Below are 111218 nucleotides of genomic sequence, written 5' to 3'. Positions count from 1 at the left end.
GGGTGCGACCCTGCCGACCCTGCCGATCTTCGACGAGGCGGGCATCCCGATGGTCATCCCCGCCGCGAACTCGAACGAGCTCGTCTCGCAGGGGCTGCCCGGTGTGTTCCTGATCAACGGAACCGGCACGCAGCAGGCCGAGGCCGCCGTCACCTACGCGCAGAAGAGCGGCGCCGCGAACGTCGCCGTGATCGACGACGCCACCTCGTACTCCGCCGACCTCGCCGCGTCGTTCGTCGAGCAGGGCGAGGCCGCCGGCCTCACCATGGCGTTCGAGGCGACCGTCACCCCCGGCGAGAGCGACTACTCCGCCGTCGCGACGCAGCTCGCCAAGGCGCAGCCCGACCTCGTCTACTGGACCGGCTACTACCAGGAGGGCGGCCTGATCGTCCGTCAGGCGACGGATGCCGGCTACACCGGCGCGTTCCTCGTCGGCGACGGCTCGGTCGACGCGAAGTTCGCCGAGATCGCCGGCTCCGGCTACACCGAGAACGTGCTGGGCACCTTCACCCAGACGCCCGACATGATCGAGGGCGCCGAGAACTGGATCGCCGACTATGAAGAGCTGGCCGGCGGCCAGCCCGGCCCGTACTCGACCCAGTCGTACGACGCCGTCCGCGTCGTCGCCGAGGCGATGAGCGAGGCCGGCGGCACCGACTTCGACGCCGTCGTCGCCGCGCTCGAGGGGCTGAAGGACTTCGACACCTTCGCCGGTCCGCTGACCTTCACCGAGGACCACACCCTCTCGGGCGGTGGCTTCGTGATCGTGGGCATCGACCCGGCGACGGGCAACTTCGTGCTCGAGGACGACCTTCAGGGCTGATCCGACAGGTGGGGCGGCGCGAGCCGCCCCACCTCGTTCGGCGCCGCCCCTGGACGCGGAAGGACATCCGCAGTGATGCAACTCATCTGGAACGGCCTGATCGTCGGCTCGTTCTACGCACTCGTCGCGCTCGGCTACAGCATGGTCTACGGGATCATCAAGCTGCTCAACTTCGCGCACGGCGACATCTACATGCTCGGCGCCTTCGCCGGCTTCGCGACCCTGTCGGCCTTCGGGATCTCGAACGAGACCTCCATCCCGCTGCTGCTGGTCATCATGCTGCTCTCGATGGTCACCACCGGCCTGATCGGCGTCGGCATCGAGCGCATCGCCTACCGGCCGCTGCGCAAGAGCCCGCGCCTCGCCGTGCTGATCACCGCCATCGGCGTCTCATTCACGCTCGAGTACGCGGTGCGGCAGATCTTCGGACCCAACCCCGAGGCGTTCCCGGTGCGACTCGAGTCCACCGGCTTCGACTTCGCCGGCATGCGCATCACCGGCGCGCAGATCGTGCTCGTCGTGATCGCGGCCGGCCTCATGCTGGTGCTCGCGCACATCGTCGAGCGCACCCGCCAGGGGCGCGCGATGCGCGCGATCGCCCTCGACCCGCAGGGTGCACAGCTGATGGGGATCAACGTCAACCGCGTGATCGCCACCGTCTTCTTCATCGGCTCGGCGCTCGCCGGCGCCGCAGGAGTCATGGCCGGCGCGTACTACGGATCGATCGACTTCATGATGGGATTCATCATCGGCTTGAAGGCGTTCACCGCGGCGGTGATCGGCGGCATCGGAAACCTCTACGGAGCGATGCTCGGCGGATTGCTGCTGGGGCTGCTGGAGTCCTTCGGCTCCGCCTGGTTCGGTGGCGAATGGCGAGACGTGTTCTCGTTCGCGTTCCTGATCCTGTTCCTCACGTTCAAGCCGACCGGCATCCTCGGTGCCCGCGTCGTAGAGAGGATGTGACATGTCCCGTTCCGCACTGACGCGCGACGCCGCGCTGCGCGCCCCCTCGCCGCTCTTCGGCCGACCGGCTCCCGCGCGCGGCGTCTTCACCTCCAACACCGGGTTCTTGCGGGCGCTCGGCGGGCTGGGCATCGTGCTGCTGGCCGTGCTGCCCTTCCTCGACGCCTCGCGGTACACGATCTCGATCGCCACCAGCGCGCTGATCTACGTCATGCTCGCGATGGGGCTCAACGTCGTGGTCGGCTACGCCGGCCTGCTGGATCTGGGATACATCGCCTTCTTCGCCGTCGGCGCCTATGTCTCGGGCATCTTCACCACCGTGCTGGGCTGGCCGATGTGGGCCGCACTGCCGGCGACGGTGCTGGCGTGCATCCTCGCCGGCATCATCATCGGCGCACCCACACTGCGATTGCGCAGCGACTATCTCGCGATCGTCACGCTCGGCTTCGGTGAGATCATCCGCATCACCGCGAACAACCTCGAGATCACCGGCGGGCCCTCGGGCATCCACGGCATCCCGACGTGGACGTTCGGAGGGTGGAGCTTCGCCGACGGATTCACGATCTTCGGGCTGCACTTCCCCGAGCGTGTGGTGTTCTACTACTTCGTCGCGATCGTCGTCGTCCTCGTCGGCGTGATCGGCGCGGGTCGATTGGCCAAGGGCAAGCTCGGCCGGGCATGGAAGGCCGTGCGCGACGACGAGGATGCCGCCGAGGCGATGGGCATCAACACCTACATCGCCAAGATCACCGCGTACATCATCGGCGCCGTGTGGGCGGGGCTGGCCGGTCAGCTGATGGCGACGCATCTGTCGGCGATCAGCCCGAACAGCTTCATGTTCCTGTACTCGGCCCTCATCCTGATGGCGGTCGTGCTCGGCGGCATGGGCTCGACGCCCGGCGTGATCATCGGTGCGCTGTTCGTCTCGCTCGCCCCCGAGCTGCTGCGGGACTTCTCGGAGTGGCGCTTCCTGATCTTCGGTGTGCTGCTCGTGGTGGTCATGCTGTTCCGCCCGGCGGGACTGTGGCCGGCGACAGCCGTGCTGCCGTGGCTGAAGAAGAAGCGACCGGTGCCTCCGGCGACCGCGGGGTTCATGGCTGTTCCTCCGCCGACGTCCAACGAGGACCTGGAGACGATCGACGACGAGGAGGAGGAGCGATGAGCGCGCTGCTGGAGGTCAAGGACCTTCGCCTGCAGTTCGGCGGCGTCAAGGCCGTCGACGGGCTGAGCTTCTCGGTCGATCACGGCGAGATCCTCGCGGTGATCGGTCCCAACGGCGCCGGCAAGACCAGCGCGTTCAACTGCATCTCGGCGTTCTACCTGCCCACTTCGGGCTCGGTGGTGTTCGACGGCAACGACATCGTGCGCGCCGCACCGCCGATCTGGCGGTCGCTGCGGCTGCTCGATCTGCTGCAGAGCTTCGGGTTCTACCGGGTGCTGCCATCGCGGGTCACCAAGTGGGGCATGGCGCGCACCTTTCAGAACCTGCGCCTGTTCCGCGAGCTGACCGTGCTCGACAATGTCAAGACGGCCATGCACGCGAACCTGCGCGAGGGCTTCTGGGCGACGCTGCTGCACACACCCGGTTACCGTCGGGCCGAGCAGGAGTGCGCCGAGCAGGCGCGCGGCTGGCTCGACTTCGTCGGCTTCACCGGCGACGAGAACCTCTACGTGACGCAGCTGCCGTACGGTGAGCAGCGACGCGTCGAGATCGCCCGTGCGCTGGCGACCTCGCCGAAGATGCTGCTGCTCGATGAGCCGGCCGCCGGCCTGAACTTCAACGAGAAGCAGGCCCTCATGCAGCTGATCCGCCGGATCCGCGACCTGGGCGTCGCCGTGGTGCTGATCGAGCACGACATGGGCCTGGTGATGGAGCTGGCCGAGCGCATCGTCGTGCTCAACTACGGCAAGGAGATCGCCGAGGGCACCCCCGAGCAGATCAAGAACGACCCGGTGGTGATCGAGGCGTACCTCGGTGTCGAGGACGAGCCGATCGACGACACGAAGCTGACGACCGGCACCGTCGATCTGTCGCTGCTGGAGAAGAACCGCGAGGAGAAGCGCTGATGAGCACGCTGACGGTCGAGGCGGCGGACGTCTACTACGGGCGGGTGCACGCGCTGCGCGGACTGAGCTTCGAGGTGCGCGAGGGCGAGATCGTGTGCCTGCTGGGCAACAACGGGGCGGGCAAGTCGACCACGATGAACATGCTGTCGGGGCTGGTCCGGCCGAAGTCCGGCACCGTGCAATGGGGAGACCTGGATCTGGCGACGGCCAGGCCGTGGGACATCGTCTCGGCCGGGCTCATCCACGTCCCGGAGGGGCGTCGCATCTTCTCGACGATGACCGTGCATGAGAACCTGCTGCTGGGCGGGTACACGGTGAAGGATCAGAAGCAGATCGGCCGGCGGGTCGACGAGGTGTACGCGCTGATGCCCCGTCTTGCCGAGCGCCGCAAGCAGCAGGGCGGAACGCTCTCGGGCGGCGAGCAGCAGATGGTCGCGATCGGGCGCGCGCTGATCGGCGGGCCGAAGCTGCTGCTGCTCGACGAGCCGTCGATGGGCCTGGCGCCGCTGGTGGTCAAGCAGGTCATGGAGACGATTCAGGCGGTCAACGCGCAGGGCACCACGGTGCTGCTGGTGGAGCAGAACGCGCGGGCCGTGCTGAAGATCGCCGATCGCGGCTACGTCGTCGAGACCGGCAGCGTGACCATGTCGGGTCCGGCCGCGGAATTGGCGGCGGATGCCCGGGTGATCGACGCCTATCTCGGCGGCTGACGCGAAGCGGGTTCGGATGCTGACAAGCACTCCTCACAACGCGTAGAATGTAACATGGTACTCATCGGATCGTGATGGGTCGGTTCGTCGTGAGGGAGCGTGAGCAGTGCGGATCATCGTGATCGGCGCGGGGGCCGTGGGCGCCGCGTGCGCCCTGGCACTCACCGAGGCCGGCGCCGAGGTGATCGTGCTCGACCGCACGGGCGTCGCGGGGGAGACCTCCAGCCGCTGCGAGGGCAACATCCTCGTCTCCGACAAGGCTCCGGGGGCCGAGGCGCTGATGGCCGTCGAGGCGAACCGCGCCTGGCGGGAACTCGCCGAGCGGCTCGACGCCGACCGCGTGCCAGGCCAGCCGGCCACCGAGTTCGAGGCGAAGGGTGGCGTGGTCGTCGCGTTCGCCGGGGGAGCGGAGGCACTGCAGCGCTTCGCCGCCGGGCAGCGCGAGATCAGCATCCGATCCGAGGCGCTCGACGAGCGCAGCCTTCGCGCCCTTGAGCCGCACCTCTCTCCCGAGGTCGCCGCCGGCGTGCACTATCCCGACGATGCGCAGGTGCAGCCCAGTCTCGCGACGCAGGCGATGCTCGCGCGGGCTCGGCATCTGGGCGCGCAGCTGCGGATCACCGAGGTCACCGGCGCCGTCGTCGATGGCGACCGGGTGCGCGGCGTGCTCACCGCGGAGGGACGCATCGACGCGGATGCCGTCGTGAACTGCGCGGGCCCCTGGGCGGGCGAGGCCGCGGCGCTGTTCGGCGCCGCGCTCGACATCCGCCCGCGACGCGGCACGATCCTGGTCACCACGGCGATGCCGCAGCGGGTGTTCCACAAGGTGTACGACGCCGACTACGTCGGTGCGGTCGGATCGGGGGATGCTGCGCTGCAGACCTCGACCGTGGTGGAGTCGACCCCGGCGGGCACCGTGCTGATCGGATCGAGCCGCGAGCGGGTGGGATTCTCGAGCGACGGGCTCCTCGCTCCGCTGGCGGAGGTCGCGGCGAAGGCGAGCAGGCTCTTCCCTTTCCTCGCCGACACCATGCTGCTGCGCACGTACTACGGCTTCCGGCCGTATGCCCCCGACCACCTGCCGGCGATCGGCGCCGATGCCCGCATCGCGGGACTCTTCCACGCGGCAGGCCACGAGGGTGCAGGCATCGGGCTGGCGCCCACCACCGGGGCTCTGATCGCGCATGCCGTGCTCGGCACCGACGCACCGCTCGATCCGACGCCGTTCCTGCCGTCGCGCCCCACCCTGCAGGGGGTGGCCGCATGAGCCGTGTCGTGCTTGCGTCCGGCGTCCAGGTCGCAATGGACGTCCAGGTCGCAATGGATGCCGGTATCGAGGCCGCCCCCGCAGCTCAGGTCGCAATGGATGCCGCTATCCCGGCGCGGAAGCGGCATCCATTGCGACCTGGAGTACGGAACGGCAGGAGGAGCGGGCGATGAGCATCAGCATCCGATTCGATGGCGACGACCTGCGCGGACGCGACGGTCAGACGATCGCCGGCGTGCTGCTGGCCAACGGCCGGCGCACCTGGCGCGACGCGCAGGGCGCCGAGCGCGGCATTTTCTGCGGCATCGGCATCTGCCAGGACTGCGTGCTGACCGTGAACGGCGTCGAGGGCGTGCGCGCCTGCCAGCGCACCGCCTGCGAGGGCGACGTGATCGAGCGGGAGTCGCGCGCATGACCCGCGTCATCGTGATCGGCGCGGGGCCTGCCGGGCTCGCGGCGGCGGCATCCGCCTCGGCCGCCGGGGCCGAGGTCGTGCTCGTCGACGAGGGCGAGCGCGTCGGCGGACAGTTCTGGCGGCATCATCCCGACTTCACCGACCCGCGGCTGCAGCACCAGCTCGGACGGTTCGGCACCCTGCAGCAGTCGCTGAGAGACGTGCGGATGCTGGCATCCACGAGCGTCTGGCGGGTGGAGACCGACCCGCTGCGCGTGCACGTGCTCACGGGGCCGGCCGACGGCGCCGACCGACGCGGCGAGACCCTCGAAGCGGATGCCGTCGTCGTCGCCACCGGCGCGCACGACCGCGTGCTGCCGGTGCCCGGCTGGACGCTCCCCGGCGTCACCTCGGCGGGCGCCGCGCAGGCGATGGCCAAGCGCGATGCGCTGACGCTCGGCGAGCGCACCGTCGTCGCCGGTGCCGGGCCCTTCCTGCTGCCGGTCGCGCAGAGCATCGCGCTGCTCGGCGGGGAGATCGCCGAGGTCGTCGAAGCCGCATCGGTCGGCACGATCCTGCGCGGGTGGGGAGCCCGCGCGTGGGAGCTGTCGGCCGCCGTCGGCAAGGCGGGAGAGCTCGGCTCGTACGTGGCGTCGCTGCTGCGCCACCGCACGCCGTACCGCTTCGGCAGCGCGGTCACCCGCATCCACGGATCGGATGCCGTCGAGGCCGTCACCGTGCAGCGCCTCGACCCGCAGTGGCGGCCCATCGCCGGGACCGAGCGCACCGTCGAGTGCGACTCGGTGGCGCTCGGACACGGATTCACTCCGCGGCTCGAGACGGCGATCCAGTCTGGATGCCAGATCTCGGCCGACCGGTTCGTGACAGTCGACTCGCAGCAGCTCACCAGCATCCCCGGGGTCTACGCGGCCGGTGAGATCACCGGGATCGGCGGGGCCGACGCGGCGCTCGCCGAGGGCGAGATCGCGGGGCTCGCCGCCGCGGGCATCCCGGGCGCCGACCTGCGCTACAGGGCGCCGCTCGCCGCCCGCCGCCGGATGCGCGCGTTCGCCGCGCGGCTTGCCGTGCACGGCATCCGCCCGGGGTGGACCGGATGGCTGCGCGACGACACGATCGTATGCCGCTGCGAATCAGTGCCGAAGGCATCGATCGACGAATACGCCGACGCGTCCTCGCGCGGCATGCGGCTGGCCACGCGCGCCGGACTCGGCGCCTGCCAGGGACGCACCTGCGGGCGCAGCGTGGCAGACATCCTCGGCGCCCTTCGACAAGCTCAGGGACCCACGAGCTTCGACCACCGCCCCGTGCTGTCGTCGGTTCGCATCGGCGAGCTCGCCGCCCTCGCACAGTGCGAGGATGGCGCACAGACACCCCAGACCGAAACCCCAGGAGGAAGCTGATGCGCGCACGCCGAACCATCCAGGCCGTCGACTCCCACACCGAGGGGATGCCGACGCGGGTCGTCACCGGCGGCGTCGGGCGCATCCCCGGCGCGACGATGAACGACCGCCGCCTGTACGCCATGGAGCATCTCGACGGGCTGCGCGGGTTCCTCATGAACGAACCGCGCGGGCACGCGGCCATGTCGGGTGTGCTGCTGCAGCCGCCCGCCCGCGACGACGCCGACTGGGGGATCGTGTTCATCGAGGCATCCGGATTCCTGCCGATGTGCGGCCACGGCACGATCGGAGCGGCCACGGTGCTCGTCGAGACCGGCATGGTCGAGGTCACCGAGCCGATCACCGAGATCCGCCTCGACGTGCCCGCCGGGCTGGTCATCGCCCGGGTGCAGGTCGAGAACGGCCGCGCGGTCGACGTCACCATCGAGAACGTGCCGAGCTTCGTCGATCGGCTCGACGAGCGCATCGAGGTGCCCGGTATCGGCGAGATCACCTACTCGGTCGCGTTCGGCGGCAACTACTACGCCCTGGTCGATCTCGACCAGGTGAGTCTGCCGTTCGATCGAGCGCGGCAGGACGACATCCTGCAGGCCGGGCTGAAGATCATGGATGCCATCAACACGCAGGCGCCGCCCGTGCATCCGGTGCTGCAGGGAGCGAACCACGTGCACCACGTGGAGTTCATCGCCCCGGGCTCAGACGCCGTCCGCTCGCGCCATGCGATGGCCATCCATCCCGGCTGGTTCGACCGCTCGCCCTGTGGCACCGGCACCAGCGCGCGCATGGCCGAGCTGCATGCGCGAGGCGAGCTCGCGGTCGACACGCCCTTCGTGAACGAGTCGTTCATCGGCACGGAGTTCACGGGTCGGATCGTCGGCGAGACCACCGTCGGCGACCGGCCCGCCATCATCCCCACCATCACCGGACGCGCCTGGGTGACCGGGCTCGGCCAGTACCTGCTCGATGAGAACGACCCGTTCCCGGAGGGCTTCGTGTTCTAGCCCGCACCGGGGCCCGCTCCGCGCTCCGCGCTGGGCGCTCCACGCGGAGAAGTGCGCTTCGCGCGGACAGCATCCGACTTTCCCTCCGCGGCAGGCGCACATTCCCGCGGCAGGCGCACACACCAGACCCGCGACTGAGATCACCAGGAGAGAACCGTGACCGAGAACCAGAACATCGACGCCGTCGCCGCTGCGGCCGCAGCCGCCTCGCGCCCCTTCGCTCGCACCAGCCCGCGCGATCGGGGCGCAGCCCTCGTGGCAGTGGCGGATGCCCTCGACGCCACCGCCCCCGAGCTGATCGACATCGCGATGCGCGAGACCGGCCTCGCTCAGGCCCGTCTCACCGGCGAGCTGCGCCGCACCTCGTGGCAGCTGCGTCTGTTCGCCGACACGATCGTCGACGGCGCGTATCTCGACGCGCGCATCGACGACGCCGACCCCGAGTACGTCATCGGCCCCCGTCCCGATCTGCGTCGGATGCTGGAGCCGGTCGGCCCGGTGCTGAACTTCGCGGCATCCAACTTCCCGTTCGCGTTCTCCGTCGCCGGCGGCGACTCGGCCGCCGCGCTCGCCGCCGGCTGCCCGGTCGTGGTGAAGGCGCATTCCGGGCATCCGGAGCTCTCCCGCCGCACCGCCGAGGTCGTCGCGGGTGCGCTGCGCGAGGCCGGGATGCCCGAGGGCGTGTTCCAGCTCATCAGCGGACAGCAGAACGGCGTCGATCTGCTGAAGGACGAGCGCATCCGTGCCGGGGCGTTCACCGGCTCGACGCACGTCGGTCGCATGCTCGCCGATATCGCGGCATCCCGCGAGGTGCCGATCCCGTTCTACGGTGAGCTCGGCAGCGTCAACCCGGTCTACGCGACCTACGCCGACGACGCGCTGCTGGACGGCTTCGTGGCCTCGGTGTCGGGTTCGGCGGGACAGCTGTGCACCAAGCCCGGCTTCCTGTTCGTGCCCGACGGGGTCGACCTCAATGCGGTTTCGGGGGCTGCGGCATCCGTCGACGAGCATCGCCTGCTCAACCCCGGCATCGGACGCGCGTTCTCGCAGCGCCGTGACGACGTGCTGGGCGCCGACGGGGTGACCGTGCTCTCGCAGGGCGAGGTTCGCGTCGACGACGCAGGGCAGACCTATGCGACGCCCACCGTTGTGACCGTCGACGTCGACACACTGACGCAGAACCGTGAGGCGCTGCTCGAGGAGTCGTTCGGTCCGCTGTCGGTGATCGTGCGCTACGCCGATCGCGCAGCGCTGCCCGCGCTGCACACCGAGCTGTTCCCGGGCAACCTGACCTCGACGCTGCACGCCCGCGCCGAAGAGCTCGCCGACGAGTCGCTCGCCCCGCTCGTGGAGGCACTGGCCGAGACCAGCGGACGCGTGCTCTTCGGCGGCTGGCCGACCGGCGTCTCGGTGACTCCCGCCATGCAGCACGGCGGCCCGTACCCGGCGACCACGAGCGATGCGACCAGCGTCGGCACGGCGGCGATCACGCGCTTCCTGCGCGGGGTCTCGTACCAGGGCGCCCCGCAGGCGCTGCTGCCCGCGCCGCTGCAGGACGCGAACCCCTGGGATGTCCCGCAGACCCGCAGCGCCGCCGGCCGTTCGACGACCTGGGGCTCGTTCGCCCGCTGAGACCTACTCACCCTTCCGCCGAGGCCCCTCCTGGTCGTCGACGCCCCCTCGTGGTTGCGCAAACGCGAGGGGGCGCGGACGACCAGAGGGGGCCTCGGCGGGGTCAGACGACGGCGCCGGCGCGGATCACCGCGGTGCGCGCGTCCTGACGCCAGAGCGCCGAAGGGTCGGCGAGGGGGTCGGATGCCAGCAGCACGGCGTCTCCATAGGCGCCGGCGGTCAGGTGGCCGAGCGCCTCGTCGCCGATGAGCTCGGCGTTCACCGCGGTCATCGACCGCAGGGTCTCGGCTGCCGAGCTCGCCTCGATCTGCAGGCGGATGCCCGCGAGCTGGTCGTCTTCGAGGTCACCCATCAGATCAGTGCCGAAGCCGACGCGCACACCGGCCTCGTGGGCCAGGCGCACGGCATCCTGTCCCTTGGTGAGCACCTCGGTGTTCTTCGCGAGCGACACCGCGTTCAATCCGATCTCGGTGCCGCGGCGGTCCATCGCGTCGTACGCGGCGAGGGTCGGCACCAGGAACGCACCGGCCTCGGCCATCAGCGAGGCGGTCGCCGCGTCGATGAGGTTGCCGTGCTCGATCGACCGCACCCCGGCGGCCACGGCGTGCTGCACGGCCTCCGACGAATACGCGTGCGCGCACACGTACGAGCCGCGGCGCGTCGCCTCGTCGACCACGGCGCGCAGCTCGTCGGCGGAGTACTGCGGGATGCGGATCGGGTCGGTGAGCGAGAAGACGCCTCCCGAGGCCATCACCTTGATCGCGTGGGATCCGGTGCGCAGCCGTTCGCGCACCGCGACGCGCAGATTGTCGACGCCGTCGACGATCTCGCACATGTGACCGTGCGAGAAGCAGACGTCGACGTGCGCCGAGCGGGGGTCGCCGTGTCCGCCGGTCTGGCTGAGCGCCGGCCCGGTGAAGTGGTAGCGGGGCGAGGGGAACAGCTCGGCGTCGATGGCCTGCGCCAGGCCGATGTCGCCGCCGGCGACGTCTCGCACCGTGGTGAATCCGCGCTGCAGGGCGCGGCTGAGGCGGCGGGCGCCGTTGAGCGCGGCGTAGCTGAGGGGGCCGCGCTCGTTCTCGAGACCGTCCATGCTGGTCGCATAGGCGTGGAAGTGCGCGTCGATGAGACCGGGGACGAGCCAGCCTCCGGTGGCGTCGAGCACCTCAGCATCCGATGCGGGCGCGGACGCGACCCGGCCGTCGACGATGTGCACGTCGCGCGGCTCGAATCCGTCGCCGTCCCAGACGTGCGCGCCGGTGATCGAAAGGGATGCAGCAGACATGAGGTCCTCCGGTGGGTAGAAGCGAGTCAGCGCAGGCTGAAGCCCGTGGCGAGCGGGTCGCCGGCATCGAGTTCGAACGTCGACGATCCGACCCGGTAGGCGGTGCTGCGCACCTCGGGGATGACTCCGGATGCCGTGCGCTCGGCGATCCGCGCATGGAAGCGCGTGTCGATGATCGAATCATGCGTGAGGGTCTCACCGTCGGCGAGCTCTCCGGTCGCGGCGAGCAGCGCGACCCGCGCGGCGGTGCCCGAGCCACACGGGCTGCGGTCGACCGCGCCGTCGGCGAAGACGGTGATGTTGCGCTGCCAGGGGCCGTTCTCAGTGCGCCCGAGGTCGTCGAAGAGGATCGTGCCGTAGACGCCCGAGAGGCGGCCATCGGTCAGTTGCGCCACCGGGTACTCGTTGAGAGCCCACTTGATCTCGCGGCCGATGGCGATCAGATCGGTGGTGTGCGCCGGGATCACTTCGAGCCCGACGGCGGATGCCGGCAACGTGGCGTACACCGCCCCGCCGAACGTGAGGTCGACCTCGACCTCACCGCGTGAGGTCTGCAGTCGGATGCCCCGTGCCAGCATCCGCGATTCGACGTTGCGGAAGACGATCTCGTCGATCCGTCCGTCGCTCTGGCGCACGAGTGCCTGCACGCGTCCGCTGGGGACGTCGATCGTGACCGCGGTCTCGCCGTCGGGGTCGGAGGGCACGCGCCCGGTGCGCACCGCCCAGGCGCCCAGGGCGATCGTGCCGTGCCCGCAGGCGGTCGAGAAGCCGTCCTTGTGCCAGAACAGCACGCCGAAGTCGGCGCCGTCGTCGTCGGGCGGCGTGATGAAGCCGCCGTACATGTCGTCGTGGCCGCGGGGTTCGAGGCAGAGGAAGCGGCGAATGGCGTCGGCTTCGCCGCCGATCGCCTCGACCCTGCGCTCGGCGACCGTCGCGCCGTGCGTGGGAACGTTCTCGACGATGCGGAACGGCTCTCCGGCGGTGTGCCAGTCTTCGGTGGTCCAGCGCATGATTCAGACGGCCAGACGGGCGACGGCGAGGTCCTGCCAGCCCATGCCGCAGGTCTTGACGATGCGGGGTCGGTCGGATGCCGGGGCGACGGCGCCGGTGAGCAGTTCGTTCATCGTGACCAGGTCGTCGTAGCGCAGCATCCCCGCCTCGACGGCGACGATGACGTCGCCCGCCTCGGCACGCGCGACGCGACGACTCTCCACGACCACCTGCGAGCGCCCGACGAGGACGGGGTCGAGCTCGGTGCGGTCGCGTTCGTGCGAGCCGATCGCAACGATCGTGGCGTCGTCGCGCACCATCTCGGAGGGGAACAGCGGCTCGGACGCCGTCGTCGCGCACACGATGAGCGTCGCGTTCGCAATGTCGTCGACGGTGCCCGCGCGCATGTCGGCATCGGGTGCGTAGCCGCGTGAGGCATCGACAGCGGATGCTGTGCGCGCGGCATCCCGGCCGATGATGCGCACCGAGCGCAGAGGTCGGATCGCGGCGAAGGCCTCGACGTGGCGGATGGACTGCGGGCCGGTGCCGATGACGACGAGGTCGGCGGCGTCCGGCTCGGCGAGTACGTCGGCGCACGCGGCTGAGACAGCGGGGGTGCGGATGCTGGTGAGTGCGGTGCCGTCGAGGATCGCTGTGGGGGCGAGGGTGGTGCCGTCGACGAGGATGTAGACGGCCTGGATGCGCTCGAGGCCACGCTCGGGGTTGCCAGGGGCCACGGTGGCGAACTTCTGTCCGACCGCGCCGGCGGCCGCGGCGGGCATCAGCAGCAGCTGGCCGTTCGGCACGTCGAGGATCTGACGAGCGAGGTCGTCTTCGGGGTCGAAGCCGTCGCGCAGGGTGATCTGGATCGCTTCGATCGCGGCGGACATGCTGATGCGCTCTTCGAGCTGCTGGGCGCTCACCAGAGTGAGGTCGGCGATGACGTCGGGCATGCTCCTCAATCTAGGTGAGGAAACGTAATATGTCACGTTCTATCCGCCAGCGCGGGGGAGCTGCCTCGATTCGCGCGCCGCGCCCGCGATGTCGTAAGCTGGACGACGGTGACGTGTCCGAGCGGCCGAAGGTGCAACACTCGAAATGTTGTGTAGGTAACCCCTACCGCGGGTTCAAATCCCGCCGTCACCGCCAGATGTCGAGGGCCCCGACCTGCCAGTGTTCACTGAAAGGTCGGGGCCTCGTCGTTTCCGTGCTCCCGCGCGCACGATCGGCCGCGTGGCGCGCTGCAGGCGGCTGAAGGTCTTCCCGGCATGGGCTCGGCGACGTAGCATTCAGAGCGTCCGCCGTGCCGAAGGAGGCTGCCGTGGCACAGCACACACTCGACCTGCCCGAGGTGGATCTGGTCTACGACGTCCACGGGCCGCTGCCCACCGCGGATGGGCGGCCGCCGCTGGTGATGATCGGCCAGCCCATGGATGCGAGTGGATTCCGCGACCAGGTGCGCCTGTTCGAGGACCGCACCGTCGTCACCTACGACCCGCGTGGGCTGGGCAGGAGCCGGCGCAAGGACGGGCGGGTGACGAATGAGCCCGAGACCCAGGCTCAGGACGTGCACGCGATCATCGAGGCCCTCGGCGTCGGCCCCGTGCAGATGTTCGCCAGCAGTGGCGGCGCAGTGACCGCGCTCGCGCTGGTGACCGCGTATCCGCAGGACGTCTCGACACTGGTCGCGCATGAGCCGCCGATCGACTGCGTCCTGCCGGACGCCGATGCGGTCCAGCGCGCCCGCGAGTCGTACACCCGCGTGTATCAGGAGCGCGGATGGCGAGCGGGGATGGCGGCCTTCCTCGCGATGACGGCATGGGAGGGGGAGTTCACCGACGAGTACGCCTCCCTGCCGGCACCCGATCCGGCCACATTCGGGATGCCGGCCGACGACGACGGCTCGCGGGACGACCCGCTGCTGTCCGATCGCTCTTGGGCGGTGACCCTGTACCGGCCCGATCTGCAGACGCTGCAGTCGTCGCCGACCCGGATCGTCGTCGCCGTGGGGCGAGAATCACGGAACGTGTACACCGGGCGCACCGCGCTCGCGCTCGCCGAACAACTCGGTCAACAGGCGACGGTCTTCCCCAGCCACCACGGCGGATTCATGGGCGGCGAGTTCGGCTATGCGGGCGAGCCCGAGGCGTTCGCCGCGAAGCTGCGGGAAGTCCTCGACGACGAGTGATCGCTCGTCACCGGTAGTACGGGTATCCCGGGTACTGGTACCCAGGCGCCCAGAACGGACCCACTCCGTAATAGTCGAGGATGCCGGCGTAGTTCTCGCGCTGCCTGACGAGCTCGGGGTCGTACGCGGGGGCCCCGGCGACATGCTCGCGGGTCTGATCGATGCGCACCTCGTCCTCGGTGACCGCGGTGATCGCGTCGACGGGCATGAAGGTCTTGTCCTGGCCGATCCCGAGGAACCCTCCCGAAGCCACCTCGAGGAACCGCACCTTGCCCTCGTCGTCGTCGATGAGCAGGTCCTTGATCGTGCCCAGCTCCTCCCCGTCGCGGTCGCGGACGGTGCGCCCGCGGATGTCCTCGTCGGTCGAACTGATGCGCTCAGCGCTCTCGCTGAGCTTGATCAGCCCTCCTGCGTCGCGTGCGTTCATGATGCTCCTCTCATCGTGGCGGCCCGTCAGCTCTCGCCGGACCCCGCCGCATCCGACTGCGCGCCGTCCACGACGCCGATGCCCACCGCCTGGTGGTCCGGCTGCGGGTCGTGCTCTTTCGGCGCCTTCGGCTCTTCGCCGGGTTCCTTCTCTGTGCTCGGCTCCTCGACCTCCCGTGCGTACTCGCCGGGTGCGGTGCTGTCGTCCTGCTGCTCGGTGCCGCTCATGAGAAGCTCCCTTCTGTCTGTCCCCAGGGTGCCAATCCGGCGGTGAAGTGTGGCCCCCGTTGACATGCCATGCCCGAAGAGCTAGGCGGCGCTTCCGCTCCCTCGACCTGCTCGGAGCGTTCTTCTGAGCCGTTCTGCTCAGGCCCCGCTCTCGTCCCGCCCGGCCCACCAGCCGATCACGTGGCCGATGTGCCGATCCATCACAGCCTCGGCGCCCGCGGCGTCGCCGGCTTCGAGCAGATCGAGCAGCTCGTGGTGCTCGGCGGCCGACTTCGACAGCTCCTCGGTCGCGAGCATGCCGGCAAGGCCCGGCAGGCGGGTCTCCTTGCGCAACTGCGAGATCAGGCTCGTGAGGCGCGGGTTGTCGCTGTGCGCGTTGACCGCCTGGTGGAAGGCGCGGTCGGCCTCGAGGTAGGTCGTCAGGTCGCCCTGCGAGGCGCCCTCGACGATGGCGTCCGCCATGGCGCGCAGGTCGGCGTAGGCGTCGGCGGGGATCGCGCCCGCGAGCTGTCGCACCAGCGGCGGCTCGAGCAGGCGCCGCACGGCGACGATGTTCGCGATGTCCTCATCGCGGATGGTGGTCACGCGGAAACCCTTGTTGCGCACGGCCTCGACGAAGCCGAGCTTCTCGAGGTTGAGCATCGCCTCACGCACCGGTGTCGCCGAGACGTTGAAGCGCGCTGCCAGGGCCGGTGCCGAGAACAGCTCTCCGGGAGCCATCTCTCCTGAGCGGATCGCCGCCTCGAGGGCGACCTCGACGCGCTCACGCAGGTTGAGCACCGGCTGGAGGGGGGTGACGACGGAGGGATGCGACATGAGTGGCCTCTCAAAGAGGTGTAGGCAGTGCCATTTGGTATGACACTGCCTACGAAACTAGCAGGGCTCAGGCGCCGTAGCCCTTGGCTGCCGCCTCCTTGGTGTCGGCGATGATCTGATCGGCGACGTCCTTCGGCAGCGGAAGGCGCGGCGGACGGCAAGGCCCACCGTACAGACCGAGAACATCCATCGACAGCTTGATCGACTCGACGAACTCGGTCTTGGTGTCCCAGCGCAGCAGCTTGTGCAGGTCACGGTAAACGACCTTGGCCCGCTCGAGATCGCGCACGTCACCCGAGGTTGACAGTCGGTACAGCTCGACCGTGGCCTTCGGGATGGCGTTCGGGTAGCCGGCGACCCAGCCCACGGCACCGGCGATGCCCACCTCGAGCACGCTGTCGTCGGTGCCGATCAGGATGTCGATGCTCGGAGCGACCTCCTTGATCTCATAGATGCGGCGCGGGTCGCCGGTGAATTCCTTGACGCCCACCATGTGGCCGGCCTCGTGGATCCCGGCGATGAGGTCGGGCACCAGGTCGACCTTCGTGTCGATCGGGTTGTTGTATCCGACCACCGGCAGGCCGACGGCGGCGACCGTGGCGTAGTGGTGCTTGACCTGCTCGCGGTTCGCGCGGTAGGTGTTCGGGGGTAGCAGCATGACGCAGTCGGCACCGGCCTCTGCGGCCTGCTCCGCCCAGTGCGCCGACTGCAGCGCGCCGTACGCGCCGACACCCGCCATCACCGAGAAGCCCTCGGGGGCAGCGTCGACGGCCGTCTTGATCACCTGCGCGCGCTCCTGCTCGCTGAGGTTCTGGTACTCGCCGAGCGATCCGTTGGGTGCGATCCCGTCGCATCCGTTGTCGGCGAGGAACCGGACGTGTTCCGCGAACCGGTCGTAGTCGACGGAGAGATCCTCCTTGAACGGGAGGGCGGACGCGACGATCACGCCGTGCCAGGGAGCCTTCTGAGACATCCTCGTTCCTTTCCAGCTGTAGCGGCGGGGTCGCCGTCTATAACATGTAACATACTACACGACGGAGCGCATCCACTCTTCCAACCCGTCGGCATCGATCGGCAGACCGGCGCTGAGCACCTCGTGCCCGTCCTCGGTCACCACGACATCGTCCTCGATCCGCACGCCGATGCCGCGCAGCTCGGGTGGCACGGTCTCATCCCACGAGTGGAAGTACAGCCCCGGCTCCACGGTGAGGGCCATACCCGGGCGCATGGTCGCCTCGAAGTACTCCGCGTACGACGAGGCGCCGCAGTCGTGCACGTCCAGCCCGAGATGATGACCGACACCGCACACGATGTACCGCCGATGGTGCTGACCCTGCGCCGACAGTGCCTCATCGACTGACACCGGCAGCATCCCCCAGTCGCTGAGCCCCTGCGCGAGCACCTGCATGCACGCCGTGTGGAAGTCGCGCCAGTCGCGCCCCGGGGCGACCGCGGCCAGCCCCGCACGGTGCGAGCGCTCTACGAGATCGTGTACTTCGCGCTGGGCCGCGCTGAAGCGCCCGCTCGCGGGAAGGGTCCGCGTCACATCGGCGGTGTACCCGCTACGGTTCTCCACGCCCATGTCGAGCAGCAGCAGGGCATCCGGATCGACCGCACCCTCGGCGCGCACCCAATGCAGCACCGGAGCGTTCGCCCCCGAGCCGACGATCGAGGCGTATCCCGGCGCCTGCCCGACGGTGCGCGCGTGCCGGTCGAACGTGCCCTGCAGCCAGCGCTCGCCCCCGAACTCGATGGCACGCGGGATCTCCCGTCGCACAGCGGCGAATCCATCGATCGTGTGGGTCACCGCTGAGCGCAGTTCGGCCAGCTCCCAGGCATCCTTCTCGATGCGCAGTTCAGCCAGCGTGCGTGCGAGCAGCGGCGAGCGACGTCGACCGCCGACGCGGGCACCGGTGCCGGCGCCGGCGACGGCGTGCCCGGCGATCAGTGCGTCGTCGCGGACGCTCAGTTCGTCGAGCGGGCGCACGCGCAGAGCGAGAGCGGATGCCAGCTCGGCGACGCCCGGAAGCGGGCCGACCCACAATTCGCCATGCGCAGCATCCGCGTGGAACGCCGCAGCCCCCGGACGGGCCGGGGGAGTGATGTACAGCGTCGCATCGTGACCACCCGCGACGGGCGTCATCACCAGAACGCCATCCTCGACCGCGAATCCGGTCAGCCAGAGGAAGTCGCTGTGTGCCCGGAACTCGAAGAAGTTGTCGTGCACCCGCGCCTGGGCGCGTCCGGCCAGCACGAGCAGCGACTGCCCGGGGAGCGCGTGCGACAGCCGCTCGCGGTGCCGGCGGGCGGCGTCAGCCGCGCCGGGTTCGACCCGCGCCGTGCGGTCTGCGTCGCCCCAGCCCGTGCGCATCCACTCGGCGAAGCCGGGAGCCTTCGCCAGCGACGGCATCCGAGGGTCGGTCGTGGCCGAGCGCGGATTGGGGATGCTTCGCTCCCAGTCCACGACGTGAACGGTGTCGTCGTAGCGGGCGTCGTGATCGTGCGTGCCGGTCAATTCATCACTCCTGATCGTCGGTCGAGCGTGTGCGCGCCGTGCCCCCGAGTCGTCGCTCGAGTGCGGTGAAGAGACGGTCGGCAACGCCGGCGCGCGCGATGCCGTCGTGTTCGTGCTCGTTGGTCACCCAGGCGTGCAGACCGCCCACCTGCGCTGCCGTGTCCAGCGAGAGCCCGGCATCGACGTACATGTCGTCGAAGTAGACGACTGCTTCGACGGGCACCTCGTTCGAACCCAGACGCGCGTGATCGTACAGTTCGATGGGCCACTCCCGCGTCGCGAGCTCCTCGACGCCGGCGCGGAAGCCGCGCAGAGCCCTGATCTCGTCGAACATCCAGGGGAAGACCATCTCGCCGGTGAACAGCAGCGGGCGCGCAGACTCCGCGAAGTCCGGATGCCTGTCGCGCTCGGCCTGTGCCGCCCAGCCGGTGGGTCTCGCACCGTAGATGCTCTCCTGCAGCGCGATGAACAGCGGATTCGTCGCGAACGCCGTCGCCGAGCCGACCGTGGCGAGGAACGTATCGCTCAGCCGCGTCTCGGCGCGATCGGCGAACGCCTCGTCGAACAGCCAGTGCACCCGGTCGGCGCCCGGTGCCATTCCGAAGTCGAGGCCGAGGGTCTGCAGCCGCCGCACGGTGAGCCGGTCGCCGTCGGGCAGCCGCACGTCCTGCTCGTGGAGCAGATCGGCAACCGCGCCGATGCGCTCGGTCAGATGCGGGGCACGCTCACGGAACCGCCGGTTCTTGTCCGCAACGCGGGGGAACGTGCGCCGGTACACCTCGGCCGCGTCCGGATGCAGCGAGGGGAGTCCACCCGCGACGGCCGACGCGACGATCGCCTGCGGGGCCGTCGACAGATAATGCAGCGTGAGGAAGCCGCCATAGCTCTGACCGATCGTCCACCACTGCCGGCCCTCGTAGTGGGTTGCGCGCAGCGCCTCGAAGTCGCGCACGATCGAGTCGGCGCGGTGCAGGGACAGCCGCCGCGCGGCTTCGTCGGCCGGCATCGCCGCGAAGTCCGCACCCGAGAGCGGCGTCGATCGTCCGGTGCCGCGCTGATCGGGCATGATCAAGCGGAACCGCGACAGCGCAGCATCCACCCAGGCATCGCGGCTCAGCGGGCGGGCGCCCTTGCCGCCGGGCCCGCCCTGCAGGTGCAGCAGCAGCGGCAGGTCGTCGCCCCGACGCTCGGCGGCGACGAACTCGCGGGCGAAGACCTCGATGGTCTCGCCGTCGGGGTCGTCCCAGTCGAGCGGGACGGTCGTCCACACATCGCGGGCGACGATGTCGTCGCCGATGAAGTACTCCGATTCGCGGCTCACGGTCGACCGCACCTGCCTTTCCATGCCTGCTCCGAGGTGGCGACGCTCACGCCGAGCGCGTGCGCACGCGCGAGTCGAGCAGAGCGTAGAACAGATCCACGATGAGGTTCGACAGCGCCACGAACACGCCGCCGAGCAGCACGATGGCGATCACCACCGGACGATCCTGCATCGAGACGCTCGAGATCGCCAGCGCTCCCACACCCTGCAGACCGAACACCTGCTCGATCACGATCACACCACCGAGCATGAGACCGATGTCGATGCCCAGCTGGGTCACCAGCGGCGGCATGGCGCTGCGGAACGCGTGCACGTAGATCACCCGGCGTTCGGTGAGCCCCTTCGCCCGCGCGGTGCGCACATAGTCCTCGCCCAGCACGTCGAGCATCTGGCCGCGGGTCAGCCGGGCGTACACCGCCGCGGTCACCAGCGCGAGCGTCAGCCAGGGCAGCACCAGGTGCCACGCCCACTGCAGCGGATTCACGGTGAGCGGCACGTATCCCGACGGCGGGAACAGGTTGACGCCGAACCGTGTGGGCAGGAAGTACAGCGTGTACAGCGCGAGCATACCGAGCACGAAGGTGGGGAAGCTGATGCCGACCAGGGCGAAGCCCTGCCCGAGACGGTCGCGCACGCTGCCGGGGCGCTTGGCCGAGGCGAGACCGATCGGGATGCCGATCGCGAGCCACACGATGACACCGCCGAACACCAGCGACATCGTCACGGGAATGCGCGCCAGCACCAGATCGGCGACCGGGAGGTTCGAGCGGTAGGAGTACCCGAGGTCTCCCTGCAGCAGGTTGCCGAGGAAGAGCAGGTACTGCTCCCAGATGGGCTTGTCGAGGCCGAGGTTGACCCGGATCTGCGCCATGAGCTCTTCGGTCGCCTTGTCGCCGCGATGATGCGCGCCGGGTCGGAGGGGGTGACGTAGAACAGCACGAAGACGAAGATGCTCAGCAGGAACAGCACCAGCAGCCCGAAGCCGATGCGCGAGAGGATGTAGCGGATCATGCCCGTGCTCCCTTCGTCGAGGACGGATCGAGGGCGTCACGCAGACCATCGCCCAGCAGGTTGAACGTCAGCGTCAGGGTCAGCAGCGCGAGTCCGGGCACGAGCACCATCCAGGGCGCCACCATGTACATCGATCCGTTCGCCGCGTCGGCGAGCATGTTGCCCCAGCTGGGGGTGGGCGGCACAATGCCCAGGCCGAGGAACGACAGCGTCGCCTCGAACACGATCGCCGCGGGGATCATCAGCGTCGTGTAGACGACGATCGGCACCACGAGGTTCGGCAGCACGTCGCGGAACATCGTCGCGACCCCGGACTGACCCATCGAGCGGGCCGTCTCGATGAACTCCCGCTCGCGCAGGGCCAGCACCTGCCCGCGGATGACGCGGGCGAGTCCCGCCCAGCTGAAGAACACGATCACCGAGATCGACAGCTGCAGGCTGGGACCGAGCACCGAGACGGTCGCGATCGCGACGAGCAGGAACGGCACGCTCATGACCAGGTCGATCAGGCGGCTGAGCACGGTGTCGACGACGCCGCCGGCGAAGCCGGCGGTCATGCCGATGAGGATGCCGATGGCGGATGCCGCCAGCGAGGCGACCACGCCGACCAGCAGCGACACCTGCGCACCGTACGCGAGGCGCACGAACACGTCGCGCCCGAGCTGGTCGGTGCCGAGCAGGAACTCGGCGTTCGGCGCCACCGGCATGCCTGCCGGCGACAGTCCCGTCTCGCGGAACTGCTCGGTGGGTCCGTGTCCGGTCCACTGCGCGATCAGTGGAGCGCCCAGTGCGAACAGCACGATCAGCACGATGACGATCGCCGAGACGATGCTCGCCGGGTCGCGCCGCAGCCGACGCATCGTGAGCTGCCACGAGTTCTTCGCCTCCTGCGCGGCATGCTCGGCCCCTCGGGAGGGGAGCAGCAGGGTCAGGGTCTCCTTGGAGAACACGCTCATGCGCTGACCTCCTGCGACTCGAGGAACGAGGCGGCCAGCAGCCGCTTGGTGAACGGCTCGCGCGGCGAGCGGTAGATGGTCTCGGCATCGTCGAGCTCGATGATGCGGCCGTGCTCCATCACCGCGATGCGGTCGCACATGTGGCGCACGACGGCGAGGTCATGGGAGATGAACAGGTAGGTGAGCCCCAGGTCGCGCTGCAGATCATCGAGCAGCTGCAGCACCTGGGCCTGCACGGTCACGTCGAGAGCCGAGACGGGCTCGTCGAGGATCACCAGGTCGGGGTTGAGGGCGATCGCCCTCGCGATGCCGATGCGCTGGCGCTGCCCGCCGGAGAACTGGGCGGGGAAGCGGTTGTAGTGGGCCGGGTCGAGGCCGACCTGCTCGAGCAGCTCGAGCACGCGCTCGCGCCGTTCGCGTGCCGTGCCGATGCCGTGGATGCGCAGCGGATCCTCGACGATCGAGCCGATGCGGCGCTTGGGGTTCAGCGACGAGAACGGATCCTGGAACACGACCTGCACGCGCTGACGCATGCGCCGCCACTCCGGCCCTTTGAGGTGCGACAGATCGGTGCCGTCGAACAGCACCCTGCCCTCGGATGGCTGCACGAGTCCGGCGATCGTCCGCGCGAGCGTGGTCTTCCCGCAGCCGCTCTCACCCACCAGGCCGAGCGTCTCACCGCGGCGCACGTCGAGGCTGATGCCGTCGAGCACCGTGCGCTCCACGCCACGGCGCTGAGTGAACGCGAGGCTGACGCCGGCTACCTCGGCGATCGGGGCGTCGCGCTTTGCGGCATCCGACTCTGTGGCATCCGACTCTGTGGCATCCGACTCGGCAGCATCCGAGGGGGCGGTGTCGAGACGCCCGAGCGGCGCCTGCCGCTCGCTCTGCGTGAAAGACGACGACTCGATCAGTGAGATCGTGTACTCCTCGCGCGGGTTCTTGAAGACCTGTGCGCTCGGTCCGAGCTCGACCTGCTCGCCGTGGTACATCACCATCACCCGATCGGCGACACTGGCCATCACGCTGAGGTCGTGACTGATCATCAGCACCGTGGCGCCGAAGTCCTGCTTCATCTCGCCGAGCAGCTGCAGGATCTGCGCCTGCACGGTGGAGTCGAGGGCCGTGGTCGGCTCGTCGGCGATGATCAGCTTGGGATCGAGCGACAGACTCATCGCGATCATCACGCGCTGGCGCATGCCGCCCGAGAACTGGTGGGGATACGCGTCGAACCGCGAGGCGGCGTCGGCGATGTGCACCTTCTCGAGCAGCTGGATCGCCCGCGCCTTCGCCGCCTGCTTCGAGACCTTCTCATGGGCGCGGATCTGCTCGACGATCTGCCAGCCGACGGTGTACTGCGGATGCAGACTCGACAGCGGGTCCTGGAAGATCATGCTGATCTCCTTGCCGCGCCGGCGACGCAGCCGCTCGGGACTGAGCGTGAGCAGGTCCTCGCCCTCGAAGAGCACCGAGCCGCTGGTGACGGCGTTGGGGATGAGGCCCATCACCGACTGCACCAGCACCGACTTGCCTGACCCGGACTCGCCGACGATGCCGAAGAACTCGCCCTCTGCGACGTGGAACGAGGCGTCCTTGACGGCGTGCACGGTCCCGTTCTCGGTCGGGATGTCGACGCGCAGCCGCGATACTTCCAGAATCGACATGCGACTCCTCCTCAGATGAGGCCGCTGCGACGCCAGGGAATGGCGCCGCAGCGGCATCGGTCAGCGTGGGGTCACTTGCTCAGCCACACGTTGGCCCAGTCGCCGTTCTGCGCCAGGGCGTAGATCGCGAAGTTCTGCACCCGGTCGGAGTGGTAGTTCGCCTTCTTCTTGGCGGCGATGCTCACCACGGGGGAGTCCTCCATCACGGTCTGGTCGACCTGATGCCACAGCTCACCGGCTTCCTCCGGTGTGCTCGCCGCCAGTGCCTGCGCGGCCAGTTCGTTCGCCTCGTCGTTGTTGTAGTCGACGTAGTTGTAGGCCTGCGGAGTGCCGTTGAAGCTGAACTGCGGCTGGTACACGCTGCGGGCTGCACCGCCGACCCAGTCGGGCGACCAGCCGACCAGAGCGATGTCCCACTCGCCGTTCGTGGCGTTCTCGCGGTTGGTCATGAAGTTCGCGTAGTAGTCGGTCGGCGGCACCGGGAACAGCTCGACGGTGATGCCGGCCTCTTCGAGGCTCGCCTGCACGGTCTGCGCGATGTCGGGCTGCGAGCCCAGGTTGCGGTACGGGAACTTCAGCGTGAGGTTCTCGATGCCGGCGTCGGCGAGCAGCTGCTTGGCCTTCTCGGGGTCGGCCTTGCCGTCGCCGTCGCCATACAGCGAGAAGGGCTCGTGTCCGTTGATGCCAGGGCCGAAGATGCCGTTCGTCACGGTGGCGATCTCCTCGCCGCCCATGACCTGCACCACGGCCGCCTTGTCGATGGCATACTGCAGCGCCTGGCGCACCTCGACCTTCTGCAGCGCCCCGTCGTTGTTGTCGGTCTTGGTGTTGAACCACAGGAACTGGTCGACGCCGCCGTTCTCGAGCGTGGTGAACTTCTCGTCGCCGACGCTCGTGAGCTGCTGGATGTTCGCCGGGCTCGGCTGCAGGTCGAAGAGCATGTCGGCCGAGCCGGCCTGCAGCTGCTGCATGCCGGCATCCACCTCGATGCCCATCGTCATCTCGATGGAGTCGACGTAGGCCTTGCGCAGAGGGTCGCTGTCGGCGTTCCATGAGGGGTTGCGCTCGAGGGTCAGCTTGACGTCGGGCTTGTGCTCGGCAACCGTGTACGGCCCTGACGCGACGAAGTTGTTGCGGTACTCGGGGGAGTCCGGAAGATAGTCGAGCACCTCGACCGGCGCCGGGTTGGCGGTGGCCAGGCTGAGCATCGAGGTGAAGTCGGATGCCGGCTCGACCAGCCGGAAGACCACGGTCTTGTCATCCGGGGTCTCGACGCCGCTGATGTCGTTCGACTCGATGTACTCCTTCATCGGCTCGATCTCCGGCGCGACCGCGGCGAAGCCCTCGCAGTACTCGGCCATGCCCTCGATGAGCGAGATGAAGTAGCCGCCGAGCGCCGCCCCGATGTACGGGTTGCAGATGCGCTCGATGCCGCGCTCGACGTCGGCGGAGACGATGTCGCGGGCGCCGTCCGGAGCATCCCAGGTGGTGCCTTCGCGCAGCGTGATCGTGTAGGTGAGACCGCCGTCCTCGGGCTCGGGCACTTCAGTCGCGAGGTCGCCGACGAGCTCCGAGCGCTCGGCCGCGTCGTTGGATGCCTCGTAGCTGAGGATCGAACGCGAGATGGTGCGCGTGATGCTGTTCGAGGGCACGTAGGCGATCAGCTGCGGATCGATGTGGTCGGTGTCTCCGTTCGAGAGCACCTTGAGCGTGCCGCCGGTCTGCGGCTCGCCCGCCGAGCCGGTCGGATCCCCCTCGGCGGTGGAGCATCCGCTGAGGATCATGGCCGTAGCTGATGCCACGACCAGGGGAGTGAGCAGGGCCTTCTTCTTGCGAGTCATGGGTCGTCCTTGAGTCCTTGAATCGGGTGTCGCCCGTGGCTTCTTTCGGGCATGAGCCTGGCCGGCCCGTCAGTAACATAGCACATGTCACCCATCCAAGGTAACGTGTCAGAAAGCGGAATCGCACGTGCACACGCTTGTGTGCGGTGGGGCGAAAAAGCACCCCCTCGGAAGCGAGGAGGTGCTCAATCGACACCGCGCGGAAGACCGCAGCCAGGCGTTACCTCGGGTCGTTCCACGACCAGATGTCGTCGCCGCGCAGCGTCGCATCCGCTCCGCCGTCGTCGTAGATGATCTGACCGGCCATGTGGGTGTTCTCGACGCTCGTCAGCCAGATCAGCAGGTGCGCGATCGACTCGGGCGGCTGGTGGCTGTTCAGCGGCATCGGCACGGCGGCATCCACCATCTTCACGCCCTCGGGCGTCGACAGCAGCTTCTCGGTCATCGGGGTGAGCACGGTGCCGGGCGCGACGCCGTTGACGGGGATGCCGCTGCCTGCCCATTCGGGCGCGATCGACACCCGACGCACCCAGCGCGCCAGAGCGCGCTTCGACGACGGGTAGACCAGGTAGCCGGTCTCGGGGCCCTGTGCTGCGAGATCGGCGGCGATTCTCGTCGCACGCTCCTCGTCGCCGGCCAGCGCCGCCTCGACCATCTCGGCGGAATTCGGCTGCAGCGAGGCCATCGACGAGACCACCGCGACGCGGGGCGCGTCCGAGGCGAGCAGGCCGGGACGCAGCGCCTCGAGCAGCTCGGTGACGCCGAAGTAGTTGATCGAGATGGTCGCGGGGATCGGCGCCGAGATGCCGGCACACGCGATCACCGCGTCGATCGCGCCGTCGGCCAGCTGCAGGGTCTTGGCGGCGGCATCGGCCCGGCCCTGCGGGGCCGACAAATCGGCCTCCACCTCGGCATCGCGCAGATCGATGCCGATCACACGGTCGCCGCGTTCGCGCAGCAGCCTCGTGGTGGTGGCGCCGATTCCCGATGCGGAACCTGTGACGACGTAGGTGCGTGACATGACTACTCCTTCTGGGCGAGCGGGCGAAGCGCCCGCGGTTCAAGTGTTTCGGGTACCGGGCTCGCAGACAACCGGTGCCGGCCGGCAGAATCCGTGCGCAGCAGCCGCATCGCGTTGGCGATCACGGCCAGCACAGACAGCTCGTGCACCAGCATCCCAATCGCCATCGTCACCCCGCCGAAGACGACACCGGCGAGCAGCGTGACGACGGTGATCATCGCCACGGCGACGTTCTGCCGCATGACCGACACGGTGCGGCGGGCGAGCGCGATGGCCTGCGGCAGCCGCAGCAGGTCGTCCTTCATCAGGGCGATGTCAGCGGTCTCGACGGCGACGCCGCTGCCGGCCGCGCCCATCGCCACGCCGATGTCGGCCAGTGCCAGCGCGGGGGCGTCGTTGACGCCGTCGCCGACCATCGCGACCGTGTGGCCCTCCGCCTGCAGGGCGCGCACGGCCTCGAGCTTGTCCTCGGGCAGCAGGCCCGCGCGCACCTCGTCGATGCCGACCCGCTCCGCCACCGCGGCGGCGACCCGCTGGGTGTCGCCGGTGAGCATGACGACCCGCTCGACCCCCGCGCGGTGCAGTCGGCGCACCATCTCGGCCGCTTCGGGTCGGATGCTGTCGGCCACGCCGACCACGCCGACGGGCACTCCGTCGACGGCGATCGCCATCGGCGTGCGTCCCGCATCGGCGAGCCGGTGCATGGCGCCTTCGAGTGCCGGATGCGCGGCGAGTCCCTCCGTCTGCATGAGCGCGCCGTTGCCGACGGCGACGCGGCGCCCGTCGACCGTTGCGACGACGCCCTTGCCCGGCACCGGTTCGGTGTGCTCGGGCAGACCCCGCACCGCGACGCCTTCCGCAGCCGCCGCATCGAGGATCGGCCGCGCAAGCGGATGCTCCGACCCGGCTTCGGCACGCGCGGCGAGGGTGAGCACATCGACGCGGTCGAGGTCGTCACCGAGCACGATGACGTCGGTCAGCTGCGGACGCCCCTCGGTGAGCGTGCCGGTCTTGTCGACGGCGACCACGTCGATCCGCGCGGACGTCTCGAGGTACTCGCCTCCCTTGATGAGGATGCCGTCCTTGGCGCCACGGCCGATGCCCGCGACGATTGCGACGGGGATCGAGATCACCAGCGCGCCCGGGCAGCCGATCACCAGCAGCGTGAGGGCGAGCACCACGTCCTGCGTGACGAGCCCCAACACGAGGGCGAGCAGCATGATTCCGGGTGTGTACCACCTCGAGAAGCGGTCCATGAAGGCCTGCGTCCTCGCCTTCGCGTCCTGCGCCTCCTCGACGCGGTGGATGATGCGCGCGAGCGTGGTGTCGGCTCCGACGCCGGTGGCCTGCACCTGCAGGAATCCGCTGGTCGCGACCGTGCCGGCGAACACGGGGTCTCCGTCGAACTTCTCGACGGGAAGAGACTCCCCGGTGATGGAGGCCTCCTCGATCGCGCCGACGCCGCTGATGACCGTGCCGTCGACCGGAACCCTGGCGCCGTTCTTGACCAGCACGGTCTCGCCGACGGCCACCTGCATCGCCGAAACCTCGACCTGCTCGCCATCGCGCAGCACGATGGCAGTGTCGGGTGCGACCGCGACCAGTTCGGCCAGTGCTGATCGAGTGCGGGCGAGTGTTGCCGTCTCGAGCGCGTGCCCGATCGCGAACAGGAAGGTGACCGCTGCCGCCTCCCAGTAGTTCGCTATGACGATCGCGCCGATGGCGGCGACCGAGACGAGCAGGTCGATGCCGATCACCTTGGCTCCCAGCGCGCGCACCGCCGAGACGACGATGCGCCAGCCGGCGATGGTGGCCGCCGCCACCATGAGGACATCGCCGGGCAGGGTCAGGCCGAACAGGCCCGAAGCGGCGAAGGACAGCAGGATCAGCGCGCCGGCAGCCGCCGGGATGGTCCAGCGGCTGCGGGTCAGGCGACGCACGGTGTTCACGTCGGCTCCGTTCTGCGGGGTCGGGTGGTGTGGATGAGCGGTCGGCGTCAGAACGCCGACGGGCTGGCGGTGTAGCCGGCCTTGCCGACCGCGGCGATCAGGTCGTCGATGCTCACGACGGTCGGGTCGTGGTCGATCTCGATACGCGACGAGGCGAAGTGCACCGTGACCTGGTCGACGCCGTCGAGTCGGCCGACCCGCTTCTCGATCTTGCTGACGCACGACGGGCACGAGAAGCCGTCGGCACGCAGCAGGGTGCGGGTGGTGGGGGTGGATGAGGTGTTCATGACCGGTCCCTTCTGTATCGGTGGCTTCACCGTACGAAGAGGGCGGGCGCTGCACCATGACGCACGTCAATCAACGGGGATATGGTCGAACACATGGGCGCACCCGCAGTCTCACCCGGTCAGCGGCGGCGGATTCCGCTGCGCGAAGTGACCCTGCCGCACGTGTGCCCGCGCCCGGTGCGGATGTACGTGCTCGCGCGCAGTCCGTATTTCTCCGACCTCGGCGATGATGACCTCGGCCGCATCGACGAGCGGATGCAGGCGACGTCGTGGCGTGAGGGTGACTCGCTGTATCGGGCGGGCGAGCCGGCAGGGCATCTGTACATCGTCGCCGAGGGGCGGGTGAAGCTCAGCCAGGTCACGCCCTCGGGAGTCGAGACCGTCGCCGATGTGCTGGCACCCGGCGAGTTGTTCGGCGCGATGGGCACGCTGGGCGAGCCGTTCCACCTGCAGTCGGCCAGCGCGATGGTCGGTTCGTGCGCCCTGAGGATCGACCAGGAGTCGTTCCGGGCGGTGCTGCGCGAGCATCCCACCGTCGCGCTGCGCGTACTCGACGACGTGGCCGCGCGCCTGACCCGGGCCCACACCGACATCGGCGGACAGAGCACTGACACCGTCGCTCAGCGTGTGGCGACGGCGCTGCTGCGCCTGGCCGACAAGCTCGGCGAGGATCGCGGAGCGGATGGCATCCTCATCGAGGTGCCGCTCGCGCGCACCGATCTTGCCGGCCTTGCCCGTTCGACTCCCGAATCGGTGTCGCGGGTGATGAGCCGCTGGCGCCGCGAGGGTGTGATCGACTCGGGTCGCCGGTGGACCGCCATCAAGGACCGTGACCGGCTCGAAGCCATGAAAGGAGCAGCATGAAGCGCGTCGCACAGGTCATCCGACTGGATCCCGCGCAGATCGATGAGTACGAACGGGTGCACAGCGAGGTGTGGCCCGGTGTGCTCGCGCAGATCAAGGGCAGTGGCATCCGCAACTACTCGATCTACCGGTACGGCGACCTGCTGTTCTCGTACTTCGAGTACGTCGGCGACGACTTCGAGGCCGATATGGCCGCGATGGCGGCCGACGAGACCACCCAGCGCTGGTGGCAGATCTGCGAGCCCATGCAGCGTCCGGTCGACGAGCGCGCCGAGGGGGAGTGGTGGCACGAGCTGCCCGAGGTGTTCCACACCGAGTGACACACATGCGCGGTGACACACGTGCGCGCGGCGTCGCCGCAATGCGCTACGGTAGCTGCATGACCAAGCGTTGGTATGCGTATTTCGAGTCGGCTCTGGAGGGGCCGGCGCCGATGTAGCGCACACCAGCACCCTTCAGAGCCGACAAGCCAGAGCAATTGCTCTGGCTTTCGCCGTTTCGGCGGGCTCTGCGTACGGGTCCGTCGTGAATCCACACGAACAGGACAGGACTCATGCACAGCATCCCCACCGTCGACACGACCGCCGACCTGCACGTCGCCGGCTTCACCACTCTCCCCTCGCCGGAGGACGTCGCCGCGACTCTGCGGCTGGGCGGCGAGCGCGGGGCCCTCGTCGCCCGCACGCGCGACGAGGTGCGCTCGATCATGGACGGCCGTGATGATCGGATGCTGGTGATCGTCGGTCCCTGCTCGATCCACGACCCCGATGCGGGCCTCGAGTACGCCGGCCGCCTGGTGCGCGAGGCGGAGCGCCACCGCGACGACCTGCTGATCGTGATGCGCGCCTACTTCGAGAAGCCCCGCACGACGGTCGGCTGGAAGGGTCTCATCAACGACCCGCACCTCGACGGCAGTCACGACATCGAGGCAGGGCTCCGCCTGGCCAGGGGTTTTCTGCGCGATGTGACCGCGCTGGGTTTGCCGTGTGGCACCGAGTTCCTCGAGCCGATCAGCCCGCAATACACCGCCGACCTGGTCACCTGGGGCGCGATCGGGGCGCGCACGACCGAGAGCCAGATCCACCGCCAGCTCGCGTCAGGCCTGTCGATGCCGATCGGGTTCAAGAACGGCACCGACGGCGGACTGCAGGTCGCGCTGGATGCTGCGTCCGCAGCATCCGCCCCGCAGGCCTTTCTCGGCATCGGCTCCGACGGACGAGCGAGCCTGGTCAGCACCACGGGCAACCCTGACACCTCGGTGATCCTGCGTGGCGGCGCCGATGGCCCGAACTACGGCGCCGAGCACGTGCGTCGCGCCTCGGAGCGGCTCGCCGCCGCCGGTCTCACGCCGCGGGTGATCGTCGACGCCAGCCATGCGAACAGCGGCAAGGACCACCTGCGTCAGGCGGAGGTCGCAGCCGAGCTGGCCGAGCAGATCGCGACCGACGGCGCCGCGGTCGCCGGTGTGATGCTGGAGAGCAACCTTGTCGCCGGTGCGCAGGGACTTGACGTCGACCGCGGCCCCGCCGGGCTGGTGCGCGGCCAGAGCGTCACCGACGCCTGCATGGGGTGGGATGCCACGGCCGCGGCGCTCACGCAGCTGGCCGGCGCCGTGCGCCGCCGACGCGGGTGATGCACCGCGTCGCCGCGTAAGCTCGAACGTTATGGCGATAGGCGCGATGATCCACACGTTCGAGGTGCAGCTGGCGGACGTCGACCGTGGCGTCTATGAGGATCTGACACTGCGACTCGCGCGGCACCCATCCGAGACCGACGCCTACATGTTCACCCGCCTGCTGGCGTACTGCCTCGAGTACGAAGACGGCATCGCCTTCACCGAGGGCGTCGCAGCGACCGACGAGCCCGCGGTGCTCGTGCGCGACCTCACCGGTCGCGTCACAGCATGGATCGAAGTCGGGGCGCCGGATGCCACCCGACTGCACTACGGCAGCAAGCTCGCCGACCGCACCGCGATCTACACCCAGCGCGATCCTGAGCGCGTGAAGCTGCAGTGGGCGGGGAAGACGATCCACGACGCGGATGCCATCGTGCTGCACAGCTTCGATACGGGCTTCGTCGATGATGCGGCGGCGGCGCTCGACCGACGCAACACCCTGACGGTCTCGCGCACCGAGGATCAGCTGTACCTCGAGGTGAACGGCACACACCTCAGCTCGGCCGTGCACGAGAACGCCATCCGGTAGCTCTCGCAGCGACCGGTCGGAGTGCGGCTAGAGCGCGTGCCTCGCCCGCTCGAGGCCGCGCTCGGCCTCAGCCGCATCGTCGGATGCCTGAACCTCGCGGTCGCGTGCGTCCTCGGCATCCTGTTCGGCGGTCGCCACGCGCGCTCTCGCCAGCTGCAGTTCGGCTTCCAGCTCGGCGATGCGAGAGGTCAGCCGGTCCAGGAGCTCTTGGGCATCTCGCGATTCCTGCTGGGCGCGCTGGGCGGAGCGCGCGGCGCGGTCGCGGGTCTGCTTGGCCTCGCGCACGGCGCGTTCCGCGTCCCTCCGCGTGCGCCGTGCGCTGAGCTCGTCTCCCGAAGGTGCCGGTGAGGTAGGAGCCGCAGGGCGCCCGCCGCCCACCATGGCGTCGAGGTCGTACGACCCGGTCGGCTCCAGATCGTGCACGAGTCGGCCGGATGCCACGGCTGCGGCTGCGTCCTGATCGAAGAAGGCCGCCGAGATCGTCTGACGGACGGCCTCGAGCGTGGCACCCGTCACTCGCGCGCCATGCGATGAGGCGAGCGACCCGGCCTCGGTGGCGAGCTGGTTCGTCAGCGTACGCCGCTGCCGGCCGAGCTCGGACAGCGTCGGGGCGTCGAGATCCTCCTGCGCCTCACGAAGCTCGGCCGCCAGCTGCAGCGCCTGTCCGAGCCGTGCGGAGCGCTCACGGGAGAAGAGGTTCACGACCCATGCCGCGACCGTCGGCTTGCGCAGCGACCGGATCCGCTCGGCGAGGTCGCGATCGTCCGCCTCCTTCGCGCGCGCGTTCCTCGACGCGGTGAACTCCTCCGGCGGACCGGAATACAGCGCGGACGCGATGTCGTCGAGATCGCCCGGATCGCTCATGCGAGCGACATTACCCGTACACGCGGGCGTGGTCGCGGTCAGGATGCCGGCTGTGCTGGTTCCGTCGCTTCGATGGGATCGCGTCGGATGCCGATCCACGAGACGATCCCGCCGAGCGCGAACAGCACTGCGGTGACCCAGGCGGCGCTGTGGAAGCCGCCGAGGTCGAGGGCGCCGCCGACGATCGTTGACAGCATCGCCACCACGATCAGGCCCGCGACGCGCGAGATGGCATTGTTCACGGCCGACGCGATTCCGGAGTGGTCGGCGTCGATCGCCCCGAGGATCGCCGAGGTGAGCGGTGCGACGGTGAGCGAGAGGCCGACGCCGAGCACGATCATCGACGGCAGCACCTGCCACCAGTAGCTGAAGTCCTCGGCGACGGTGAGCAGCAGCATCGCGCCTACGGCCATCATCAGCGGACCGACGGTCATGAACAGCCGCGGTCCGAGGCGGCCGGCCCACGCGCCGACGCGCGAGCTCAGCAGGATCATCAGGATCGTGACCGGCAGGCTCGCCAGCCCGGCGGCGGTCGCGCTGAGACCGGCTCCCTGCTGCAGGTACACGCTGATCACGAAACCGTTCAATGCCAGGGCGGCGTAGACGAACAGGGTGGCGAGGTTGCCCCAGCCGAAGTTGCGCACGCGGAACAGCGACAGCGGCATCATCGGCGTCTCGGGGTGTCGCTGGCGCAGCAGGAACCACGTGAACAGGGCTGCACCGCCCACTGCCGTGATCCAGATGCGGGGCGCCGCCCAGCCGTACAGGGGCTGTTCGATCAGGGCGAAGACCACGGCGCCGAGGCCGACGGCGCACAGCGCGCCGCTGAGCCAGTCCACCCGGGTGCCGCGCGGATGCTCGGGAAGGTGCAGGCGGCCCAGCAGCACCAGCGTCACCGCGATCGGGAGGACGTTGATCAGGAACACGAAGCGCCACGACAGCAGGTCGACGAACAGGCCGCCCATCAGCGGGCCCACGACCATCGCCCCCGTGGTGAACGCCGTCCAGATGCCGATGGCCCGCGACTGCAGCTCGCCGCGCATCGTGGCCGTGATCAGCGCGAGCGAACTCGGCACCAGCAGCGCTCCGGCGGCCCCCTGCGCCGCCCGAGAGATGATCAGCGTGAGCGGGTCGAGGGCGGCCGCGACCGCCACCGACGAGATGCCGAACGCGATCAGGCCGATGCGCATGATGAACACGCGGCCGTACGCATCAGAGAGCGAACCGGCGAGCAGGATCAGCGCACTCAGCGTGATCAGGTACGCGTCGACCACCCACTGCTGAGTGGTGATGCCTCCGCCCAGCTCGTCGCTGATCGCGGGCAGCGCGACGTTGACGACCGTTCCGTCGAGGAAGGTGACGAACGAGGCGATGATGGCGACGGTGACGACCAGTCGCTGCAGAGGAGCGAACGAGGACACACGCCGAGACTACTCCGGGTCGAAGGTCCCTGAGCCTCTGGAAGCGTCAGCTGATCGGCTCGAGCAGGAACACCGGGATCGTGCGCTCGGTCTTCTGCTGATACTCCTCGTAGTGCGGCCACACCTCGTTCGCGCGCGTCCACCACTGTGCGCGCTCCGCACCGTCGAGCTCACGGGCGACATAGTCGGCGACCTCCGCACCGTCCTGCAACTGCACGTGCGCGTTCTTCTTCATGTTCCAGTACCAGGCCGGGTGCTCGGGCGCACCACCGCGTGAGGCGACCACGGCGTACTGCCCGTCGTGCTCCACCCGCATCAGGGCGGTCTTGCGCAGCCCGCCGGTCTTCGCACCGACGGTGGTCAGCACGATGACGGGCTTGCCGTGCAGCTCGTTCGCCTCGGCGCCGTGAGACTCCTCATAGCGCTCGGCCTGCTTCCGCGCCCATTCCGACGTGCTGGGCAGATACTCTCCGTGCAATGGCATGACCCGAGCCTAACCCGGATGGCAGGCACGGTCTCCGCGCCCGCTGAGAGCCACCGGCGGCAGAGGGGTGTACGCTCGTCGGGTGCATTCGCGAGCAGAGCAGGTGATCGTCGGCGCCCTTCGCGCCGACGGCAGAGACTGACGACCCGCCGGTGACGGAACCCCCGTCGCCGGTGCATCGTCGTATCCGGGCATCCGACCCCTCTTCACCTTCCTCGCCGCCATCGGCGGCCGTACCGAAAGCCATCATGCTTGCTCTTCACGAGCGCGACATCCGCGCGTCCTTCATCAACGCCTCCCGCAAGGAGGCCTCCGTCGTCACACTGCCCGCCGGCTTCGCCGAGCTCGATTTCGAACAGCTCGACTACCTCGGCTGGTTCGATCCCAAGCTGCCCAAGCGCGCCTACGTCGTCGCCGAGGTCGACGGCAAGCCGGTCGGCGTGCTGCTGCAGCGCACCGAGCAGCGTATCCGCACCCGGGCGCAGTGCTCGTGGTGCGACGATGTGACCCTGCGCAACGACGTGCAGTTCTTCTCCGCCCGCAAGGCCGGCGCCGCGGGTCGCAATGGCGACACCATCGGCACGCTGATCTGCGAGAACTTCGGCTGCTCGGCGAATGTGCGCCGGCTGCCACCGCTCGCCTACGAGGGGTTCGATCGCGAGCTGGCACGGGAGCTGCGGATGCTGCGGCTGCGTGAGCACGTCGCGGCGTTCCTGGCCGAGGTCGGCTGACGCGCGGGTCTGCGTGCGCCGGTCAGACGACCGCGCGCACGTGGGCCGACGCGTCGTCGGCGAGTGCGGCCGACAGGCGCCGGAACGTCTCGACGCTGCGGGCGCCGGGCCAGTCGGCGGGCAACAGGGCTGCTGGCAGACCGGGATCGATGTAGGGCAGCACCCGCCAGCTGTCGATCAGGCGAAGGTGTGCGGCGAACGGTCGGGTCAGATCGAGTGCGTCGGTGGATGCCAGGAACCGCTCGTGCTCGGCGCGCAGCGCACCGAGGTCCCACCAGTCCGCGATCGCTTCGGCCAGCGGTCGCGCCGGCAGCGGGTCGGCGGTGCGGAACAGCACCGCGTACTCCCGTGCGCCGATTCCGTCGAGCAGCTGCTCGGCCTCATCCTGGAGGTGTCCGGGGAGGATCCAGAGCCCTGGCGTCACCGAGCCTGCTCCCAGGAACAGCAGCCTCCGCCGCAGCTGATGACGCAGGTCGCGTCTCGTCTCGGGGATCGTCGCCGAGATCAGCATCCACTCCTCGCCGGAGTGCATCGTGCGCACGGTGAAGATGCGCCGGTCGCCGCGCTCGAGCATCCCGATCGCGGCGGGATTCAGCGTGTACCCGCGCCCGGGGGCGGCCAGCAGCAGGCCCTTCTGCTTGAGGCGTGTGATAGCCGTGCGCGCCTGGGCGGCCGGGATGTCGAGGTCGCCGGCCAGCCGCACCAGCGCACCCGACGAGATCTTGCCGCCGAGGGGACGCAGATGCACGCCGATCAGCGTGCGCAGCAGCGAGGTGGTGCTGCCGGGCCGCGCGTCGATGTCGTCGAGGATGGCGTCCCCGTTTCCGATCTCACCTGCGTCGAGGCCCCCTCCCGTCGTCGGGGCCCCCTCTGGGGTACGCGGCTCCGAGGGGGCCCCGGCGGCCAGGAGGGGCCTCGGCGTGTGCGGGTGGGTCATCGCTGCAGCGCGTCGCGCACGGCGAGGATGCCGCGCAGCGTCTCCTCGTGCGAGGTGCTCAGCGGCGACAGGCCGAGGCGGATGCCGTCGGGGAAGCGGAAATCGGGGATGACACCGTCGGCCCACAGTTCCTGGGTCACCCGCTGGAACGCGTCGTGCCCGATCGTGATGTGCCCGCCGCGGTGCGCGGCGCTGCGCGTCGAGAGCAGACGCACTCCGAGAGGTGCCAGCAGAGCGTCATAGGCGCGCACGGCGAAATCGGTGAGCGTGATCGATTTGGCCCGCACGGCCGTGATGCCCTCCGCCTCGATGAGGTCGAGCATGCCCTGCATGGCCAGCATCGACAGCACCGGCGGAGTGCCGCTGAGCAGCTGTCGGATGCCGGCGACCGGCGCGTACTCCGGTCCCATGGCGAAGATGTCGGCGGCGCCCCACCAGCCATGGATCGGCTGCAGCACGTCGCCGTGGTGCTCGGCGGCGAGGTACGCGAAGGCAGGGGAGCCCGGTCCGCCGTTCAAGTACTTGTAGGTGCATCCGACGGCCATGTCGACGCCCCAGTCGTCGAGGTGCATCGGCACGGCGCCGACGGAGTGGCACAGGTCCCAGAGCATCAGCGCACCGGCGTCCTTCACCACCCTCGTTATCGACGGCATGTCGGCGAGTGCGCCGGAGCGGTAGTCGACGTGGCTGAGCACGACGAGAGCGGTGCGCTCGGAGACGACGGATGCGACATCGTCGGCGCTCACGCCGGTGAGCTCATCGGGCTGCACCCACCGCACGGTCATGCCGGTCTCGTTCGCGACGCCCGCGGCGATGAAGCGGTCGGTGGGGAAGTTGCCGGCCTCGATGACGATCTCGTCACGCCCGGGGCGGGCGGCGACGCCCGCGCGGATCAGCTTGTAGAGCATCACGCTGGTCGAATCCGCGACGATTGTCTGCCCGGCGGCGGCCCCGAGCGTCACGCGCGCGATGCGGTCGCCGAGCCGCATGGGCAGCTCCATCCACTGCTCGTCCCACGAGCGGATCAGCCGGGTGCCCCAGTCGTCGCGGATGAACGCCGCCGCCTTCTCGGGCACATCGCGCAGCGGACGACCCAGCGAGTTGCCGTCGAGGTAGGCCGTCACTCCGGGTGCGTCGGCGAACGCCGCGAGGTGATGGGCCAGCGGATCGGCGGCGTCGAGGGTGCGGGCTTCGGTGAACAGGACGTCGGCGTCGGTCATCTCAGTACTCCAGATCGGCGGTCGTGAGCAGGCGCGACCGGTTCGGGTCGTCGTCGGGAAGAAGCAGCAGTGGGGCGGCTGAGAGCAGCGGGTCGGCGGGCGCGAGGGCGGTGAGCAGATCGAGACCGTCGATGCCGGCGGTGCGCAGGGCGTCGATCTCGGCCCCGCGCAGATCGACCGGTGTGGGGCCATTGCCCATGTCGCTGCCGTACACGAGTTCGCCGCCGGCGGCGAAGAACCGTCGCACGTTGTCGGTGACGACCTCGAGGGCCTCACCCTCGTGGATCGCCATGGTCGAGATCCATGAGACCGTCGCGGCCTGTTCGGCGATCTCGTCGTCGGTGAGGTGCTCTGAGAACGGCGCGTGCGCCAGCCGGGTGGCGCCCAGGCGTGCGACGCGCTGCGCCTGGCCCGGCCCCTCGGCGTGCGCGACCAGCGGGACGCGGTGCTCCGCGGCCAGCCGCGCCAGGGCGCGCATCAGCTCGTCGTCGAGCACGGGTCCGGCGTCGCTGTTGCCGACGACCTTGAGGAACGAGACGCCCGAGGCGGTGAGGTCATCGACCGCACGCGCGGCATCGTCGGGGTCGGCGAGCTGTCGCACCGCGCCCGCCGGCGCCCAGTCGCGATCGGACGGATACCCGCCGACAGCCGTCAGAAAGGGGCCGGCGTAGCTGATCTGTGTCCAGGACTCCGGAGAAACAGCAGGTTCCGGCGCGGTTTCCGGCGTTGTGGGGTGCGTGGCAGGGTTTTTTCCGGAGTTCTGTACAGCGGCACCGGCTGCCAGGTCGCTGATCCAGCCGAGCTCGGCTCCCAGATCGGCAACCGCTCCCAGCCGCGAACCGGCGAGCAGGGTGTGATCGACCAGCTGCAGGTGCACGTGGTGATCGGTGAACAGCCCGGTGACCAGTCCGTCGAGGTGCGGTGAACCGTCGGGTGCCCGGGTGGGCAGCAGTCGGATGCCGTCGGCGCCGGCGACCACGGTGCCGACGCGCACCTGTGCACCGTCGAAGTACCGCGCCGCGTGCACGGGAGCGTGCCCCGTCTCGGGTCGATCCGTCACTTCCCGATCTCCGTCCGCACGCTGTACAGCTCGGGGAAGAAAGTCAGATCGAGTGCGCGCTGCAGGAAGCCGACGCCGCTCGAGCCACCGGTGCCGACCTTGTGGCCGATGGTGCGGGCGACGGTGCGCAGGTGCCGGAACCGCCAGAACTGGAAGTTGTCCTCGACGTCGACGAGCTCCTCGCACGCCTCGTACAGATCCCAGTGCTCGTGCGGGTTCTCGTAGATCTCGCGGATCGCGGCGACGAGTTCGGGGTGTTCGCGGTACGGCTGACGCACGTCGCGCTCGAGGATCTCCTGGGGCACGGGCAGCCCGCGGCGCGCGACGAAGCGCAGGAACTCGTCGTACAGCGTCGGCCGCTCCCACTCGGCGGTGAGCATGGCGAGGTTCTCGGGGTGGTCGCGGAACACGCCCAGCATCCGCTCGTTCTTGTTGCCGAGCGCGAACTCCACGCAGCGGTACTGCACGGACTGGAAGCCGGACGAATTGCCGAGGTCGCCGCGGAATTCGGCGTACTCGGTGGGGGTGAGCGTGGCCAGCACCGACCACTGCTGGGTCAGCACCTCCTGGATGTGCTTGACGCGCGCGATGTGCTTGAGGGCGGCGCGCAGGTCATCACCGGCGAGGCGGTCGCGGGCGGTGCCGAGCTCGTGCTGCACGAGCTTGAGCCACAGCTCGGTCGTCTGATGCTGGATGATGAACAGCATCTCGTCGTGGTGCTGTGGCTGGGAAACCGGATGCTGCGCGCCGAGCAGCCGGTCGAGATCGAGGTACGAGCCGTACGTCATCCGATCCTTCAGATCGGTGACGATGCCTTCTTCCAGGGAGCGCTCATTGTCGACCATCCCGCGAACATATCACTTTCGCGGCGACCGTCACAATGATGAAATCAGTCACCCGTGTGGATCTTGAGGAAGTCGAGCGTCTCCTGCAGCGCGGTCTGCGCCTCTGACTGGTCGAGATGGAACTGGTACTCGTGCGGCTGCGCCGGTTCATGCGCTGCCGCCCAGAACAGCGTGGTCACGTCGACGCCGAGCTCGTCGAGTCGCTGAGCCATCGGGATCGACTGCAGCCAGGTGAGGCCGTCGCCGTTGCCTCCCGAGATGTATGTGGCCGGGAAGTCCTCGGTGACCCAGTTCACCGTCGACATTGTCGACCCCGTGGCGTCCTCTGCCCAGTTCTTCGAGCCCGAGTACGCCCACATCGACGTCTTCAGTCCCCACCCGGTGATGCCCGTGAGTGCGGCGAGGGCGGTGAGATCGTAGACACCGCAGTTCAGGACGGTGGCGACGAGTTGGTCCGCGTCCAGGGCCGGGTCGACCGACATGATGCTCGCATAATCAGGATTGGTGGTGATCGCCGCGAGCTGGCTCGCCAGCTGCGCGCCGGCGGAGTCCCCGGCGAGCACGATCTGCGAGGCGTCGACGTTCAGCTCATCGGCGTGGGCGTCGATGTAGGCGAGCGCCGTGTTGATCTGGTTCACCGCGGTCGGGTAGTTCGCCTCCGGCCCGCGGGTGTAGTTCAGGCCGATCGTCGTGTATCCCTCGGATGCCAGGATGCGCAGGTACGGATCGACGTCCTCTTTCGAGCCCGAGATCCATGCGCCGCCGTGGATCCAGACGACCGTGGGAAGTGCACCGGTGGCGGATGCCGGGGTGAAGACGTCCATCGTGGTGTCGCTGCCGTCGTCCCCGTAGGCGACGTCGAGCGTCTCAGTGAGCTCGGTGTCCGGCTGGTGGCGGTTCATCTCGGCGGCCGTCGCCTCGCCACCCCGGGTGAACACCGCCCGGATCACCATGGCGGACGGCCAGGGTGTGACGGCGCCGACGATGCCGATGACGACGATGATCGCGATGACGGTGAGGAGGGCGACCCTCGTCCTGTGCCATCTGCGATGCGGGCTCTGTGTGGTCGATTCGTCGGCGTGCTCAAGCGCGGTCATGTGTGCCCCTCCGGGGAACAGTGTGGCAGAGCGGCGACCCCGGTCGTCACGATTCGACTTCGAGTCCCCGGATGAGACGCTCGAGACCGTAGGTGAACGCCGCGTCGACGCCGCCGCCGAGGCGGAAGGCTCCCGCGAGCTCCATGTTCAGGAAGCCTGTCGCCCAGGCGGTGAACAGGCGGGCGGCATCGAGGGCGTGTGTGTCTCCGACGAGGCCGCGCGCGGCGTCGATGACCGGCGCGGCGGCTCGCTGGAGCGCGTCGAGGCGCGCGGATGCCGTGAACATCAGGCGGAAGGCCTCGGGCTGTGCATGTGCATGGGCTCGGTAGACGGCGGCGAGGGCGCGCAGGTCGGCGTCGGCGGATGCCAGTCGCTCGCCGAGTTCGTCGATTGCGGCCTCGGTGACCGCCGACAGCAGCGCGTCGCGGTCGCGCACGTGCTTGTACAGGGATGGCGCTCGCACGCCCACCCCGGCTGCGACGGCCTGCATGGTGAGACCGGCTGGACCGTCGGCTTCGAGGATCTCACGGGCGGCGGTGATGATCGCGGTGTGTGATGTGCGCTGTGGTGTCGGCATCTTCAATCCCTAAAGCTATTGACATTAGCTATGATAGCTACATAACGTAGCCGATGTCACGTCGGTCGCCCGACCGGCCCGAGAGGAAAGTCATGAAGCTCGCACCGCACCTGCACAGACTCGGCAACGACATCGTCGCCTCGTACCTGATCGACCTGCCCGAGGGCATCATCCTCGTCGACGCGGGGTTGCCCGGGCACTGGAATGATCTGCGCCGCGAGCTCCAGCTGATCGGACGCCCCCTCTCCGACATCCGGGGTCTCGTGCTCACGCACGGCGACAGTGACCACATCGGCTTCGCCGAGCGGCTGCGCCGCGAAGCGGGCGTTCCCGTCTTCGTGCATGCCGCCGACGCGCACAGGGCGCGCACGGGGGAGAAGCCGAAGACGCCGATGGGGCCAGCGCGCATCGGTCCGATGCCGGGGTTCATGGCATACGGGCTGCGGAAGAACGCCATGCGCACCCGCCACGTGCGGAGTGTGATCGAGGTCGCAGACGGCGATGTGCTCGACCTGCCGGGCGCTCCGGTCGTGATCGGGATGCCGGGGCATTCACCGGGCAGCATCGCCGTGCACGTCCCGGCGGCCGACGCGGTCTTCGTCGGTGATGCGCTCACCACCCGACACGTCCTCACCGGCCGCGAGGGCGCCCAGCCCGCACCCTTCACGGACGAGCCGTCCGAGGCGCTGGCATCCCTCGACCGTCTGGCACAGCTCCAGGCATCCTGGGTGCTCCCGGGCCATGGTGTGCCCTGGCACGGCTCACCCGCCGACATCGCCGCCGCCGTCCGCGCCGCTTGAGCCGGAGCCATGCCGTCTCAGCGCGCGGCGAGCACCTCGGCGGTCGTCGCGAGCGTGATCTGCGGTGGGTACAGGCCCATCACGTGCAGCGCCACCGCGTGGTTCTCGGACGTCGAGCCCGCGCAGGCGTCGGTCGCGACGGTGAGGCGCGCGCCGGCATCCGCCCCTGCCAGCGCTGTCGAGAGCACGCAGCAGTCCGTCGACACCCCGGTGAGCACGACGTGCGCACCGCGCCCGACGATCGCCTCGATCTCGGCGCCCCACTTGCCGAACGTGGGCAGGTCGAGCGTCGGATGCGGGGACAGCTCGCGCGCGGCGGGGACGAGCTCGTAGAGCGCATCGGATGCCGGCCTGTCGGCGAACGGCCACGCCGCGAAGTACTCGCCCCACGACGTGGAGCGGTCTGCCGTCGGCATCCACCGCGTCACGAGCACGTTCTCGCCGAAGCTCTCCGCGAGGGTCGCGATGTTGGTCATCGCGTCCGCGAAGAACGGCGAGCCCCACTCGGAGTCGGGGGCGGCGAAGATGTTCTGCGGGTCGACGACGACGAGCCAGGGCGCTGTCACGCCTGCTCCTGCCGGCGGATCTTCCCGGCACGGGCGAACCAGGTGACCAGGAACGACAGCACGAGTGCGAAGAAGACGCCGAGGTTGGCGTATGCCCAGTCGCCGTCCTTTCCGCCGATGATGAACAGCAGGTAGCCCTGCCAGTTGTTCCAAGCGGCCTCGGCGGCGAAGTTGTTGACCACCAGACCCCAGCCGATCACGCTGGCGACGACCATCGTGCCGATGGCGGTCCAATCCCACGCGCCGTAGCGGCCGCGGGCATCGAACAGGGCGTCCTCGTCGTAGTCCTTGCGCCGCCGCAGGATGTCGGCGATCAGGATGCCCGCCCACGACGCGAGCGGCACGCCGAGCGTGATGAGGAACGACTGGAAGGGCCCGAGGAAGTCGGTGGCGAAGAAGACGACCCAGATCGTGCCGAGCGTGAGGATGATGCCGTCGATCGCCGCGGCACTGGGGCGGGGGATGCGGATGCCGAGGCTGATCAGCGTGAGCCCTGAGGAGTAGATGCCGAGGACGGCCCCCGATACCAGCGCGAGCACCGCGGTGAGCAGGAAGGGCACGAGCACCCAGATCGGCAGGATCGTGGCGAGGGCGCCGATCGGGTCGGCGGCGACGGCCGCCATCAGCTCAGGGTCGGAGCCGGCGAGCAGCAGACCGAAGATGACGAGGATCACCGGGGCGATCGCCCCGCCGAAGGTGTTCCAGAACACGATCGCGCCGTCGGATGCGGTGCGCTTCTGGTAGCGCGACCAGTCGGCGGCGATGTTGATCCAGCCGAGGCCGAAGCCCGTCATCACCATCACCAGCGCGCCGATCACCGCGCCGATGCTGCCATCGGGGATCGCCATCACCGCGTCGATCTTGATGTGGCCGGCGGCGAGGATGATGTAGAGGATCGTGACGGCCCCAGTGATCCAGGTCAGCACCGACTGCATCTTCATGATGGTGTGATAGCCGAGCACGGACGCGGCCACGATGAGCGCCGCCACCACGACGGTGGCGATGATCTTCAGCGCGATGCTGTCGCCGTCGCCGCCGAGCTGCGTGATGACCGTCGCCGTGGCGAGCACGGCCATGATCGCCAGGAACGTCTCCCAGCCGATCGACGTCAGCCACGAGACGATGCCGGGCACCTTCTGCCCGTGCACGCCGAACGCTGCGCGGGACAGCACCATGGTCGGCGCGGAGCCGCGCTTGCCGGCGATCGCGATCAGCCCGCAGAGGAAGAACGAGACCACGATGCCGATGATCGACACCAGCGTCGCCTGCCAGAACGAGATGCCGAAGCCCAGCACGAACGAGCCGTAGCTCATGCCGAACACCGACACGTTCGCCGCGAACCACGGCCAGAACAGGTCGCGGGGCTTGGCGGTGCGGTCGGACTCGGGGATGATCTCGATGCCGACGCGCTCGATCAGCGCGGGTGAGGCGGCGGGCGGCGGCGTGGTGGATGCCGGAGGCGTGGCGGTCATGCCCTCATCCTGGCACTGTCGGCGCGTCGTGGCGAGGATATCCGCCCCGTGAGACCGGGTCAGCCGGCGAAGAACGCGCGTGCGACGCGTGACAGGTCGTACAGGTCGCTGACGCCCGCCAGCTCTCGTGCCGAGTGCATCGAGAGGATCGGGATGCCGACGTCAACCGTGCGGATGCCGAGGCGCGTCGCCGTGATCGGCCCGATGGTCGAGCCGCACGGCACCGCGTTGTTCGACACGAACTCCTGAGACGACACCCCAGCAGACTCGCACCAGCCGGCCCAGGCGGCGGCGCCGAGCGCGTCCGTCGCGTAGCGCTGGTTCGCATTGATCTTGAGGATCGGACCCGAGCCGAGCACCGGCTGCACCACGGGGTCGTGGCGCTGCTGGTAGTTCGGGTGCACCGAGTGGCCCACGTCGCTCGACAGGCACCAGGATGACGCATAGGCGCGGCGCAGCTCTTCAGCATCCGCCCCCAGCGAGGCGTAGATGCGCTCGAGCACATCCTCGAGGATCGGCCCGGCAGCCCCCGAGCGCGAGGCGGAGCCCAGCTCCTCGTGATCGAACGCGGCGAGCATGGGGATCACGCCCTTCGCCGACTCGGCAGCCTCGATCAGCGCGACCACTCCGGCGTGCACCGAGGCCAGGTCGTCGAGGCGCCCGGAGGCGAAGAACGCGTCGTCCTTGCCGAAGACCGTCCCGCGTGCAGCATCCGCCACCACCGCGTCGAAGCCGCGGATCTCGGCCGCGTCGACGCCTGCCGACGCCGCAAGCTCCGCGAGGATGTCCTCCGCCTCGGGCTCGCCGAGCCCCCACACCGGCTGGGTGCCCGTCTGCTTGTCGAGGGCGAGACCGTCATTGACGCCGCGGTCGAGGTGGATCGCCAGCTGCGGCAGCCGCAGCAGCGGTCCGGTCGCGGCGAGCACGACACGGCCGTCGGCCAGCGCCAGCCGGCCGGCCAGACGCAGCTCGCGGTCGAGCCAGGAGTTCAGCAGCGGACCGCCGTACACCTCGACCGCGGCCTGCAGCCATCCCTTGGCGCCGGTGGTCGGCTTGGGCTTGAGCTTGAACCCGGGGGAGTCCGTGTGCGCGCCGAGCACGTGCACGGACGTCGTGGCCGTGGCATCCGCCGGCACGGCCCAGCCGATCGCCGCACCGTCGCGCACGATCACGTAGCGTCCGCCGGCCTGCGAGGGCCAGGCATCCGCCTCGTCGAGTCGGGTGAACCCGCCGTCGACCAGTCTGCGCGCGACCTCTTCGGCCGCGTGATAGCTCGACGGCGAGGCGGCGACGAAATCGGCGAGATCGGAGGCGTGCGCGAGTGCGGGAGACGTGTCGGGCATGCCCTCGATGCTATCCCGCACGCGGTCACCCACTCCGCCAGGAACGAATGCAGGGATTCTGAACGGATGCAGGGCGACACGCCGCGGAATCGCTCCACAAGTGTTCAATCGTCCTGCACCCGTTCCCGACCCAGGTGCGGATGCTGTCTCGGCAGCCTGTGCGTGCGCCGGTCGTCGGCGAGGTTAACGGGTGCTGAACAGTGCCCCGTCAAGCGCATCTCCTGGATGCTTGCCTGTCAGAGTTTCTCGCGGACGCTGTCCTGCACCATCTGAAAGGTCCTCATGAAGCGCTCTTCCTCGCCCTCAGACGCCATCCGCACGCCCCCTGTGCCGGTGACCTGACGTGCGCGCCTCCGTGCAGACGGCATCGGTGCCGTCCTGCGGGCCGAAGTCCGACGCCGAGGAACGTCGCACCGACGTCGTACTGCGTCCGGCGGCCGCGGCGATGGCGTTTCTGGGGTCCGGTCAGCCGCATGAGCCGATCGCCGTTCCCGGTGTCGCCCTCGCGCCGCATGACGTGCTGGTCGCGATCGAGATGTCGACCGTCTGCGCATCCGACGTGCACACGGTGCAGGGCTGCAGCCCGGCGCCGACACCGCTGGTGCTCGGGCACGAGAGCGTCGGGCGGATCATGGCCGTCGGCACGGCGGGAGCGGATGCCGTCGACGGCACGCCCCTGCGCATCGGCGACCGCGTGGTGTGGTCGGTCACCGTCTCGTGCGGCACCTGCGACCGGTGCGCCACCGGGCTCACGCAGAAGTGCCGGTCGCTCGGCAAGTACGGCCACGAGCGCATCGGCCCGCACCGCGAGCTCACCGGCGGGTATGCCAGCCATGCCCAGCTGTGCCGCGGCACGGCGATCGTGCGCGTGCCCGAATCCTTGCCTGCCGCAGTACTGGCCCCGGTCTCGTGTGCGACGGCGACGGCCGTGGCCGCTGTCGACCGTGCGGCGTGGGGGCGCGAGCTCGAGGGCAGTCACGTGCGCGTGCACGGTGCCGGACTGGTCGGGCTCTCGGCCGCGGCGATCGCGGCGGCCCGCGGCGCTCGCGTCGAGGTGCGCGATCCGAACCCGGCGCGACGTGCATTGGCAGCGCGGTTCGGCGCGACGGGGATCGAGGGTGCACCCGAGGTCGTGATCGAAGCCTCAGGTCACGGAGTCGCAGATGCCATCGCCGATGTCGACACCGGAGGGATCGTCGTACTGGTCGGCGGCGGGCTCCCGGCGGAGCCCGTCCCGCTCGACGCCGAGTCGCTGGTTCGTCGCATGATCACGGTCACCGGCGTGCACAACTGCTCCGCCGCCCAGCTCGCAGACGCGGTCGCATTTCTCGCCGTGCACGGGCGGACGCACCCGTTCGACGAGGCGGTCGGCGCCGTGCATCCGCTCGCCGAACTCGACACCGCCCTCGCGGCGGCTGCCGCGCCCGACGCCCCGCTGCGCATCGGCATCGCGCCGCATTGAGGCAGGCATGCTCAGGCCACCGGCAGCGGATACCGGCGACGCAGGAGCGCACGCTGCACGAGGGTCCACGTCACCGTGACCACCAGGTACAGTGCGGCAGCCAGCGGAACGAACACGGCGAAGACCGCGGTCAGGTAGTGCAGCGCGTTCATCACACCCAGCATCCCGGGGCTCGCCAGCGGACCCTCGGCCGGCGCCTGCGGACGGAACACCCGGCGAGTGATCTCTGCGACGACGAGGATCAGCACCAGCACCACCGCCCACACCACGGCGGTCGCCGCGTCGAGACCACCGCCGACGGCGGTGAGCAGCGACGACCCGAGCGGCGCTCCGAAAAGATCGTGCGTGAGCAGTTCGTTGGGATGCCCGGCGATCTCGGGCCGCAGGAAGAGCGTGTAGAGGATGCCGACGACGGCGCCCTGCACGAGCAGGGGCAGACAGCCGGCGAGCGGTGAGGCGTTCTCGTTCTTGTACAGGGCGAGGGTCTCGCGCTGCAGACGCTCGGCGTCTTTGCCGTGGCGCTTCTGCAGCTCGCGCAGCTTCGGGGCGAGCCGTGCGCGCAGCTGCTCGGCCTTGGCCTGGGAGACGCCGACGGGAATGAGCGCGGTGCGCACCAGCATCGTGACGAGCACGACGGCGAGCGCCGCGGCGTTCGAGCCGGCGAGCGGTTCGAGCAGATGGGAGAGGGAGAGCAGGGCGCCGTAAGCGCCGTCGAGAAGAAGAGTCAGCGGGGGGAAGGCAAAGATGTCCAAGACGGTGTCCGTTCGCGAGAGAGGAGAAGGGGTCGGCGAAGACCGCGGACCCGTTCTCCTGACGTCCGAGGGACGTCAGGGCGAACCGATCACGCGGCGAGCACGACTCCCGGCGCTCGCGGACGCGGATGACCGTCGGCATCCGGATGACTCTGCGTGAGACAGGTGGACACATCGATGGCACGGCGCGGACTCGGCGCGGAGCGGATGCCTGCTTCCGGTGCCACGATCGATACCGCGATCGCCAGCACGGCGAGCGCGACGAGAACCGCCGCGATACCCAGCATCCCGTCGATCGGCACGGGCACGGCGCCGAGCGCTGTCAGCAGCAGCTGCAGCAGAGTGTTCAGCGCCTCGATCATCCTCGCCCCCGATGGACCGTCCGTTCAGGGCCCGAGATTAGCACCCGACGCTGAGAGCCACTCACCCAGCGTTCTGGGCAGGATCCGGGCGCCGCTGCCGGGCAACAGTGTGTCGCGCGCCAGTCTGCCGCCGAAGTACCGCCCATCCGGTGACGCGCGAACCACGCGCCGGTCCCCACGGGCGCGCAGCACCCGGCTGACGAGATCGGCCAGGGGCATCTGGTCGGGGCCGGCGATCTCAGCATCCGATCCGGACGGCGGTCCCAGCGCGACGTCGACGCCCAGGCTGCGCGAGGCCGCACGCACGTCATGGCCGAGCGCTGCAAGACGCCGAACGGCCTTCGAACCGATCTGACCGGTGCCGCCGACGACCACGATGCGCTCAGCCGTCGCGCACCTCTTCACGACGGGGACGATCGCGCTCGTCCCTGTAGTCGGGCCGCTCGGGCTGGGAGTCCTGGTCGGAGAGCTCGCCGCCCTCGCGCCCGCCATACGGGCGCCCGTGGTCGGCGAACTCCTCGCGGCCGAACACCAGCTCCCACTGCGCGATCGAGAAGTGCGCTCCGGTGCGCAGCACCTCGGAGCGGGCGTCGCCGTCCTCCTCGCGATTCGCGTTCATCCCGCCGGGGCCGTGCAGGGTGAGCACGTACTCGTCGCGATCGTCGTGCACGATGGTCGCATGCAGCGGGTCGGACCCGGGAAGCAGCAGCGTGCACTCGGCACCGGAGCCGATCGTGACCTCGTCGGCGGTGATGTGGAAGGTTGTGCGCTCACCCTCGGTGCCGGTGATGCGCAGGTGCGGATCCCCAGCACCCCACTCGGCGTGGGTCGTCGTCGGCCGGTGAGCCTCGTGTCGGTCATCCATGTCTCCTCCTCGGTGAGCTTTCGGTGCCCGTGCCCTGGGCGGCGGTCTAGCGCGAGATCTCCTCCACGGTGCGGCCGGTCGCAGCCACCTCGAGGTGACGGGCGATGTCGGCCTGGCTGATGATCCCCACCAGTCGATGATCCTCGATCACCGGAACTCGACGGATCTGGTGCTCCTTCATGAGCTCGAGCACCTGCTCGATGTCGGTGTCCGACTGAGCGGTCACGGGTTTGCCGGCGGCGAACCGGCCGGCGTTGGTCGTGTCGGGATCCAACCCGGTGGCCACCGCCTTCACGACGATGTCACGGTCGGTCAGCATGCCCTTCAGCCTGCCGTCCTCGCCGCAGATCGGCAGAGCGCCGACGTCGAGCTCGCTCATCCGCTCGGCGGCGATCGACAGTGCATCGTTCTCGCCGATGCACTGTGCGTTCGGTGTCATGATCTCTCGTGTCAGGGTCATCGTCCCGTTCTCCCTCGTGCTGTGTTCGCGTGTTCCCGAACGTAGCGAGAGCTCACGCCGCCCCGAATGGGGTTGACAGGTCCCTGTCAGCTCGTCAGCCACCGTTCACGCGGGTGCGCGGCACCGGTCAGTCGTTGCCGTCGAGGTGCTCGGGAAGCAGGGTGATGCCGCCCGTGCTGCTGGCGGAGTTCGCCAGCGCCGTGATCCACTCGGCGCTCAACTCGGGGCGCTCCGCCTCGGCGAACACGAAACGCAGCGGGATCGACGGGTGCAACCAGATCGTCGATCTGCCGGTCGGATTCGCCGGTGGATGCTGCCATGAGAGCGTGAAGCTCTCGTTGCGGCGCAGCTTGGTCGCGATGACGACCTTGAGGTGAGCCAGAGCACGGTCTTCGATCTCGATCGGTTCGACGGTATCGCCGTAGTAGAGCCAGCCCATGACGCTAAGCTTGCACCACTTGCGCCGGGGACGCCAGTGGGGTAGTCCGCGACGTGCAGAAGGGTCTGTGAGCATGGGAAAGTTCGTCTATGACGGCACGGTGAAGACCGAGATCGAGGACCGCGCTCTCACGCATGTGCAGCTCGTGATGACCGCGAAGCTGCGCCGAGGGGAGCCGTTCCCGTTCAGCTGGCGCGAGGACGCCAGCGTCGGTGGCGGCCGGACGACCGTGTGGGTGCAGCCGGGCAGCTCGCTCGTCTTCAAGTACTTCGGAAGCCGTCAGCCCGAGGTGAACCGCGCCTGGATCGAGGCCCTCGCGTACACGGCGAACACGCCCGCCGGGCTGCACCTGGTGCCGGAGCCTCCCGAGAATCAGGCGCCCGTCGCCGAGGACTGATCGCCCGCGCCGTCTGCGTGATCCGGGTCGTCGCCTTCGTCGTCTGCACGCCGGCCGCCGTCGTCATCCTCTGCGTCGTCGCCGGTATGCGGCCGGACGATGCTCTCATCGACCGTGTCGTCGTCCGGATGCTGCGGTTGCACATGTTCGGGCATCATGCCCTCGTCGATCCCGCTCATCGTCGCTCCTCCCTTCTGCGCGAACAGCATTCGCCCGCGGCCGCGAACTGTCAACCCCCTGGAATATCGGATCAAGGGGAATGAGAGTGTCCGTTGTCGGCTCTCTCCCTACGAGCCGGTCACATCTCCAGACTCCGGAAGAGGCGCAAACGATGACTGACACCACGTCTGATCCCCGTCACCAGCACCATCAAGAGGGATTCCCCGCCCAGCAGCAGGATCAGCCCGGCCACACCGAGCGCACGGAGCCGACACCCGACCACGGCGAGAGCAGCTATCGCGGTCACGGCCGGCTCGCCGGGCGCAGGGCGCTGATCACAGGCGGCGATTCGGGTATCGGCAGGGCGGCGGCCATCGCGTTCGCCCGTGAGGGCGCCGACGTCGCGATCGTGCACATGCCGGAGGAGCAGGAAGACGCCGACGCCACCGCCGGTCTCATCCGCGACGCCGGACGCGAGGCTCTGAGCCTGCCCGGCGATCTGCGCGACGAACAGTTCGCGCAGGATGTGGTGAGCCGCACGCGCGACGCCTTCGGCGGCCTCGATGTGCTCGTGCTCAACGCCGGCTTTCAGCACGACGTCGACGGCTTCGGATCACTGGAGACCGACGACATGAGGCGGGTGTTCGACACGAACCTGCTGGGCATGATGATCACCGCCCGCACCGCCTACCCGCACCTCGACGCGGGAGCGAGCATCATCGTGACCGCGTCGATCCAGGCGTACAACCCCTCTCCGGGCCTGATCGACTACGCCATGACGAAGGCCGCGCAGGTCGCCTTCGTGAAGGCCCTCGCCGAGGAGGCCGGTGAGCGCGGCATCCGCGTCAATGCCGTCGCCCCAGGACCCATCTGGACGCCGCTGATCCCGGGTACCGGATGGGACGCGGAGAAGGTCGAGAACTTCGGCTCCGACACTCCTCTGGGCCGCGCCGGGCAGCCGGCCGAACTCGCCGGAGCGTATGTGTATCTGGCATCCGAGGAGTCCTCGTACACCTCGGGCAGCGTGCTCGCGGTGACCGGAGGGAAGCCGCTATGACCGCCACGGTCTCCGACGGTCCGAGATCGTCGGCATCCCACGGCAGGTGGGAACTCGACAGGCTGGGGCACGACAGCTGGCGCATCTGCGATCCCGCCCGGCGGCAGGCCGATGCCGATTGCCTGATCGCCTACGTCGACCGGCATCCCTCCGGCGTGCTCGATGTGCTCTGGCTGCGCACGCCGTGTCCGCGCACCACGCGCTTCCGCGACTTCGACCGCCTCTTCGAGGCGCTGGACCTGGCCGTCGCCAACGCCTCCGACCGATCGCGCGCACCGTCGCCGATCCGGCACCGCCCGCCTCCCCGGGAGCGGCCGCCCCTGTGACGCCGAGTGACACGGGCCCGCCGACCCGTTGGGCCCGGGCGTAGCCTCGGAGGGTGACTGATCTGCGCGAACTGCTCGGCATCCGGCATCCGATCGTCCTGGCGCCCTTCGGCGGGCTCTCGTCGCCCGCTCTGACGGCGGCGGTCAGTGACGCGGGCGGGCTGGGGTCGTACGGGCTGTACGGCTACGACGGCCAGCGCATCCGCGAGACCGCGGCCGCGCTGCGGCGGCGGACCGACGCGCCGTTCGCCTTCAACATCTGGCTCCCGACCGGCGACGAGGTCGCGCCGGGGGCCGAGCACGAGGGTCACGCGCGCACACTGGAGCCGTTCTTCGCCGCAGTGGGCATCGAACCCCCGGCACGCCCCGAGCAGTATCTGCCGAGCCTCGACGAGCAGCTCGACGCGATCTGGGATGCATCCCCGGCGGTGCTCAGCGTCGTCTTCGGAGTGCCTGGCGCCGACCTTGTCGACGAGGCGCATCGCCGCGGCATCCGCGTCGTCGGCACCGCCACCACCGTCGCCGAGGCGGTCGCGCTGCAGGACGGCGGGGTGGATGCCGTCGTCGCGACCGGTTCGGAGGCAGCCGGCCACCGGGTGTCGTTCCTGCGCCCCGCTGAGGAGTCCCTGGTCGGGCTGTTCTCCCTGCTGCCCCAGGTCGCTGACGCCGTCGACGTGCCGGTGATCGCCGCCGGCGGCATCGCCGACCGTCGTGGGGTCGCGGCGGCGTTCGCGCTCGGGGCGTCGGCCGTGCAGGTCGGCACCGCGTTCCTCGCCACCGCTGAATCGGCGGCGAACGACGCGCACCGTGCGGCGATCCGTTCGACAGCCGCCGATGAGAGTGTGCTGACCAGGGCGATGAGCGGCCGGCTCTCACGCGGTGCGCCCAACCGGGCGGTGCGCGAGATCGAGGCATCCGGTGCCATCGCGCCCTTCCCCGCACAGAACTGGCTGACCGGGCGGTTCCGCGCAGTCGCCGGGCAGCGCGGAATGGGCGAGCTGCAGTCGCTCTGGCTCGGCCAGTCCGCACCGCTCGCGACGCGGGAGAGCGCGGACGAGGTGTTCGCCGAACTCACCCAGGGCGTGCCCGTATCCCCGTGAATGCGAGGAGAGCAACGCGCATTGATTCTGGCTAGCAAGATGGCTAACCTGGCGTTATGGCGATGCACAGCGTTCTGGAGGCGCGGAACAACCTCTCCCGTCTGATTGCAGAGTCGCGTGCGGGCGGAGAAGTGGTGATCACGAATCGGGGTGTACCGGTCGCGAAGATCGTCCCTATCGGACCGATTGATCTTCCGCTCACCGGTGTCGCCCTCGCCGAATGGTTTGACGCGAACCCGCTGCCGCCGCGGCTGGCGGTCTCGTCAGAGCAGATCGATGCGCAGATCCAGGAAGCGCGGGACAGCTGGGAATGATCTACCTCGACAGCTGCATCCTCATCTACCTGGTCGAAGACGGCGGCGAGCGAGGCGCAAGAGTGAGGGAGGCGTTGCGGAGAACCACCGACCTGGTTGCCGTGAGCGACCTCGTGCTGCACGAGTGCTTGATCAAGCCGCTGCGCGATGGAAACTTGGAGATGCGTGATCGATTCTTCGCCGCATTCGAGCGCTTCAATCGGGTCGACCTCGATGTTCATGCCTACGTTCGTGCTGCCGAGATTCGCGCGAAGCACGGACTGAGGGCGCCGGACGCACTTCATCTCGCGGCAGCACAGCAGTCGGGATGTGCAGCACTGTGGACGAACGACCACCGATTCGCCGCAGCCGCGCGCGGGCTGAGTGTGAACGTGCTGGACAGCTGAACTGCTGCGCTGCCCGGCGCCGTGCGTCTTCTAGAGGATGACGGTCGAGCGGCCGTGCACGATGACGCGATCCTCGGCATGCCACTTCACGGCGCGGGCGAGCACGTAGCGCTCCACGTCGGCGCCCCGACGCTGCAGTTCGGCGGCCGACTCGGCGTGCGTGACGCGGGTGACGTCCTGCTCGATGATGGGTCCCTCGTCGAGGTCGGCGGTCGCGTAGTGCGCTGTCGCGCCGATCAGCTTCACCCCGCGATCCTTCGCCCTCGCGTACGGGTTCGCACCGATGAACGCTGGCAGGAAGGAGTGGTGGATGTTGATCACCGGGGCGCCGATGCGCTCGATGAAGTCGTCGGTGAGGATCTGCATGTACCGGGCCAGCACCACCAGGTCGACGTTGCCCTGCAGCAGCGCGAGCTGGCGCGCCTCCATCTCGGCCTTGGCGTCCGCCCCCGTGCCCGAGGGGATGTGCACGAACGGCACGCCGAATGTGCGCACCGACTCGGCGAGATCGGGATGGTTCGACACCACCATGGTCACGTCGATGTCGAGTTCACCGCGCTGCGTGCGCCACAGCAGCTCCATCAGGCAGTGGTCGTACTTCGACACGAAGATCGCCACGCGCTTGCGCTTGGCGGTGTCGTGCAGCGACCACTCCATGCCGAAGCGCTCCGCCACACCGGTGATCGACGCCTCCAGCGCCGGACGCTTCGCCGAAAGCCCGTCGAGATGGATCACCGTGCGCTGGAAGAAGCGCCCGCCGACCTCGTCGGTGGAGTGCTGATCGAGGGAGATGATGTTCGCGCCGTGCTCGGCCAGTACTCCCGCGACGGCGGCGACGATGCCGGGCTGGTCATCGCAGGCGATGAGAAGGCGGGCGGTGTCGGTGTGCGGCATGGGTGCTCCTGAGAGGGGGTGTGTGTCGATTCTGCCCGTCCGTCGCCGTCGGTGCGAATCGTTCGCCACCCCTGCTCAGTGCGTCATGCTCATCTGTCAGCTCACTTCTGCGGCTTGCGGTTCTCGGCGCTCACCATCCAGGCGAACTGCTCGAGCTGCTCCAGCACGCCGTGCAGGATGTCGGCTGTGGTCGGATCCTCGTCGTCCACCGAGTCATGCACGTCGCGCACCGTGGCGACGGCGGTCTCGATCCGTCCGGTGATCAGGTCGATCGTCTCGGTGGTGTCGACCTCACCCTGCGGGAACCCGGGCAGAGCCGTGGATTCGGCGACGGTCGCGCTGCGGCCGTCGGGCACGGCGTGCAGGGCGCGCATCCGCTCTGCCACGACATCGGCCAGACTGCGCGCGGCGCTCACGATCTCGTCGAGCTGCAGATGGAGGTCGCGGAAGTTCGTGCCCACGACGTTCCAGTGCGCCTGCTTGCCCTGGAACTGCAGTTCGAGTAGGTCGACCAGCACCCGCTGGAGATTCTTGCCCAACTGTGCCGACGCCCGGAATCCGCTCTCGGCGTTCTGCTTCTGGGTGCGCTGCTGCGCCATGCTCTTGTCCTCGCGATCAGTGGTGGGTGTCAGTGGTTGCGGAGCATCGAGATGAGCTCCGACTTGCGCTTGTCCGAGTAGCCGGTGAGACCGAGCTCCTTGGCCCTGGCGCGCAGTTCGTCGACGGTGCGGTCCTCGTAGTCCTCCGCCTTGCCGCCGCGCTCGCCCACTGACTCCCGGCCGTCGCGGGCGGCGGCGTTCGAGATCCTGGCCGCCTTCTCCTTCGACGCGCCGTCGTCACGGAGCTCTTCGTAGAGTTCGGGATCCTTGAGGCTGTTGGAACCGCGTCCGCGGGGCATGATGTCCTCCTGCTGTCGTCTTGTCTGCGGTGGTCATCGTCAGCATGCCCACGCCGGGGCGCCCACTGTGAGGGGGTTGACAGCAGACGGTCTGCGCGTGCACGCGCGGCTCGCGTGGCGGCTAGCACCGGCATCCGACCGCGTCAACCCCCGCGACCGCGGCGATGACCTGCTGACATGCTCGGCACCACACGCAAAGCACGGGCCTTCCGTGCTAAACGTCTATGCAAGGAGCTGGTTATGAACATCGCCCTCGTGATCATCATCGTCATCGCGATCATCGTCGCGATCGTGTCCGGCCTGAACGCCGCGCTGCAGTGGCTGCTGTGGGTGGCCCTCATCGTCGGCGCCATCGCCCTCATCGCGTTCCTGATCCGCGTCATCGGCGGCCGCAACACCAGCGTCTGAAAGGAGTCTCCATGACCCTCACCGCACTCGCGATCTCCTGCACACTCAAGCCATCGCCGGAGGCCTCGAGCTCTGAGCTGATGAGCTGGCAGCTTGAGAAGCAGCTCGCCGAGTACGGAGTCGACTGCGAGCATGTGCGCGCCGTCGACCACCAGATCCTCCCCGGTGTCGACAAGGACATGGGCGACGGCGATGCCTGGCTGGCCTTGCGCGAGAAGGTGCTCGCGGCCGACATCGTCGTGCTCGTCACGCCCACGTGGCTGGGGCAGCCGTCGAGTGTCGCCCAGCGCGTGCTCGAGAGGCTGGACGCCGAACTGGCCGAGACCGACGCCGAGGGGCGTCCGATCCTGTTCGACAAGGTCGCGCTCGCCGCAGTGGTCGGCAACGAGGACGGGGCGCATCACATCATCGCGGTGCTGTTCCAGGCGCTGAACGACATCGGATTCACCGTGCCCGCGCAGGGCGGCGTCTACTGGAACGGTGAGGCCATGCACAAGACCGACTACAAGGATCTTCCGCAGACGCCCGAGAAGGTGGCGTCCTCGATGAAGACCGCGGTCGGCGGGGCCGTGCACCTGGCGCGGATGCTGAAGCAGCAGGGGTATCCGTCCGGGGCGTGAGTGCTCGAACAGCCCCGGGCGGGGCCGGGTGGGAAGCACTGCCGGTGACACCCACCCGCCCAGTACGCTGAGCGGGTGGAACACAGCGCCCTCGGCCTCGTCCTGATTCCGCTGCTGGCGGTGGTCGCGCCGCTCCTCGCCCGCGCGGTGGGCTCGGTCGTGCGGATCCCGGTAGTCGTGTTCGAGCTGCTGCTCGGCATCCTGGCGGGGCCGGCCGTGCTCGGCTGGGTGCACCCCGACGCGATCATGGGCGTGTTGAGCGAGATCGGGCTGGCCATGCTGTTCTTCGTCGCCGGCACCGAGATCGACTTCGCCGCGATCGGCCGCCGGCCGCTGGGTCGCGCGTCGTTCGGCTGGTTGCTGAGTATCGCCCTGGGAATCGGCGTCGGCGTGCTCATCGCACCGGGCGACGGCATGGTGGTCGTCGCGATCGCACTCAGTTCGACGGCACTGGGCACCCTGCTGCCCGTTCTGCGTGACGCCGGAGAACTCGGCACGCCGTTCGGCCGCGCGATCACCGCGGTCGGCACGGTCGGCGAGTTCCTCCCCCTGATCGCGATCTCGATCTTCCTCAGTGTGCGCTCGGCGCCGGCCGCGACCGTCATCCTGCTCGTGTTCGTCGCGGTGGCGCTGCTCACCGTCTACGCGGCGCGCCGCCTGCCGCACGGCCGACTGCATGCCGTCGTCAGCGCCACGCTGCACACCTCGGCGCAGTTCGGGGTGCGCTTCGTGCTGCTGCTCGTCGCCGCGCTGGTGGCGTTGAGCATGTGGCTCGACCTCGACATCCTGCTGGGCGCGTTCGTCGCCGGGAGCGTGTGGCGCATCGTGATGTCGAGCGCTTCGAGGAAGGATGCCGAAGAGGTGGAGAGCAAGGTCGAGGCCATCGCGTTCGGTTTTCTCGTGCCCATCTTCTTCATCTACACCGGTGTCACATTCGACCTGGACGCACTGCTGGCGACGCCACTCGCGTCGGCCCTCGTGCCACTGCTGCTGATCGTCCTGCTCGTGATCCGTGGCCTGGCCGCGCAGTTCTCGGCGACTGCCGAGATGAGCGGGCGGGATCGCACTGCCCTTGCGCTGCTGTCGGCCACGGGCCTGCCGATCATCGTCGCGGTGACCGCGATCGGCGTCGACCGGGAGATGCTCGGAACCGACATCGCCGCCGCACTGGTCGGCGCGGGGATGCTGTCGGTGCTGCTGTACCCGCTGGTCGGCATGACGCTGCGCGGTGAGCGCGCGGCTGTGCGGGGCGCATCATCTCGAGGAGAGCTGTGATGACGGCCGCTGCTCTGCTCGCGAACGCGCGTGACGAGCTGCGTGATGTGCCGCAGAACGGCCTCGGCGTCGTCAAGGTGTCACGCTGGCGTGGCACGCGGATCGTGCGCGCTGGCCAGGCGTGGCATCTGGGGGTGCTGCTGCTCGCCGACGACGCGGTGTTCGAGACGGGCGAGGTCCTGCGCGCGGCGGCCGAGGTGCGCCGTGGGTACACCGCCGAGTCGGCCAGGGCGCGTGCCGATCGGCGGGCGCAGGCGCGGCGCGGCGGCTTCGCCGAAGGCGAGATCGTGCACGTGGACTGGCATCCGATCGACGTCGCGGCAGTCGACACGGGCGACGCCTCCGGGCCACTCGTGCTCGTCGACGGCGAGCCGCACGTGCGGTGGGCGCCGGGCGCGTCGCCGGTGCCGCTCGCGGGCTACCTCGCTGAGCGGATCGCGCTCGCCCGCGGCTGACGCGGTCACGCCCCGATCAGGTCGGGGAAGCGCGTGAGCAGCTGGTCGCCGTCGACCGACGCCGACAGCACCGCGCGCTCGGTCGCGTCGTACTGTGCGGGGTCGAAGTAACCGGATGCCCGGTACACGGCCATGCGATCGGCGAAGTCCTGCGGTGACGCCTCGGGATGGAACTGGGTGGCGTACAGGCGCTCGCCCACCCGGTACGCCTGCACCGTGCAGGCGTCGCTGGTGGCCAGCAGCACGGCATCCGGCGGTGTCTCGCGCGCCGACTCCTTGTGTGCGGTGAACACCGACAGGCTCGCCCCACTCGGTCCGAAGAGGGCATCGGAGCGGCCCGCCGCGGTGAGGTCGATGCGGGTCGCGCTCGCCTGCTCGGGCTGGGCCGTGTGCACCTCGCCGCCAAGCATCCGTGTGACGACGCCGATGCCGTAGCAGGTGAACAGCGTCGTGGCCCTGCCGTCGAGCGTGCGCGCGGCGATGCGCTCGAGATCGTGTTCGACGGCGCGCTGGTGTTCGCCCTTGTCGGTGTCGGTGACGTTGAAGGGCGACCCGCCGATGACGAAGCCCTGGTAACGCTGCCACTCGACGGTCTCGAGCGAGGCGTGCAGCAGGTCGATGCGATCGAGTGCGCCGAGGCCGAGACCCCGGCTGAACGAGCGGTGCTCGGCATCCGCCGCGCTGCGCTCAGGACGGACGCACACGTACAGCACCGAGGACATGGAGAGATTCTATTGGGCCGGTTTGACGCGGATCGGGAATATCGGTCATCATCTGATGTTGAAGTTGATAGAACTACGCTCAACTTTGAGAGGAAGCGCAATGCCCAACGAGTTCAACGAGGCGGGGTCGGGGTCTTTCGACGAGTTCCTGGCCCGCTATCTCGCAGGTGAACGGGGCCGGCAGGCTCGCTCGATCGACCTCAGCCGGTTCCTCACCGCGCGCACCCAGCAGATCCTGCAGCGCGCCGGTCGCTTCGCGCTGGAGCGCGGTCAGACCGAGCTCGACGCGCTGCACGTGCTGCGCGTGATCGTCGAGGACGACGCGGTGGCGCAGGCGATCCGTCACATCGGCGTCGACCCGAAGACCATCATCGCCGCCGTCGACGCCGGCCTCCCCATGCCCGGGGAGTCGTCCGGTCAGGGCGCAGCCACCATCACCCCCAGTGCCAGCCGTGCGCTGTTTCACGCCTATCAGGTCGCCCGTTCGTCGGGTGCCACCTACATCGACCCCGAGCACCTGTTCTTCGCTCTGGTCCTCGGGCAGGACGTGCCCGCCGGGCAGATCCTCGCGCGCGTCGGAGTCACCGCCGAGGCCCTCACGCAGGGCCTGCGCGAGCCCGTCGCCGCAGGGGGCGAGGCGGCGGCCGAGGGTGCTCAGGCGACAGCATCCGAAACCCCGATGCTCGACCAATACGGGCTCGACCTCACCGCCCGCGCACGCGATGGCGAACTCGACCCGGTGATCGGCCGGTCGGATGAGATCGAGCAGACCATCGAGATCCTCAGCCGCCGCACGAAGAACAACCCTGTGCTGATCGGCGAGGCCGGTGTCGGAAAGACGGCGATCGTCGAGGGCCTGGCCCGCGCGATCGTCGACGATGCCGTGCCCGCGCAGCTGCAGGGCCGCCGGGTGATCGCGCTGGATCTTCCGGCGATGCTCTCGGGCACGCGCTACCGCGGCGACTTCGAGGAGCGCCTCACCAAGACGATGGACGAGATCGCCGCGCACAAGGGCGAGATCATCGTGTTCATCGATGAGGTGCACACCGTCGTCGGCGCCGACGGATCCGGCGAGGGCGGAATGGATGCCGGGAACATCCTCAAGCCGCGGCTCGCTCGCGGCGACCTGCACCTGGTCGGCGCGACGACTCTCAGCGAGTACCGCCGGATCGAGAAGGACCCGGCGCTGGAGCGCCGCTTCCAGCCGGTCAAGGTCGCCGAGCCACAGGTCGACGACGCCGTGCTGATCCTGCAGGGGCTGAAGTCCGCCTACCAGGAGCACCACGCGGTGACGTACACCGACGAGGCGATCCGGGCCGCCGTCGAGCTCAGTGCCCGCTATCTGCCGGATCGCGTGCTGCCCGACAAGGCCATCGACCTGATCGATCAGGCCGGAGCCCGGCTGCGGCTGAAGCTCGGTGTCGTCAGCGATGTCGAATCCCTGCTCACCGAGCTGGCCGAGCTGGAGGCGCAGAAGAACGCCGCCGTCGGATCGGAGCACTACGAGGAGGCGTCGCGGCTGCGCGATGCCATCGCCGACGGGCAGCGCCGCATCGACGAGGCAGGCGCTCGCGGGGCGTCCGCCTCGAAGGACGCGGTCGTCGACGAGCCCGATATCGCCGCGGTGATCTCGCGCGCCACGGGCATCCCCGTGAGCCGTCTCACCGAGACCGAGCGCGAGCGCCTCGGCGACCTCGAGAACGATCTGCACGCCCGCGTGATCGGGCAGGACGACGCGGTAGCCGCGGTGGCGCGCGCCGTGCGGCGCAGCCGCACCGGCATGGGCGACGCACGGCGTCCGGTCGGCTCGTTCCTGTTCCTCGGTCCGACCGGCGTCGGCAAGACCGAGCTGGCGAAGGCACTCGCCGACCGGCTCTTCGACGACGAGACCGCTGTCATCCGCTTCGACATGAGCGAGTTCGGCGAGCGGCACACCGTGTCGCGTCTGGTCGGAGCCCCTCCGGGGTACGTGGGCTACGACGAGGCCGGCCAGCTCACCGAGCGCGTGCGGCGCAACCCGTACTCGATCGTGCTGTTCGACGAGATCGAGAAGGCGCACCCCGACGTGTTCAACCTGCTGCTGCAGGTGCTCGACGACGGACGCCTGACCGACGGCCAGGGCCGCACGGTCGACTTCCGCAACACGGTGATCGTGATGACCTCGAACATCGGGTCGGAGTTCCTGGCCTCGCGGTCGGGCGCGCTCGGCTTCGTGGCGTCGCAGGATGCATCGGCGAATGGCTTCGCGTCTGCGGACGACCTGCGTGCTCGGGTCATGGGCAAGCTGCGCGAGGCGATGCGGCCGGAGTTCCTGAACCGCATCGACGAGATCGTGCTGTTCCAGAAGCTCTCGCGTGATGAGCTGGGCCGCATCGTGCGGCTGATGCTGGATGCCGGCGCGCAGCGCCTCGCGGCGCGCGAGATCGCGTTCGAGGTGACCGATGCTGCGGTGGAGTGGCTCGGCGAGCACGGCTACGAGCCCGAGTACGGGGCCCGGCCGCTGCGCCGCCTGATCCAGCGCGAGGTCGACGACCGCATCGCCGACCTGCTGGTCACCGGCGCGCTGGCTGACGGCGGGCGGGTGCGGGTGGATGCCCGCGCCGAGGGTCTGCGGGTCGAGGCCGCGGTGCCCGTGGCGACCTGACCTCTTCTCGCCGGAACCCCCACCTGCCGTCGAGACCCCCAGCTGTGGCCGCCCACAGCTGGGGGTCTCGACGCTACGTGGGGGTCTCGGCGGTGCTGCGCGAGCGTCAGCGCGAGGAGTTCGCGGTGCGGCCGCGCACGATGCCGACGAAAGTCTCGACATCGGGCGTGGTCGCATCGCGGCGCCACGCGAGGGCGACAGGTGAGACGGGGCCGTCTGCGAGCACCCGGTAGTCGGCGTCCTTGCGGTGGTGCAGGCGCGCCAGCGACATCGGCACGATGACGATTCCCGCGCCGGTCGCGGCAGTCGCGATGGCGTCCTCAGTGGTGCCGAGCCGCGCGAAACCCGGCTCGACGGTCGGCAGGTCGAGCGGGCCGAGCACGTCATCGGCCGGGGTGATCAGCACCTCGCCCGCGAGGTCATCGGATGCCAGTTCGTCGGCGGCCATCAGATGCGAGTCCGCGGCAGCCACGACGACCGGCACCTCCTCGTACAGCGGGATCACATGCAGATCGTCGGGTCGCTCGATCGGCAGGCGCACGATCGCGGCATCGAGCTCGGTGAGTCGATCGCGCTGCCCGGCGACGGTCAGCGGCACCAGCTCGATCTCGACGTGCGGCATCCGCTGCTTCCAGGCGTCCACCCACTTGCCGGGCGTCGCGCCGGGGATGACCCCGAGCCGGAACGTACGCGGCTCCTCAGGCGCCGGCTTCGGTTCGTCGAAGCGTTTGGCGGGTGCCTTCTTGTGCTTCGCGTTCTTGGCCTGCGCCTTCTTGTGCGCCGGTTTGGCCGGTCGGGCTCGGCCCGCGCGGGCGGGGCGACGCCGGTCATTGCTCATCGGTTCAGCGTAGCGGCAGCCGAGTCCGGGTGCCCGGGACAGGTGAGTCTCCCTGCAGCAGGCTGTTCGGCTCAGGCCCGTCGCACCGCCACACAGCACTGTCCTTCGTGCGGCTCAGCATGCGCACACAACCCGTCGCAGCCGAGGCCGTCGAGGATGCCGTCGATCAGCGACAGATTCGCCGAGCACACCAACTGCGTGTGGTCGCGGGCGAGCGAGTCGAACGGGCAGTTCGCGAGCGCGAGCGCGGCACCTTCGCGTCGGGGCTCGTAGCCGTGCGCGTCGAGCACAGTGGCGACGCGGGTGATGCTGTCGCCTCCGTCATCGCCCACAGGAGCGGATGCTGCGATGCGGCGCCCTTCTTCGCGGGCGACCTGATCGACAGCATCCGACAATGGCATCCCGTCGGCGGCGCATTCGATCGCGCCGGCGAGCAGATGACCGACCAGGTCGTACCGGCGCTCCGGCAGCGAGACGCTGACGGTGCCCGAGACGCGGCTGTAGAGCTTGGAAGGGCGCCCGGCACCCGGACCGGTGCGCCCGCTGAGCCGGCGGAACTCGGTCTCGAGCAGACCCACCTCGACGAGCTTGTCGAGGTGGAAGCGTGCCATGTGCACGGGGATCCCGGTCGCCTTCGCGGCGGCATCACGGCCGGTCGGTCCCGGCTGCGCGGCGACGAACTCGTACAGCGCTCGCCGCGTCTCGTCGGCAAGCGCGCCGATGCCGGTCGCGCGTTCGCTGATGCCCATGATTTTCTAATGAAGAGCGTACTCTCACTTAGAGTTCGATTCTGCGTCTTCAGCGATCCGAACGTGGGCTGCTCTGAGGTGAAGGGTCTCGCCGCTGTCGTAAAGCCGTCATAGCGGGCGGGTGCGCCAGCCGTGCGGGATAGTCTGCAGACACTCCACAGACGAAGGCGTGCCGATGGATGTTGCTGAACTGACCGATCGACTGGAAGCTCTCATCCGCACAGCCCGTGCCGCCGACGGCCCGGGCACCGCGAACTCGAGACGGCCGTCGGGCCCGACCGTGCCGCCAGATGGCGAGCCGCTGGGCACTGCCATCGTCCGGCAGGAGGAGATGACCCGTCTGTTCGGCGCGCTCCAGCTCGCGGCTGTCCGGTCGATCGACGCGCTCGACAACGGGGATTACTGTGACGACACGCTCGGGCAGAGCCCCTCGCAGTCCAGGGCACTCGCCACCGGTGTGAGGTACCGCGTCGCGTACTCCACCGACATCTTCGATCAGGACGCGCATCTCGAGGCGACCCTGAGCGCGATCGAGCAGGGTGAGAACGCCCGGGTCTCGGATCACGTGCCGTGCCGAGTGCTGATCCGCGACGGCGAAGAGGCGCTCGTCATCGCGAAGGGCTACCCCGCGGCCGAGCACCTCGGATTCCACACCACGCACCCGGTGGCGGTGGGCCACGTGCGCGACATGTTCGAGACGATCTGGACGCGCGCACTCCCGGTCACCGAGCAGCGCCTCGACGCGGTGGGGGTGCTCACCGGCGAGCAGATCGAGCTGCTGAAGTACCTCGTGATGGGGCGCACAGATGCGAGCATCGCCCGTTCGCTCGGGCTGAGCACTCGCACGGTGCAGCGGCAGATCCAGACGATCCAGCTGCGGCTCGGCGCCCGCGGCAGGTTCCAGCTCGGCCTGCGTGTCGGCCGCCTGCTTCCGAACCTGGCACGCGACGCCGATCATGCCGGCAGCGCGGGCTCCGGCATGCTCTCGCCGGAACCCGCGCCGCGGTGATCGTCGCACCCGAGGGGTGCTCGGTGCGGTGGTGTCAGTAGTGACTGACCACGCTGACGTTCGAGAAGTCCTCGACTCCGTGCAGCGTGATGTAGTTCCACCCCGAAGCGGGCCATTCGATGATGACCTGCTCGCTGTTGCCCGCGTTTGTCGATCGTCCGGTGTGACTCTGCGGGCTCGCCCATCCGGAGTGGCTCACGTACAGGTCGGCGTCACCGAGCCCGCCGCCTGAGGTGACCGTCAGCCGGTCGGTGCCCTCGGGGATCCACACCAGCAGGTATCGCGAGTCTCCCTGCTCAGCGGACATCTGCATGCGACCGCAGGCCTGCCCGAGCAGGCGCGCGTCCGCATCGTCGCAGACCGGCACCTCCCAGGTGTTCTCGCCCGGGTCGGGATCCGGATCCGGACCCGGGTCGGGAGTGCCACCACCCAGGTCATCGGAGCAGTCGCCCTGCGCGCAGCGCGTGAGGAAGTCCGCGAACTCGGCATCGTACGCGGTGCCGATGCTGTTCTTCAGGTAGTTGCGGGCAGAGCTCCAGTTGCCGGAACGATAGTCGCCGAGCACGGTCTGCATCTCATTCGGATGCTGGTTGAGCATGAAGCTCACGGCGAGATAGCCCCAGCGGTAGATGCGGTCGGTGTCGTGGTCGTATGTGGTGTCGAACAGCTCACTCAGTGTGTACTGTCCTGTCGCGGCGAGCTCCTGGGCCGCCGTGTACGGAAGATCACGGTAGTGGTACGAGATGTACTCGGCGAAGCCCTCTACCCACCAGATCGTCGGCGTGGTCATGTTCTCAGCGAAGTCGCCGTGCATGTTGAAGCGACCGTCGAGGTAGTGGGTGTACTCGTGGTTCAGGTTCCAGATGGCGAACTCCGGTCGCAGCCAATCGGCTTCGTAGGCGATGAAGCGCGCGATGTTGCCGACCTGAGAGGGGTCGCCCTCGAGGTACATGCCGCCGTTGTTGGTGTCGATGCCGTACAGGCTGCCGGCATACGACTGATAGTCATCGCTCGAGTCGAACACGACGACCTCGATCGTGGTGTTCACATCGTCCGGCACGGGACCGTCGTCCTTCGCCACGGAGTGGAAGTACGCGTCCTGCGCATTGAGGCTGTCGCAGCTGTCGGAGAGCTCTTCGGCGTTCATGTCCTGCGCGCGGATCGTGATGCTCTGGCTGCACACGTGCGTGGTGGGCAGCACGTGCGCTTCGATGCGCTCCTGCAGGTTGCAGGTGCCGTAGTAGCTGCACTCCGAGGCGTCGTACCAGTCCGCCATCTGGGCGACTGCGACCCACAGACCCGATGCGGGTCCGTCGAGCGAGGTCTGGTCGAGCACCGACTTCACGTGCGGCTTCACGACGGCCTTCACCTGCGCGTCGCCGAGGAAGCGGCCGAGTTCACGCCCGGCGTTCGTCACCAGGTAGGCGTTCTGACCGCTGAGCAGGTCAGTGTGACCGAGGGCGAAGTCCCGCAGCGTGACCAGCAGCGATCCGTCCGCGGCGACGGCGTCGACGAAGGCCGGCACCTGATGCCCGCGGAACAGCACGGTGAACGTGCCGTTGACGGCGTTGAGCATCCACCACGATGAGTCGTAGCTCGAGTCGTAGTCGGTGAGCAGTCGCTTCACGACATGGATGTACCGGTCGTTGAGCTCGGCACTGTCGATCAGTGTGACCGCTTCGGACAGCGTCTCGCCGTTCGCGTCAGTGACGTCCTGCGAGCGCGGGTTGCCGAAGAACGTGTCCAGGGCACCGCTGACGGCGGTGCGCAGCGCGGTGCCGAAGTCCGGCACGTTCGAGTCGTAGTACTGCACGTAGTACCCGGCGCGCAGGAACAGCACGAGCTGGGTGGTCGATGCCGAGTTGTCGCCGGTGTACGACTGCGCGGCCGACTTCAGGGTGTTCGCGACGGCGACCATCTTCGCCTCGCTGAAGACGGCCGCAGCCTGCGTGCCGGTGACCGAGAACAGCGTGTTCACGCAGTCGGTGGTGCTCGCCGTGACGAGGTCGGCCACCGAGGCGCTGGAGGCCTGGGCGAAGTCCGCCGTCGTACAGGTGGCGGCCGCTGCGCGCAGGTTCTTCGATGCGGATCGCTGCTGCATGGACGGCCGCTCGGGTGCGGCCTCGTCTTCGCCGGCACCCGTGCGCAGCGCATCGGTGTTCGCCGAGATCGGTGGCAGCGCAGGTGCGAGCTCGTCGCTCTCGGGGCTCACCAGTCCGGAGATGTAGGGCGGTGCCGTCTCATCGGCTGTCGGGGAGGCAGCCGTGGGCGCGCTGCCGGCGGCGGCTGTCGGGACTGCGAGGACGAGCCCTGCGCAGACCGCGACGCTGAGGAGCATCGTCGCCCCTCGGTGCATCATGCGGGATGTCATCTGTTCTTCTTCCTGCCGATCGGAGATCTTCAAGACGCTCCTGGCATGGAGCGCTCGTCAGGGAGAAGGCATGCCGACGTGTCGGTCCGCGATCGGCGGGCCACATCGCAGCCGCCTCCCGCCGTCACTGTGGCACGGCGGGAAATGCCTGTTCAACGTCCGAAAAGCGTCATCGCCTCCGGGCGGATGCGTGTCGTGAAGCCGCCAAATGCGGGCTCAGACAGCAGAAAACGCCCTCCGGAACCGGAGGGCGTTTCATGAGACTTCTGGCGTTCAGGCCGCCAGCCAGAGGCCCTTCTGGTCGGTGATCACCGTCAGACCGGGCGCCACGATCTCGTCGTGTCCGATGCGCGTGCCGCGTGCCACGCGCGCGCCGGCGCCGATCTCGGTGCGCACGCCGATCCAGGCGTTGTCGCCGACGGCGGCACCGGGGCCGATGTGCGCGTGCGCGTCGATCCGGGCGTTCTCGCCGATGACGGCATCCGGTTCGATCCACGCGCCGCGTGCGATGCGCGCACCCGCGGCGACGTGCGCTCCGGGTTCGATATAGGCACCGACCTCCACGAAGGCCTTCGGATTCACCTTCGCGCCGTGCGCGACGAGTCCACGGCCGTTCACGTGCTTGCGGTACCGCAGCGTCGCGCCCTGGTCGTCCTCGATATCGATGTAGTTCTTACCCACGATTCCTCCCGTTCCCGGGGTAGTCCCGATACATCTACAACCACCGCGCACCGCATTTCATTCCCGGAGCGGGATGACCGCTAGTGCTGGCAGATCGGGCACCAGAACGTGATGCGCTTGCGTGTCGGATCGGCGCCGATCGACCCCGTGCGGATCGGCGTTCCGCAGCGACGACACGGGCGCTGCGCTCGCCCGTACACCCAGTCCGTGCGGCCCCGGCCGGTCTGCCCGGTGAAGGTGCGATCGGGCCGGTCGCGGTTGGCGCGGATCGTGCGCGCGCCCAGATTGAGCAGCGCCGGGACGTCGACCTCGGCGGCCGGCGTCTCGGGCAGGATTCCGCGCAGGAACAGCAGTTCAGCCGCGTACTCGTTGCCGAAGCCGGAGACGTTGCGCTGGTCGAGCAGGGCGACATGGATGCTGCGTCCATCGGCGCTCACTCGGCGGGTCGCCTCGACGGCGTCCCAGTCCTCCGCGAGCGGGTCGGGGCCCAGGTGGCCGACCAGCTCGTGTTCGTCTCGGGTCGCGACCACCGTCACCTCGGCGATGTCGACGCCGACCGCTTCGGCCGTGTCGGTGGCGACGATCGCGCGGACTCGGAACGCCGGATGCCGCCATTTCTCACCCGGGTAGTAGAGCAGCCAGGCGCCGTCCATGCGCAGATGGGAATGAACCGTCCACTCGCCGATCCGCATCAGCAGATGCTTGCCGCGCGGGACGACGTCGTGCACGGTCTGTCCGGCCAGATCGACCGTCGCGGCACGCGGCACGCGCAGCTCGAAGCGGGTCACCGGATTCCCACGCAGCGCGGCATCGAGCCGCTTCGCGGTGCGGAAGACGGTGTCGCCCTCGGGCATGTCAGCGTGGCCCGGCTGACGGCGGTGGAGGCAGCGGCGTCGGTGTCGCTCCGGCGGCAGGCGGGCAGGGGGTCGCCGCCGCCGGCGGCGCGGGGTGCGCGCGGTCGAGGAGATCTCGCGAGAGCAGCGTGGCCCCGACGACGGCGGTCGGCATGATGAACACCGCCCCCAGTGGCACCATGAAGCACAGCTGTGTCGCGGTGCCGAAGCCCAGCAGACGACCCCGGTGCGCGGCGAACAGCTGCGAGCGGTCGTAGGTCGTCATGTCGCGGGCGTTCAGTGCGCGGCCGGTGAGCTCGCGGGCGAGCAGGCGGCCGGTGAGAAGCACACTCGTCGCGGTCGCGACGACGGCGCCGACGAGCGGGATGAGCCCGAGTACGAGGGCGAGCAGGGCGACGAGTGCGCCCAGCGCGATGAGGCGGATGCTCTCGCCGAGCGCGACCAGGAACCCGCCGTCGCCCTCGGGCACCTCGCCGCCCAGATCGGTCTCGACGGCACGCCAGATGCGCTGGTAGAACGGATCGCCGATCAGCAGCGTCAGGGCCGTGAACACCACTCCGGCGAGCACCAGCGCGGCGACTGCGATGACGATGCCCACGGCGACCCGCAGCGAGCTGCGCCAGAACGGATCCCAGCCGTCGGCGAACGGGGTGACCCAGTCGGCGATCACACCGAGCGAGAGCAACAGCGGAATGACCGCTGCGGCCAGCAGGATGAGGGCGATGAGACCCGGCACGAGCCCCAGCGTCATCAGTCCTGGGCGCTTCTTCCAGTAGCCGAAACCTCGCCCGAGGAATCGGATGCCGGTGATGAACTCAGTGATCAAGAGGATGCCAATCTGATGCCGTGCTCAGTCCATGCTATTCGGAGTGGGTCGTGCCATCAGATCGCCTTGCGCAGGGCGTAGCCGCGCGGGGTGGGCACGAAGCCGGCGTCCTGCAGGGCGTTCGCGAAAGGGGTGCCGTAGACGCCGGAACCGTTGATCTTCTCGACGGTGAGGGTCTCGAGTCGGCGGGCGCGGGAGGTCGCGACGAGATCGGTTGCTGCCGCGCGCAGCACCTCGGGATCGTCGTCGAACGCCAGCACGGTGCGTCCGCCGCGCTCGAGATACAGCACCAGCTCGCCGTCGACGAGCACGACCAGCCCGCCGGCCTTGCGGCCCGGGCGATGGGAGACCTCGTCGAGCCGCGGCCAGGCGAGCGCTGCGCCGTAGGGGTTCGCGGGGTCGGTCGCGGCGAGGGTGAGCGCGCGCCGCGGGGGAGGGTCGGCGAGGCCCGCGAAGGTGCGCAAGCGGTCGACGGTGGTGGATGCTGCGAACTGGGCGGCCCCGAGCTTCTCGATCACGTACCCGCGACGGGCGTGCCCGGCCTCTTCGAAGCCGGCGAGCACGCGGTACGCCTGGGCGAAACCGCCCGGCACGCCTTCCGCCTGCACAGCGCCTCGAGTCACGACTCCGTACCGATCGAGCAGCAGGCCCGCCGTGACGGTCGCGCGGCGCGCAGCATCCGACTCGGTCTCCGGGAGCACCGCCCAGCGTCCCCCGAAACCGGTCGATGACGGTCGCCCCGCCGGCCGCGCCAGGGAGATGCCGCGGTATGTGCGGGTGCGCGGCGCACGGCGGGTCGACTTGTGGGCCTGTGAGCCGCCGGCGAGCAGCGCGCGCACGGGGGAGAACGTGTCGTTCGTGATGCGTCCCTGCCAGGTGAGCGACCAGAGCGCCTCGAGTACGGATTGGGTGTTGTCGGCATCCGTCAATGTCCGCAGCGCTTCGGCGAAAGATGCGCCGCTCAGTCGCAGCGCGTCGAGCACCTTCTCCTCGAGCGAGCCGGCCGCCGGAGACTCGTCGGGAATCGGGAGAGTGAACGGCGCGAGATCCGTCGGATGCAGCGACACCCAGCCGTCACGACCTGGCAGCGCGCCGTGCCCCGCCCAGACGACCCCACCCGCGGCCGTCAGCTCGTCGAGCAGCGCCAGCGTGTAGTCGCGCACACGCCCGGGCAGCACGAGCGACTCCCAGGCGCTCGCCGGAATCGGCACGCCGGCGAACTGCTCGATCACGGTGAGCACCCCGTCGATGCCCTCCAAGGGTCGGGTGAGGTGCTGCCAGTCCGGCAGGAACCGCGCGTATGCCTGAGGGCTGACCGGCTCGACGCTGCCGCGGATGGCGGCGAGCGAGCGCATCCGCAGCCTGCGCAGCACCTCGGTGTCGCACCATTCCTGCGCGCCACTTGGATCCGAATCAGCGGCAGGCAGGAAGTACCCGCTCGTCAGCCGCCCGGCCGACTCCAGCCGCTGCAGCGTGTGCGTGGCGACAGCGGTGCCGATGCCGAACCGCTCGGCGACAGCGGCGGTGGTAAAGGGGCCGTGCGTGCGCGCGTGCCGCGAGACGAGATCGCCGAGCGGGTCGGCGACGGGTTCGAGGAAGGCGACGGGGATGCCCGGGGGCAGCGCTGCGCCCAGTGCATCGCGCAGGCGTCCCGCGTCCTCGATTACCGCGAAGCGCGCGTGCCCGGCGATGGTGACGGGGATGACGCGGCGGGCGGTGACGAGTTCGGCGAGCAGCGTGGATGCCAGTGCGGTCGGCGCCGATGCCGCAGCTGGCGTTTCGTCTCGCTGCGCTCGCTCAACGACAGGGGGAGGTTCAAGGCGAGCGGCGACCTCGGCCGCGTCCAGCGGGCCGAGTTGACGCAGCAGGTCGGCGATGCCCTCGAGCCCGTGCGTGCGGCGCTGCGGATCCAGTCGCTGCGCCTCGCGCTCGAACTGCGCGATCACATCGGGGTCGAGCAGCTCGCGCATCTCGACCGTGCCGAGCAGCTCGCCCAGCAGTGACGGATCCACCGACAGCGCTGCCGCGCGCCGCTCGGCCAGTGGCGAGTCGCCCTCGTACATGAACGCACCGACGTAGCCGAACAGCAGATCGCGGGCGAACGGCGAGGGCTGAGCGGGCTCGGTCTCGACGAGGCGGATGCGGCGCTCGCCGATGTCGGTGATGAGTCCGCGCAGCGACGGCAGGTCGTAGACGTCCTGCAGCACCTCGCGCAAGGTCTCGAGGATGATCGGGAACGTCGGATACCGCCGCGCGACCTCCAGCAGCTGGGCGGACCGCTGCCGCTGCTGCCACAGGGGTGTGCGCTTGTTGGGATTCATCCGCGGCATCAGCAGCGCTCTGGCTGCGCACTCGCGGAACCGCGAGGCGAACAGTGCCGACCCGCCGACCTCGTCGGTGACGATCTGCTCGAGTTCATCGGCATCGAAGAAGAACAGCTCGGCGCCGGGCGGCTCGGCGTCGGCATCCGGTATCCGCACGATGATGCCGTCGTCGCTCGCGACGGCCGACCCCTCGACGCCGAGACGCTCGCGCACTCGCGCGTTGACCGCCAGCGCCCACGGCGCGTGCACCTTCATGCCGTACGGGGAATGCAGGATCACCCGCCAGTCGCCGACCTCGTCGTGCCCGCGCTCCACGGTCAGCGTGCGGTCGGTCGGCAGGGTGCCGGTCGCTTCGCGCTGCTCGGCGAGGTGGCTGAGCAGATTCGCCCTCGCGCTCTCGTCCAGCCCGGCCTCGATCAGTCGCTGCTGCGCCTTCGCAGGCTGGGCGGTCGACACCTCGCGCGAGAAGCGCCCCAGGGCCTCGCCGAGCTCGTATGGCCGGCCGATGCCGTCGCCGTGCCAGAACGGCACCTTGCCGGGCTGTCCGTAGGCCGGGAGCACGTTAACGCGGTCATGGGTGATCTCGGCGATCCGCCAGCTGGTGGTGCCGAGGGTGAAGACGTCGCCCACGCGCGACTCGTAGACCATCTCCTCGTCGAGCTCACCCACCCTGGCACCGGTCGACTCGCCGGCCACGAAGACTCCGAACAGACCGCGGTCGGGGATCGTCCCGCCACTGGTGACCGCGATGCGCTGCGCGCCGGGCCGCCCGGTGAGAGTGCCGGCATCGCGGTCCCACACCAGCCGCGGACGCAGCTCGGCGAACTCCTCGGACGGGAACCGACCGGCGAGCAGGTCGAGCGTCGCCTCGTACGCGGAACGCGGCAGCGTCTGGAACGGGGCGCTGCGTCGCACCGTCTCGAACCAGTTCTCGACGTCGATCGGCTCGAGCGCGCACGCGGCGATGGTCTGCTGCGCGAGGATGTCGAGCGGATTCCGCGGCACGGCGATCGCCTCGATCTGACCCGCCAGCATCCGCTCGGTGACGATCGCGGTGTGCAGCACGTCGCCGCGATGCTTCGGGAAGAGGGATGCCCGGCTCACCTCACCGACCTGATGGCCAGCGCGGCCCACCCGCTGCAGGCCCGACGCCGCCGACGGCGGTGCCTCGACCTGGATCACCAGGTCGACCGCGCCCATGTCGATGCCGAGCTCGAGGCTGCTGGTCGCGACGACGCAGCGCAGGATGCCCGATTTCAGCTCGTCCTCGACCTGGGCGCGCTGCTCCTTCGACACCGAGCCGTGGTGCGCCTTGGCGAGCACGGCGTCGGCGCCGGCCGTGGAGCCGGCCTGCGCCATCCCTGCGGCTCCTCCAGACGGCGCATCCGCGCCGCCCGGGGCCACGGCCGCAGGGGCCCGGGCCGCCGGGGGACTGCCGGGCGGGGGCAGCGGGAGGTCGTTGCGCTCGGAATAGATCTCATTCAACCGGCCCGTCAGCCGCTCTGCGAGGCGGCGGGAGTTGGCGAACACGATGGTCGAGCGGTTCTCGAGCACCCGGTCGACGATCGCCTCCTCGACATGCGGCCAGACCGAGCCGGTGACTTCCGTGTACTCGGCCGGCTCTTCGGAAGCAGAGTGGGTCCCTGAGCCCGTCGAAGGGCCGGGTGGCGGGGGAGGGTTGCGCATGTCGTCCATCGGCACGACCACGTCGAGCTCGAAGGTCTTCACCGCGCGGGGCGCGACGATCTCGACGGGCGCCGAGCCGCCGAGGAACCGGGCCACCTCGTCGATCGGACGCACGGTCGCCGACAGTCCGATCCGCTGAGCGGGGGATCCCGCACCGTGAGCGGCACGCAGGGCATCCAGCCGCTCCAGGCTCACGGCGAGGTGCGCTCCGCGCTTGGTCGCGGCGACCGCGTGCACCTCGTCGATGATCACCGTGTGCACCCCGCGCAGCGTCTCACCGGCGCGGCTGGTGAGCATGAGGTACAGCGACTCGGGGGTGGTGATCAGGATGTCGGGCGGTGCGGTGACCAGCTTCCGCCGATCGCTGGACGTCGTGTCGCCGGACCGGACGCCGACCGTGATCTCGGGCACATCGAGACCCAGCCTTCGCGCGGACTGTCCGATGCCGACCAGAGGGGAGCGCAGGTTGCGCTCGACGTCGACGCCCAGCGCCTTCAGCGGTGAGATGTAGAGGATGCGCGTGCGGGGCGTCTCGGCGACAGCATCCGACTTCTCCGTCGCAGACGGCACCGAACGCTCACGGAACACACTGTCGATCGCCCACAGGAACGCGGACAGCGTCTTGCCCGACCCTGTCGGGGCGACGACCAGCGCGCTGCGCCCGGCCGACACAGCCCGCCACGCGCCCTCCTGCGCGGCAGTGGGCGCGTCGAACGCACCCCGGAACCAGTCCTGCGTCGCGGGGGTGAACCGATCGAGCACATCGCTCATCCTGTTATCTTCGCGCGAGCATCCGACACTCGACAATGCGATGCACTGAGCGAGCGAAGCGAGTCGAAGTGTCGGGGGCCTATGCCATGCTGACGGGATGCTGCACACGACGAACTACCGGAACACGTTCATCGAGGTCTCTGAGGACTGCCGGGCGGAGTACGGTGAGGAGCCGCCGATCGCCGAGAATCTCTCGATCGCCGCGCTGCACTATCGGCTGATGATCGAGCAGCCGTACACGCGCACGTCCGACGATGTGCTCTTCGAGACTCATGCGCTGCGCAAGGGTATCGATCCCGCCGATGCGGATGCCAGGGCGGAGTTCTTCTCGAAGGGGCAGGCCTGCCTGCGGTCATCGCCGATCAGCAAGCGCTACGGCTGGGGCACGCACCACGATGCTGAGGGCCGAGTGGCGCTCTACCCGCGCGAGTCCGACGAGTACGCGGCGCTCGCTGCAGATCCCTCCCTGACGCACAAGAAGGCGATGCGCAGCAGCCGTGCCTGAGCCGCTGGAAGAGGAGGCGTTCCAGAGGCTCTACGGCCGGTGGGCGGTGCGCACCCCGCAGGACGTCGCCCGACTGTTCGACGGCTACGCCGGTGTCTGGTGGATCGCCGGCGGATGGGCGCTCGAGGCGTTCACCGGGGTCAGCCGCCACCACGACGACACCGACCCCTCCGTGCTGAAGGCGCAGCTGCCGATGCTGCGCAGGCACCTTGCCGGAAGGCTGCACACCTGGACGGCGTCGTCAGGGGCGCTGAAGCCGCTGCTGCCCGATCACCGGCCCGATGCCGACGCGACCGAGCTGCTGCCGGACGGCTGCAACCAGCTCTGGACCCGGCCCGATGCCGACCACCCTTGGGAGTACGACATCCTGCTCGCGCCCGGCACGCTGGACGAATGGGTGTACCGGCGCGATGAGATGATTCGCATGCCGATGACCGAGGCGCTGTGGGTGCGTGACGGCATCCGATATCTGCAGCCCGAGATCCAGCTGCTCTACAAGGCCAAGGGCTTGCGCGAGAAGGACCAGGTCGACTTCGAGGCGACGCTGCCGCACCTCGATGCGCGACGTCGCGACTGGCTGTCGGATGCCCTGCAGCGGACGCTCCCCGGGCATCTGTGGCTGGGCGCGCTCCGATTCACCGGGTGAGCCGGGGCCTCAGAAGTTGCCGAGGCCCTTCCCGACCACGCTGATGCCCAGCACGACGAACAGCACCGTCATGATCACGGCATTGTTCGCGGTGAGCCAGGTGCGCACGCCCGCCAGCACCTCGGCAGCCTTCTGAGGCGCGGCGATCACGAAGATCACCGGAATCGCGACCGTGAGAGTCGCGATCACGCCGAAGATCAGCACGACGATCAGCTGCTCGGGCAGCTGGAGTTCGCCGTGCCCGATCATGCTGCCGGCGGCCGCCGCGAGCAGAAGGTTCTTCGGATTGACGCCGCCCAGCAGGAAGGCAAACCCGGTCGCGGCGAGTGGCTTCATCATGTCGGTCTTCGACATCCATGCGGGCAGCTCCGCCGTCTCGCCGTGCGCGGGTCGTGAGCGCCACTGACGCACCGCGAGCAGCAGGAGCAGCAGTCCGAGTGCGAGCTGGATCACGGCCATGACAGGCTTCGAGTCGTCCGAGGTCTCCGGCTCGGGGACCACACCTGCGAGCAGCGTGAAGATCGCTGTCACGACCAGCACCCCGAGCAGCCAGCCGACCAGGAACCCGAGCCCCAGCTGCTTGGATCGCGGCGACATCAGCATCAGGATGACCGCGATGATCGGGATGGGGCTGATCGCGATGCCGACCGCGTTGGGGAGGACGTCCCCGATGACCTCAAGCATGTACGTGCCCTCTCGTGACAGGTGTGCCCGATCTCACCCCGGCGGGCGCCGGAAGTCGCGATCACCTCATCAGGTCGGGGTGAAGACCCTCGCCTTACGTCCGCGGCTGGTCTAGTTTCGGCTGTGAAGATCGCGGCGCCGCGAGCGTGCGCACAAACCGTGAAGGTGGACCAGATGACAGAGCTGACGATCGGCACCGTGCTGGACGATCCCGAGACACCGGTGCGCCTCGACGCTCGGCGCTTCAACCGCCACACGTTCTGGTGCGGTCAGAGCGGCAGCGGCAAGACGTACGCGCTGGGAGTGGTGCTCGAGCAGCTGCTGCTGCACACCGAGCTGCCGATGCTGATCCTCGACCCGAACGCCGACTTCGTGCGTCTGCCGGAAGCGCGCGAGGGCGCCGATGAGGCCGCCGTCGCACGGCTGGCAGAGACCGACATCCGCGTGTTCCGCTCGTCGCGCGTCGAGGGCGAGCGGCTGCACGCCCGCTACGTCGATCTCTCCGCCGCATCGAAGGCCGCCCTGCTGCAGCTCGACCCGATCAAGGACGCCGAGGAGTACAACGTGCTCCTGCATCTCGAAGACCGTGCCGACAAGATCGACACCGACGAGATCCTCACCCGACTGCGGGCATCCGGAGACTCGGGGATGCTGCGTCTGGCGAACCGGATCGACAACCTCGAGGTGCTCGGCTGGGACCTGTGGTCGCGCGGCGGCGCGTCGGTCACCGAGGTGATCGACGAGCGACCGCGCGCCACGGTGATGGACCTCGGCGGGTTCGCGCACCCGGCCGAGGCGAAGGTCGCCGCCCTTGCCGCACTGGAGCACCTGTGGAAGAACCGCGAGGATCGCCGGCCGATCCTCATCGTCATCGACGAGGCGCACAACCTCTGCTCGCCGAATCCCCGTACAGACGTGGAGCGCGCGCTCACCGAGCAGCTCGTGCAGATCGCTGCAGAGGGACGCAAATTCGGGCTGTGGATGCTGCTGTCGACCCAGCGGCCGACCAAGATCCACCCGAACGTGCTCTCGCAGTGCGACAATCTCGGGCTGATGCGCGTGAACGCGCCCCGTGACCTCGCCGAACTCGCCGACGTGTTCGGCTTCGCCGGCGACAAGATCGCTCGCTCCCAGCGCTTCGCCCAGGGGCAGGCGCTGTTCGCCGGTGGGTTCATCGCCGAGCCGACGTACGTGCAGATGGGACAGCGGGTGACGGAGGAGTCCGGCGGCGACGTCCGCGTGCCGCTGCGGGAGAGCTGACCGGAGCGCCCGGGTATGACTACGGCGTCCGCGCGGATCAGACAAGGGCTGCGCGCCTATCTGCGGCGATTCGGCGGACGGAAGACCATCGGCGCCGACCTGAAAGCCGGACTCGTGCTCGGCGTGGAGAGTGTGCCAGACGGGCTCGCGGCCGGGCTGCTCGCGGGCGTGAGCCCGCTGAACGGGCTCTACGCCTACATGTTCGGGGCTCTGGGCGGGGCGCTGGCCACCGGTTCCGTGTTCATGACCGTGCAGGCGACCGGCGCGATGGCCGTGGTGATCTCTGACGTGTCGGCGGCTACCCCGGGCGGGCTCACGCCCGGCGCGCTCACCACGCTCGGCCTCATGACGGGCCTGGTGATGCTCGGCCTCGCATCGCTCGGCTTGGTTCTCTGGTGCGCTTCATCCCGACGGCTGTGCTGGTCGGCTTCGTCAACGCCGTCGCCGTGAACATCGTGCTCGGGCAGCTTGACAACGCCACGGGGTTCACCGCCGAAGGGGCCAATCGCGTCCTGAAGGCGGCCGACACCGTACTGCACTTCTGGCTGTGGAGCTGGCCGACCATCGTCGTCGGCATCGTCACCATCGCGCTCATCCTGCTGCTGGAGCGCACGCCGCTCGGGGCGCTCGGCATGGTCGTGGCAGTGGTCGTCGGCTCGGCGCTGGCAGCGCTGCTCGCATTGATCGACGGCATCGACCGGGTGGCGATCATCGGCGACCTCGCCGAGGTGCCGCAGTCGCTTCCCGCACCGCAGCTGCCGGATCTCACCGTCGTGCTCACGCTGGTCGTCCCCGCACTGTCGCTGGCGCTCGTCGGCCTCGTGCAGGGGGCGGCGATCAGCGGCTCCGTGCCGAATCCCGACGGCAGGTACCCGGACGCGTCTGTGGACTTCCGCGGCCAGGGCGTCGCCAACCTGGCATCCGGGTTCTTCCAGGGCGTCCCGGTGGGCGGGTCGATGTCGGCGACCTCGCTGGTGCGCGCGGCGGGCGCGAAGACCGCGCTCGCGAATCTCTTCGCCGGCGTCGTCATGGCGGTGACGATCCTGGTGTTCGCCTCGCTGATCGGGTATGTCGCCATGTCGGCTCTCGCGGGCCTCCTGATCGTCGTCGGAGTGCGCACATTCAAATTCCACGACATCTACATGGTCTGGCGCACTGGCGCGGTGCAGGCGACGGTGCTCAGCGTGACCTTTCTGCTCACTCTGCTCATCCCGCTGCAGTACGCCGTGCTCGTCGGCGTCGGACTCGCCGTGATCCTCGTGGTGGTGCAGCAGTCGAACCGGGTCGTGATCCGCCGATGGGAATTCGACGAGCCTGGTGCGCTGCCTGTGGAGACGGATCCGCCGCGCAACGTCCCGCCCGGAGAGATCCTCATCCTCGTCCCGTACGGCAGTCTGTTCTTCGCCGCCGCCCCGGTGTTCGAGCGGCAGCTGCCCGACGTGCCCGCACAGCTCGACGGTGCGGTCGTGATCCTTCGGCTCCGCGGCAAGGAGGCGCTCGGCAGCACGTTCCTCAGGGCCGTCGCCGCATACGCCGAGCGGCTGCGCTCTGCCGGAGGCACGCTGATGATCTCGGGCGTCAGCGAATCGGTGCTCGCGCAATGGCGCAGCACCGGGATCCTCGGCCGGGTGGGCGCCGATCAGATCTTCCCCATGCAGCCCCGAGTCGGCGCGGCGCTTCGGGAGGCCACCACCGAAGCGCAGCGCCGACTGGATGAGCGGGCGTCCTGACGCCGTCAGGTGCGCTCGCCCAGCATCCGATCGCCCTCCTCGCCGACGGTGAGCTCAAGCGTCAGGTCGATGTCGAGCTGCGCCAGGAACGCATCGTCGTGACTGACGACGAGCACCGCCCCCTGGTAGGCGCGCAGCGCCCGCACCAGCTGGTCGACGGTATCCAGGTCGAGGTTGTTGGTCGGCTCGTCCAGCACCACCAGATGCGGTGCCGGATCCGCCAGCAGCAGCTTCGCCAGCGCGACGCGGAAGCGCTCGCCGCCCGACAGTGACGACACCGGCCGGTCGACGGTCGCCCCGCGGATGAGGAAGCGCGCCAGCCGGTTGCGCAGCTGCTTCTCGGGCACGTGCGCCGCCGCCGCCGCGATGTTCGCGAGCACGGATTCGGGCTCGTCGAGGCCGGCGACGCGCTGGGAGAGGTACCCGATGCGATCGGTGTGCGTTTCAGAACTCCGGAGAATCGGCCGGACATCGTCCGGAATGGCCGAATCCAGCCCGATCGGCGCAGTTTCTCCGGAGTCTTGAGCGGCGGATGCCACGAGCCGGCGCAGCAGGGTCGTCTTGCCGACCCCGTTCGCGCCGATCAGCGCCACCCGCTCGGGACCCTGCACGATCCAGCTGCGCTCTCCGTCGCCGAGCGTCGCGATGCGGCGCGCACGCGACACCTGCGGGTCGGGAAGATCGATCCTCATCGTCGCGTCGTCACGCACGCGGTGACCCGCGTCGTCGAGTGCCTGGCGGGCATCGGCCTCCTTCCCGGCGACCTCGGTGCGCAGTTTGCCCGCCGACACCTGGGCCGCCATCTTCCGACCGTTCGCGATGATCTTGGGTACGCGCTTCTCGACCTCCGCCTTGCGGGCCATCTGCGACCGGGTGGCCAGTTTCGACTCGGCCTCGATGCGCTGCCGCTTCTCCTTCTTGTACGCCTGCTTCGCCGCGGTCTCGGCCTGCTGAGCCGCCTGCTGCTCGGCATCCAGCCAGGCACGCCACTCCGAGTAGGGACCGCCGAACACGGTCAGCTCGTTGGCGTACAGCTCGGCGGTCTCGTCCATCAGCTCGAGCAGCGTGACGTCATGACTCACGACGATCAGCGATCCCTTCCATGAGCGCACCATCTCGCCCAGCCGCGCACGCGCGACCCGGTCGAGGTTGTTGGTGGGCTCGTCGAGCAGGGTGATCGGCGCACGGCGCAGTCGGATGCCCGCGATCGCCACCAGCACGGCTTCGCCGCCGGAGAGCTCTCCGACGGTTCGGTCGAGGAAAGATGGATCCAGCCCCGCCTCGGCGAGAGAGCCCTCGGCACGCGCCTCGATGTCCCAGTCGTCGCCGACGGCATCGAAGTGCGCGGGGTCGACGTCGCCGGAGGTGATGGCGCGCACGGCGTCGAGCTCCGTGGCGATGCCCAGCAGCTCGGCGACGCGTCGATCGGTATCGAGCGTGAGTCGCTGGGGCAGGTAGGCGACCTCGCCGGTGACGACGACGTGTCCCGACGTCGGCGTGAGTTCGCCGGCGAGCAGGCGCAGCAGCGTGGTCTTGCCCGAGCCGTTGCGGCCGACGAGTCCCGTGCGGCCGGCGCCGAACGAGCCGGACAGGCCGCCGAGCACAACGGTGCCGTCGGGCCAGGTGAAGGAAAGGCCGTCGATGGTGACGGCGGCAGTGGTGGTGTGTGATGACATGGGCGACTCCCGAGATGAATGGGGGTGCGCGGATGCCGACAGGGGTCCGTGGGCTCAGCAGGTCCCTGAGCTTGTCGAAGGGCCGTGAGCACGTCGAAGGGCCGTGACCACGTCGCCGAGAAGGACGGGGGCCGGGAGGACCAGAGGTCGTCGGATCAGCGCGTTGAAGATGAAACGCGGAGACGACGACTCAGATCAATGGATTTCCTCACACGGCGGACAAGAACGTGAAGACTGTACCCCGGGCGTGTCGCCCTGTGCAAGCCCTGAGCCGATGTCGCCGGGGCGATATCCGTCGCACGGGGGATGCCCGATGCGGTGTCTGCGCGTAGCGTCGACGGCATGAACGATCAGCCGAGCGGTCACGAATCCTCACGCCGCCTGGCGCTCGGCGCCGGCATCGCCATCGGCATGGGCATCGGCGTCGCGCTGGGCGTGTCGCTCGACAACATGGGTGTCGGAATCGGGGTGGGGCTGGCCATCGGCATCGCGATCAGCGCGGCCCCGGAGTTGCTCGGCCGGCGCGGCCGCGGTGATGACGATCCGGAAGTCGGCGACGCCTCTGAGGGCCCTGGGGACGACCCGCGTCCGTGACGTTCAGCCGGCGTCGCCCTCAGCAGCCGCGGCATCCCGCCACTTGGTGAGGAACACTCCCACGTCAGCCAGCTCCTGCTCGGAGATGCTGTGCGTCAGCCCCGGATACACACGGCCCGAGAGCTCGGAATGATCGGGCAGCCACTGCGCGGTGTGCGCCACGAGAGCATCCGGAATCACATCGTCATGGCTCCCGCGACCCCAGAACACCGGCGGCCGGCTCTCGCGCAGCGTGGCATCCAATGGCAGCTCGCCGGCCGCGGCGTACCCGCTCAGTGCGACCACCGCGTCGATGCGCTCCGGCGCCAGCCGCAGGGCCTGCAGCGATACGGCGGCGCCCTGCGAGAACCCGAGCAGAGCGACGGATGCCGATGCCCCGGCGGCCCCCTCGAGCCATGCCAGCAGGGCCTCGGCGGCGGTCGTGATGCCTGCGGCATCCCTGGTGTCGAGCGAGTCGATCGCGTACCACGACCGCCCAGGCATCGGCCACGGCGGGGTGAGGGGCGCCGCCACGGCGGCGACCGCGATGCCCTCGGGCAGGTAGGGCACCAGCCCGAACAGGTCGTTCTCGTCTGCGCCGTATCCGTGCAGCAGCACGAGCAGCGGCTTGTCCTCGCGGGGCCCTGGCGACCACAGTGTGGCGGACGAATCGATCGAGACTGTCACGAGAGCCATCCTGCCAGCAGTCGCCGACGCTGGTAGAAATGAGCCATGACGGTGCGCACACCTGACCCAGACCCCGACGACGACTTCGGGTTCGACGACGCGCCGTCGCGGGACACCAACCCCGGATGGCTGAGCGACATCGAGCTCGAAGAGGCCCGCCGCCGGCTGCCGATGCTCTACGTCGAGGCGATCCCGGTGCGCACCGACGGCTCAGGCCAGGTCACCTCGATCGGCGTGCTGCTGCGCTCGACCCCGATGGGCGAGATGACCCGCACGATCGTCTCGGGCAGGGTTCGCTACGGCGAGAGCATCCGCGATGCGCTGTTCCGCCACGTCGAGAACGATCTCGGACCGATGGCATTCCCGCTGCTGCCGCCGTCGCCGGATCCGTTCACGGTCGCCGAGTACTTCCCGATCCCGGGCGTCAGCGCCTACCACGATGACCGGCAGCACGCGGTGTCGCTCGCGTTCGTCGTGCCCGTCACCGGCACCTGCGAGCCGCGTCAGGACGCTCTCGAGGTCACCTGGTTCTCTCCCGAGGAGGCGGCGTCCGACGCGCTGTCGGCCGACATGGAGGGCGGTCGGGGCACGCTGATCCGCCAGGCGCTCGCCCACCTCGGCCTGTTGCGCTGACAGCATCCCCACCCATCGCCGACACCCCCAGTTCTTGTCCACACCCCCACGTGTGGGCACCCACACGTGGGGGTGTGGAGGGCAGGCAGGGGTGTCGGCGGGAGGGCACGGCGGCACGGCGCGTAGGCTCGGTCGGGTGACTGAACCCATCGTCTTCCCGACCGATTCCGCCGAGTGGCTGGCCTTTGCGAGTACCCGCACCGACGAGCGGCTGGCCCGCATCGACGAGGTCGCGGCCCGGCTCAAGGACGGCACCGAGCGCACCGCGCTCGAGGCGCTGCAGCTGTGGAACGACCTGCAGATCGACCTGCGCCGCGCCCACAGCGAGGCCGAGGTGCTCAGTGAGGTGCATCCCGACCGCGCGGTGCGCGAGGCGGCTGAGTCGCGCACGTCCGCCGCGCAGGCGAAGGAATCCGAGTTGATGACGGATGCCGATCTCGCGGCGGTCTTCGCGGCGACCGACGCCACCGGACTCGACGTCGATGCCGCGCGGCTGCGCGAGCACCTGCTGCGCGGCTTCCGCCGCGGCGGGGCCGACCGGGATGCCGCCACGCGGGAGCGTCTGCGCGAGCTCGCCGCCCGGGAGACCGAGCTCAGCGTCACGTTCGCGCGCAACATCCGCGAGGGGCGCCTCGAGGTGCGGGTCGCTCCCGAGAAGCTCGAGGGCCTTCCGCAGGACTTCCTCGACGCGCATCCGGTCGGCGACGACGGGCTGGTGGCGATCTCGACCGACAACCTCGATGTCATGGCCGTGATGAACTACGCCCGCGACCGCGAGACCCGCATCGCGCTGCGTCGCGCCCGTGCCGACCTCGCCTGGCCCGAGAACGACCCCGTGCTCGCCGAGCTGCTGCAGATCCGCCAGCAGCACGCCGAGCTGCTGGGCTACGCCAGCTGGGCCGACTACGAGACCGAGGACCGCATGGCCGGATCGGCCGCGCGCGTGGCGTCCTTCCTCGACGAGGTCGACGGCGCATCGAAGACGGCATCCGACGCCGAGTACGAGCTGCTGCTCGCACGCCTGCGCGAAGACGAGTCGGATGCCACCGACGTGACCGCCGCAGACAGCCTCTACCTGCTCACCAGGCTGCACGAGGAGCGCTTCGCGGTCGACGCGCAGCAGGTGCGCCGCCACCTCGACTTCTCGCGCGTGCTCGACGGCCTGCTCACGACGACGGGACGCCTCTTCGACATCTCCTACGTGCCGGTGCGCGTCGCCACCTGGCACGACGACGTCCGATCCTACGACGTCGTGCGCGCCGGATCGCGCATCGGCCGCATCCACCTCGATCTGCATCCGCGCGAGGGAAAGTTCAACCACGCCGCGTGCTTCCCGCTCGCGCCGGGCGTGCGAGGAAAGGTCGTGCCCGAGGCCGCGCTGGTGTGCAACTTCCCGCGCGGGCTGATGGAGCACCGCGAGGTGCAGACGTTCTTCCACGAGTTCGGGCACCTCGTGCACGACATCCTCGGCGGCGACCAGCAGTGGGCGCCGTTCTCGGGCGTCGCGACCGAGTGGGACTTCGTCGAGGCGCCCAGTCAGATGCTCGAGGAGTGGGTGTGGGATGCCGATGTGCTCGCGACCTTCGCGACCGACGACGCGGGCCGGCCGATCCCGGCAGAGCTCGTCGAGCGGATGCGCGAGGCGGATGCCTTCGGACGCGCGCTGCTGGTGCGCACGCAGCTCGGCCACGCCCGCGTCTCGTACCACCTGCACATGGACCGGCCCGCCGACCTCGCAGCCGCGACAGACCACTGGTACGCGGTGTCGAGCCCGCTCGGCCCGATCGACGGGACGCACTCCTACGCGGCGTTCGGCCATCTCACCGGCTACGGCTCGTGCTACTACACGTACCAGTGGAGCCTCGTGATCGCCCGCGACCTGCTCACCGGGTTCGAGGCGGGACTCATGGACGCCGAGTCGGCGGCCCGCTACCGTCGCGAGATCCTCGAACCGGGCGGACGCCGCGACGCCGCCGATCTGGTGGAGGCGTTCCTGGGACGCCCGTTCCAGGTCGACGCGTACCGCCGGTGGCTGGGTTCGCCCGCCGCCTGAGTGCGGGGCTCCGGCATCCGCCGACAGTCGCCGTCACCGCCCCTGCTGGGCATCCTCGCCCCTGCTGAGTTGCGCAACCCAGCAGGGGCGGCGACGACAGGCAGGGGCGGCGACGAACGAGCGGGGACGAACGAGCGGGGACGAACGAGCGGCGACGAACGGGTGGGGCGGTCAGCGCGGGATGGTCAGCGCTTCGTGAGGGCGGAGAGAGCGGCGACAAACGCGTCGACGTCCGACTCCTGCGTGTCGAAGCTGCACATCCAGCGCACCTCGTTGCGTGCGGCGTCCCAGTCGTAGAACCGGAAGCTCTCGCGCAGCCGGTCGGCGACCCCGTCGGGCAGCACGGCGAACACGCCGTTCGCCTGGGTCGGCTGCGAGAACGACACACCCTGGATCGATCCTTCGGCCAGACCCTGCTCGACCGAGGACCGCAGCCGGGCGGCCATGGCGTTCGAGTGGCGCGCGTTGCGCAGCCACAGGTCGCCCTCCAGCAGGGCGATCAGCTGCGCCGACACGAACCGCATCTTCGACGCGAGCTGCATGTTGAGCTTGCGGCCGAAGAGGAGGCCATCGGCGGCCGAAGGGTTCAGCACCACGACGGCTTCGCCGAGCATCGCACCGTTCTTGGTGCCGCCGAAGCTCAGCACATCCACGCCGACGTCAGTCGTGAACGCGCGCAGCGGCACGTCGAGCGCGGCGGCGGCGTTCGACAGCCGGGCGCCGTCGACGTGCAGTTTCATGCCGCGCTCGTGCGCGTGGTCGGCCAGCGCGCGGATCTCTTCGGCCGTGTACAGGGTTCCGAGCTCGGTGGACTGGGTGATCGAGACCACCAGCGGCTGTGCGCGGTGCTCGTCGCCCCAGCCCCACGCCTCGCGGTCGACGAGCTCGGGGGTGAGCTTGCCGTCGTCGGTGGGAACGGTGAGCAGCTTGATGCCGCCGACGCGCTCGGGAGCGCCGCCCTCGTCGACGTTGATGTGGGCGGTGGATGCTGAGATCACCGCGCCCCAGCGGGGAAGCATCGCCTGCAGGCCGACGACGTTCGCGCCGGTGCCGTTGAAGACAGGGAACGCGGTGACGCCCTCGCCGAAGTGCTGCTGGAAGACCTCCTGCAGGCGCTCGGTGTACTGGTCTTCGCCGTAGGCGACCTGGTGGCCGCCATTGGCGTCCGCGATCGCCTGGAGCACCTCGGGGTGGATGCCGGAATAGTTGTCGGATGCGAAGCCGCGTACGGCGCTGTCATGCAGAATGCTCACCCCTCCAGCCTACGGCCGGGCGGATGGATGCGAGCGTGGCCGGCACGGCGGATTCCCAGGTCGGATGCCGGATACCCGCTGTGCAATGTCGGATGCCCGAACTACTCTCATACCGTGATCGAGACCGCGGCACGGCGGGCGTTCGGGAACGTCCTGGTGAACACGCTCATCGCCAACGTGACGACGAGCTTCCTGTGGTTCGCCCTGACGTTCTGGGTGTACATCGAGACGCAGTCCGTGCTCGCGACCGGCATCATCGGCGGCGCGTACATGCTGTTCATCGCGTTCTTCTCGATGGTGTTCGGCACCCTGGTCGACCGGTACCGAAAGCACGCGGTGATGCTGCTGTCGAGCCTGGTGTCGGCAGCCGCGTTCGCCATCGCCGGGATGCTGTACCTGCTGCATCCGGAATCCGCGATGCTCGATCTCGGCCGCCCGTGGTTCTGGCTGTTCTCCGCGATCATCCTGCTGGGCGGTGTGATCGAACAGCTGCGCAACATCGCGCTGTCGACGACCGTGACCCTTCTGATCCCTGAAGAGCGCCGGGCGAACGCCAACGGGCTGGTGGGCACCGTGCAGGGGATCGCGTTCCTGATCACGAGCGTGTTCTCGGGGCTGTCGATCGGGTTCCTCGGCATGGGGTGGACGCTGATCATCGCGATCGCGGCGATGGTGCTGACCTTCGTGCACCTGCTGTTCGTGCGCATTCCCGAGGGCGAACCCGAGCGCGATCCGAACTCGCCGGGCGCGTTCGACTTCCGTGGCAGCGTCGCGGCGATCCGTGCGGCGCCCGGCCTGTTCGCGCTGATCGTCTTCTCGACGTTCAACAACCTCATCGGCGGCGTGTACATGGCGCTGATGGATCCCTACGGGCTGACGCTGTTCAACGCGCAGACCTGGGGATTCGCGCTGGCGTTCTCGTCGACCGGGTTCCTGATCGGCGGTGCGCTGGTGGCGAAGTTCGGTCTCGGCCCCAGACCCGTGCGCACACTGCTGTTCGTCGTGATCGCGATGGGCGTGCTGGGCTCGCTGTTCATGCTGCGCGAGTGGTGGCCGCTGTTCGTCATCGGCATGTGGCTGTACATGATGCTGATCCCTCCCGCCGAGGCCGCCGAGCAGACCGTGATCCAGAAGGTGGTGCCCTTCACCAGGCAGGGTCGCGTGTTCGGCACCGCCGCGGCGATGGAGGCTGCCGCGGCCCCCGTCACGGCGTTCCTGATCGCGCCGATCGCCGAATTCCTGATCATCCCGTACATGCGCGAGCCCTCAGGCAGGCAGCAGTGGGGATGGTTGCTCGGCGAAGGTGAGGCGCGGGGCATCGCTTTGATCTGCCTGTTCGCCGGCATCATCGTCGTCGTCGTCGCCCTGCTCGCTTTCCTCACGCGCTCGTACCGCACGCTCAGCGAGCTGTACGAAAGGGCGCCCGAGCAGCAGGCGCTGACCACCGATATCGTGCTCGATCCGATCGCCGCGCGCGGCGGATTCGCAGAACCCGGGCACGGTGCCGCGGAGCATGCGGCATCGGATGAGGCCGGCGACGGCGAGGCGCCTCAGCCCAATGCGATGAGCTGATCGTTCAGCTCGGTGGCATCCCGATCCCACAGCGCGGCCACGGCCCGTGCGAGCGCGTCGGTGTCGAGCGCCCCCTTGGCGCGGAAGACCACGGATGCCGCGCGCAGCGGCTCCCCGCCGTCACGCGCGGCCTTCGCGAAGCCCTGCGCCACCGCACGCGTCCACGCCTCGGTCGCCGCCTTCACGGCCGCGTAGTTCGCGCCGCCGGCGAGCGGGCGCCCCACGGCCGTGGATGACACGACCGCGAAGCGGCCGGCATCCGACTGCTTCAGCGCCGCTTCGAAGGCGCGACTCGTCGCCCGCACCGCGTGCAGGGCAGGCAGCAGAGTGGTGAAGTCGTGGTCGCTCTGGCCGGCGAGGCCACCGCCGCCGCGCCATCCGCCGACCAGCGGGATGACCCCGTCGACCGCACCCAGTCGTTCGGCCAGCGCCATCATGTCGGCCAGGTCCGTGGCATCCGACATCTCGGTCTCGGCGCCCGCGGCGGCGAGCGACTCGAGCCGCTCAGCCGACCGCCCGGTCGCGACCACCTGCGCGCCCGCGGCGATCAATGCCTCGGCGACGGCGAGCCCCGCCGCGCTGGTCGCCCCCGCGATCACGATGGTGCGTCCCTCGACGCTCATGCCGGCCTCCCGCCGCTCAAGAACCTGTTGTCACTCCACAACACAGGATGAATGCAACTCTGCAGGACGCTCTGCCTGATCTCATCCTGCAGAGGTGAATTCGTCCTGCAGAGTTGCATGAGTCTCGCCGGTGCTGGTCAGTCGTCGGTGCCGCGGATGCCGACGGTCGACTCGATGACCGGCTTCATCTTCTTCTGCAGCGCCTCGAAGAACATCGACAGCGGGAACTCGTCGTCCAGCACCGCGTCGGTGTAGCCCTTCGGCGCGCCCGCGAGCACCTCGTCCGGCAGGCCCCGCGCCCACACCGACGCCGGGTTCGGCGTCAGAGTGGAACGCACCAGGTCGTACGCGGCCAGCCAGTGCGCGGTCTTCGGGCGGTCGATCGAGCGCCAGTACAGCTCGTCGATCGCATCTCCCAGGGCGACGACCGCATCGGCAACGCCGGCCCAGTCGAAGGCGAGCTGCGTGTCGGTCCAGTGCAGCACGCCGCGCTGGTGCAGCCACGCGAACAGCAGCTGACCGCCGAGGCCGTCGTAGTTGCGCACGCGCGAGCCGGTGATCGCGAACCGGAAGATGCGGTCGAAGATCACCGCGTACTGCACGAGTCCGGAGTGCTCGAGCATCTCCTGCTCCGCGTCCGACAGCGCGTCGGTGCGCGCGGAGAGCGCCTTCTGGATCTTCACCGACTCGCGGAACGCTGTCAGATCGCAGCGCAGCTCCTCCAGCGAGTACAGGAAGAACGGCATCCGCTGCTTGATCATGAACGGATCGAACGGCAGGTCGCCGCGCATGTGAGTGCGGTCGTGGATGATGTCCCACATCACGAAGGTCTTCTCGGTGAGCGCCTGGTCATCGAGCATGCGGGCGGCGTCGTCGGGCAGGTCGAGCTTGGTGATCTCGGATGCTGCGCGCACGACCCGCCGGTAGCGGGCGGCCTCGCGGTCCTGGAAGATCGCTCCCCAGGTGAACGTGGGGATCTCGCGCATCGCGACGGTCTCGGGGAACAGCACGGCCGAGTTCGTGTCGTAGCCGGGGGTGAAGTCGATCAGCCGCAGCGAGACGAACAGCTTGTTGCCGTAGTCGCCCGCCTCGAGCTCGGCGATGAACTCCGGCCAGATGGTCTCGACGATCAGCGCCTCGACGAGGCGGTCGCTCGACCCGTTCTGCGTGTACATCGGGAAGACGACGAGGTGCCGGATGCCATCGACGCGGTTCTGCTGGGGCTGGAACGCCACCAGCGAGTCGAGGAAGTCCGGCACGCCGAAGCCCCCGTCGGCCCAGCGCTGGAAGTCGATGACGAGCGCCTCGAGGTAGGCGGCGTCATGAGGGAAGGCGGGGGAGAGGGCTCGGATGCCCGCGACGATGGCGTCGACGTGGTGCCTCGCCTTCTCGTGGTCGGCGGCGGCCTGCCCTGAGCCTGTCGAAGGGATCGAGCCGTCCTTCACCTGCAGCTCGCGGATGGCGATCGCGGCGTCCTTCAGCAGCATCCAAGCGGCGCTCTCCTCGACACGAGCAGCATCTTCAACAACCTCGGGTTCTCCGATGATGGCCTGCGTGTGCGGCGTGATGATGGACATGTGAACCTCCGATCGCGTCATGGGCGGAATGTTTCCGGTCTATAGCCGGTGCAGTAGGTATTCTTCCACCTATGGATGATGCTGTCGACCACGCCCTGCTCGCCGCCGTCTCCCGCGACGGACGCGCCACGCTCGCCCAGCTCTCGCAGGCGGTGGGGCTGTCGACGTCAGCCGTGCAGTCGCGGCTGAAGCGGCTCGAGGCGCGCGGCGCGATCACCGGATACCAGGCCGTCCTCGACCCGGAGCTGGTCGGGGCGCCCCTGTCGGCGTTCATCGAGATCACCCCGCTCGATCCCGCGCAACCCGACAACGCCCCTGAGCTGCTCGAGCACCTCACGGCGATCGAGGCGTGTCACTCGATCGCCGGCGACGCCGCCTACATGCTCTTCGTGCGCGTCGCTTCGCCGCGCGCGCTGGAACAGCTGGTGCGCGACATCCGGTTGGCCGCGAACGTGAGCACGCGCACGACCGTGGTGCTGCAGACCTTCTACGAGCGGCGCCCTGTCGTGAATCCCTGACGGCGTCCCGTCGTGAATCCCTGACCGGGTGGCCGCATCAGCGCGGCCAGTAGGATGCCGAACGTGGCATCCAGCAGCAAGAGCAGCAAGAACCGGCACAAGGCCGCGAAGCACAGGCGCACCAGCGGCAACCCGGCCAAGCGGCCCGTTGTCGAACTCGGCCCGGTGACCGCGAAGGACTGGATCGGCGCCGCCCGCCTGCGCACCCTCCCCCTCGCGGTGGCCCCCGTCGTCATCGGCACCGGGGCCGCGCAGACCGTCGATCGCAACCTGCACTGGGTGATCGCCCTGTTCTGCCTGGCTGTGGCCGTACTCCTGCAGATCGGTGTTAACTTCGCGAACGACTACAGCGACGGCATCCGCGGCACCGACGCCGACCGCGTCGGACCCGCCCGTCTCACCGCGTCGGGACGAGTCCCGGCGCGGAAGGTGCTCACCGTCGCGCTGGTCTTCTTCGCGCTCGCCGCGCTCGCCGGTCTCGCCATCGTCATCCGCACGCAGCAGTGGTGGATGCTGGCCGTCGGTGCGCTCTGCATCGTCGCGGCATGGTTCTACACCGGCGGCAAGCGCGCCTACGGGTACAACGCCATGGGTGAGCTGTTCGTGTTCGTGTTCTTCGGGCTCGTCGCCACGCTCGGAACCACCTGGGTGCAGGCGTTCGCGCTGCCGTTGGAGGCCTGGTTCGGTGCCATCGCGGCCGGCCTGTTCGCCTGCGCCGTGCTGTTGGCCAACAACCTGCGTGACATCGATCAGGACCGCGAGGTCGGCAAGCGCACCCTCACGGTGCTGATCGGCAAGATCGCCACGCAGGTGCTGTTCACCCTGTTCGTGCTGGTGCCCTTCGTGCTGGCCGCGCTGACCGCACTGCTGTATCCGATCGCCTGGCTGTCGCTGCTGGCCCTGCTGGCCGGCCTGCCGGCGATCGTGATCGTATGGTCGTACCGGCAGCCCCGTGAGCTGGTCGTCGCGCTCGGTCTCACGTCGTTGACCGCTCTCGCCTACGCCGGCTTCCTGTACTGGGCGTTCGTGGGCTGAGCGTCGTGCATCCGTCGCTGTTCTCGCTTCCCGCCGAGCCGGGGCGCGAGAGCGAGGACGCCTGTGCGATCGGCGACGGCCTCGCCGTCGTGGTCGACGGCGCGGGTCTGCCGAAGTCGTCGCGTCGGGGTTGCGGGCACGCCGTGGCCTGGTACGCGAGGATGCTGGCGGAGGCGTTCCGGGTGCGCCTCGAGGCGCGCACGACGATGATGACGGATGCCCTCGCCGCGGCGATCGCCGAGGTGACGGCCGCCCACTCCGACACGTGCGACCTCGGCCAGGGCTCGCCCAGCGCGACGGTCGCCGCCTGGCGCGTCGTCGGCGATCACGTGGAGCACCTCGTGCTGTGCGACGCCTCGATCGTGCTCATCGGCGCGGACGGCACGCCCCGCGAGATCACCGACGACCGGATCGACGCCGCCGTCGAGCGGCGTGCCGCGCAGCTCGCCGCCGACGCCGGCATCGGCGAGGCCCCGGCCGAGATGCGGTTCGCCGCGCTGGATCAGATGCGCAACGTCGAGGGCGGTTTCTGGTGTGCGCACACCGATGCGGACGCCGCGCAGCGGGCCCTCGCCGGTCGCACGCCGATCGCGCAGCTGCGCGCGATCGTGGCAGCTTCCGACGGTGGCACCCGCGGCTTCCAGAAGTTCGGCGCGCACTCGCTCGACGACGTCGCAGCACTGGCCGCCGACGGGCGGCTGGCCGAGATCGCCGCGCAGATCCGTGCCGCTGAGGATGCCGCGGGTCCGCTGCCGTTCACCAAGCCGCACGACGACATCGCATTGGTGACCGCGACGTTCTGACCGCGGACGGCTCAGAGCGTCGCGCCGACGACCGCCTCTCCGAGCGGGGTGCGCAGGTGCAGCATCCGATTCCCGTCCCGTGTGCTTGTCACCAGACCCGACGCGCGCAGCACGCTCAGGTGGTGGGATGCCGTCGACACCGCGATCCCGGTGTCGGCAGCCACCTGCGAGGTGGTGCGCGCGACGTGCGAAGCGAGCAGGATCTCGGCGCGCGCCTCGCCCATCAGCGTCGACAGCGCCGTCGCGGTGTCGACGCCGTCGTGCGCCCACCCGGCCGTCACTCCCTGCGCCGGATAGAACAGGGTCGGCTGCGCGGGCGGCTCGGTGAGCACCATGCATCCGAGCGATCCCATCACCGACGGCACCAGCACCATCCCCGAGCCGCGGCAGTCGACCTGCTCGCTGTGCCGACGCAGAGCGACGCGCACGGCGTCATCACCCCAGCTGACGGCGGAGTGGATGCCCGACGCCATGCGACCGATGCCGTCGGTCGCGATCGTGCGCGAGCGCACTGCGACATCGGCCCGAAGCATGCGCTCCAGCTGCGGCCAGATCGGGGCCAGTGCGGCATCCCACACGCGTTGCCATGCTTCGGCGATCAGCGCGCGCGCCCGTTCGGGGCGCGCCTGCATGCGTCGCAGAGCGGCCTGCCGCCGTCCTGTGGAGCGGAGCACCATCTTGCCGAAGTCCACTCGCATTCCCGCGGGTGCGGCGGCGCGCAGGGCGGCGAGTTCGTCATCGGGGGTGAGATCCCAGCGGGGTGCAGTGGTGAGGAAGTCCGGCACGTAACCATCGACGCCGATCACATCGGCGAGCAGGCGGAAAGCCTCGGTGGGCACCTGATCGCGCGCTTCGCGCAGCCACCCCCACTGCAGCGGATGCCGAGCGGGGCGCAGCAGCGCGCGCACGGCATGCACCAGTTCGTGGCCCGGCGAGATGCCGAAGCGCACGGCCTGGATGTCGCCGGGACTGAGCCGGAACTCCACCCGGTGATCCGGGTGCTCCACGCCCTCGATCGGCAAGTTTCGATGCACATCGAAACTCTAGAGTGCGCGTTCGTTGCGCGGAAGAGTGAACCCCGCACGAGAGGAGCAGGCCATGGTCAACACACTCGCTGAGCCGACGCTTGTCGCAGCGAACGAGATCCTGCTGGGCAACGGTCGCAGCCGGCGGTTCCAGGGCAGCGATCACGGCGCCGGGGTGTCGTACTTCTACGTCGACAACCAGCCGGGGCAGGGGGCCCAGCTGCATTGGCATCCCTATGCCGAGACGTGGGTCGTGCTGGAGGGCGACGTCACCTTCGTCGTCGGCGATGAGCAGATCGTCGCCACCGCCGGCGACACCGTCACCGGGCCCGCCTATGTGCCGCACAAGTTCACCAACACCGGCACGGGCACGATGCGCTTGATCGGCATCCACGCGTCCGCCGTCATCATCCAGACCGTCATCGACTGACCGGAGAGCAATGTCCTTCCAGAGCTACCTCGACAACATCGAGACCAAGACCGGCATCACGCCCCGGCAGTTCATCGACCTGGCATCCGAGCGCGGCTTCGGCGCGGGTACCAAGGCGACGCCGATCGTGGAGTGGCTGAAGAACGACTACGACCTCGGTCGCGGGCACGCCATGGCGCTCGTGCACGTGATCACGAAGGGCCCGCAGATCAGCGACAAGCACGTCGGCAGCGGGGGTACTCACGCCGACCCGTCGGACATGCTGTGGCTCGACGGCAAGGCCACCAACCCGGCGGGCGGTGCAGCATGACCGTCAAGGTGGACCTGAACATCTCGCTCGACGGATTCGCGTCGACCGCCGATCAGACCGCGGAGAATCCGATGGGCGCGGACTGGGACCGGCTCGTGGCGGCCTACCTCGCCACGCGCACGATGCGCGAGCGCGTGCTCGGCGACACATCCGGCGCCGGAACCACAGGCATCGATGAGAAGTACGCGGCGCAGTACTTCGTCGGGACCGGCGCGGAGATCATGGGGGCCGGCATGTTCGGACTGCACCTGCACGGTGACGATCCGCACTGGCGCGGATGGTGGGGAGAGGATCCGCCCTTCCGCATCCCCGTGCTCGTGCTCACCCGCACGCCGCGACCGTCGATCGAGTTCGCGAACGGGACCGTCTTCCACTTCGTCAAGGCGTCACCGCAGGATGCGCTGGCCAGAGCATCGGAGATCGCGGGCGAAGCAGATGTGCGGGTCGGCGGCGGTGTGTCCGTCGCGCGCCAGTTCCTCGCCGCGGGACTGGTCGACCGACTGCACCTCGCGGTCGCTCCGATCGTGCTCGGTCGTGGCGAGAGCATCTGGGAGGGCCTCCGGGGCCTCGAGAACGGTTACGAGGTCAGCAGCGAGGTCGCCGAGAGCGGCGTGACGCACGTCACCTTCCAGCGGAGCTGACCACGGCTCAGCGTGCCAGGCGCACGATGTCAGTCGTTCGGACTCGCCTGGTCCTCGACGTCCTCATCCGCCTCGCTCGTGCGTGAAGACGCACTGCGCTTCTCGTAGATCTCGCGGGATGCCTGCGACAGCGGCGCACGAAGGAACAGCAGCGAGATGCTCATGCCGATCAGTGCGGCGAACAGCGCGGCGAGCCACCAGTACTCGCGGAAGATGGGGAAGAAGAGCCACATGATCGCGAGCGGCACGGCGAACGCCAGCAGGCGCAGCACGGTGTAGACGAGGAGGGGTGGCAACTTCACCGCCCCAGTCTACGAGCGAGGGCTAGGTGAGGGCTGAGCGTCGGTTCCGCCGTGCCGTCGCCCCAGACGCGACCTACACTGGGAGTATGGCGCGTGTCCTTATCGTCGGTGGTTTTCTGGCTGTCATCTTCTGGGTGTTCAGCATCGTCGACGTGGCCGCGCAACCGGCGTCCCGGCACCGCGGTGTCTCGAAGGGCATCTGGGTGCTCATCGTGGTCCTGCTACCGGTGGTCGGAGGCATCCTCTGGTTCGCACTCGGGCGACGACGTCGCGGTGACACGTCGCAGGAGACCGTGCCCCTCGGGCCTGACGATGACGCCGAGGTCCTGCGTCGCATGAGCGACGCTGAGGCGGATGCCCGCATCCGTAAGCTGGAAGAGGAGCTCGCCCGGCTCGATGACGAGGCCGACGGCGCGGATCCGCGCTCGTGACGTCGTCGCCCGCGAGCGATGCGGCCGCCGCGCTGCTGAGCGAGCTGATCGGCCACGGCGTGCGCGATGTGGTGCTCGCCCCTGGGTCGCGTTCCCAGGCGCTCGCGCTGGCCGCGACCTCGCTCGCCCGGACCGGTGCGCTGCGCGTGCACGTGCGGATCGACGAGCGCGTCGCCGGATTCACCGCGCTGGGCATCGCGCGCGAGACGGGTGTGCCCGTCGCCGTGGTGTGCACCTCGGGCACTGCGGCCGGCAATCTGCTGCCCGCGACCATGGAGGCGTTCCACTCGGGCATCCCGCTGCTGCTGCTCACCGCCGACCGCCCTCCCGAGCTGCGCGGGGTCGGAGCCAATCAGGCGACCATCCAGCCCGGGATCTTCGGACCGTTCGTGCGGATGCAGGTCGACGCGCCCGTTCCCGTCGACGGTGCGGCTCCGATGTCGGAAACCCCGGATGATTCGGATGCCGGGAGGCGCGTCGCGCCCGGACACGCCGGTGAGGGCACGGATGATCCGAGATTCCCGACGGCGACCGCCTGGAGCGGCCTGGGCGGGCGTGCCGTGCGCGCGGCGCTCGGGCTCGAAGGGGACGGACTGGCCGGGGTCGCCGGTCCCGTGCACCTGAACCTGCCGGCCCGCGAGCCCCTGTCGGCGGCGGGCGGGACCCTGGCCGCCGTCGCCGGAGAAGCGCCGGCCGTGCCGTCGGCCGAGCCCGTGGTGCTGTCGCGGGGTCCGCGCACGGTGGTGATCGCCGGCGCGGACGCCGGGTCGGATGCTGAAGAGCTGGCGCATGCCGGCGGCTGGCCGCTGATCGCGGAGGTCGTCAGCGGCGCGCGTTTCGGTCGCCTGGTCGTGCACGGGTATCGCGAACTGCTGCGGGACGAGTCGCTGGGCGGCCGCATCGAGCGCGCCGTGGTCTTCGGGCATCCGACGCTCAGCCGTGAGGTCGCGGCGCTGCTGGCCCGCGACGAACTCGACGTGCTGGCCGTGCGCCGCGGGGGAGAGGCCCTCGACCTCAACGGACGCACCATGGCACTCGCGGCGGTGACAGTCGCCCCCGGCGACGTCGATCGGGCCTGGCTGGGCGCGTGGATGACGGCGTCGAAGGCGGTGACGATCGACCTCAGCGCACCCGCTCCGGATCACGACGGACTGTCTTCGGACGACAAGTCCGCCCGGCTGGATGCGGTGCGCGCCGAGCTCGACGCCGTGCGGGCCCGCGTCGACCGCGAGATCCTGGTGGATGCCGTGTGGCGGGCGACCTGGCCGCACGACCGTCTGATGTTCGGCTCATCCCGCCTGGTGCGCGTGGCCGATCAGGTGCTCGGCGGCAAGAAGGTGCCGGTGCACGCGAATCGCGGCCTGGCCGGCATCGATGGCACGGTCGCGACGGCGATCGGCATCGCGCTCGCGAGCCAGTCGGAGGGCTCACCCGGGGTGACCCGGGTGCTGCTGGGCGATCTGGCGTTCCTGCACGATGTGGGCGCGCTGCTGCTGCCCGCAGACGAGCCGATGCCGCGCATCCAGGTGATCGTCGGCAACGACGGTGGCGGCACGATCTTCGACGGGCTCGAGGTCGCGGGTTCGGCCGCGGCGGAGGATCTCGACCGGGCCTTCTACACGCCGCACACGGCGAAGCTGCGTGAGATCGCTGATGCCTACGGCTGGGAGTTCACGCAGGTCAGCACGCGTTCCGCGTTGGATCAGGCTCTGACATCGCCGGTCGCCGGACCGCAGATCATCGAGGTTCCGCTGGATCGCTGAGCGAGCTGTCCCCGGGAACCCGGGGTGTCCTTCGTCACTTCGACTCGCTGCGCTCGCTCAGTACGACGCTCGCTGCGCTCGCTCAGGAACCGGGGCCCGTCGTCTCGAGTCAGTCGAGACGCTGCGTGAGCTCGCTGACGTCGGCGCTGGCGTAGCGCTCGATCTGCGCCGGCTCGTCGTGCGGCTCGTACAGGTCGCTCTTCTGCGGGGCCACCGCCTGCGCCTCAACCGGTGACGCGTCGGCGAGCACATCGTCGAGCCCCTGCAGTGCGCTGAACCGGCGCGCCTGGGTGACCACGTTGCGGTCGAGCGACCCGGCGAAGCGGTTGTAGGCGTCGACGGTGGAGTTCAGGCTCTTGCCGAGCTTGGCCAGGTGCTGTCCGAGCGTACCCAGCCGCTTGTGCAGCTCCTTGCCGACCGTGAAGATCTGCTGCGCCTCCTGCGCGAGCTGGTCCTGGCGCCAGGCGTGGCCGACGGTGCGCAGCAGCGCGATGAGCGTCGAGGGCGTGGCGATCACGACGTTGCGCTCGAACGCGTACTCGTACAGCGTCGCATCCTGGTCGAGGGCTGCGGCGAGGAACGGCTCGGCCGGCACGAACATCACGACGAACTCGGGGGAGCCCGCCACGACATCCCAGTACTCCTTGGCGCCGAGGTCGTCGATGTGCTTCTTCAGATGCCGCGCGTGCGCCTGCAGCCGCTGGGTGCGCACGGCGTCGTCGGTCGCCTCCATGGCCTCGAGGTAGCCGCTGAACGCCACCTTCGAGTCGACGACGACGCGCTTGTCGCCGGCGAGATGCACCACGAGGTCGGGCCGCAGCGCCCCCTCGTCGGTGCTGTGGTGCAGCTGCTCGTCGAAGTCGACGTGGTTGACCATGCCCGACGCCTCGACCACCCGGCGCAGCTGCAGCTCGCCCCAGCGGCCCCGCACCTGCGGTGCGCGCAGCGCGTTCACGAGGTTCCGCGTCTCCGATCCGAGCGTCTCGGACGACTGCCGCATGTGCTGCAGCTGCTCGGTGAGCGCCGCATTCGCCTCGAGCCGCGACTTCTCGGCGGTGCTCATCTCGCTCTTGACGGTGTCGAGCGTCTTCTGGATCGGCTCGATCAGCTGCTGCACCGCGTCCTGGCGCTTCTGCAGCTCAGCGGCACCCTCGCTCTGGCTGCGCTTGAGGCGCTCCTCGGCCTGCTGCAGGAACGTCTTCGCGTTCGCCTCCAGCGCCTTGCGGCTGAGCGCATCGAATTCGTCGGCGAGCCGCTTCTGGTCGGAGCGAAGCTCGTCGAGGCGGTCGGCCGCCCGGCGGCGCTCCATGGCGAGGTCGGACTCGGCCTCATCGCGCACTTCGGCCAGTCGTCGCACATGCTCGGCACGCTCGTGCTCGAGACGTGCGTGCGCCTCGGCCCTGGCATCCGCCACTGTCTTCTCGCCCCGCTGATGCGCCTCGGTGACGCGCCGATCGGCGAGCGCGCGCTCCTCCTGCACACGGGTGGCGGTCTCGGCGCGCAGCGCCTGGGCGTCGCGTTCGAGCGCATCGATGCGCAGCGCCGCGGCCGCCGACTCGGCCCGCTGGGCGGTGTCGTGCGAGCGCCCGCGCTGGGCGCCCAGCAGGAAGCCGAGTCCGCCGGCCAGCGCCGCGGCCAGCACGGCGACCACGATGGTCAGAAGCGAGGTGTCCATGCATCCGATTGTGCCGGAGGCCACCGACACGACGGGCGCACCGCGCAGCCCGACCCTCGGGGGAGCATGATGTCCTCATGAGCAAGCACGGATGGACAGGCGATCCGGTCGAACTGCTGCGGGTGGGCGACGGGTTCCGCCTGGCTGATGTCGATGCGGATGCGACGCCCGGGTTCCACGGTCACAAGCACGACGGGGAGCGTGTGCTCACGCACCGCGAGACGGAGCTGGACGACCTGCAGGAGCGCCTCTATGCGAATCGCGACGAGCGTGCCGACGCGGTGCTTCTCGTGCTGCAGGCGATGGACACGGCCGGCAAGGGCGGGATCGTGCGCCACGTCGTCGGCGGCGTCGATCCGCAGGGCGTCGAGCTGGCGGCGTTCAAGCAGCCGACGCCCGACGAGCTCGCGCACGACTTCCTCTGGCGTGTGGAAAAGCGCCTTCCCGCTCCAGGCTTCATCGGGGTGTTCGACCGCTCGCACTACGAGGACGTGCTCATCGGCAGGGTGCACGGTCTGGCTGACCCGGCCGAGATCGAGCGCCGGTACGGGGCGATCGTCGATTTCGAGCGTCGCATCGCCGACTCGGGCACCCGCATCGTCAAGGTGATGCTGCACATCTCGCGCGATGAGCAGAAGGAACGGCTGATGGAGCGGCTCGACCGGCCGGACAAGCACTGGAAGTACAACCCCGGCGACGTCGACGAGCGCTTGCGCTGGGATGAGTACATGGCGGCCTATCAGACGGTGTTCGAGCGCACTGTCACGGCCGCCGCGCCCTGGTATGTCGTGCCGGCGAACCACAAGTGGTATGCGCGCCTGGCCGTGCAGGAGCTGCTGCTCGACGTGCTGCAGCGGATCGATCCGCAGTGGCCGGCCGCCGATTTCGACGTCGAGGCCGAGAAGAAGCGCCTCGCCTCGAGCTGATCCGCGGGTCGCCGCGTGATGCCGCCGTGCCGCATAACGCCGGCGCCCCCTCTGGCCGTCCACGCCCCCGCCTGGCAACGCCATTCAGAGGGGGCGCCGGCGACCAGAGGGGGCTTCGGCGGGAGGGCGGGCTCAGCGCGGCTTGCGGGCCCTGTGCAGCGCCACGATCCCGAACGACAGGTTGCGGTACTCGACGTGCGTCCAGCCGGCCTCGCGGATCCACCCTGCCAGGGTGCGCTGATCGGGCCAGTCGCGGATCGACTCGTTCAGGTAGTCGTACGCGTCGCCGTTGGTGCCGGCAAGACGCGCCACCCGCGGCAGCACCTGGGCGTTGTAGAACGTGTAGAAGCCGCGGAAGAACCCGTTCGGCGGGGTGGAGAACTCGTTGATCACCAGGCGTCCGCCCGGCTTGGTGACCCGAAACAGCTCGGCCAGCGCCTTCTTCGGATGCTGGACATTGCGCAGCCCGTATGACATGGTCACCGCGTCGAACTCGTCATCGCCGAACGGCAGATCCGTGGCATCCGCCTCGACGAAGGTGATGTTCGGAAGGTGACCGTGTCGACGGCGCCCCTCGGCCAGCATCCCCGGCGAGAAGTCGGCTGCGACGACCTGTGCGCCGCTGCCGGCCAGCGACGCCGACGACGACGCGGTACCCGCGGCGAGGTCGAGGATCCGCTCCCCCCGCTTCGGCGCCACGGCACGTGTGGTCGCCGCGCGCCACAGCGCGTCGTTGCCCAGCGTCATCACGGTGTTCGTGCGGTCGTAGCCCTTGGCGACCTGATCGAACATGCCGCTGACGTGTGAGGGGTCCTTGCCGAGGTCGGCGCGGTTCGACGGGGTCATGACTCGATCCTACGGCGGCGGATGCTGTGCGCTTCGCGCGGAGAAGTGCGCCTCCCGCGGACCGAATCCGGATATCCGTCCGCGCGAAGCGCACAATCCCGCGGCAGGCGCACGCGGCCGCCCCGTAGACTCCCGGGGTGAGTGCGCAGCGACCAGAGCCCGGAACCGTGATGACCATGCGGTGGCGCAAGTGGGACGGCTCCCAGCATTGGGGTGGCGACTGCGTGTACCTCGGCAGCGATGACTGGGGCGATTGGCTCGGCCAGCCGGTCGGGTGGAACAGCGTGCGACCCGGTTACGAGTTCGTCGCCGAGACTCCGAATGTCACGCTGATCCCCGTCGGCCGCTCCGACTACGCCCTCACCGTGCACCGGAACCATCCCCGCGCGCTGCGGATCTACATCGACCTGGCGTGGGACCTGCGGTGGACGGGCCCGCGCGAGGTGACCGGCATCGACATGGACCTCGATGTCGTGCGCAGAGTCAACGAGCAGGGCACGTACGTCGACGACCGCGACGAGTGGGCCGAGCACAGCCTGCGCTTCGGTTACCCGGTCGAGGTCATGGATCATCTCGAGGCGGTGGCCCTCGAGCTCGAGCAGCAGGTGCGCGCACAGCATCCGCCCTTCGACGACGCCACGGCCGACGCCTGGCTCGACCGCCTGCACGCCCTGGGGCTGTGAGCGGCGCGGTCGGCGCCGCGCCGCCGCCCACTAAACTGGCACCGTGAGCAGCATCCGTCTGGTCGCGCAGACCCGCGAGATCCCACCCGTCGACGACCTGCTGGCACACACCTCCGCCACCCGGCCGCTGGCATGGCTGCGCCGTGGCGAGGGGATCGTGGCCGCCGGCGACGGGATCGCGGCGTCGATCCGCATCCCGGCGGGGCAGCAGCGGCTGCGCAGCGACATCATCGCCGACGCCTGGCGCGCGATCGCGGCGGATGCTGAGATCGACGATCCGCTCGCCCTGCCCGGCACCGGTCTGGTGGGCTTCGGGGTCCTCGTCTTCGACGAGGGCTCACGCGCCGACAGCGTGCTCGTCGTGCCGCAGACCGTGATCGGCCGACGGGACGGGCGCAGCTGGATCACCCGCATCCATCCCGTGGACGCCGAGGCCGAGCCGCTCGCCGTGCCCACCGCATACGGGCCGCACTGGGCCGGACGCGTCGGGCCGGGCGCGCAGACCCCGCAGGGGTATCAGGATGCTGTGCGCCTCGCCCTCGACGAGATCGCCGACGGTGAGTACAGCAAGGTCGTGCTCGCGCGCGATCTCACCGGCACCGTCCCCGGCGACGCCGATCTGCGCCGCCTGGTGCGCGCCCTCGCCACGGGCTACCCCGACACCTGGACCTTTGCCGTCGACGGACTGATCGGCGCGAGCCCGGAGACGCTGGTCACCGCGCACGAGCGCATCGTGACCGCGCGGGTTCTCGCCGGCACCGCCGCGCGCGGCGCCGATCCGGAAGAGGATGCCACGGCATCCGCCGCTCTGGCCGCCAGCGCGAAGGACGTCGCCGAGCACGACTTCGCCGTGCAGAGCGTGCTGACGTCGCTGCGTCCGCACACGCGCGCACTCGAGACCAGCGGCGATCCGTTCATCCTCGAGCTGCCGAATCTGTTCCACCTCGCAACCGACGTCGAGGGCGATCTCACCGACGGCGCCTCGTCGCTCGACCTTGTCGGTGCGCTGCATCCGACCGCTGCGGTGGCCGGCACTCCGACCGATGTCGCCGTCGCCGCGATCGCGCGCATCGAGCCGTTCGACCGTGGCCGCTATGCGGGTCCGGTGGGGTGGATCGACGCATCCGGCGACGGCGAGTGGGCGATCGCGCTGCGCTGCGCGCAGTTCTCGGATGCCCCCGACGAGGCCTCCGGTGCACGGCGGGTGACCGCATATGCCGGCGCGGGCATCGTCGCCGGCAGCGACCCGGAGTCGGAGCTGCTCGAGACCCGTGTGAAGTTCCGGCCGCTCGTCGATGCGCTCGCCTGAACCGCCCGCAGGTAGGGTTGAACTCGTGACTTCGAGCCCCGCTTCCCCGGGCACGCGCCTAGCGAGCCGTCTGGGCTTCAGCGACCGCGTCTTCCTCGGCACCGCAGGTCGGCGCGTCGCCGCCCGCATCGAAGACGGGCTGGAGCTGGTCGAGGCCTCGCTGGCCGAGGAGGTCAAGGTCGCCGACCCGATCGCGGATGCTGCGGCGCGGTACCTCTACGAGGCGGGTGGCAAGCGCATCCGCCCCGTGCTTACCCTGCTGACTGCACAGCTCGGCGACGGCAACATCCGGCCCGTCATCGACGTCGCGACAGCCCTCGAGATCACTCATCTCGGCTCGCTCTACCATGACGACGTCATGGACGGCGCCGATACCCGACGCGGCGTTCCTGCCGCGCACGCCGTATGGGGCAACAACGTCGCCATCCTCACCGGCGACATCCTGTTCTCCCGCGCAAGCCAGATCATGTCGCGCTACGGCGATCGCGCCATGCGCCTTCAGGCCGACACGTTCGAGCGGCTCGTGCTCGGACAGCTGCATGAGACCGTCGGCGCGCAGCCGGGCGACGATCCGATCGAGTTCTACCTGCAGGTGCTCGCCGACAAGACGGGGTCGCTGATCGCCGCGGCCACGCAGGGTGGCGTGATCTTCTCGAACGCCCCGGTCGACTACGAGGAGCCGTTGCGCGTGTACGGCGAGAAGGTCGGCGTGGCCTTCCAGCTGCTCGACGATGTCATCGACCTGTCTGCCGATGCCGAGGAGACCGGCAAGGTACCAGGCACAGATCTGCGTGCCGGGGTACCGACCATGCCGTCACTGCTGCTGAAGACCTCCACCGCGGCAGCGGACGTCGATCTCGCGCGCCGCATCGACGAGGGTGTCGCCCGCATCGCCGACGGCGCCGATCCGGAGCTGCTCGACGGCCCGCTCGCCGAACTGCGCGACAACGCGGCCACCGCCCAGACCCTCGATCTGGCGCGCACCTGGACCTCAGACGCGATCGCCGTGCTGGCGCCGCTGCCCACCGGCACCGTGCGCGAAGCGCTGACCCGGTTCGCGCAGACTCTCGCTGATCGCAGCAGCTGACGGAAGGAACCCCATGACGAAGCTCAAGCTGGCCATCGTCGGGGCAGGACCGGCGGGCATCTACGCCGCCGACATCCTGCTCAAGGCGGAGCGCAAGTTCGATGTCTCCATCGACCTGTTCGAGCAGCTCCCCGCCCCCTACGGTCTGGTTCGCTATGGCGTCGCCCCCGACCACCCGCGCATCAAGGGCATTGTCAACGCGCTGCGCGACGTTCTCGATCGCGGGGACATCCGCATCTTCGGCAACGTGCGCTTCGGCGAGGACATCACGCTCGACGACCTCAAGCGCCACTACAACGCCGTGATCTTCGCCACCGGCGCGGTGCGCGACACGTCCCTCGACATCCCCGGGATCGACGCCGAGGGCTCGTACGGCGCCGCCGAGTACGTCAGCTGGTTCGACGGTCATCCCGATGTGCCGCGCGACTGGTCCCTGGACGCCGCGTCGGTCGGCGTCATCGGCAACGGCAACGTCGCACTCGACGTGTCGCGCATGCTCGCCAAGCACGCCGACGACCTGCTGGTCACCGAGGTGCCCGACAACGTGTACCAGGGACTGAAGAAGAGCGCCGTCACCGACGTGCACATCTTCGGCCGTCGGGGCCCTGCGCAGGTGAAGTTCACCCCGCTCGAGCTGCGCGAGCTCGGTGAGCTGCGCGACGTCGACATGGTCGTCTACGACGAGGACTTCGACTACGACGAGGCCTCGCGGCAGGCGGTGGCCAGCAACAAGCAGGTCATGGTGATGGACCGCATCATGCAGTCGTGGCGCAAGCTCGACTCCGTGAACAACGCCGGCGGTACGGCGTCCCGCCGCCTGCACCTGCACTTCTGGGCGCGCCCCGTCGAGGTGCGCACCGACGAGAACGGCCGTGTCGCCGCCCTCGTGTACGAGCGCACGAAGTCCGACGGCGCCGGGGGAGCCGTGGGCACGGGCGAGCTGCGTGAGATCCCGATGCAGGGTCTGTACCGCGCGGTCGGCTACTTCGGGTCGCCGCTTCCAGGGGTGCCCTTCGACAAGAAGCACGGTGTGATCCCCAACCGCGAGGGTCAGGTGCTCGAGGCCAAGTCGAACCAGCGCGTGCCCGGCATCTACGCCACCGGCTGGATCAAGCGGGGACCGGTGGGCCTGATCGGTCACACCAAGTCGGATGCCATGGAGACCGTGCGTCATCTGATCAACGACCAGGGCTCGTGGTGGCAGCCGGAGAACACCTCCGACGACGCGATCCCGGCACTTCTCGCCGAGCGTGGCGTGAAATGGACCGATCTCGACGGCTGGCACCGTCTGGACGAGCACGAGATCGAGCTGGGGGCGGCCCAGGAGCGGGCGCGCGTGAAGGTCGTGCCGCGTGACGAGATGGTGCGGGTCTCGCGCGCGGAGTGATCGTCCCTGAGCCTGGCGAGGGGGTCCCTGAGCCTGTCGAAGGGCTGGATAGGGTGGTCACCATGGGGGAGTGGACACCGGATGTCCTCGGTGACGGTTTCGAGCAGCAGACGCTGCCACTCGGCGACGATTCCGAGGGCGAGATCGTCGCGACCGTGGTGCGCCTGCTCCCGGAGCGGGCGCCATGGTGGCATCCGATGCGGTGGGGTCGTGATCGCCGACCGCTCGCCGACGTCGACGTGCTGTACGTGCACGGCTGGTCGGACTACTTCTTCCACAAGAGGCTCGCCCGGTTCTGGGCCGGTCGTGGCGCCCGTTTCTATGCCCTCGACCTGCGCAAGTACGGCCGCAGCCTGCGGCCGGGGCAGACGCCGGGGTACATCACCGACCTCGCCGAGTACGACGCCGACATCGCCGCCGCGCTCGCGGCGCGGGGGGATGCCACCGGTCGGCGCCTGGTGCTGTTCGGGCATTCCACGGGCGGGTTGATCCTGAGCCTGTGGGCATCGCGGCATCCCGACCAGGCGGCCGCGATCATCCTGAACTCGCCCTGGCTCGAGTTCCAGCTCGCGGCGGCCCGCTCGGCGATCACGCCGGTGGTGGAGCTTCAGGCGCGACTGTGGCCGATGGACGCCGCCCCGCAAGTGGACCTCGGCTTCTACAGCCGGGCGCAGCGCGAGGTCGCCGATCCCGATGATCCCGTCGAGACGAATCCGGCCTGGCGTCCGGAGAAGGCGATGCTCGTGCACGCGGCGTGGCTGCGCGCGGTGTTCGCGGGTCATGCCGCCGTCTCACGGGGGCTGGGGATCACGGTGCCGACGTGCGTGCTGCTCTCGCAGCGCTCGGTCGTTCCCACCAGATGGTCGCCCGAGCTGACGCGTGCCGACAGCGTCCTCGTCGTCGATGACATCGCTCGGGCGGCGGTGAAGCTGGGATCGTCGGTGACGGTCGAGCGGATCGATGGCGCACTGCACGACGTGTTCCTCTCAGCACGGGATGCCCGCGATGAGGCCTACGTCCGGCTGGGACGCTGGGTGGACGGCTGGGCTCAGACGCCGTAGATCGCGCGGCAGGCGCGTTCGGCGGCATCCGCGTCGCGACGGCGCAGGGCGGCGACGAGGTCGGCGCACCCGGTGATCACACGGGGCCGGTGGGCGCGGGTGATCTCGAAGGTGCGCAGCGCGCGGGCGAGCGCGAGACTCGCCTCATCGACGAGCGCCTGCTGCAGCGGATTGCCCGTGCGTGCCGCCAGATACCCGATGACGGCGCCGCGTGCGCGCGAGCACGCATCCGGCTCGTCGACGGCTCCAGCGATCTCGGCGATCATGGCGGAGACGGTGTCGAGCTCGTCCTCCGTCAGCCGCGGGCACGACAGGCGCACGATGATGCCGGCCTGCAGTCCCGCGAACTCGTGTGCGACCAGCTCTGACTCAGGCGTGATGGCGCTCACCTCGGTGTAGCGGCTGGGGTACATGATGACCAGGCCGATGCGTTCGAGGCGCTGCAGCGCCTCGCGCACCGGCGTGCGCGAGACATTGAGCTCGGCGGCCAGTTCGCTGTCGCGGATCCGCATGCCGGGTGCCAGGACACCGTCGACGATCCGACCGCCGATGAGCTGGAAGAGTCCTTCGGCCAGCAGTTGTTTGCGCTGCGTGATCCCCGGTGGCTGCTGTCGTTCGACGTCGACCATGTACGCTCCCCAATGCACGCCTCACGGCGGGCGCTACCCACTGCCACAGCAGGCCACGGCAGTACACGGCTGCCCCATACAGCCGCGTACCGGTATTCTACCCGCGTTGATTCCCCGGAGGGCAAGCGTCGGGCGAGAGCGTGTGGTGCGTCAGCGGTAGTTGACGAACTGCAGGTCGACCTCGAGGTCGCTGCCCTTGAGCAGGGCGATCACCGCCTGCAGGTCGTCGCGGCTCTTGGACTGCACACGCAGTTCGTCGCCCTGGATCTGGCTCTTCACGCCCTTGGGGCCCTCGTCGCGGATGATCTTGCTGATCTTCTTCGCGTTCTCGCTGGAGATGCCGTCCTTGAGCGACGAGACGATGCGGAACTCCTTGCCGCTGGCGAACGGTTCGCCGGTGTCGAGGCTCTTCAGTGAGATGCCGCGCTTGATGAGCTTCGACTGGAACACGTCCAGTACAGCCTTCGCGCGCTCCTCGGAATTCGCCTTGATGAGGATCTGCTCGCCGCTCCACGCGATAGACGCATCGGTGCCCTTGAAGTCGTAGCGCTGCTCGACCTCCTTGCGGGCCTGGTTCAGTGCGTTCTCGGCCTCCTGGTGGTCGACCTTGGAGACGATGTCGAAAGAGCTGTCAGCCATACAGGCAGTGTAGCCAGCCCGCGACCCATGGAAGCGCTTCCATGCATCTCTTGTGGATCGACGGCGGTTACGGCTTGATATCGGTGCGGTCGAACGTTGCACAGGGCGCCGTCCGCCATGCATACTGTAAGCGCTTGCAGTCCTGCAGGTCCCGCATCAAGAGAGGCACACCAATGAAGGTGAACTTGAGGAACATCCTCGCGTTCGGCGCGATCGCCGCGACAACAGCAGTAGTCCTCACCGGCTGCGCATCCAGCACTCCCGAAGAGGATGCTTCCGGAAGCGAGGCCGACTTCTCCGGCCAGATCACTGTCTGGGTCGACGCCGACCGCGCTGACGTCCTCGAAGCCGCGGCCGAGGACTTCACCGCTGACACCGGTGTGAAGGTGTCGCTCGTACAGAAGGAGTTCGGCGAGATCCGCGACCAGTTCGTCCAGCAGGCTCCGACCGGCAAGGGCCCCGACGTGGTCGTCGGCGCACACGACTGGCTCGGCATCCTCGTCTCCAACGGAGTGGCAGCACCCGTCGAGCTCGGCGACCGCGCCGGTGAGTTCGAGCAGGTCGCCCTCGACGCGTTCAGCTACGACGGTCAGGTGTACGGCGTTCCCTACGCGGTCGAGAACATCGGCCTGCTGCGCAACACCGACCTCGTCGCCGAGGCTCCCACCGACTTCGACGATATGATCGCCAAGGGCAAGGCCGCCGGCACCGAGTACCCCTTCCTCGTGGGGCTCGACCCCGAGGCATCCGACCCGTACCACCTGTACCCGTTCCAGACCTCGTTCGGAGCCCCCGTGTTCGGGCAGAACGACGACGGCAGCTACAACGCCGAGGACCTGCAGATCGGCAACGAGGGCGGCCAGAGCTTCGCCACCTGGCTCGCCGCGCAGGGCGAGGCCGGCGTGCTGAACACCAACATCACCGGTGACCTCGCCAAGGAGAACTTCATCGCCGGCAAGTCGCCCTTCTTCCTCACCGGTCCGTGGAACGCGCCCGCGGCCGTCGACGCAGGACTGAACATCGCCGTCGACCCGATCCCCTCCGCCGGTGGCCAGGACGCACAGCCGTTCGCCGGCGTGCAGGGCTTCTTCCTCAGCGCCGAGAGCGAGAACAAGCTCGCCGCCAACGAGTTCCTGCTGAACTACATCGGCTCGGACGACGTGCAGACCGCCCTCTACGAGGTCGGCGGTCGTGCTCCCGCACTGACGAGCGCCTTCGAGGCAGCCGTCGACGGCGACCCGATCACCGCCGGCTTCGGTGAGGTCGGCGCGAACGCCGTGCCGATGCCGAGCATCCCCGAGATGGGTGCGGTCTGGCAGTACTGGGGCGTCACCCAGGCTGCCATCATCAACGGCACCGGAGGCGACCCCGTCGCACTCTGGGACAAGATGGCGACCGACATCCAGGGCGCGATCAGCGAGTAGTCCGAACGGGGCGGGACGGCACCACAGGGATGCCGTCCCGCTCCGTCCCCGCCTGCACCGAATCCACTGACATCGCTGAGGAACGCCGATGACGATCGTTGATGATCACGACACCGAAACCGTGACGCCCACCGCGCGCCAGCGCCGGGCAGCGCGCATCGCCGAAGCCGCCGGCGGCGGCTGGGCCCTGCTGCTGGTCAAGGTGGTGCTGCTCGGCCTGATCCTGGCGCTGGCCCTGTACGCCGGTCTCGTGCTCTCGCGCACCGGCCAGTGGGTGGTGGCCGTCATCGTCGTCGCTGTGGCGGCGCTGGCCGTCTGGATCTACTTCAGTCGCGGCAGGCTTCCGGCCAAGTACCTCATGCCAGGGCTGGTGTTCCTGTTCGTCTTCCAGGTGTTCGCCGCTCTCTACACGGGCTACGTCGCGTTCACGAACTACGGCACCGGACACAACAGCGACAAGGACAGCGCGGTCAACGCACTGATGCTCTCCGCGCAGGAGCGCGTTCCGGACTCGCCCGCCTACGAGCTCACCGTGCTCGAGCAGCTCGGGGAGTTCTCCTTCCTGGTGACCGCCCCGGACGGCGACGTCGCCGTCGGTGGCACCGACCGGCCTCTGGAGCAGGTCGACGGCGCCGAGATGGACGGCGACAAGGCCGTCGGCCTCGACGGCTACACGGCCCTGAGCTTCGGCGACATCGTCGCGAACCAGTCGCAGATCGCCGACATGTCGGTGCCGATCAGTGACGACCCGAACGACGGTGCCCTGCGCACCCCGGACGGATCGCGCGCCTATGTGTACACCTCGGCGCTCGAGTACGACGAAGCCGCCGGCACCATGACCGACACCCGTACCGGCGTCGTCTACTCGGACATCGGAACCGGCGCGTTCACCGCCGCGGACGGCACCGAGCTCACGCCCGGCTGGAAGATCGTGGTCGGCTTCGACAACTTCACCCGCGCCTTCAGCGAGGAATCCATCCGCGCGCCCTTCGTCTCGGTGCTGATCTGGACGTTCGTCTTCGCGTTCCTGTCGGTGTTCACCTGCTTCGCGCTCGGGCTCTTCCTCGCGATCGTGTTCAACGACCCGCGCATGAAGTCGAAGAAGTACTACCGGGTGCTGATGATCCTGCCGTACGCCTTCCCCGGATTCCTGTCCGCGCTGGTGTGGGCGGGAATGATGAACCAGGAGTTCGGCTTCCTCAACGTCGTGCTCTTCGGCGGCGCCGACATACCCTGGCTCACCAATGAATGGCTGGCGAAGTTCAGCATCATCCTGGTGAACCTGTGGCTCGGCTTCCCGTACATGTTCCTGATCTGCACGGGCGCCCTGCAATCCATCCCGGATGATGTGCAGGAGGCCGCGCGCGTCGACGGCGCGAACGCCTGGCAGATCTTCCGCAGCATCAAGCTGCCGCTGCTGTTCGTCGCGGTCGCGCCGCTGCTGATCTCGTCGTTCGCGTTCAACTTCAACAATTTCAGCCTGATCTACATGCTCACCGGCGGCGGTCCGCGCGACGTCACCGCGGGGGTGAACGTCGGCGCCACCGACATCCTCATCACGATGGTCTACAAGGTCGCGTTCGTGGGCTCGACGTCCGACTACGGACTCGCGAGCGCCTTCTCGATCATCATCTTCATCCTGGTGGCGACCATCTCGGTCATCGCGTTCCGCCGCACCAAGGCCCTGGAGGATCTGAACTGACATGAGCACCTCGCAGACCACCGAACCCACCACCTCGGCCATCGTCACGGCGGGCGCCGGCACACCCGGCGAAGCGCGCGAGCCCCGCCGCCCGTTCCGCAAGTACTTCCGTGAGACGGGCTGGCGCCACCTCGTCGGCATCGTCGCCACGGTGTTCGCGCTGTTCCCGCTGCTGTACGTGTTCAGCGCGTCGCTGAACCCCGGCGGCACGCTGCTCACAGCCAACTCGCTGTTCAGCCAGATCAGCCTCGACAGCTACGTCGAACTGTTCGGCAGCGATCGTCATCCGTATGCCGCCTGGTTCATGAACACGCTGGTGATCGGCCTGATCACCGCGCTGTTCACCGTGCTGCTCGGCGCGCTCGCCGCCTACTCGTTCTCGCGCATGCGGTTCACGGGCCGTCGGTTCAGCCTGACCGCACTGCTGGTCGTGCAGATGTTCCCGCAGATGCTCGCGATGGTCGCCATCTTCCTGATCATGGTGACCATCAGCGACATCTTCCCCGCGATCGGCCTGAACACGCAGATCGGTCTGATCATGGTCTACCTCGGCGGTGCGCTGGGGGCGAACACCTACCTGATGTACGGGTTCTTCAACACCGTCCCGGCATCCATCGATGAGGCCGCGAAGATCGACGGCGCCGGTCACGCCCGCATCTTCTTCACGATCATCCTGCGTCTGGTCGCGCCGATCCTCGCGGTGGTCGGACTGCTGAGCTTCATCGGCACGAGCAGCGAGTTCGTGCTGGCCAGCGTCATCCTGATCGACCCCGACAAGCAGACCCTCGCCGTGGGACTGTACAAGTTCGTCTCGGACGAGTTCTCGAAGAACTGGAGTGTCTTCGCCGCCGGCGCGGTGCTGGCCGCCATCCTGCCGGTTGCGCTGTTCCTCGCCCTGCAGAAGTACATCGTCGGCGGTCTGACCGCAGGAAGCGTGAAGTAGCGGATGCCGGCGAAGCGGGCGCGAGACCGTCGCCGAGTGGCCGCGAGCCTCGCCGCGGCCGTCGCGACGGCCGCGCTGCTGCTGGCCGGGTGCGCCCCTGCGGGTCCGCGGGAGGGCGGGTCGGATGCCACGTCGGATGCTGCGGAGCAGCCGGCCGCGCTCGGCGAGGCCCCCGGTGCGGGCATCCAGCTCTTCCAGCTGCCGTGGACGTCCGTCGCCGCCGAGTGCGAGCAGACCCTCGGCCCGGCAGGGTTCTCCTGGGTGCTCACCTCGCCGCCGAACGAGCACATCCAGGGCGCTCAATGGTGGACCTCGTACCAGCCGGTGAGTCATCAGATCGAGTCGCGGCTGGGCACGAGGGCGGAGTTCGCCGACATGGTGCAGCGCTGCCGCGCCGCCGGCGTCGACGTCATCGCCGACGCGGTGATCAACCACATGACTGGGCAGGATCAGCCCGGCACGGGCACGGCGGGAAGCGCCTACGAGCACTACTCCTACCCGGGGCTCTACGGGCCCGAGGACTTCCACCACTGCGGACTCACCGGCGACGACGACATCCAGGACTATTCATCGCGCGAGCAGGTGCAGACCTGCGAGCTGGTGAACCTCGCCGACCTCGACACCGCGTCCCCGCAGGTGCAGGGGCAGATCGTCGCCTACCTCGAAGACCTGCTCTCGCTCGGCGTCGCCGGGTTCCGCATCGACGCGGCCAAGCACATGCCGGCCGATGACGTCGCGGCGATCGTCGCCGTGCTCCCCGAGGGCACGCGCATCCTCAGCGAGGTGATCCGCGGGGCCGGCGAGCCGATCGA

General features: G+C 69.3%; 115 protein-coding genes, 1 tRNA gene and 1 pseudogene (2 of these 117 cut by a window edge). 58 read left to right on the top strand and 59 right to left on the bottom strand.

Features of this window, described 5'->3' with window-relative positions; translation table 11 throughout:
* The 10 genes from WDU99_RS10240 to WDU99_RS10195 form a co-directional block, all read left to right on the top strand.
* Window positions 1–823, top strand: partial view of a branched-chain amino acid ABC transporter substrate-binding protein gene (locus WDU99_RS10240; RefSeq protein ID WP_337332353.1) — the 3' portion only. Its footprint begins 368 nt before the window's first position; 823 of the gene's 1191 nt are visible here — the last part of the coding sequence; the start codon falls outside the window, past its left edge; the stop codon is at window positions 821–823.
* A gap of 75 nt (window positions 824–898) precedes the next feature.
* The gene (locus tag WDU99_RS10235) at window positions 899–1786 is read left to right on the top strand and encodes a branched-chain amino acid ABC transporter permease (protein WP_337332352.1); all 888 of its coding nucleotides are present in this window, start codon (window positions 899–901) and stop codon (window positions 1784–1786) included.
* 1 nt (window position 1787) lies between these two features.
* Window positions 1788–2948 (top strand): ABC transporter permease subunit, encoded by a 1161-nt coding sequence (locus tag WDU99_RS10230; protein WP_337332351.1) that lies wholly within the window; start codon window positions 1788–1790, stop codon window positions 2946–2948.
* Window positions 2945–3853, top strand: coding sequence for an ABC transporter ATP-binding protein (locus WDU99_RS10225; protein ID WP_337332349.1), 909 nt, complete (start codon window positions 2945–2947; stop codon window positions 3851–3853). The genes WDU99_RS10230 and WDU99_RS10225 overlap by 4 nt, the downstream gene beginning before the upstream one ends.
* Complete coding sequence (locus WDU99_RS10220) at window positions 3853–4563, top strand: ABC transporter ATP-binding protein (RefSeq protein ID WP_337332348.1); 711 nt, start codon at window positions 3853–3855, stop codon at window positions 4561–4563. The genes WDU99_RS10225 and WDU99_RS10220 overlap by 1 nt, the downstream gene beginning before the upstream one ends.
* A gap of 106 nt (window positions 4564–4669) precedes the next feature.
* Complete coding sequence (locus WDU99_RS10215) at window positions 4670–5830, top strand: NAD(P)/FAD-dependent oxidoreductase (protein ID WP_337332347.1); 1161 nt, start codon at window positions 4670–4672, stop codon at window positions 5828–5830.
* A 169-nt stretch (window positions 5831–5999) separates the two neighbouring features.
* Entirely contained in the window at window positions 6000–6245 is a 246-nt protein-coding gene (locus WDU99_RS10210; RefSeq protein ID WP_337332346.1) for a (2Fe-2S)-binding protein, read from the top strand.
* Window positions 6242–7645, top strand: a complete 1404-nt coding sequence (locus WDU99_RS10205) for an FAD-dependent oxidoreductase (RefSeq protein ID WP_337332345.1) — start codon at window positions 6242–6244, stop codon at window positions 7643–7645. The genes WDU99_RS10210 and WDU99_RS10205 overlap by 4 nt, the downstream gene beginning before the upstream one ends.
* Complete coding sequence (locus tag WDU99_RS10200; RefSeq protein WP_337332344.1) at window positions 7645–8646, top strand: proline racemase family protein; 1002 nt, start codon at window positions 7645–7647, stop codon at window positions 8644–8646. The genes WDU99_RS10205 and WDU99_RS10200 overlap by 1 nt, the downstream gene beginning before the upstream one ends.
* A gap of 156 nt (window positions 8647–8802) precedes the next feature.
* Window positions 8803–10278, top strand: a complete 1476-nt coding sequence (locus tag WDU99_RS10195) for an aldehyde dehydrogenase (NADP(+)) (protein ID WP_337332343.1) — start codon at window positions 8803–8805, stop codon at window positions 10276–10278.
* A 103-nt stretch (window positions 10279–10381) separates the two neighbouring features.
* Here WDU99_RS10195 and WDU99_RS10190 read toward each other — a convergent pair whose 3' ends face one another.
* From WDU99_RS10190 to WDU99_RS10180, 3 genes are read right to left on the bottom strand one after another with little or no spacing between them, the layout of a single operon-like run.
* The gene (locus WDU99_RS10190) at window positions 10382–11563 is read right to left on the bottom strand and encodes a metal-dependent hydrolase family protein (protein WP_337332342.1); all 1182 of its coding nucleotides are present in this window, start codon (window positions 11561–11563) and stop codon (window positions 10382–10384) included.
* 26 nt (window positions 11564–11589) lie between these two features.
* Window positions 11590–12573, bottom strand: coding sequence for a proline racemase family protein (locus tag WDU99_RS10185; RefSeq protein ID WP_337332341.1), 984 nt, complete (start codon window positions 12571–12573; stop codon window positions 11590–11592).
* 3 nt (window positions 12574–12576) lie between these two features.
* The gene (locus WDU99_RS10180; RefSeq protein ID WP_337332340.1) at window positions 12577–13506 is read right to left on the bottom strand and encodes an ornithine cyclodeaminase family protein; all 930 of its coding nucleotides are present in this window, start codon (window positions 13504–13506) and stop codon (window positions 12577–12579) included.
* Between the two features lie 107 nt (window positions 13507–13613).
* Here WDU99_RS10180 and WDU99_RS10175 point away from each other — a divergent pair.
* Window positions 13614–13702 (top strand) — tRNA-Ser (locus WDU99_RS10175).
* A 172-nt stretch (window positions 13703–13874) separates the two neighbouring features.
* Window positions 13875–14741: an alpha/beta fold hydrolase gene (locus WDU99_RS10170; protein WP_337332339.1), complete on the top strand. Its 867-nt coding sequence runs from the start codon at window positions 13875–13877 to the stop codon at window positions 14739–14741.
* A 7-nt stretch (window positions 14742–14748) separates the two neighbouring features.
* Here WDU99_RS10170 and WDU99_RS10165 read toward each other — a convergent pair whose 3' ends face one another.
* From WDU99_RS10165 to WDU99_RS10100, 14 genes and pseudogenes are all read right to left on the bottom strand, one after another.
* Complete coding sequence (locus WDU99_RS10165; RefSeq protein WP_337332338.1) at window positions 14749–15168, bottom strand: PRC-barrel domain-containing protein; 420 nt, start codon at window positions 15166–15168, stop codon at window positions 14749–14751.
* Window positions 15169–15194: 26 nt separating this feature from the next.
* Window positions 15195–15395, bottom strand: a complete 201-nt coding sequence (locus tag WDU99_RS10160) for a hypothetical protein (protein ID WP_337332337.1) — start codon at window positions 15393–15395, stop codon at window positions 15195–15197.
* A 138-nt stretch (window positions 15396–15533) separates the two neighbouring features.
* The gene (locus WDU99_RS10155) at window positions 15534–16211 is read right to left on the bottom strand and encodes a GntR family transcriptional regulator (RefSeq protein ID WP_337332336.1); all 678 of its coding nucleotides are present in this window, start codon (window positions 16209–16211) and stop codon (window positions 15534–15536) included.
* 67 nt (window positions 16212–16278) lie between these two features.
* A complete protein-coding gene (locus WDU99_RS10150; protein WP_337332335.1) occupies window positions 16279–17184 on the bottom strand; it encodes a dihydrodipicolinate synthase family protein in 906 nt (301 codons plus the stop codon).
* A gap of 54 nt (window positions 17185–17238) precedes the next feature.
* Window positions 17239–18726: an aminopeptidase P family protein gene (locus WDU99_RS10145; RefSeq protein ID WP_337332334.1), complete on the bottom strand. Its 1488-nt coding sequence runs from the start codon at window positions 18724–18726 to the stop codon at window positions 17239–17241.
* 4 nt (window positions 18727–18730) lie between these two features.
* Complete coding sequence (locus WDU99_RS10140) at window positions 18731–20071, bottom strand: alpha/beta fold hydrolase (RefSeq protein WP_337332333.1); 1341 nt, start codon at window positions 20069–20071, stop codon at window positions 18731–18733.
* A gap of 22 nt (window positions 20072–20093) precedes the next feature.
* The gene (locus tag WDU99_RS10135; RefSeq protein WP_337332442.1) at window positions 20094–20765 is read right to left on the bottom strand and encodes an ABC transporter permease; all 672 of its coding nucleotides are present in this window, start codon (window positions 20763–20765) and stop codon (window positions 20094–20096) included.
* A gap of 51 nt (window positions 20766–20816) precedes the next feature.
* Window positions 20817–21058 (bottom strand): annotated as a pseudogene (locus tag WDU99_RS10130) (ABC transporter permease); the annotation flags it as partial.
* Complete coding sequence (locus tag WDU99_RS10125) at window positions 21055–22014, bottom strand: ABC transporter permease (protein WP_337332332.1); 960 nt, start codon at window positions 22012–22014, stop codon at window positions 21055–21057. The gene WDU99_RS10125 and the pseudogene WDU99_RS10130, both read right to left, overlap by 4 nt.
* Window positions 22011–23678, bottom strand: coding sequence for an ABC transporter ATP-binding protein (locus WDU99_RS10120; protein ID WP_337332331.1), 1668 nt, complete (start codon window positions 23676–23678; stop codon window positions 22011–22013). The genes WDU99_RS10125 and WDU99_RS10120 overlap by 4 nt, the downstream gene beginning before the upstream one ends.
* A gap of 71 nt (window positions 23679–23749) precedes the next feature.
* Complete coding sequence (locus tag WDU99_RS10115) at window positions 23750–25519, bottom strand: ABC transporter substrate-binding protein (protein WP_337332330.1); 1770 nt, start codon at window positions 25517–25519, stop codon at window positions 23750–23752.
* Between the two features lie 220 nt (window positions 25520–25739).
* Window positions 25740–26540: an SDR family oxidoreductase gene (locus WDU99_RS10110; RefSeq protein WP_337332329.1), complete on the bottom strand. Its 801-nt coding sequence runs from the start codon at window positions 26538–26540 to the stop codon at window positions 25740–25742.
* 2 nt (window positions 26541–26542) lie between these two features.
* A complete protein-coding gene (locus WDU99_RS10105; protein WP_337332328.1) occupies window positions 26543–28489 on the bottom strand; it encodes a heavy metal translocating P-type ATPase in 1947 nt (648 codons plus the stop codon).
* Window positions 28490–28536: 47 nt separating this feature from the next.
* Complete coding sequence (locus tag WDU99_RS10100) at window positions 28537–28776, bottom strand: heavy-metal-associated domain-containing protein (protein WP_337332327.1); 240 nt, start codon at window positions 28774–28776, stop codon at window positions 28537–28539.
* A 93-nt stretch (window positions 28777–28869) separates the two neighbouring features.
* Here WDU99_RS10100 and WDU99_RS10095 point away from each other — a divergent pair, with 93 nt between their 5' ends.
* The 4 genes from WDU99_RS10095 to WDU99_RS10080 all read left to right on the top strand — a co-directional run bounded on the left by WDU99_RS10095 (window position 28870) and on the right by WDU99_RS10080 (window position 31844).
* On the top strand, window positions 28870–29640 hold the full coding sequence (locus WDU99_RS10095) for a Crp/Fnr family transcriptional regulator (protein WP_337332326.1): 771 nt from the start codon (window positions 28870–28872) through the stop codon (window positions 29638–29640).
* Window positions 29637–29960, top strand: a complete 324-nt coding sequence (locus WDU99_RS10090; RefSeq protein WP_337332325.1) for an L-rhamnose mutarotase — start codon at window positions 29637–29639, stop codon at window positions 29958–29960. The genes WDU99_RS10095 and WDU99_RS10090 overlap by 4 nt, the downstream gene beginning before the upstream one ends.
* 233 nt (window positions 29961–30193) lie before the next feature.
* Complete coding sequence (locus WDU99_RS10085; RefSeq protein WP_337332324.1) at window positions 30194–31273, top strand: 3-deoxy-7-phosphoheptulonate synthase; 1080 nt, start codon at window positions 30194–30196, stop codon at window positions 31271–31273.
* Between the two features lie 31 nt (window positions 31274–31304).
* Window positions 31305–31844 (top strand): YaeQ family protein, encoded by a 540-nt coding sequence (locus WDU99_RS10080; protein WP_337332323.1) that lies wholly within the window; start codon window positions 31305–31307, stop codon window positions 31842–31844.
* 27 nt (window positions 31845–31871) lie between these two features.
* Here the strand turns inward: WDU99_RS10080 and WDU99_RS10075 are convergent, their stop codons facing one another.
* From WDU99_RS10075 to WDU99_RS10065, 3 genes are read right to left on the bottom strand one after another with little or no spacing between them, the layout of a single operon-like run.
* Complete coding sequence (locus tag WDU99_RS10075) at window positions 31872–32708, bottom strand: serine/threonine-protein kinase (protein ID WP_337332322.1); 837 nt, start codon at window positions 32706–32708, stop codon at window positions 31872–31874.
* A 38-nt stretch (window positions 32709–32746) separates the two neighbouring features.
* Window positions 32747–34129, bottom strand: a complete 1383-nt coding sequence (locus WDU99_RS10070; protein WP_337332321.1) for an MFS transporter — start codon at window positions 34127–34129, stop codon at window positions 32747–32749.
* Window positions 34130–34175: 46 nt separating this feature from the next.
* Entirely contained in the window at window positions 34176–34613 is a 438-nt protein-coding gene (locus WDU99_RS10065; protein ID WP_337332320.1) for a nitroreductase family deazaflavin-dependent oxidoreductase, read from the bottom strand.
* A 248-nt stretch (window positions 34614–34861) separates the two neighbouring features.
* Between WDU99_RS10065 and WDU99_RS10060 the strand changes: the two genes are divergently transcribed.
* The gene (locus WDU99_RS10060; protein ID WP_337332319.1) at window positions 34862–35344 is read left to right on the top strand and encodes an FBP domain-containing protein; all 483 of its coding nucleotides are present in this window, start codon (window positions 34862–34864) and stop codon (window positions 35342–35344) included.
* Between the two features lie 22 nt (window positions 35345–35366).
* On the opposite strand, the gene WDU99_RS10055 is transcribed toward WDU99_RS10060, so the two are convergent.
* From WDU99_RS10055 to WDU99_RS10030, 6 genes are read right to left on the bottom strand one after another with little or no spacing between them, the layout of a single operon-like run.
* Complete coding sequence (locus WDU99_RS10055; RefSeq protein WP_337332318.1) at window positions 35367–36281, bottom strand: PaaX family transcriptional regulator; 915 nt, start codon at window positions 36279–36281, stop codon at window positions 35367–35369.
* A complete protein-coding gene (locus WDU99_RS10050) occupies window positions 36278–37501 on the bottom strand; it encodes a kynureninase (protein WP_337332317.1) in 1224 nt (407 codons plus the stop codon). The genes WDU99_RS10055 and WDU99_RS10050 overlap by 4 nt, the downstream gene beginning before the upstream one ends.
* 1 nt (window position 37502) lies before the next feature.
* A complete protein-coding gene (locus tag WDU99_RS10045; RefSeq protein ID WP_337332316.1) occupies window positions 37503–38561 on the bottom strand; it encodes an amidohydrolase family protein in 1059 nt (352 codons plus the stop codon).
* On the bottom strand, window positions 38558–39406 hold the full coding sequence (locus WDU99_RS10040) for a tryptophan 2,3-dioxygenase (protein WP_337332315.1): 849 nt from the start codon (window positions 39404–39406) through the stop codon (window positions 38558–38560). Before WDU99_RS10040 ends, WDU99_RS10045 begins: the two co-directional genes overlap by 4 nt.
* 44 nt (window positions 39407–39450) lie before the next feature.
* The gene (locus WDU99_RS10035; protein ID WP_337332314.1) at window positions 39451–40503 is read right to left on the bottom strand and encodes an alpha/beta hydrolase; all 1053 of its coding nucleotides are present in this window, start codon (window positions 40501–40503) and stop codon (window positions 39451–39453) included.
* Between the two features lie 46 nt (window positions 40504–40549).
* Complete coding sequence (locus WDU99_RS10030; protein WP_337332313.1) at window positions 40550–41080, bottom strand: TetR/AcrR family transcriptional regulator; 531 nt, start codon at window positions 41078–41080, stop codon at window positions 40550–40552.
* A 92-nt stretch (window positions 41081–41172) separates the two neighbouring features.
* On the opposite strand from WDU99_RS10030, the gene WDU99_RS10025 reads away from it, so the two are divergent.
* Window positions 41173–41880 (top strand): MBL fold metallo-hydrolase, encoded by a 708-nt coding sequence (locus WDU99_RS10025; protein WP_337332312.1) that lies wholly within the window; start codon window positions 41173–41175, stop codon window positions 41878–41880.
* A 17-nt stretch (window positions 41881–41897) separates the two neighbouring features.
* On the opposite strand, the gene WDU99_RS10020 is transcribed toward WDU99_RS10025, so the two are convergent.
* The 3 genes from WDU99_RS10020 to WDU99_RS10010 are packed head-to-tail and all read right to left on the bottom strand — an operon-like array spanning window position 41898 to window position 45261.
* On the bottom strand, window positions 41898–42446 hold the full coding sequence (locus WDU99_RS10020) for a cysteine hydrolase family protein (RefSeq protein WP_337332311.1): 549 nt from the start codon (window positions 42444–42446) through the stop codon (window positions 41898–41900).
* The gene (locus WDU99_RS10015; RefSeq protein WP_337332310.1) at window positions 42443–43918 is read right to left on the bottom strand and encodes a purine-cytosine permease family protein; all 1476 of its coding nucleotides are present in this window, start codon (window positions 43916–43918) and stop codon (window positions 42443–42445) included. Before WDU99_RS10015 ends, WDU99_RS10020 begins: the two co-directional genes overlap by 4 nt.
* A 59-nt stretch (window positions 43919–43977) precedes the next feature.
* Window positions 43978–45261, bottom strand: a complete 1284-nt coding sequence (locus WDU99_RS10010; RefSeq protein ID WP_337332309.1) for a M18 family aminopeptidase — start codon at window positions 45259–45261, stop codon at window positions 43978–43980.
* 343 nt (window positions 45262–45604) lie between these two features.
* On the opposite strand from WDU99_RS10010, the gene WDU99_RS10005 reads away from it, so the two are divergent.
* Window positions 45605–46723 carry an alcohol dehydrogenase catalytic domain-containing protein gene (locus tag WDU99_RS10005; protein WP_337332308.1) on the top strand — a complete coding sequence of 373 codons (1119 nt, stop codon included), beginning with the start codon at window positions 45605–45607 and terminating at the stop codon, window positions 46721–46723.
* 11 nt (window positions 46724–46734) lie between these two features.
* Here WDU99_RS10005 and WDU99_RS10000 read toward each other — a convergent pair whose 3' ends face one another.
* The 6 genes from WDU99_RS10000 to WDU99_RS09975 all read right to left on the bottom strand — a co-directional run bounded on the left by WDU99_RS10000 (window position 46735) and on the right by WDU99_RS09975 (window position 49601).
* Entirely contained in the window at window positions 46735–47475 is a 741-nt protein-coding gene (locus tag WDU99_RS10000; RefSeq protein ID WP_337332307.1) for a YidC/Oxa1 family membrane protein insertase, read from the bottom strand.
* A gap of 89 nt (window positions 47476–47564) precedes the next feature.
* Window positions 47565–47837 (bottom strand): DUF6412 domain-containing protein, encoded by a 273-nt coding sequence (locus WDU99_RS09995; protein ID WP_337332306.1) that lies wholly within the window; start codon window positions 47835–47837, stop codon window positions 47565–47567.
* Between the two features lie 24 nt (window positions 47838–47861).
* The gene (locus tag WDU99_RS09990; protein WP_337332305.1) at window positions 47862–48242 is read right to left on the bottom strand and encodes an NAD-dependent epimerase/dehydratase family protein; all 381 of its coding nucleotides are present in this window, start codon (window positions 48240–48242) and stop codon (window positions 47862–47864) included.
* A complete protein-coding gene (locus WDU99_RS09985; protein ID WP_337332304.1) occupies window positions 48220–48702 on the bottom strand; it encodes an FHA domain-containing protein in 483 nt (160 codons plus the stop codon). The genes WDU99_RS09990 and WDU99_RS09985 overlap by 23 nt, the downstream gene beginning before the upstream one ends.
* 46 nt (window positions 48703–48748) lie before the next feature.
* Window positions 48749–49162 carry a CBS domain-containing protein gene (locus WDU99_RS09980; protein ID WP_337332303.1) on the bottom strand — a complete coding sequence of 138 codons (414 nt, stop codon included), beginning with the start codon at window positions 49160–49162 and terminating at the stop codon, window positions 48749–48751.
* Between the two features lie 127 nt (window positions 49163–49289).
* Complete coding sequence (locus WDU99_RS09975) at window positions 49290–49601, bottom strand: DUF7882 family protein (protein ID WP_337332302.1); 312 nt, start codon at window positions 49599–49601, stop codon at window positions 49290–49292.
* Between the two features lie 73 nt (window positions 49602–49674).
* On the opposite strand from WDU99_RS09975, the gene WDU99_RS09970 reads away from it, so the two are divergent.
* A complete protein-coding gene (locus WDU99_RS09970; RefSeq protein WP_337332301.1) occupies window positions 49675–49998 on the top strand; it encodes a DUF7882 family protein in 324 nt (107 codons plus the stop codon).
* On the opposite strand, the gene WDU99_RS09965 is transcribed toward WDU99_RS09970, so the two are convergent.
* On the bottom strand, window positions 49974–50177 hold the full coding sequence (locus tag WDU99_RS09965) for a hypothetical protein (RefSeq protein WP_337332300.1): 204 nt from the start codon (window positions 50175–50177) through the stop codon (window positions 49974–49976). The genes WDU99_RS09970 and WDU99_RS09965 overlap by 25 nt on opposite strands.
* Window positions 50178–50329: 152 nt before the next feature.
* Between WDU99_RS09965 and WDU99_RS09960 the strand changes: the two genes are divergently transcribed.
* The 5 genes from WDU99_RS09960 to WDU99_RS09940 are packed head-to-tail and all read left to right on the top strand — an operon-like array spanning window position 50330 to window position 53340.
* Entirely contained in the window at window positions 50330–51214 is an 885-nt protein-coding gene (locus tag WDU99_RS09960) for an SDR family oxidoreductase (RefSeq protein ID WP_337332299.1), read from the top strand.
* Window positions 51211–51540: a hypothetical protein gene (locus WDU99_RS09955; protein ID WP_337332298.1), complete on the top strand. Its 330-nt coding sequence runs from the start codon at window positions 51211–51213 to the stop codon at window positions 51538–51540. Before WDU99_RS09960 ends, WDU99_RS09955 begins: the two co-directional genes overlap by 4 nt.
* Window positions 51541–51593: 53 nt before the next feature.
* A complete protein-coding gene (locus tag WDU99_RS09950; RefSeq protein ID WP_337332297.1) occupies window positions 51594–52640 on the top strand; it encodes an NAD(P)H-dependent flavin oxidoreductase in 1047 nt (348 codons plus the stop codon).
* Between the two features lie 56 nt (window positions 52641–52696).
* Complete coding sequence (locus tag WDU99_RS09945) at window positions 52697–52954, top strand: type II toxin-antitoxin system Phd/YefM family antitoxin (protein ID WP_337332296.1); 258 nt, start codon at window positions 52697–52699, stop codon at window positions 52952–52954.
* A complete protein-coding gene (locus WDU99_RS09940; RefSeq protein ID WP_337332295.1) occupies window positions 52951–53340 on the top strand; it encodes a type II toxin-antitoxin system VapC family toxin in 390 nt (129 codons plus the stop codon). Before WDU99_RS09945 ends, WDU99_RS09940 begins: the two co-directional genes overlap by 4 nt.
* Window positions 53341–53370: 30 nt before the next feature.
* Here WDU99_RS09940 and purU read toward each other — a convergent pair whose 3' ends face one another.
* From purU to WDU99_RS09925, 3 genes are all read right to left on the bottom strand, one after another.
* Complete coding sequence (gene purU, locus WDU99_RS09935; RefSeq protein WP_337332294.1) at window positions 53371–54234, bottom strand: formyltetrahydrofolate deformylase; 864 nt, start codon at window positions 54232–54234, stop codon at window positions 53371–53373.
* Between the two features lie 101 nt (window positions 54235–54335).
* Window positions 54336–54833: a Dps family protein gene (locus WDU99_RS09930; RefSeq protein WP_337332293.1), complete on the bottom strand. Its 498-nt coding sequence runs from the start codon at window positions 54831–54833 to the stop codon at window positions 54336–54338.
* Window positions 54834–54862: 29 nt separating this feature from the next.
* Entirely contained in the window at window positions 54863–55132 is a 270-nt protein-coding gene (locus WDU99_RS09925; RefSeq protein ID WP_337332292.1) for a DUF7218 family protein, read from the bottom strand.
* Between the two features lie 240 nt (window positions 55133–55372).
* Between WDU99_RS09925 and WDU99_RS09920 the strand changes: the two genes are divergently transcribed.
* The 4 genes from WDU99_RS09920 (at window position 55373) to WDU99_RS09905 (ending at window position 57890) form a co-directional block, all read left to right on the top strand.
* Window positions 55373–55540 carry a hypothetical protein gene (locus WDU99_RS09920; RefSeq protein ID WP_337332291.1) on the top strand — a complete coding sequence of 56 codons (168 nt, stop codon included), beginning with the start codon at window positions 55373–55375 and terminating at the stop codon, window positions 55538–55540.
* 11 nt (window positions 55541–55551) lie between these two features.
* Window positions 55552–56160 carry a flavodoxin family protein gene (locus WDU99_RS09915; protein WP_337332290.1) on the top strand — a complete coding sequence of 203 codons (609 nt, stop codon included), beginning with the start codon at window positions 55552–55554 and terminating at the stop codon, window positions 56158–56160.
* Window positions 56161–56235: 75 nt separating this feature from the next.
* Complete coding sequence (locus WDU99_RS09910; RefSeq protein ID WP_337332289.1) at window positions 56236–57435, top strand: cation:proton antiporter; 1200 nt, start codon at window positions 56236–56238, stop codon at window positions 57433–57435.
* Complete coding sequence (locus WDU99_RS09905; protein WP_337332288.1) at window positions 57435–57890, top strand: glutaminase; 456 nt, start codon at window positions 57435–57437, stop codon at window positions 57888–57890. Before WDU99_RS09910 ends, WDU99_RS09905 begins: the two co-directional genes overlap by 1 nt.
* Window positions 57891–57895: 5 nt before the next feature.
* Here the strand turns inward: WDU99_RS09905 and WDU99_RS09900 are convergent, their stop codons facing one another.
* Window positions 57896–58612, bottom strand: a complete 717-nt coding sequence (locus WDU99_RS09900; RefSeq protein ID WP_337332287.1) for a glutamine amidotransferase-related protein — start codon at window positions 58610–58612, stop codon at window positions 57896–57898.
* Between the two features lie 100 nt (window positions 58613–58712).
* Between WDU99_RS09900 and WDU99_RS09895 the strand changes: the two genes are divergently transcribed.
* Window positions 58713–61256 (top strand): ATP-dependent Clp protease ATP-binding subunit, encoded by a 2544-nt coding sequence (locus WDU99_RS09895; RefSeq protein ID WP_337332286.1) that lies wholly within the window; start codon window positions 58713–58715, stop codon window positions 61254–61256.
* 106 nt (window positions 61257–61362) lie between these two features.
* On the opposite strand, the gene WDU99_RS09890 is transcribed toward WDU99_RS09895, so the two are convergent.
* Entirely contained in the window at window positions 61363–62094 is a 732-nt protein-coding gene (locus WDU99_RS09890) for a LysR substrate-binding domain-containing protein (protein ID WP_337332285.1), read from the bottom strand.
* Between the two features lie 71 nt (window positions 62095–62165).
* The gene (locus WDU99_RS09885; protein WP_337332284.1) at window positions 62166–62843 is read right to left on the bottom strand and encodes a helix-turn-helix transcriptional regulator; all 678 of its coding nucleotides are present in this window, start codon (window positions 62841–62843) and stop codon (window positions 62166–62168) included.
* A gap of 175 nt (window positions 62844–63018) precedes the next feature.
* Here WDU99_RS09885 and WDU99_RS09880 point away from each other — a divergent pair, with 175 nt between their 5' ends.
* Window positions 63019–63852 (top strand): helix-turn-helix transcriptional regulator, encoded by an 834-nt coding sequence (locus tag WDU99_RS09880; RefSeq protein WP_337332283.1) that lies wholly within the window; start codon window positions 63019–63021, stop codon window positions 63850–63852.
* A 34-nt stretch (window positions 63853–63886) separates the two neighbouring features.
* On the opposite strand, the gene WDU99_RS09875 is transcribed toward WDU99_RS09880, so the two are convergent.
* The 5 genes from WDU99_RS09875 to WDU99_RS09855 all read right to left on the bottom strand — a co-directional run bounded on the left by WDU99_RS09875 (window position 63887) and on the right by WDU99_RS09855 (window position 73365).
* Window positions 63887–66223: a M9 family metallopeptidase gene (locus tag WDU99_RS09875; RefSeq protein WP_337332282.1), complete on the bottom strand. Its 2337-nt coding sequence runs from the start codon at window positions 66221–66223 to the stop codon at window positions 63887–63889.
* 273 nt (window positions 66224–66496) lie between these two features.
* On the bottom strand, window positions 66497–66904 hold the full coding sequence (locus WDU99_RS09870) for a transferase (protein WP_337332281.1): 408 nt from the start codon (window positions 66902–66904) through the stop codon (window positions 66497–66499).
* A gap of 80 nt (window positions 66905–66984) precedes the next feature.
* Window positions 66985–67758, bottom strand: a complete 774-nt coding sequence (locus WDU99_RS09865) for a DNA-formamidopyrimidine glycosylase family protein (RefSeq protein WP_337332280.1) — start codon at window positions 67756–67758, stop codon at window positions 66985–66987.
* 1 nt (window position 67759) lies between these two features.
* Window positions 67760–68584, bottom strand: coding sequence for an EI24 domain-containing protein (locus WDU99_RS09860; RefSeq protein ID WP_337332279.1), 825 nt, complete (start codon window positions 68582–68584; stop codon window positions 67760–67762).
* Window positions 68585–68640: 56 nt separating this feature from the next.
* Entirely contained in the window at window positions 68641–73365 is a 4725-nt protein-coding gene (locus tag WDU99_RS09855; protein WP_337332278.1) for an ATP-dependent helicase, read from the bottom strand.
* 97 nt (window positions 73366–73462) lie between these two features.
* Here WDU99_RS09855 and WDU99_RS09850 point away from each other — a divergent pair, with 97 nt between their 5' ends.
* Entirely contained in the window at window positions 73463–73870 is a 408-nt protein-coding gene (locus tag WDU99_RS09850) for a DUF6157 family protein (protein ID WP_337332277.1), read from the top strand.
* The gene (locus WDU99_RS09845; protein ID WP_337332276.1) at window positions 73863–74516 is read left to right on the top strand and encodes a hypothetical protein; all 654 of its coding nucleotides are present in this window, start codon (window positions 73863–73865) and stop codon (window positions 74514–74516) included. Before WDU99_RS09850 ends, WDU99_RS09845 begins: the two co-directional genes overlap by 8 nt.
* A 9-nt stretch (window positions 74517–74525) precedes the next feature.
* Here WDU99_RS09845 and WDU99_RS09840 read toward each other — a convergent pair whose 3' ends face one another.
* Window positions 74526–75200 (bottom strand): GAP family protein, encoded by a 675-nt coding sequence (locus WDU99_RS09840; RefSeq protein WP_337332275.1) that lies wholly within the window; start codon window positions 75198–75200, stop codon window positions 74526–74528.
* 174 nt (window positions 75201–75374) lie between these two features.
* Between WDU99_RS09840 and WDU99_RS09835 the strand changes: the two genes are divergently transcribed.
* The 3 genes from WDU99_RS09835 to WDU99_RS09825 are packed head-to-tail and all read left to right on the top strand — an operon-like array spanning window position 75375 to window position 78190.
* Complete coding sequence (locus tag WDU99_RS09835) at window positions 75375–76460, top strand: ATP-binding protein (protein ID WP_337332274.1); 1086 nt, start codon at window positions 75375–75377, stop codon at window positions 76458–76460.
* Window positions 76461–76475: 15 nt separating this feature from the next.
* The gene (locus WDU99_RS09830; RefSeq protein ID WP_337332273.1) at window positions 76476–76910 is read left to right on the top strand and encodes a SulP family inorganic anion transporter; all 435 of its coding nucleotides are present in this window, start codon (window positions 76476–76478) and stop codon (window positions 76908–76910) included.
* Entirely contained in the window at window positions 76856–78190 is a 1335-nt protein-coding gene (locus WDU99_RS09825) for a SulP family inorganic anion transporter (RefSeq protein WP_337332272.1), read from the top strand. The genes WDU99_RS09830 and WDU99_RS09825 overlap by 55 nt, the downstream gene beginning before the upstream one ends.
* 5 nt (window positions 78191–78195) lie before the next feature.
* On the opposite strand, the gene WDU99_RS09820 is transcribed toward WDU99_RS09825, so the two are convergent.
* The gene (locus WDU99_RS09820) at window positions 78196–79866 is read right to left on the bottom strand and encodes an ABC-F family ATP-binding cassette domain-containing protein (RefSeq protein ID WP_337332271.1); all 1671 of its coding nucleotides are present in this window, start codon (window positions 79864–79866) and stop codon (window positions 78196–78198) included.
* 342 nt (window positions 79867–80208) lie between these two features.
* Between WDU99_RS09820 and WDU99_RS09815 the strand changes: the two genes are divergently transcribed.
* A complete protein-coding gene (locus tag WDU99_RS09815) occupies window positions 80209–80460 on the top strand; it encodes a glycine zipper domain-containing protein (protein ID WP_337332270.1) in 252 nt (83 codons plus the stop codon).
* 3 nt (window positions 80461–80463) lie between these two features.
* Here the strand turns inward: WDU99_RS09815 and WDU99_RS09810 are convergent, their stop codons facing one another.
* Complete coding sequence (locus tag WDU99_RS09810) at window positions 80464–81126, bottom strand: alpha/beta hydrolase (protein ID WP_420064001.1); 663 nt, start codon at window positions 81124–81126, stop codon at window positions 80464–80466.
* 45 nt (window positions 81127–81171) lie between these two features.
* Here WDU99_RS09810 and WDU99_RS09805 point away from each other — a divergent pair, with 45 nt between their 5' ends.
* Complete coding sequence (locus WDU99_RS09805) at window positions 81172–81759, top strand: NUDIX hydrolase family protein (protein ID WP_337332268.1); 588 nt, start codon at window positions 81172–81174, stop codon at window positions 81757–81759.
* Between the two features lie 136 nt (window positions 81760–81895).
* Window positions 81896–83812: a M3 family metallopeptidase gene (locus WDU99_RS09800; protein ID WP_337332267.1), complete on the top strand. Its 1917-nt coding sequence runs from the start codon at window positions 81896–81898 to the stop codon at window positions 83810–83812.
* A gap of 185 nt (window positions 83813–83997) precedes the next feature.
* Here the strand turns inward: WDU99_RS09800 and WDU99_RS09795 are convergent, their stop codons facing one another.
* Entirely contained in the window at window positions 83998–85065 is a 1068-nt protein-coding gene (locus WDU99_RS09795) for a threonine aldolase family protein (RefSeq protein ID WP_337332266.1), read from the bottom strand.
* Between the two features lie 114 nt (window positions 85066–85179).
* Between WDU99_RS09795 and WDU99_RS09790 the strand changes: the two genes are divergently transcribed.
* Window positions 85180–86637 (top strand): MFS transporter, encoded by a 1458-nt coding sequence (locus tag WDU99_RS09790; RefSeq protein WP_337332265.1) that lies wholly within the window; start codon window positions 85180–85182, stop codon window positions 86635–86637.
* Here WDU99_RS09790 and WDU99_RS09785 read toward each other — a convergent pair.
* Window positions 86616–87260: an SDR family oxidoreductase gene (locus WDU99_RS09785; RefSeq protein ID WP_337332264.1), complete on the bottom strand. Its 645-nt coding sequence runs from the start codon at window positions 87258–87260 to the stop codon at window positions 86616–86618. The two genes, WDU99_RS09790 and WDU99_RS09785, sit on opposite strands and share 22 nt — an antisense overlap.
* A 137-nt stretch (window positions 87261–87397) precedes the next feature.
* Window positions 87398–88837: a DUF6421 family protein gene (locus tag WDU99_RS09780; RefSeq protein ID WP_337332263.1), complete on the bottom strand. Its 1440-nt coding sequence runs from the start codon at window positions 88835–88837 to the stop codon at window positions 87398–87400.
* Window positions 88838–88908: 71 nt separating this feature from the next.
* Here WDU99_RS09780 and WDU99_RS09775 point away from each other — a divergent pair, with 71 nt between their 5' ends.
* The 3 genes from WDU99_RS09775 (at window position 88909) to WDU99_RS09765 (ending at window position 91193) form a co-directional block, all read left to right on the top strand.
* Complete coding sequence (locus tag WDU99_RS09775) at window positions 88909–89355, top strand: Lrp/AsnC family transcriptional regulator (RefSeq protein WP_337332262.1); 447 nt, start codon at window positions 88909–88911, stop codon at window positions 89353–89355.
* Window positions 89356–89418: 63 nt separating this feature from the next.
* Window positions 89419–90390, top strand: a complete 972-nt coding sequence (locus WDU99_RS09770; protein WP_420064000.1) for a 1,4-dihydroxy-2-naphthoate polyprenyltransferase — start codon at window positions 89419–89421, stop codon at window positions 90388–90390.
* Between the two features lie 5 nt (window positions 90391–90395).
* Window positions 90396–91193, top strand: coding sequence for a protein phosphatase 2C domain-containing protein (locus tag WDU99_RS09765; RefSeq protein ID WP_337332261.1), 798 nt, complete (start codon window positions 90396–90398; stop codon window positions 91191–91193).
* Window positions 91194–91204: 11 nt separating this feature from the next.
* On the opposite strand, the gene WDU99_RS09760 is transcribed toward WDU99_RS09765, so the two are convergent.
* Window positions 91205–92227, bottom strand: a complete 1023-nt coding sequence (locus WDU99_RS09760) for an ArsR/SmtB family transcription factor (protein WP_337332260.1) — start codon at window positions 92225–92227, stop codon at window positions 91205–91207.
* Window positions 92228–92291: 64 nt separating this feature from the next.
* Here WDU99_RS09760 and WDU99_RS09755 point away from each other — a divergent pair, with 64 nt between their 5' ends.
* From WDU99_RS09755 to WDU99_RS09745, 3 genes are read left to right on the top strand one after another with little or no spacing between them, the layout of a single operon-like run.
* Entirely contained in the window at window positions 92292–92648 is a 357-nt protein-coding gene (locus WDU99_RS09755; protein ID WP_337332259.1) for a cupin domain-containing protein, read from the top strand.
* A gap of 10 nt (window positions 92649–92658) precedes the next feature.
* Complete coding sequence (locus tag WDU99_RS09750) at window positions 92659–92958, top strand: DUF4287 domain-containing protein (RefSeq protein WP_337332258.1); 300 nt, start codon at window positions 92659–92661, stop codon at window positions 92956–92958.
* Window positions 92955–93599 carry a dihydrofolate reductase family protein gene (locus WDU99_RS09745; protein WP_337332257.1) on the top strand — a complete coding sequence of 215 codons (645 nt, stop codon included), beginning with the start codon at window positions 92955–92957 and terminating at the stop codon, window positions 93597–93599. Before WDU99_RS09750 ends, WDU99_RS09745 begins: the two co-directional genes overlap by 4 nt.
* Before the next feature lie 29 nt (window positions 93600–93628).
* Here the strand turns inward: WDU99_RS09745 and WDU99_RS09740 are convergent, their stop codons facing one another.
* The gene (locus WDU99_RS09740) at window positions 93629–93901 is read right to left on the bottom strand and encodes a DUF4229 domain-containing protein (RefSeq protein WP_337332256.1); all 273 of its coding nucleotides are present in this window, start codon (window positions 93899–93901) and stop codon (window positions 93629–93631) included.
* Between the two features lie 86 nt (window positions 93902–93987).
* On the opposite strand from WDU99_RS09740, the gene WDU99_RS09735 reads away from it, so the two are divergent.
* Both WDU99_RS09735 and menD read left to right on the top strand, forming a co-directional pair.
* The gene (locus WDU99_RS09735; protein WP_337332255.1) at window positions 93988–94332 is read left to right on the top strand and encodes a PLDc N-terminal domain-containing protein; all 345 of its coding nucleotides are present in this window, start codon (window positions 93988–93990) and stop codon (window positions 94330–94332) included.
* A complete protein-coding gene (menD, locus tag WDU99_RS09730) occupies window positions 94329–96095 on the top strand; it encodes a 2-succinyl-5-enolpyruvyl-6-hydroxy-3-cyclohexene-1-carboxylate synthase (protein ID WP_337332254.1) in 1767 nt (588 codons plus the stop codon). Before WDU99_RS09735 ends, menD begins: the two co-directional genes overlap by 4 nt.
* A gap of 109 nt (window positions 96096–96204) precedes the next feature.
* Here menD and WDU99_RS09725 read toward each other — a convergent pair whose 3' ends face one another.
* Window positions 96205–97770, bottom strand: coding sequence for a DNA recombination protein RmuC (locus WDU99_RS09725; protein ID WP_337332253.1), 1566 nt, complete (start codon window positions 97768–97770; stop codon window positions 96205–96207).
* 77 nt (window positions 97771–97847) lie between these two features.
* On the opposite strand from WDU99_RS09725, the gene WDU99_RS09720 reads away from it, so the two are divergent.
* Window positions 97848–98696: a polyphosphate kinase 2 family protein gene (locus WDU99_RS09720; protein ID WP_337332252.1), complete on the top strand. Its 849-nt coding sequence runs from the start codon at window positions 97848–97850 to the stop codon at window positions 98694–98696.
* 132 nt (window positions 98697–98828) lie between these two features.
* On the opposite strand, the gene ubiE is transcribed toward WDU99_RS09720, so the two are convergent.
* A complete protein-coding gene (ubiE, locus tag WDU99_RS09715; protein WP_337332251.1) occupies window positions 98829–99542 on the bottom strand; it encodes a bifunctional demethylmenaquinone methyltransferase/2-methoxy-6-polyprenyl-1,4-benzoquinol methylase UbiE in 714 nt (237 codons plus the stop codon).
* Between the two features lie 137 nt (window positions 99543–99679).
* On the opposite strand from ubiE, the gene WDU99_RS09710 reads away from it, so the two are divergent.
* The 5 genes from WDU99_RS09710 (at window position 99680) to WDU99_RS09690 (ending at window position 105069) form a co-directional block, all read left to right on the top strand.
* On the top strand, window positions 99680–100225 hold the full coding sequence (locus tag WDU99_RS09710) for a DUF402 domain-containing protein (RefSeq protein ID WP_337332250.1): 546 nt from the start codon (window positions 99680–99682) through the stop codon (window positions 100223–100225).
* A 43-nt stretch (window positions 100226–100268) separates the two neighbouring features.
* Window positions 100269–101534, top strand: a complete 1266-nt coding sequence (locus tag WDU99_RS09705; RefSeq protein WP_337332249.1) for an isochorismate synthase — start codon at window positions 100269–100271, stop codon at window positions 101532–101534.
* A gap of 25 nt (window positions 101535–101559) precedes the next feature.
* Complete coding sequence (locus WDU99_RS09700; protein ID WP_337332248.1) at window positions 101560–102621, top strand: polyprenyl synthetase family protein; 1062 nt, start codon at window positions 101560–101562, stop codon at window positions 102619–102621.
* A 13-nt stretch (window positions 102622–102634) separates the two neighbouring features.
* Window positions 102635–104008 (top strand): FAD-dependent oxidoreductase, encoded by a 1374-nt coding sequence (locus WDU99_RS09695; protein WP_337332247.1) that lies wholly within the window; start codon window positions 102635–102637, stop codon window positions 104006–104008.
* Between the two features lie 62 nt (window positions 104009–104070).
* Window positions 104071–105069 (top strand): alpha/beta hydrolase, encoded by a 999-nt coding sequence (locus WDU99_RS09690; protein WP_337332246.1) that lies wholly within the window; start codon window positions 104071–104073, stop codon window positions 105067–105069.
* On the opposite strand, the gene WDU99_RS09685 is transcribed toward WDU99_RS09690, so the two are convergent.
* Entirely contained in the window at window positions 105057–105698 is a 642-nt protein-coding gene (locus WDU99_RS09685) for a GntR family transcriptional regulator (protein WP_337332245.1), read from the bottom strand. The genes WDU99_RS09690 and WDU99_RS09685 overlap by 13 nt on opposite strands.
* A gap of 150 nt (window positions 105699–105848) precedes the next feature.
* The gene (locus WDU99_RS09680; protein ID WP_337332244.1) at window positions 105849–106337 is read right to left on the bottom strand and encodes a YajQ family cyclic di-GMP-binding protein; all 489 of its coding nucleotides are present in this window, start codon (window positions 106335–106337) and stop codon (window positions 105849–105851) included.
* A 173-nt stretch (window positions 106338–106510) separates the two neighbouring features.
* Here WDU99_RS09680 and WDU99_RS09675 point away from each other — a divergent pair, with 173 nt between their 5' ends.
* From WDU99_RS09675 to WDU99_RS09660, 4 genes are all read left to right on the top strand, one after another.
* A complete protein-coding gene (locus WDU99_RS09675; RefSeq protein ID WP_337332243.1) occupies window positions 106511–107761 on the top strand; it encodes a sugar ABC transporter substrate-binding protein in 1251 nt (416 codons plus the stop codon).
* 88 nt (window positions 107762–107849) lie between these two features.
* A complete protein-coding gene (locus WDU99_RS09670; RefSeq protein WP_337332242.1) occupies window positions 107850–109463 on the top strand; it encodes an ABC transporter permease subunit in 1614 nt (537 codons plus the stop codon).
* A gap of 1 nt (window position 109464) precedes the next feature.
* Entirely contained in the window at window positions 109465–110406 is a 942-nt protein-coding gene (locus tag WDU99_RS09665) for a sugar ABC transporter permease (RefSeq protein WP_337332241.1), read from the top strand.
* Between the two features lie 36 nt (window positions 110407–110442).
* A protein-coding gene (locus tag WDU99_RS09660; protein ID WP_337332240.1) for an alpha-amylase crosses the window boundary here: on the top strand, window positions 110443–111218 show its 5' portion. It continues 727 nt past the right edge of the window; 776 of the gene's 1503 nt are visible here — the first part of the coding sequence; its start codon is at window positions 110443–110445; its stop codon lies off the right edge, out of view.

The sequence above is a fragment of the Microbacterium bandirmense genome (genome assembly GCF_037204185.1).
GTDB lineage: Bacteria > Actinomycetota > Actinomycetes > Actinomycetales > Microbacteriaceae > Microbacterium > Microbacterium bandirmense.
The sequence above is the reverse complement of the archived record's forward strand: the minus strand, read 5'-3'. Positions and strand labels throughout refer to the sequence as shown.

Coding starts and splice junctions, on each gene's coding strand:
- WDU99_RS09920 (WP_337332291.1), top strand. CDS start 55,373: ATGAACATCGCCCTCGTGATCATCATCGTCATCGCGATCATCGTCGCG.
- WDU99_RS09665 (WP_337332241.1), top strand. CDS start 109,465: ATGAGCACCTCGCAGACCACCGAACCCACCACCTCGGCCATCGTCACG.
- WDU99_RS10220 (WP_337332348.1), top strand. CDS start 3,853: ATGAGCACGCTGACGGTCGAGGCGGCGGACGTCTACTACGGGCGGGTG.
- WDU99_RS09805 (WP_337332268.1), top strand. CDS start 81,172: ATGACGGTGCGCACACCTGACCCAGACCCCGACGACGACTTCGGGTTC.
- WDU99_RS10095 (WP_337332326.1), top strand. CDS start 28,870: ATGGGCGCACCCGCAGTCTCACCCGGTCAGCGGCGGCGGATTCCGCTG.
- WDU99_RS10110 (WP_337332329.1), bottom strand. CDS start 26,540: ATGTCACGCACCTACGTCGTCACAGGTTCCGCATCGGGAATCGGCGCC.
- WDU99_RS10135 (WP_337332442.1), bottom strand. CDS start 20,765: ATGTCGCTGGTGTTCGGCGGTGTCATCGTGTGGCTCGCGATCGGCATC.
- WDU99_RS09835 (WP_337332274.1), top strand. CDS start 75,375: ATGACAGAGCTGACGATCGGCACCGTGCTGGACGATCCCGAGACACCG.
- WDU99_RS09745 (WP_337332257.1), top strand. CDS start 92,955: ATGACCGTCAAGGTGGACCTGAACATCTCGCTCGACGGATTCGCGTCG.
- WDU99_RS09905 (WP_337332288.1), top strand. CDS start 57,435: ATGACGGCCGCTGCTCTGCTCGCGAACGCGCGTGACGAGCTGCGTGAT.
- WDU99_RS09960 (WP_337332299.1), top strand. CDS start 50,330: ATGACTGACACCACGTCTGATCCCCGTCACCAGCACCATCAAGAGGGA.
- WDU99_RS10035 (WP_337332314.1), bottom strand. CDS start 40,503: ATGACCGCGCTTGAGCACGCCGACGAATCGACCACACAGAGCCCGCAT.
- WDU99_RS10185 (WP_337332341.1), bottom strand. CDS start 12,573: ATGCGCTGGACCACCGAAGACTGGCACACCGCCGGAGAGCCGTTCCGC.
- WDU99_RS09925 (WP_337332292.1), bottom strand. CDS start 55,132: ATGCCCCGCGGACGCGGTTCCAACAGCCTCAAGGATCCCGAACTCTAC.
- WDU99_RS10125 (WP_337332332.1), bottom strand. CDS start 22,014: ATGAGCGTGTTCTCCAAGGAGACCCTGACCCTGCTGCTCCCCTCCCGA.
- WDU99_RS09895 (WP_337332286.1), top strand. CDS start 58,713: ATGCCCAACGAGTTCAACGAGGCGGGGTCGGGGTCTTTCGACGAGTTC.
- WDU99_RS10225 (WP_337332349.1), top strand. CDS start 2,945: ATGAGCGCGCTGCTGGAGGTCAAGGACCTTCGCCTGCAGTTCGGCGGC.
- WDU99_RS10065 (WP_337332320.1), bottom strand. CDS start 34,613: ATGCCATTGCACGGAGAGTATCTGCCCAGCACGTCGGAATGGGCGCGG.
- WDU99_RS10150 (WP_337332335.1), bottom strand. CDS start 17,184: ATGTCTCAGAAGGCTCCCTGGCACGGCGTGATCGTCGCGTCCGCCCTC.
- WDU99_RS09680 (WP_337332244.1), bottom strand. CDS start 106,337: ATGGCTGACAGCTCTTTCGACATCGTCTCCAAGGTCGACCACCAGGAG.
- WDU99_RS10140 (WP_337332333.1), bottom strand. CDS start 20,071: ATGGAAAGGCAGGTGCGGTCGACCGTGAGCCGCGAATCGGAGTACTTC.
- WDU99_RS09725 (WP_337332253.1), bottom strand. CDS start 97,770: ATGGACACCTCGCTTCTGACCATCGTGGTCGCCGTGCTGGCCGCGGCG.
- WDU99_RS09945 (WP_337332296.1), top strand. CDS start 52,697: ATGGCGATGCACAGCGTTCTGGAGGCGCGGAACAACCTCTCCCGTCTG.
- WDU99_RS09780 (WP_337332263.1), bottom strand. CDS start 88,837: ATGTCCATCATCACGCCGCACACGCAGGCCATCATCGGAGAACCCGAG.
- WDU99_RS09885 (WP_337332284.1), bottom strand. CDS start 62,843: ATGGGCATCAGCGAACGCGCGACCGGCATCGGCGCGCTTGCCGACGAG.
- WDU99_RS09900 (WP_337332287.1), bottom strand. CDS start 58,612: ATGTCCTCGGTGCTGTACGTGTGCGTCCGTCCTGAGCGCAGCGCGGCG.
- WDU99_RS09875 (WP_337332282.1), bottom strand. CDS start 66,223: ATGACATCCCGCATGATGCACCGAGGGGCGACGATGCTCCTCAGCGTC.
- WDU99_RS10205 (WP_337332345.1), top strand. CDS start 6,242: ATGACCCGCGTCATCGTGATCGGCGCGGGGCCTGCCGGGCTCGCGGCG.
- WDU99_RS09855 (WP_337332278.1), bottom strand. CDS start 73,365: ATGAGCGATGTGCTCGATCGGTTCACCCCCGCGACGCAGGACTGGTTC.
- WDU99_RS09930 (WP_337332293.1), bottom strand. CDS start 54,833: ATGGCGCAGCAGCGCACCCAGAAGCAGAACGCCGAGAGCGGATTCCGG.
- WDU99_RS09865 (WP_337332280.1), bottom strand. CDS start 67,758: ATGCCCGAGGGCGACACCGTCTTCCGCACCGCGAAGCGGCTCGATGCC.
- WDU99_RS10180 (WP_337332340.1), bottom strand. CDS start 13,506: ATGCCCGACGTCATCGCCGACCTCACTCTGGTGAGCGCCCAGCAGCTC.
- WDU99_RS09965 (WP_337332300.1), bottom strand. CDS start 50,177: ATGAGCGGGATCGACGAGGGCATGATGCCCGAACATGTGCAACCGCAG.
- WDU99_RS10235 (WP_337332352.1), top strand. CDS start 899: ATGCAACTCATCTGGAACGGCCTGATCGTCGGCTCGTTCTACGCACTC.
- WDU99_RS09830 (WP_337332273.1), top strand. CDS start 76,476: ATGACTACGGCGTCCGCGCGGATCAGACAAGGGCTGCGCGCCTATCTG.
- WDU99_RS10050 (WP_337332317.1), bottom strand. CDS start 37,501: ATGACCGACGCCGACGTCCTGTTCACCGAAGCCCGCACCCTCGACGCC.
- WDU99_RS10210 (WP_337332346.1), top strand. CDS start 6,000: ATGAGCATCAGCATCCGATTCGATGGCGACGACCTGCGCGGACGCGAC.
- ubiE (WP_337332251.1), bottom strand. CDS start 99,542: ATGACCCCGTCGAACCGCGCCGACCTCGGCAAGGACCCCTCACACGTC.
- WDU99_RS10160 (WP_337332337.1), bottom strand. CDS start 15,395: ATGAGCGGCACCGAGCAGCAGGACGACAGCACCGCACCCGGCGAGTAC.
- WDU99_RS09955 (WP_337332298.1), top strand. CDS start 51,211: ATGACCGCCACGGTCTCCGACGGTCCGAGATCGTCGGCATCCCACGGC.
- WDU99_RS09670 (WP_337332242.1), top strand. CDS start 107,850: ATGACGATCGTTGATGATCACGACACCGAAACCGTGACGCCCACCGCG.
- WDU99_RS09840 (WP_337332275.1), bottom strand. CDS start 75,200: ATGCTTGAGGTCATCGGGGACGTCCTCCCCAACGCGGTCGGCATCGCG.
- WDU99_RS10080 (WP_337332323.1), top strand. CDS start 31,305: ATGGCGATAGGCGCGATGATCCACACGTTCGAGGTGCAGCTGGCGGAC.
- WDU99_RS10115 (WP_337332330.1), bottom strand. CDS start 25,519: ATGACTCGCAAGAAGAAGGCCCTGCTCACTCCCCTGGTCGTGGCATCA.
- WDU99_RS09880 (WP_337332283.1), top strand. CDS start 63,019: ATGGATGTTGCTGAACTGACCGATCGACTGGAAGCTCTCATCCGCACA.
- WDU99_RS10015 (WP_337332310.1), bottom strand. CDS start 43,918: ATGACCGCCACGCCTCCGGCATCCACCACGCCGCCGCCCGCCGCCTCA.
- WDU99_RS09985 (WP_337332304.1), bottom strand. CDS start 48,702: ATGGATGACCGACACGAGGCTCACCGGCCGACGACGACCCACGCCGAG.
- WDU99_RS09980 (WP_337332303.1), bottom strand. CDS start 49,162: ATGACCCTGACACGAGAGATCATGACACCGAACGCACAGTGCATCGGC.
- WDU99_RS09720 (WP_337332252.1), top strand. CDS start 97,848: ATGAGCAAGCACGGATGGACAGGCGATCCGGTCGAACTGCTGCGGGTG.
- purU (WP_337332294.1), bottom strand. CDS start 54,234: ATGCCGCACACCGACACCGCCCGCCTTCTCATCGCCTGCGATGACCAG.
- WDU99_RS10025 (WP_337332312.1), top strand. CDS start 41,173: ATGAAGCTCGCACCGCACCTGCACAGACTCGGCAACGACATCGTCGCC.
- WDU99_RS10200 (WP_337332344.1), top strand. CDS start 7,645: ATGCGCGCACGCCGAACCATCCAGGCCGTCGACTCCCACACCGAGGGG.
- WDU99_RS09685 (WP_337332245.1), bottom strand. CDS start 105,698: ATGGTCGACGTCGAACGACAGCAGCCACCGGGGATCACGCAGCGCAAA.
- WDU99_RS10165 (WP_337332338.1), bottom strand. CDS start 15,168: ATGAACGCACGCGACGCAGGAGGGCTGATCAAGCTCAGCGAGAGCGCT.
- WDU99_RS10120 (WP_337332331.1), bottom strand. CDS start 23,678: ATGTCGATTCTGGAAGTATCGCGGCTGCGCGTCGACATCCCGACCGAG.
- WDU99_RS10100 (WP_337332327.1), bottom strand. CDS start 28,776: ATGAACACCTCATCCACCCCCACCACCCGCACCCTGCTGCGTGCCGAC.
- WDU99_RS10085 (WP_337332324.1), top strand. CDS start 30,194: ATGCACAGCATCCCCACCGTCGACACGACCGCCGACCTGCACGTCGCC.
- WDU99_RS10030 (WP_337332313.1), bottom strand. CDS start 41,080: ATGCCGACACCACAGCGCACATCACACACCGCGATCATCACCGCCGCC.
- WDU99_RS10090 (WP_337332325.1), top strand. CDS start 29,637: ATGAAGCGCGTCGCACAGGTCATCCGACTGGATCCCGCGCAGATCGAT.
- WDU99_RS09995 (WP_337332306.1), bottom strand. CDS start 47,837: ATGATCGAGGCGCTGAACACTCTGCTGCAGCTGCTGCTGACAGCGCTC.
- WDU99_RS09690 (WP_337332246.1), top strand. CDS start 104,071: ATGGGGGAGTGGACACCGGATGTCCTCGGTGACGGTTTCGAGCAGCAG.
- WDU99_RS09940 (WP_337332295.1), top strand. CDS start 52,951: ATGATCTACCTCGACAGCTGCATCCTCATCTACCTGGTCGAAGACGGC.
- WDU99_RS09755 (WP_337332259.1), top strand. CDS start 92,292: ATGGTCAACACACTCGCTGAGCCGACGCTTGTCGCAGCGAACGAGATC.
- WDU99_RS09675 (WP_337332243.1), top strand. CDS start 106,511: ATGAAGGTGAACTTGAGGAACATCCTCGCGTTCGGCGCGATCGCCGCG.
- WDU99_RS09890 (WP_337332285.1), bottom strand. CDS start 62,094: ATGAGCAATGACCGGCGTCGCCCCGCCCGCGCGGGCCGAGCCCGACCG.
- WDU99_RS10155 (WP_337332336.1), bottom strand. CDS start 16,211: ATGTCGCATCCCTCCGTCGTCACCCCCCTCCAGCCGGTGCTCAACCTG.
- WDU99_RS10060 (WP_337332319.1), top strand. CDS start 34,862: ATGCTTGCTCTTCACGAGCGCGACATCCGCGCGTCCTTCATCAACGCC.
- WDU99_RS10040 (WP_337332315.1), bottom strand. CDS start 39,406: ATGGTCGACAATGAGCGCTCCCTGGAAGAAGGCATCGTCACCGATCTG.
- WDU99_RS09850 (WP_337332277.1), top strand. CDS start 73,463: ATGCTGCACACGACGAACTACCGGAACACGTTCATCGAGGTCTCTGAG.
- WDU99_RS09775 (WP_337332262.1), top strand. CDS start 88,909: ATGGATGATGCTGTCGACCACGCCCTGCTCGCCGCCGTCTCCCGCGAC.
- WDU99_RS10190 (WP_337332342.1), bottom strand. CDS start 11,563: ATGTCTGCTGCATCCCTTTCGATCACCGGCGCGCACGTCTGGGACGGC.
- WDU99_RS10010 (WP_337332309.1), bottom strand. CDS start 45,261: ATGCCCGACACGTCTCCCGCACTCGCGCACGCCTCCGATCTCGCCGAT.
- WDU99_RS10230 (WP_337332351.1), top strand. CDS start 1,788: ATGTCCCGTTCCGCACTGACGCGCGACGCCGCGCTGCGCGCCCCCTCG.
- WDU99_RS09750 (WP_337332258.1), top strand. CDS start 92,659: ATGTCCTTCCAGAGCTACCTCGACAACATCGAGACCAAGACCGGCATC.
- WDU99_RS09975 (WP_337332302.1), bottom strand. CDS start 49,601: ATGGGCTGGCTCTACTACGGCGATACCGTCGAACCGATCGAGATCGAA.
- WDU99_RS09735 (WP_337332255.1), top strand. CDS start 93,988: ATGGCGCGTGTCCTTATCGTCGGTGGTTTTCTGGCTGTCATCTTCTGG.
- WDU99_RS09815 (WP_337332270.1), top strand. CDS start 80,209: ATGAACGATCAGCCGAGCGGTCACGAATCCTCACGCCGCCTGGCGCTC.
- WDU99_RS09915 (WP_337332290.1), top strand. CDS start 55,552: ATGACCCTCACCGCACTCGCGATCTCCTGCACACTCAAGCCATCGCCG.
- WDU99_RS09785 (WP_337332264.1), bottom strand. CDS start 87,260: ATGAGCGTCGAGGGACGCACCATCGTGATCGCGGGGGCGACCAGCGCG.
- WDU99_RS09695 (WP_337332247.1), top strand. CDS start 102,635: ATGACGAAGCTCAAGCTGGCCATCGTCGGGGCAGGACCGGCGGGCATC.
- WDU99_RS09820 (WP_337332271.1), bottom strand. CDS start 79,866: ATGTCATCACACACCACCACTGCCGCCGTCACCATCGACGGCCTTTCC.
- WDU99_RS09970 (WP_337332301.1), top strand. CDS start 49,675: ATGGGAAAGTTCGTCTATGACGGCACGGTGAAGACCGAGATCGAGGAC.
- WDU99_RS10055 (WP_337332318.1), bottom strand. CDS start 36,281: ATGACCCACCCGCACACGCCGAGGCCCCTCCTGGCCGCCGGGGCCCCC.
- WDU99_RS10075 (WP_337332322.1), bottom strand. CDS start 32,708: ATGAGCGATCCGGGCGATCTCGACGACATCGCGTCCGCGCTGTATTCC.